This is a genomic window from Streptomyces venezuelae, from assembly GCF_008642315.1.
In the GTDB taxonomy this organism is placed as follows: Bacteria; Actinomycetota; Actinomycetes; order Streptomycetales; family Streptomycetaceae; genus Streptomyces; species Streptomyces venezuelae_D.
In genome coordinates this window covers 1758990-1874332 of the sequence record NZ_CP029192.1, presented here as the reverse complement: position 1 = coordinate 1874332, position 115343 = coordinate 1758990, and the positions used below count along the sequence as shown (strand labels likewise).

At 70.5% G+C, this 115343-nt stretch carries 95 protein-coding genes and 2 pseudogenes (1 of these 97 only partly in view); 40 read left to right on the top strand and 57 right to left on the bottom strand.

The window, feature by feature from the left end; genetic code table 11:
- On the bottom strand, positions 1 to 3013 hold the 5' portion of the coding sequence (locus DEJ48_RS07890; RefSeq protein ID WP_150215483.1) for an alpha-mannosidase. Its footprint begins 32 nt before the window's first position; 3013 of the gene's 3045 nt are visible here — the first part of the coding sequence; it begins with the start codon at positions 3011 to 3013; its stop codon lies beyond the left edge, outside the window.
- Positions 3014 to 3189: 176 nt separating this feature from the next.
- Here DEJ48_RS07890 and DEJ48_RS07885 point away from each other — a divergent pair, with 176 nt between their 5' ends.
- A complete protein-coding gene (locus tag DEJ48_RS07885; RefSeq protein WP_150215482.1) occupies positions 3190 to 3675 on the top strand; it encodes an ATP-binding protein in 486 nt (161 codons plus the stop codon).
- Between the two features lie 25 nt (positions 3676 to 3700).
- Here the strand turns inward: DEJ48_RS07885 and DEJ48_RS07880 are convergent, their stop codons facing one another.
- Both DEJ48_RS07880 and DEJ48_RS07875 read right to left on the bottom strand, forming a co-directional pair.
- On the bottom strand, positions 3701 to 4777 hold the full coding sequence (locus DEJ48_RS07880) for a DUF2637 domain-containing protein (protein ID WP_150215481.1): 1077 nt from the start codon (positions 4775 to 4777) through the stop codon (positions 3701 to 3703).
- Positions 4778 to 5001: 224 nt separating this feature from the next.
- Positions 5002 to 5874: a (2Fe-2S)-binding protein gene (locus DEJ48_RS07875; protein WP_150215480.1), complete on the bottom strand. Its 873-nt coding sequence runs from the start codon at positions 5872 to 5874 to the stop codon at positions 5002 to 5004.
- Positions 5875 to 6012: 138 nt separating this feature from the next.
- Between DEJ48_RS07875 and DEJ48_RS07870 the strand changes: the two genes are divergently transcribed.
- Positions 6013 to 6723: a GntR family transcriptional regulator gene (locus tag DEJ48_RS07870; protein ID WP_150215479.1), complete on the top strand. Its 711-nt coding sequence runs from the start codon at positions 6013 to 6015 to the stop codon at positions 6721 to 6723.
- A gap of 12 nt (positions 6724 to 6735) precedes the next feature.
- On the opposite strand, the gene DEJ48_RS07865 is transcribed toward DEJ48_RS07870, so the two are convergent.
- Together DEJ48_RS07865 and DEJ48_RS07860 are read right to left on the bottom strand one after the other, a co-directional pair.
- Positions 6736 to 7497: a hypothetical protein gene (locus tag DEJ48_RS07865; protein ID WP_223831949.1), complete on the bottom strand. Its 762-nt coding sequence runs from the start codon at positions 7495 to 7497 to the stop codon at positions 6736 to 6738.
- A gap of 186 nt (positions 7498 to 7683) precedes the next feature.
- The gene (locus DEJ48_RS07860) at positions 7684 to 9360 is read right to left on the bottom strand and encodes a PucR family transcriptional regulator (protein ID WP_150215477.1); all 1677 of its coding nucleotides are present in this window, start codon (positions 9358 to 9360) and stop codon (positions 7684 to 7686) included.
- A gap of 341 nt (positions 9361 to 9701) precedes the next feature.
- Between DEJ48_RS07860 and DEJ48_RS07855 the strand changes: the two genes are divergently transcribed.
- From DEJ48_RS07855 to DEJ48_RS07835, 5 genes are all read left to right on the top strand, one after another.
- Positions 9702 to 10592, top strand: a complete 891-nt coding sequence (locus DEJ48_RS07855; protein WP_150215476.1) for an FAD binding domain-containing protein — start codon at positions 9702 to 9704, stop codon at positions 10590 to 10592.
- The gene (locus DEJ48_RS07850) at positions 10592 to 11185 is read left to right on the top strand and encodes a (2Fe-2S)-binding protein (RefSeq protein WP_150215475.1); all 594 of its coding nucleotides are present in this window, start codon (positions 10592 to 10594) and stop codon (positions 11183 to 11185) included. The genes DEJ48_RS07855 and DEJ48_RS07850 overlap by 1 nt, the downstream gene beginning before the upstream one ends.
- Positions 11186 to 11187: 2 nt before the next feature.
- Positions 11188 to 13572, top strand: a complete 2385-nt coding sequence (locus DEJ48_RS07845; protein WP_150215474.1) for a xanthine dehydrogenase family protein molybdopterin-binding subunit — start codon at positions 11188 to 11190, stop codon at positions 13570 to 13572.
- 232 nt (positions 13573 to 13804) lie between these two features.
- Entirely contained in the window at positions 13805 to 15262 is a 1458-nt protein-coding gene (locus tag DEJ48_RS07840) for an NCS2 family permease (RefSeq protein WP_150215473.1), read from the top strand.
- A gap of 45 nt (positions 15263 to 15307) precedes the next feature.
- Positions 15308 to 16468, top strand: a complete 1161-nt coding sequence (locus DEJ48_RS07835; protein ID WP_150215472.1) for an XdhC family protein — start codon at positions 15308 to 15310, stop codon at positions 16466 to 16468.
- A gap of 27 nt (positions 16469 to 16495) precedes the next feature.
- Here the strand turns inward: DEJ48_RS07835 and DEJ48_RS07830 are convergent, their stop codons facing one another.
- The 15 genes from DEJ48_RS07830 to DEJ48_RS07760 all read right to left on the bottom strand — a co-directional run bounded on the left by DEJ48_RS07830 (position 16496) and on the right by DEJ48_RS07760 (position 37306).
- Positions 16496 to 16942 carry an SRPBCC family protein gene (locus tag DEJ48_RS07830; protein ID WP_150215471.1) on the bottom strand — a complete coding sequence of 149 codons (447 nt, stop codon included), beginning with the start codon at positions 16940 to 16942 and terminating at the stop codon, positions 16496 to 16498.
- A 48-nt stretch (positions 16943 to 16990) separates the two neighbouring features.
- On the bottom strand, positions 16991 to 17791 hold the full coding sequence (locus DEJ48_RS07825; RefSeq protein ID WP_150221045.1) for a polysaccharide deacetylase family protein: 801 nt from the start codon (positions 17789 to 17791) through the stop codon (positions 16991 to 16993).
- An 86-nt stretch (positions 17792 to 17877) separates the two neighbouring features.
- Positions 17878 to 18429, bottom strand: a complete 552-nt coding sequence (locus DEJ48_RS07820) for a hypothetical protein (protein ID WP_150215470.1) — start codon at positions 18427 to 18429, stop codon at positions 17878 to 17880.
- A 39-nt stretch (positions 18430 to 18468) separates the two neighbouring features.
- Positions 18469 to 18894, bottom strand: a complete 426-nt coding sequence (locus DEJ48_RS07815) for a hypothetical protein (RefSeq protein WP_150215469.1) — start codon at positions 18892 to 18894, stop codon at positions 18469 to 18471.
- 25 nt (positions 18895 to 18919) lie between these two features.
- On the bottom strand, positions 18920 to 19729 hold the full coding sequence (locus DEJ48_RS07810; protein WP_150215468.1) for a hypothetical protein: 810 nt from the start codon (positions 19727 to 19729) through the stop codon (positions 18920 to 18922).
- Between the two features lie 49 nt (positions 19730 to 19778).
- On the bottom strand, positions 19779 to 20261 hold the full coding sequence (locus tag DEJ48_RS07805; protein ID WP_150215467.1) for a hypothetical protein: 483 nt from the start codon (positions 20259 to 20261) through the stop codon (positions 19779 to 19781).
- Between the two features lie 23 nt (positions 20262 to 20284).
- Positions 20285 to 21727, bottom strand: a complete 1443-nt coding sequence (locus DEJ48_RS07800; protein ID WP_150215466.1) for a hypothetical protein — start codon at positions 21725 to 21727, stop codon at positions 20285 to 20287.
- 165 nt (positions 21728 to 21892) lie between these two features.
- Positions 21893 to 23419: a pyridoxal phosphate-dependent decarboxylase family protein gene (locus DEJ48_RS07795; RefSeq protein ID WP_150215465.1), complete on the bottom strand. Its 1527-nt coding sequence runs from the start codon at positions 23417 to 23419 to the stop codon at positions 21893 to 21895.
- A 760-nt stretch (positions 23420 to 24179) separates the two neighbouring features.
- Positions 24180 to 26498, bottom strand: coding sequence for a glycosyltransferase family 39 protein (locus tag DEJ48_RS07790; protein ID WP_150215464.1), 2319 nt, complete (start codon positions 26496 to 26498; stop codon positions 24180 to 24182).
- Positions 26499 to 26749: 251 nt separating this feature from the next.
- Positions 26750 to 30628, bottom strand: a complete 3879-nt coding sequence (locus tag DEJ48_RS07785) for a PQQ-binding-like beta-propeller repeat protein (RefSeq protein WP_223831948.1) — start codon at positions 30626 to 30628, stop codon at positions 26750 to 26752.
- Between the two features lie 122 nt (positions 30629 to 30750).
- Positions 30751 to 32190 carry an RICIN domain-containing protein gene (locus DEJ48_RS07780; protein ID WP_150215463.1) on the bottom strand — a complete coding sequence of 480 codons (1440 nt, stop codon included), beginning with the start codon at positions 32188 to 32190 and terminating at the stop codon, positions 30751 to 30753.
- A 55-nt stretch (positions 32191 to 32245) separates the two neighbouring features.
- Positions 32246 to 34009, bottom strand: a complete 1764-nt coding sequence (locus DEJ48_RS07775) for a glycoside hydrolase family 35 protein (RefSeq protein ID WP_150215462.1) — start codon at positions 34007 to 34009, stop codon at positions 32246 to 32248.
- A 63-nt stretch (positions 34010 to 34072) separates the two neighbouring features.
- On the bottom strand, positions 34073 to 35020 hold the full coding sequence (locus DEJ48_RS07770; protein WP_150215461.1) for a carbohydrate ABC transporter permease: 948 nt from the start codon (positions 35018 to 35020) through the stop codon (positions 34073 to 34075).
- Between the two features lie 3 nt (positions 35021 to 35023).
- Positions 35024 to 35938 (bottom strand): carbohydrate ABC transporter permease, encoded by a 915-nt coding sequence (locus DEJ48_RS07765; RefSeq protein ID WP_150215460.1) that lies wholly within the window; start codon positions 35936 to 35938, stop codon positions 35024 to 35026.
- A 30-nt stretch (positions 35939 to 35968) separates the two neighbouring features.
- Positions 35969 to 37306, bottom strand: a complete 1338-nt coding sequence (locus DEJ48_RS07760) for an extracellular solute-binding protein (RefSeq protein ID WP_150215459.1) — start codon at positions 37304 to 37306, stop codon at positions 35969 to 35971.
- Between the two features lie 218 nt (positions 37307 to 37524).
- Here DEJ48_RS07760 and DEJ48_RS07755 point away from each other — a divergent pair, with 218 nt between their 5' ends.
- The 6 genes from DEJ48_RS07755 (at position 37525) to DEJ48_RS07730 (ending at position 45240) form a co-directional block, all read left to right on the top strand.
- Positions 37525 to 38628 (top strand): LacI family DNA-binding transcriptional regulator, encoded by a 1104-nt coding sequence (locus DEJ48_RS07755; protein WP_411757433.1) that lies wholly within the window; start codon positions 37525 to 37527, stop codon positions 38626 to 38628.
- 21 nt (positions 38629 to 38649) lie between these two features.
- Positions 38650 to 39666, top strand: a complete 1017-nt coding sequence (locus DEJ48_RS07750; protein WP_150215458.1) for a hydroxyacid dehydrogenase — start codon at positions 38650 to 38652, stop codon at positions 39664 to 39666.
- A gap of 88 nt (positions 39667 to 39754) precedes the next feature.
- Complete coding sequence (locus DEJ48_RS07745; RefSeq protein WP_150215457.1) at positions 39755 to 40615, top strand: ABC transporter ATP-binding protein; 861 nt, start codon at positions 39755 to 39757, stop codon at positions 40613 to 40615.
- Positions 40612 to 41592 (top strand): iron-siderophore ABC transporter substrate-binding protein, encoded by a 981-nt coding sequence (locus DEJ48_RS07740; RefSeq protein ID WP_150215456.1) that lies wholly within the window; start codon positions 40612 to 40614, stop codon positions 41590 to 41592. The genes DEJ48_RS07745 and DEJ48_RS07740 overlap by 4 nt, the downstream gene beginning before the upstream one ends.
- A 4-nt stretch (positions 41593 to 41596) precedes the next feature.
- Positions 41597 to 43663 carry an iron ABC transporter permease gene (locus DEJ48_RS07735; RefSeq protein WP_150215455.1) on the top strand — a complete coding sequence of 689 codons (2067 nt, stop codon included), beginning with the start codon at positions 41597 to 41599 and terminating at the stop codon, positions 43661 to 43663.
- Positions 43664 to 43752: 89 nt separating this feature from the next.
- The gene (locus DEJ48_RS07730; protein WP_150215454.1) at positions 43753 to 45240 is read left to right on the top strand and encodes a SulP family inorganic anion transporter; all 1488 of its coding nucleotides are present in this window, start codon (positions 43753 to 43755) and stop codon (positions 45238 to 45240) included.
- Positions 45241 to 45245: 5 nt separating this feature from the next.
- On the opposite strand, the gene DEJ48_RS07725 is transcribed toward DEJ48_RS07730, so the two are convergent.
- Positions 45246 to 46361 carry an agmatine deiminase family protein gene (locus DEJ48_RS07725; protein WP_150215453.1) on the bottom strand — a complete coding sequence of 372 codons (1116 nt, stop codon included), beginning with the start codon at positions 46359 to 46361 and terminating at the stop codon, positions 45246 to 45248.
- Positions 46362 to 46478: 117 nt separating this feature from the next.
- Between DEJ48_RS07725 and DEJ48_RS07720 the strand changes: the two genes are divergently transcribed.
- Entirely contained in the window at positions 46479 to 47078 is a 600-nt protein-coding gene (locus DEJ48_RS07720; protein WP_150215452.1) for a TetR/AcrR family transcriptional regulator, read from the top strand.
- 112 nt (positions 47079 to 47190) lie between these two features.
- Positions 47191 to 47607 (top strand): STAS domain-containing protein, encoded by a 417-nt coding sequence (locus tag DEJ48_RS07715; protein ID WP_190537261.1) that lies wholly within the window; start codon positions 47191 to 47193, stop codon positions 47605 to 47607.
- Positions 47608 to 47652: 45 nt separating this feature from the next.
- On the opposite strand, the gene DEJ48_RS07710 is transcribed toward DEJ48_RS07715, so the two are convergent.
- From DEJ48_RS07710 to DEJ48_RS07695, 4 genes are all read right to left on the bottom strand, one after another.
- Positions 47653 to 48186 (bottom strand): VanZ family protein, encoded by a 534-nt coding sequence (locus DEJ48_RS07710; RefSeq protein ID WP_223831947.1) that lies wholly within the window; start codon positions 48184 to 48186, stop codon positions 47653 to 47655.
- Between the two features lie 26 nt (positions 48187 to 48212).
- Positions 48213 to 48608, bottom strand: a complete 396-nt coding sequence (locus DEJ48_RS07705) for a DUF2267 domain-containing protein (RefSeq protein ID WP_150215450.1) — start codon at positions 48606 to 48608, stop codon at positions 48213 to 48215.
- A gap of 76 nt (positions 48609 to 48684) precedes the next feature.
- The gene (locus DEJ48_RS07700) at positions 48685 to 49626 is read right to left on the bottom strand and encodes a YihY/virulence factor BrkB family protein (RefSeq protein WP_150215449.1); all 942 of its coding nucleotides are present in this window, start codon (positions 49624 to 49626) and stop codon (positions 48685 to 48687) included.
- Between the two features lie 261 nt (positions 49627 to 49887).
- Positions 49888 to 50754, bottom strand: coding sequence for a DUF72 domain-containing protein (locus DEJ48_RS07695; protein WP_150215448.1), 867 nt, complete (start codon positions 50752 to 50754; stop codon positions 49888 to 49890).
- A gap of 397 nt (positions 50755 to 51151) precedes the next feature.
- On the opposite strand from DEJ48_RS07695, the gene DEJ48_RS07690 reads away from it, so the two are divergent.
- Positions 51152 to 52003, top strand: a complete 852-nt coding sequence (locus DEJ48_RS07690) for a glycosyltransferase family 2 protein (protein WP_150215447.1) — start codon at positions 51152 to 51154, stop codon at positions 52001 to 52003.
- Here the strand turns inward: DEJ48_RS07690 and ligD are convergent.
- Both ligD and DEJ48_RS07680 read right to left on the bottom strand, forming a co-directional pair.
- On the bottom strand, positions 51981 to 52994 hold the full coding sequence (ligD, locus tag DEJ48_RS07685) for a non-homologous end-joining DNA ligase (protein ID WP_411757432.1): 1014 nt from the start codon (positions 52992 to 52994) through the stop codon (positions 51981 to 51983). The two genes, DEJ48_RS07690 and ligD, sit on opposite strands and share 23 nt — an antisense overlap.
- Positions 52995 to 52999: 5 nt before the next feature.
- Positions 53000 to 53671, bottom strand: a complete 672-nt coding sequence (locus tag DEJ48_RS07680) for a DNA polymerase ligase N-terminal domain-containing protein (RefSeq protein WP_223831946.1) — start codon at positions 53669 to 53671, stop codon at positions 53000 to 53002.
- A gap of 217 nt (positions 53672 to 53888) precedes the next feature.
- On the opposite strand from DEJ48_RS07680, the gene DEJ48_RS07675 reads away from it, so the two are divergent.
- From DEJ48_RS07675 to DEJ48_RS07655, 5 genes are all read left to right on the top strand, one after another.
- Positions 53889 to 54824 carry an anti-sigma factor RsbA family regulatory protein gene (locus DEJ48_RS07675; protein WP_150215446.1) on the top strand — a complete coding sequence of 312 codons (936 nt, stop codon included), beginning with the start codon at positions 53889 to 53891 and terminating at the stop codon, positions 54822 to 54824.
- Between the two features lie 100 nt (positions 54825 to 54924).
- Positions 54925 to 56766 (top strand): APC family permease, encoded by a 1842-nt coding sequence (locus tag DEJ48_RS07670; protein ID WP_150215445.1) that lies wholly within the window; start codon positions 54925 to 54927, stop codon positions 56764 to 56766.
- Between the two features lie 153 nt (positions 56767 to 56919).
- Positions 56920 to 57270, top strand: a complete 351-nt coding sequence (locus DEJ48_RS07665; RefSeq protein WP_150215444.1) for a hypothetical protein — start codon at positions 56920 to 56922, stop codon at positions 57268 to 57270.
- On the top strand, positions 57267 to 59381 hold the full coding sequence (locus DEJ48_RS07660) for a bifunctional polysaccharide deacetylase/glycosyltransferase family 2 protein (protein WP_150215443.1): 2115 nt from the start codon (positions 57267 to 57269) through the stop codon (positions 59379 to 59381). Before DEJ48_RS07665 ends, DEJ48_RS07660 begins: the two co-directional genes overlap by 4 nt.
- On the top strand, positions 59378 to 60445 hold the full coding sequence (locus DEJ48_RS07655) for an LCP family protein (RefSeq protein WP_150215442.1): 1068 nt from the start codon (positions 59378 to 59380) through the stop codon (positions 60443 to 60445). Before DEJ48_RS07660 ends, DEJ48_RS07655 begins: the two co-directional genes overlap by 4 nt.
- Position 60446: 1 nt before the next feature.
- On the opposite strand, the gene DEJ48_RS07650 is transcribed toward DEJ48_RS07655, so the two are convergent.
- Entirely contained in the window at positions 60447 to 61814 is a 1368-nt protein-coding gene (locus DEJ48_RS07650; RefSeq protein WP_150221039.1) for a phosphatase PAP2 family protein, read from the bottom strand.
- A gap of 80 nt (positions 61815 to 61894) precedes the next feature.
- Positions 61895 to 62269, bottom strand: a complete 375-nt coding sequence (locus DEJ48_RS07645; protein WP_150215441.1) for a PRC-barrel domain containing protein — start codon at positions 62267 to 62269, stop codon at positions 61895 to 61897.
- Positions 62270 to 62525: 256 nt separating this feature from the next.
- Between DEJ48_RS07645 and DEJ48_RS07640 the strand changes: the two genes are divergently transcribed.
- The gene (locus DEJ48_RS07640) at positions 62526 to 62729 is read left to right on the top strand and encodes a hypothetical protein (protein ID WP_190537259.1); all 204 of its coding nucleotides are present in this window, start codon (positions 62526 to 62528) and stop codon (positions 62727 to 62729) included.
- A gap of 38 nt (positions 62730 to 62767) precedes the next feature.
- Here DEJ48_RS07640 and DEJ48_RS07635 read toward each other — a convergent pair whose 3' ends face one another.
- Positions 62768 to 63232 (bottom strand): RrF2 family transcriptional regulator, encoded by a 465-nt coding sequence (locus tag DEJ48_RS07635; RefSeq protein WP_150215439.1) that lies wholly within the window; start codon positions 63230 to 63232, stop codon positions 62768 to 62770.
- A 156-nt stretch (positions 63233 to 63388) separates the two neighbouring features.
- On the opposite strand from DEJ48_RS07635, the pseudogene DEJ48_RS40215 reads away from it, so the two are divergent.
- From DEJ48_RS40215 to DEJ48_RS07620, 4 genes and pseudogenes are all read left to right on the top strand, one after another.
- Positions 63389 to 64069, top strand: a pseudogene (locus tag DEJ48_RS40215) (FAD/NAD(P)-binding protein); the annotation flags it as partial.
- A gap of 810 nt (positions 64070 to 64879) precedes the next feature.
- On the top strand, positions 64880 to 65446 hold the full coding sequence (gene cysC, locus DEJ48_RS40210) for an adenylyl-sulfate kinase (protein WP_223832441.1): 567 nt from the start codon (positions 64880 to 64882) through the stop codon (positions 65444 to 65446).
- Positions 65443 to 66384, top strand: coding sequence for a sulfate adenylyltransferase subunit CysD (cysD, locus tag DEJ48_RS07625; protein ID WP_150215437.1), 942 nt, complete (start codon positions 65443 to 65445; stop codon positions 66382 to 66384). Before cysC ends, cysD begins: the two co-directional genes overlap by 4 nt.
- Complete coding sequence (locus tag DEJ48_RS07620) at positions 66384 to 67658, top strand: sulfate adenylyltransferase subunit 1 (RefSeq protein ID WP_150215436.1); 1275 nt, start codon at positions 66384 to 66386, stop codon at positions 67656 to 67658. Before cysD ends, DEJ48_RS07620 begins: the two co-directional genes overlap by 1 nt.
- 9 nt (positions 67659 to 67667) lie before the next feature.
- Here the strand turns inward: DEJ48_RS07620 and DEJ48_RS07615 are convergent.
- Positions 67668 to 67859 (bottom strand): annotated as a pseudogene (locus DEJ48_RS07615) (CorA family divalent cation transporter); the annotation flags it as partial.
- 754 nt (positions 67860 to 68613) lie between these two features.
- Here DEJ48_RS07615 and DEJ48_RS07610 point away from each other — a divergent pair.
- Complete coding sequence (locus DEJ48_RS07610; protein WP_150215434.1) at positions 68614 to 69111, top strand: toll/interleukin-1 receptor domain-containing protein; 498 nt, start codon at positions 68614 to 68616, stop codon at positions 69109 to 69111.
- Between the two features lie 1189 nt (positions 69112 to 70300).
- Here the strand turns inward: DEJ48_RS07610 and DEJ48_RS07600 are convergent.
- Complete coding sequence (locus DEJ48_RS07600; protein WP_190537258.1) at positions 70301 to 70450, bottom strand: hypothetical protein; 150 nt, start codon at positions 70448 to 70450, stop codon at positions 70301 to 70303.
- 584 nt (positions 70451 to 71034) lie between these two features.
- Between DEJ48_RS07600 and DEJ48_RS07595 the strand changes: the two genes are divergently transcribed.
- On the top strand, positions 71035 to 72222 hold the full coding sequence (locus DEJ48_RS07595) for a hypothetical protein (protein WP_150215432.1): 1188 nt from the start codon (positions 71035 to 71037) through the stop codon (positions 72220 to 72222).
- A 470-nt stretch (positions 72223 to 72692) separates the two neighbouring features.
- Here DEJ48_RS07595 and DEJ48_RS07585 read toward each other — a convergent pair whose 3' ends face one another.
- The 3 genes from DEJ48_RS07585 to DEJ48_RS07575 all read right to left on the bottom strand — a co-directional run bounded on the left by DEJ48_RS07585 (position 72693) and on the right by DEJ48_RS07575 (position 76588).
- Complete coding sequence (locus DEJ48_RS07585) at positions 72693 to 73280, bottom strand: hypothetical protein (RefSeq protein WP_150215430.1); 588 nt, start codon at positions 73278 to 73280, stop codon at positions 72693 to 72695.
- A 188-nt stretch (positions 73281 to 73468) separates the two neighbouring features.
- On the bottom strand, positions 73469 to 75643 hold the full coding sequence (locus tag DEJ48_RS07580) for a hypothetical protein (protein ID WP_190537256.1): 2175 nt from the start codon (positions 75641 to 75643) through the stop codon (positions 73469 to 73471).
- Between the two features lie 417 nt (positions 75644 to 76060).
- A complete protein-coding gene (locus tag DEJ48_RS07575; RefSeq protein WP_150215429.1) occupies positions 76061 to 76588 on the bottom strand; it encodes a hypothetical protein in 528 nt (175 codons plus the stop codon).
- Between the two features lie 464 nt (positions 76589 to 77052).
- Between DEJ48_RS07575 and DEJ48_RS07570 the strand changes: the two genes are divergently transcribed.
- The gene (locus DEJ48_RS07570) at positions 77053 to 79743 is read left to right on the top strand and encodes an ATP/GTP-binding protein (RefSeq protein WP_150215428.1); all 2691 of its coding nucleotides are present in this window, start codon (positions 77053 to 77055) and stop codon (positions 79741 to 79743) included.
- A 183-nt stretch (positions 79744 to 79926) separates the two neighbouring features.
- Entirely contained in the window at positions 79927 to 80646 is a 720-nt protein-coding gene (locus tag DEJ48_RS07565; protein WP_150215427.1) for a hypothetical protein, read from the top strand.
- Positions 80647 to 80766: 120 nt separating this feature from the next.
- Here the strand turns inward: DEJ48_RS07565 and DEJ48_RS07560 are convergent, their stop codons facing one another.
- The 15 genes from DEJ48_RS07560 to DEJ48_RS07490 form a co-directional block, all read right to left on the bottom strand.
- The gene (locus DEJ48_RS07560) at positions 80767 to 81108 is read right to left on the bottom strand and encodes a glutamate ligase domain-containing protein (protein WP_190537254.1); all 342 of its coding nucleotides are present in this window, start codon (positions 81106 to 81108) and stop codon (positions 80767 to 80769) included.
- The gene (locus DEJ48_RS07555; protein WP_150215426.1) at positions 81105 to 81632 is read right to left on the bottom strand and encodes a C39 family peptidase; all 528 of its coding nucleotides are present in this window, start codon (positions 81630 to 81632) and stop codon (positions 81105 to 81107) included. The genes DEJ48_RS07560 and DEJ48_RS07555 overlap by 4 nt, the downstream gene beginning before the upstream one ends.
- 36 nt (positions 81633 to 81668) lie before the next feature.
- Positions 81669 to 82760, bottom strand: coding sequence for an ATP-grasp domain-containing protein (locus tag DEJ48_RS07550; RefSeq protein ID WP_150215425.1), 1092 nt, complete (start codon positions 82758 to 82760; stop codon positions 81669 to 81671).
- The gene (gene dapF, locus DEJ48_RS07545; RefSeq protein WP_223831945.1) at positions 82757 to 83572 is read right to left on the bottom strand and encodes a diaminopimelate epimerase; all 816 of its coding nucleotides are present in this window, start codon (positions 83570 to 83572) and stop codon (positions 82757 to 82759) included. The genes DEJ48_RS07550 and dapF overlap by 4 nt, the downstream gene beginning before the upstream one ends.
- A 46-nt stretch (positions 83573 to 83618) precedes the next feature.
- Positions 83619 to 83798: a hypothetical protein gene (locus DEJ48_RS07540; RefSeq protein ID WP_223831944.1), complete on the bottom strand. Its 180-nt coding sequence runs from the start codon at positions 83796 to 83798 to the stop codon at positions 83619 to 83621.
- Between the two features lie 146 nt (positions 83799 to 83944).
- Positions 83945 to 84484 carry an NUDIX domain-containing protein gene (locus DEJ48_RS07535; protein ID WP_150215423.1) on the bottom strand — a complete coding sequence of 180 codons (540 nt, stop codon included), beginning with the start codon at positions 84482 to 84484 and terminating at the stop codon, positions 83945 to 83947.
- Positions 84481 to 84756, bottom strand: a complete 276-nt coding sequence (locus DEJ48_RS07530) for a hypothetical protein (RefSeq protein ID WP_223831943.1) — start codon at positions 84754 to 84756, stop codon at positions 84481 to 84483. Before DEJ48_RS07530 ends, DEJ48_RS07535 begins: the two co-directional genes overlap by 4 nt.
- A gap of 210 nt (positions 84757 to 84966) precedes the next feature.
- A complete protein-coding gene (locus tag DEJ48_RS07525; protein ID WP_150215421.1) occupies positions 84967 to 85812 on the bottom strand; it encodes a helix-turn-helix domain-containing protein in 846 nt (281 codons plus the stop codon).
- 26 nt (positions 85813 to 85838) lie between these two features.
- Entirely contained in the window at positions 85839 to 86351 is a 513-nt protein-coding gene (locus DEJ48_RS07520) for a DUF6879 family protein (RefSeq protein ID WP_190537252.1), read from the bottom strand.
- Complete coding sequence (locus DEJ48_RS07515; protein WP_077965876.1) at positions 86329 to 86556, bottom strand: hypothetical protein; 228 nt, start codon at positions 86554 to 86556, stop codon at positions 86329 to 86331. The genes DEJ48_RS07520 and DEJ48_RS07515 overlap by 23 nt, the downstream gene beginning before the upstream one ends.
- A 167-nt stretch (positions 86557 to 86723) precedes the next feature.
- A complete protein-coding gene (locus DEJ48_RS07510) occupies positions 86724 to 88424 on the bottom strand; it encodes a mobilization protein (RefSeq protein ID WP_150215419.1) in 1701 nt (566 codons plus the stop codon).
- A gap of 4 nt (positions 88425 to 88428) precedes the next feature.
- Positions 88429 to 88869, bottom strand: a complete 441-nt coding sequence (locus DEJ48_RS07505; RefSeq protein ID WP_077965337.1) for a plasmid mobilization protein — start codon at positions 88867 to 88869, stop codon at positions 88429 to 88431.
- Between the two features lie 284 nt (positions 88870 to 89153).
- Positions 89154 to 90170, bottom strand: a complete 1017-nt coding sequence (locus DEJ48_RS07500) for a DUF2637 domain-containing protein (protein ID WP_077965339.1) — start codon at positions 90168 to 90170, stop codon at positions 89154 to 89156.
- Between the two features lie 418 nt (positions 90171 to 90588).
- On the bottom strand, positions 90589 to 91305 hold the full coding sequence (locus tag DEJ48_RS07495; protein ID WP_150215417.1) for an ATP-binding protein: 717 nt from the start codon (positions 91303 to 91305) through the stop codon (positions 90589 to 90591).
- On the bottom strand, positions 91302 to 92186 hold the full coding sequence (locus DEJ48_RS07490) for a hypothetical protein (RefSeq protein WP_150215416.1): 885 nt from the start codon (positions 92184 to 92186) through the stop codon (positions 91302 to 91304). Before DEJ48_RS07490 ends, DEJ48_RS07495 begins: the two co-directional genes overlap by 4 nt.
- A gap of 256 nt (positions 92187 to 92442) precedes the next feature.
- Here DEJ48_RS07490 and DEJ48_RS07485 point away from each other — a divergent pair, with 256 nt between their 5' ends.
- The 3 genes from DEJ48_RS07485 (at position 92443) to DEJ48_RS07475 (ending at position 94548) form a co-directional block, all read left to right on the top strand.
- Positions 92443 to 92727 carry a helix-turn-helix domain-containing protein gene (locus DEJ48_RS07485; protein WP_150215415.1) on the top strand — a complete coding sequence of 95 codons (285 nt, stop codon included), beginning with the start codon at positions 92443 to 92445 and terminating at the stop codon, positions 92725 to 92727.
- A gap of 209 nt (positions 92728 to 92936) precedes the next feature.
- On the top strand, positions 92937 to 93254 hold the full coding sequence (locus DEJ48_RS07480; RefSeq protein ID WP_223831942.1) for a helix-turn-helix transcriptional regulator: 318 nt from the start codon (positions 92937 to 92939) through the stop codon (positions 93252 to 93254).
- A gap of 46 nt (positions 93255 to 93300) precedes the next feature.
- Entirely contained in the window at positions 93301 to 94548 is a 1248-nt protein-coding gene (locus tag DEJ48_RS07475; RefSeq protein ID WP_150215414.1) for a tyrosine-type recombinase/integrase, read from the top strand.
- Positions 94549 to 95388: 840 nt separating this feature from the next.
- Here the strand turns inward: DEJ48_RS07475 and DEJ48_RS07470 are convergent.
- Positions 95389 to 96555 (bottom strand): magnesium and cobalt transport protein CorA, encoded by a 1167-nt coding sequence (locus DEJ48_RS07470; protein ID WP_150215413.1) that lies wholly within the window; start codon positions 96553 to 96555, stop codon positions 95389 to 95391.
- A gap of 178 nt (positions 96556 to 96733) precedes the next feature.
- Between DEJ48_RS07470 and DEJ48_RS07465 the strand changes: the two genes are divergently transcribed.
- A complete protein-coding gene (locus tag DEJ48_RS07465; RefSeq protein ID WP_150215412.1) occupies positions 96734 to 97975 on the top strand; it encodes a winged helix DNA-binding domain-containing protein in 1242 nt (413 codons plus the stop codon).
- A gap of 55 nt (positions 97976 to 98030) precedes the next feature.
- Here DEJ48_RS07465 and DEJ48_RS07460 read toward each other — a convergent pair whose 3' ends face one another.
- Together DEJ48_RS07460 and DEJ48_RS07455 are read right to left on the bottom strand one after the other, a co-directional pair.
- Positions 98031 to 98663 (bottom strand): response regulator, encoded by a 633-nt coding sequence (locus tag DEJ48_RS07460; protein ID WP_150221035.1) that lies wholly within the window; start codon positions 98661 to 98663, stop codon positions 98031 to 98033.
- On the bottom strand, positions 98663 to 99934 hold the full coding sequence (locus tag DEJ48_RS07455; protein ID WP_150221036.1) for a sensor histidine kinase: 1272 nt from the start codon (positions 99932 to 99934) through the stop codon (positions 98663 to 98665). Before DEJ48_RS07455 ends, DEJ48_RS07460 begins: the two co-directional genes overlap by 1 nt.
- Before the next feature lie 293 nt (positions 99935 to 100227).
- Between DEJ48_RS07455 and DEJ48_RS07450 the strand changes: the two genes are divergently transcribed.
- Together DEJ48_RS07450 and DEJ48_RS07445 are read left to right on the top strand one after the other, a co-directional pair.
- Positions 100228 to 101034: an ABC transporter ATP-binding protein gene (locus DEJ48_RS07450; RefSeq protein ID WP_150221034.1), complete on the top strand. Its 807-nt coding sequence runs from the start codon at positions 100228 to 100230 to the stop codon at positions 101032 to 101034.
- 5 nt (positions 101035 to 101039) lie between these two features.
- Entirely contained in the window at positions 101040 to 103496 is a 2457-nt protein-coding gene (locus tag DEJ48_RS07445) for an FtsX-like permease family protein (RefSeq protein WP_150221033.1), read from the top strand.
- A 91-nt stretch (positions 103497 to 103587) separates the two neighbouring features.
- Here the strand turns inward: DEJ48_RS07445 and DEJ48_RS07440 are convergent, their stop codons facing one another.
- A complete protein-coding gene (locus DEJ48_RS07440) occupies positions 103588 to 104442 on the bottom strand; it encodes a helix-turn-helix transcriptional regulator (protein ID WP_150221032.1) in 855 nt (284 codons plus the stop codon).
- Positions 104443 to 104643: 201 nt separating this feature from the next.
- Between DEJ48_RS07440 and DEJ48_RS07435 the strand changes: the two genes are divergently transcribed.
- Together DEJ48_RS07435 and DEJ48_RS07430 are read left to right on the top strand one after the other, a co-directional pair.
- The gene (locus tag DEJ48_RS07435; RefSeq protein ID WP_150215411.1) at positions 104644 to 106359 is read left to right on the top strand and encodes an AMP-binding protein; all 1716 of its coding nucleotides are present in this window, start codon (positions 104644 to 104646) and stop codon (positions 106357 to 106359) included.
- Positions 106356 to 107987, top strand: a complete 1632-nt coding sequence (locus DEJ48_RS07430) for an AMP-binding protein (RefSeq protein WP_150215410.1) — start codon at positions 106356 to 106358, stop codon at positions 107985 to 107987. Before DEJ48_RS07435 ends, DEJ48_RS07430 begins: the two co-directional genes overlap by 4 nt.
- Here DEJ48_RS07430 and DEJ48_RS07425 read toward each other — a convergent pair.
- Positions 107965 to 108534, bottom strand: coding sequence for a GNAT family N-acetyltransferase (locus tag DEJ48_RS07425; RefSeq protein ID WP_150215409.1), 570 nt, complete (start codon positions 108532 to 108534; stop codon positions 107965 to 107967). The two genes, DEJ48_RS07430 and DEJ48_RS07425, sit on opposite strands and share 23 nt — an antisense overlap.
- A 109-nt stretch (positions 108535 to 108643) precedes the next feature.
- On the opposite strand from DEJ48_RS07425, the gene DEJ48_RS07420 reads away from it, so the two are divergent.
- Positions 108644 to 109945: an MFS transporter gene (locus DEJ48_RS07420; RefSeq protein ID WP_411757431.1), complete on the top strand. Its 1302-nt coding sequence runs from the start codon at positions 108644 to 108646 to the stop codon at positions 109943 to 109945.
- On the opposite strand, the gene DEJ48_RS40920 is transcribed toward DEJ48_RS07420, so the two are convergent.
- Positions 109932 to 110447 (bottom strand): hypothetical protein, encoded by a 516-nt coding sequence (locus DEJ48_RS40920; protein WP_317850906.1) that lies wholly within the window; start codon positions 110445 to 110447, stop codon positions 109932 to 109934. The genes DEJ48_RS07420 and DEJ48_RS40920 overlap by 14 nt on opposite strands.
- Before the next feature lie 603 nt (positions 110448 to 111050).
- Between DEJ48_RS40920 and gcl the strand changes: the two genes are divergently transcribed.
- Positions 111051 to 112838 (top strand): glyoxylate carboligase, encoded by a 1788-nt coding sequence (gcl, locus tag DEJ48_RS07410; RefSeq protein ID WP_150215407.1) that lies wholly within the window; start codon positions 111051 to 111053, stop codon positions 112836 to 112838.
- 1012 nt (positions 112839 to 113850) lie between these two features.
- Here the strand turns inward: gcl and DEJ48_RS07405 are convergent.
- Entirely contained in the window at positions 113851 to 115308 is a 1458-nt protein-coding gene (locus tag DEJ48_RS07405; RefSeq protein ID WP_150215406.1) for a catalase, read from the bottom strand.
- Positions 115309 to 115343 lie beyond the last annotated feature (35 nt).

Below are 115343 nucleotides of genomic sequence, written 5' to 3'. Positions count from 1 at the left end.
GGAACGGCCGCAGCGCGAGCGCGAGCCCGGCCTCGCCGGTCCCCGCCTCGTGCAGCGGACGTTCCAGCAGGTCCGTCACCTCCGCCCGCGCGACCGGGAAGGACGTGCGGAGCGTGGTCGCCGCCCGCCCGCCGCGCGACTCGTAGAGCCGTACGATCACGTCGCCGCCGCGGTCGTCGGCGAGCTTCACCGACTCGACCGTGACCCCCGGATGGTCGACGTCCACCAGGGACGGCAGGACGGGGGAGTCCGTGACGCGCAGCGGCAGGTTGAGCGCGAGGCCCTCGGCCACCGCGTCGCCGGTCCCGGCCCCGGGCAGCAGCGCGTACGTGAAGCGGTGCCTGCCCTGGTCGGTCTCCGGGTCCGGGCTGTGCGGGGCCCGCAGCAGCGTGAGGCGGACCGTGGTGCCGAGCGTGTCGCCGTGCTCGGTGCGCGTCACGTCGTGGCCGTACGTCGCGTCGTTGAGCACCGCGACGCCGTACCCCTCCTCCGCCACCCGCAGCCAGCGGTGGGCGCAGATCTCGTAGCGCGCCGCGTCCCAGCCCGTGTTGGCGTGCGTCGGCCGGTGCACATGGCCGAACTGGATCTCGGCGGCGGACCGTTCGGCGTGCACGTCGAGGGGGAACGCCGCCTTGAGGACCTTCTCAGACTCCCGCCAGTCGACGTCCGTGACGACGTCCAGACGCCTGCTGCCCGCCGCGAGCCGGATCTCCTGCGTGATCCGCGACGCGCCGAAGGTCCGCACGACCCGCACCGCGACCCGCAGCGGCCCGTCCTCGACGAGCTCGACGGAGTCGGCGTCCGTGAGGTCGGTGTGCCGGCGCCGGTAGTGCTTGTCGAGGTCCCACGCGTCGTAGTGCGTGGGGTGGTCGGGGTGCAGCTGGAGGAGGTTGCCGGGGGCGGCGAGCACCTCGCGGCCCGCGTCCAGGTCCTTGACGGAGGCGAGCAGCCCGGCCGCGTCGACGGTGACGCTCAGGTGCTCGTTGGTGAGCAGGATCGTGTCGCCGGTGGTGTGCGCGACCGCGCCCGCCCCGGCGTCCCGTGCCGCGTCGATGCTCTGCGTGCCGAGGGCGGGCACGTCGACCCGCACCAGCATGCCGTCACCCGGGTCGACGACCTCGCTGCGCGGATACGGCGAGGCGTTGAGCACCGCGGGTCCGCCCGCGCCCAGGGACCGCACGGCCGACGCCGTGATCTCGTCGAGCTCGGCCAGGACCCGTTCGTAGGTGTCGCGTGCCTCCCGGTGCACCCAGGCGATCGACGAGCCGGGCAGGATGTCGTGGAACTGGTGCAGCAGCACCGTCTTCCACAGCCGGTCGAGGGTGTCGTACGGATAGACGTACGCGGGATCGCGCACCGCGGCCGCCGTGCACCACAACTCGGCCTCGCGCAGGGCGTGTTCGCTGCGCCGGTTGCCGCGCTTGGTGGCGGCCTGGGTGGTGTACGTGGCGCGGTGCAGCTCCAGGTAGAGCTCGCCGGACCAGACGGGGGCCTGCGCGCCGTACTCCTCCTCGGCCGCCGCGAAGAACGCCGACGGCTTCTCGATCTCGACGCGCGGTGAGCCCTCCAGGGAGCGCAGACGGCGCGCCCGCTCCATCATCTCGCGGGTGGGTCCGCCCCCGCCGTCGCCCCAGCCGAAGGGCACCAGTGAGCGGGTGGCACGTCCCTTGTCGGCGAAGTTCCGCTCGGCGTGGGCGAGTTCGGCGCCGTGGAACTGCGAGTTGTAGGTGTCCACGGGCGGGAAGTGGGTGAAGACCCGGGTCCCGTCGATGCCCTCCCACCAGAAGGTGTGGTGCGGCATCTTGTTGGACTGGTTCCAGCTCAGCTTCTGCGTGAGGAACCAGCGGACGCCCGCGAGCTTCGCCAGCTGCGGGAAGGCCGCGGTGTAGCCGAAGGAGTCCGGCAGCCAGATCTCCTCCGTCTCGACGCCGAGCTCCTCGCGGAAGAACCGCATGCCGTGTGTGATCTGCCGGGCGAGAGCCTCGCCGCCCGGCATGTTGGCGTCCGACTCGACCCACATCGAGCCCACCGGCGCCCAGGTGCCGTCCGCGACCGCCTTCTTGATGCGCTCCCAGATGTGCGGCTGGTGCTCCTTGACCCATGCGTACTGCTGGGCCTGCGAGCAGGCGAAGACCAGCTCCGGATACTCCTCGGCCAGCGCCGTCACATTGGCGAAGGTCCGCGAGGCCTTGCGCACCGTCTCGCGCAGGGGCCACAGCCACGCCGAGTCGATGTGCGCGTGTCCGGCTGCCGATACGCGGTGGGCGCTGGCGTGCGCGGGCCGCGCCAGGACGTCGGCGAGTTCCGCCCGCGCGGCGGCGGCCGTGCCCGGCACGTCGTGCAGATCGAGCGCGTCGAGCATGTCCTCCAGGGCGCGCAGGATCTCGTGCCGACGCGGACGGTCGGCGTCCAGTTCCGGCATGAGCTCGGAAAGGACCTCGATGTCGAGGATCAGCTGCCATACGTCCTCGTTGAGTACGGCGAGGTCGGCAGACGCGAATCGGTAGATCGGGGTATTGCCTGCGGTCAGGACGTCGCCCAGGGGTGTCGGCACGAAGTCGTGCAGAACGGCCGGATTGGCCGCCGCTTCGAGAAGTAGGTGCACCGGTTCGCCGCCCTGAGCAGGAGAGGCCACCGGAATATGCCGATTGCGCGGGTGAACGCCTTTGAGGGGGACGCCGGCCGCGTCGTAGACGAGTCCCTCCGCCTGGAAGCCGGGCCCGTCGCCCGTGAACCCGGGGTCGATCACGACTTCGACACGGCGCCCGCGCCACTCGTCGGGCACCTGCCCCTGAATGCGGAACCAACTGGTCGACCAGGGATTTCCCCACGCGGTGCCGGTCTCGAAGGGCTCGTACTCCGCTTCGAGCGCGGTCCCCACGGGCACCGGCTCGCCCGGCGCGTGCCACACCGAGAGGGTCAGCGGCGTGCGCCGGGTGTACTGGGCGGGCCGGATGAACTGGCGCAGCGCCCGCTCCAGGCGTCCTTCCACCAGCAGTCTGTCGTCGTGCACTCGTGCTCCTCGGGACGCTCGACGGTGGGGTCCACCGCTTCACTTCCCCCCAACTCGAGGATGCACCCCCCGCCGTTGATTGAGGATTCGACAAGCGTGCCGTGACCGGCCCGGGGCATGCATCCCGTGAGGCTGTTCGAAAGGGAGGCATAGACATCGCATTGTGGGCGGGGGTCATGACGAGGCACTCACGAGGGGGCGGTCCCGGCAATCTCGGGGCCTCTTCACCGGAAACACGGGACGAGAGGACCGGTGACACGCGGGGCGGACCCGACGAGGGTCAACTCACGCGGCGGCTGGGGAGAGCGGATCTGCGCGCGGTGTCCGAGGTCAGGAAAGCCCTCAGGGAGCTTCTGCGGCACTGGGGAAAACCGGGAAAGAGCGAGATCGCCGAACTCCTCACCAGTGAACTGGTCACGAACGCACTGGTGCACACCGATCACGAGGCGGTCGTCACGGCGACCGTCGGCCCGCACGGCCTGCGTGTGGAGGTGCGGGACTTCGTGGGCCACCGGCCCGAGCCGCAGGTACCGAACGCCGACGACGGTACGAGCGGCAGGGGCCTGATCCTGGTGCAGTCCCTCGCCGACGCCTGGGGAGTCCGGGCGCACGGCGTGGGGAAGGCGGTCTGGTTCGAGCTCGACGGCGGCGGCGCGGCCTGAGCCTGCCGCCGCCGTACGGGCCCGGTCAGCCGAACTGCTGCTCCAGGTCTTTCAGTTTCCGCTCCAGCGAGTCGAGCCGGGGCAGGGCCTGCGTGTCGTCCTCGGCCGTGAGGTCGACGGTGACGGGGGCCACGGGGGCGGCACCGTCAGGGCCGTTCCTGACGGCCTGGAGGGAGGGACGGGAGCGTACCGGCAGCTGTTCCTGCGCCGCTATGGCAGGGTCCGCGCCGACCTGCGCGGACCCGGCGGCCGGTGCGACGGCCTGCACGTCCACCTGGCGGCCGCCGCCACGGCCCTGCCAGTTCCGGTGGCCCCGGCTGAGGGCCTTGAGCTGCGCGCGCTCCAGCTTCTCCTGATCGCGCCTGCGCAGCCGCGTCTGTTCCTTCTCGCGGCGGTCCTCCCGGACCTCCTCGACGGCCTCGTCCAGGGTGCGTACGCCTTCGAGGAGCATCAGCGACCACGCCCCGAAGGTCTCACGCGGAGCCCGCAGCCACCGCACGATGCGGATCTGCGGCAGCGGTCGCGGCACCAGACCCTGCTCGCGCAGCGCGGCCCTGCGGGTCTGCTTCAGCGCGCGGTCGAAGAGGACCGCCGCCGAGAGCGACATGCCCGCGAAGAACTGCGGGGCGCCGGCGTGGCCCAGCCCCCGCGGCGCGTGCACCCAGTTGAACCAGGCGGCGGCGCCCGCGAACGTCCACACGAGCAGACGTGAGCCGAGGGCCGCGTCGCCGTGGCTCGCCTCGCGCACGGCGAGGACGGAGCAGAACATCGCCGCGCCGTCGAGGCCGAACGGGACCAGATACTCCCAGCCGCCGGAGAGGCTGAGGTTCTGCCGGCCGAAGCCGACCAGGCCGTGGAAGGAGAGCGCCGCGGCGACGGCCGCGCAGCAGAACAGGAGCACGTAGGACGCGGTTCCGTAGACGGCTTCCTTGCGTCTGCGGCGTTCCTCGCTGCGCTCCCACGACTCGTCGCTCGCGCTTCCCTTGGCTGCTTTGGCGTGGCCTCGCTTGCCGCGCGTGAGCACCGCAACCGCCACCAGCAGGCCCAGGAGCAGGACGCCACCCGGGAGCAGCCAGTCCAGCGATATGTCGGTCAGTCTCATCTGGGGGTCCCTTGCATTGCGGTAGGGCGTATCGGGCGCCATATTGACCCAACCCGGAGGGACCCCACGGGGTTTCGGCGCAAGAGGACGCCATGGGGGTGCAAGGGAGCACACACGGCGTACTTTTGCTCGAACTCGCGGCTGAGTGCCGGAAGTTGAGTTCGATTAAACGCGCTCGAAGCGGTGGTTCGGGCTGAGACGGTGGTTCAGGTCGGAACAGTGGTTCAGGCCGAAGCGGTCGCCTCGGCGTCCGCGCTCAGCCGCGCGATGCGCTCCGCGTCGCAGGTGCGCGGGCAGGTGACGCAGGTGTCGTCGGGGCGCAGCGTGTAGAACATGCAGCAGCTCGCCCGGTCGCGGGTCGGCAGCGTCTCGCCGTTGGGGCCCGTCAGCTCACGGAACCCCGCCGTGCCGACGTACGGCTTGGTGGCGCCGGGCAGCAGCCGCTCCAGCTCCGTCATCGCCCGCTGCTCCTCGCCGAGGAGGTGCGCCACGTACCAGAGACCCTCGACGATCTCGTCCGTGGCGACGCTCCACAGGGCGCGCGAGCGGCGCCGCATCCGTGGGCCGAAGCCGTCCAGGAGCGGTCCCAGATGGTCGGCGACCGAGGCCCGCACCTCCGCGCGCAGGGCCTCCTCGTCCGGTACGACGCGGGCGTCGGGCCGCGCCGCGGCCGGGTCGTCCGGCAGACAGGCGAATCCGTCCGCGCGTACGGCCAGACGGCCCAGCGTGCGCTGGAAGGAGACGTCGGCGACCGGGAAGCGGGGGACGCGGCGCTGCAGGAACCAGGGGACCGTGATGAGCAGGGTGGCCGGCCAGGCGTAGCGGTGCAGGCCGAAGCTCGCGATCACGTCCGGGCGGGCCTGGGTGCCGTAGTCCTTGAGGACCTGTGCGTTGTCCCACGCCAGGAATGCGTCGAGGTCGGCCCCGCCCTCCGCGAGCCGGGCGGCGGTGACCCAGCCGCCGCCCTGTGGGGCCTGTTCCTCGTGACCGAGTTCGGTGATGCGCAGTCCGGAGTAGACCTCGCCCAGGCGGGCGTAGGAGTCCGCTACGGCACTGGGGGCGCCCTGGACGGGTGCGGCCAACGTGGGTACGGACATGCGCGGGACCACCGAATCGCGATCGATAGCAGGTTAGCCTTACCTTACCCGACGTGATCGAGGTTTCAACTCCAGTGGTGTCCGCCTATGGTGCCTCTCGTACCTTTCACAGCGATCAGAGGCAGGGCGGGTCACGCAGTGGAGCAGACCGGGGCACGCGAGGGGGGTCCTTTCGCCGGGACGCCGCGCGTCCGGGTGCCCGAACAGGCAGGGACGCGTCAGGCGGTCCGGCGCAGCTCCGTGCGCGGACAGATCCTCGCCGCGCTGCGGGCCGCGCTCGTCGGCGGCGAGCTCGCGCCCGGCGAGGTGTACTCGGCGCCGGCCCTCGCCGAACGCTTCGGCGTCTCCGCGACGCCCGTCCGCGAGGCGATGCAGCAGCTGGCCACCGAGGGCGCCGTCGAGGTCGTCCCCAACCGCGGCTTCCGCGTCGTCGAGCGCGGCGCGCGGGAACTGGCGGAGCTCGCCGAGGTGCGGGCGCTGATCGAGGTCCCCGTGATGCTGCGCCTGGCCCGCACGGTGCCCGCGGAGCGCTGGGCCGAGCTGCGGCCGCTGGCCGAGGCGACCGCGACGGCGGCGGCGGGCGGCGACCTGGCCCGCTACGCCGAGTCCGACCGCGCCTTCCACGGCGCGGTCCTCTCCCTCTCCGGCAACCAGCAGCTCGTCCAGGTCGCGGAAGACCTGCACCGCCGCTCGCAGTGGCCCCTGTCGAGCGGCCCCGTGGCGGCCCGCCGCGCCGACCTCCTGGCCGACGCGGCCGAACACATGGCCCTGCTGGACGCCCTGACCACCCAGGACCTGCCGGTGGTCTCGTCCCTGGTCCGCGAACACTTCACGGGCGCGACGGGCTGAGGAGCTCCCGGGTCACACCGCGGCGGCCGGTGGCTGGAGGTGGTGGGCCAGCCAGGAGGGGACGCCGCCCAGGAGGCGGAAGAGGCGGGTGGCCTCGGCGCGGAGGCGGGTGGCCTCCGGTTCCGGTTCCGCGTCGGCGAGGGCGGCGAGCGCGGGGGCCGTGCCGACCAGGTAGCCGAGCTCCTCGCGGATGCGCAGGGACTCCGCGAAACCGTGCCGCGCCTCCGCCAACTCCCCGTCGCGCAGGGCGAGTCCGGCCAGGTGGCGCCAGGTGAAGGAGAGGAGCAGGGGGTCGGAGTGGGCGGTGGCGCCCGCATGGGCCCGTCGGTACGCCGCCTTCGCCGACTGCGGGGAGTCCGCGATGTGCTCCGCGATCAGTCCGCGGCGGAAGTCGAGCAGCGGGCGCCCCGGTGCGTTCGGGGCGAGGAGCGCGGCGGCCCTGCCGAGCGCCGTACGCGCTTCGTCGGCCCGGTCACGTACGTTCAAGACGGTGGAGGCGTACGCCAGTTGACCCCGTTCGCAGGCCGCCGCGCCCCGGTCGTCGTCGTCCTCGGCGAGCGCCTCCGCGGTCCGCAGACCGTCCTCCGCCTCGCCCCAGCCTTCCCCGGTGAACAGGCACCGCTCGACCAGGAGTGCCGTCCTCTGGAGTGCCGCCCCGGCCCCCGTCCGTGAGGTGAGCAGCGCCGCAGCGTCGGTCCAGCAGCCGCGTGAGCGCAGCCGCCATACCGCGGTCTGGAGTGGATCGTGCTCTGCAGTCGTTCCGGTACCAGACATGGCGGTATGCGCCACGTTGCCCTCCCCGAGCACACCATTGAGCTGTTGAGTCGTGGGCGAATCTCAGCATGGATCGCGGCACCGGGCCAAGAGGCTGGGTGAAAGAATTCACAAAGGGCGGGCAAGGAAACGAGCCGGGCCCGGCCGGCGCCGACGGGGCGCGGACCGGGCCCGACCCGGATGACCTCAGCTCATGCGCAGCGCGAGGAAGAAATCGAGCTTGTCCTCCAGACGCGACAGGTCACGACCCGTCAACTGCTCGATACGTCCCACCCGGTAGCGCAGCGTGTTGACGTGGAGGTGCAGCCGCGCCGCGCAGCGCGTCCACGAGCCGTCGCTGTCGAGGAACGCCTCCAGCGTCGGGATGAGCTCCGCGCGGTGGCGCTGGTCGTACTCGCGCAGCGGGTCCAGGAGCCGTGCCGTGAACGCCCGGCGCACGTCGTCCGGCACGAACGGCAGCAGCAGGACGTGCGAGGCGAGCTCCTGGTGGCCGGCCGCGCAGACCCGGCCCGGACGCGCCGCGGCGACCCGGCGGGCGTGCCGCGCCTCCTCCAGGGCGCCGCGCAGCCCCTCCGCCGAGTGCACGGACGCGCTGACGCCGAGCGTGAGGCGGCCGTCGCCGTCCAGGCCCGCCGACAGCGGGTCGTGGACGGAGGCGAGGAGCGAGTCCGCCAGCAGGCCCGTCTCCGGCCCCTCGTGCTCGCCCGGGACCGCCGGCAGCGGTACGAGGGCGATCGCCTCGTCGCCGGTGTGCGCGACGGCGATCCGGTCGGACGGCTCGGGGCCCGACGCCGACGGGTCGACGAGGATCTCCTCCAGGAGCGACTGGGTGACGGGGCCGCCGTCGATCTCCCCGCCCTCCCACTCGACGCGGGCCACGACGACCTGCCAGTGCGGAGCCGTGCCGAGACCCGGCAGCAGCACGGGCGCGGCGACGCGCAGCCGGGCCGCGATCTCCGCGGGGGCGGCGCCCGTCTGCACCAGTTCGAGGACCTCCTGGGCCAGCCTGCGGCGCACCGTGCGGGCCGCGTCGCGCCGGTCGCGCTCCACCGCGATCAGCTGGGTGACGCCCTGGAGCAGGTCGAGCCGCTCCTCGGGCCAGTCGCCCGCGTCGGCCTCCACCGCGAGCACCCAGTCGGAGAGCACGGACTCGCGCACGTCGCGCGAGGCGGCGGCCGCTCCGCGCCCACTGGTCCGAATGGGGAACAGCGAGTACGTGGCCGAGTCGATCGTCACGCGGTGCGGCCCGCGCCGCCCCGTCCTGACGGCCGCGAGGTGCTCCCCGGCGAGCCGCGCGGACAACGGCGCGGGCAGGACGTTTCCGGCCGCGCCCGATCCGGCGATCACGCGCCCCGCGGGCGACAGGACCCAGGCCCGCAGGTCCAGGTCGGTGCCGAGCAGGTCGAGGACGACATCGGGGCCGCCGCCCGCCGGGCCCGACGTCATCAGCCGGCGGTGCCGGTCGACGACGGCGGCCAGGTCCCCGGCGCGCTCGCCGGAGACCTGGCGCACGACGTGCTCGGTGATCGTCGCGAAGGCCACGGTCTCGTTGACCGCGAAGAGCGGCAGCCGGTGCCGGGCGCAGGCCTGCACGATGTCGTCGGGGATGTCGCCCAGCTCGGCCTCGCCGGCCGCCAGCGCGGCGACGCCGGCGTTGGCGAGGACCCGTACGAACGGTTCGGTGTCGGAGGCGTCGCGACGCCAGGCGAGGCCGGTGAGGACCAGCTCGCCGCCGGCCAGATAGCGGCTGGGGTCCCGCAGGTCCGTGGTCATCACACCGCGCACGGTGCGGTCCAGCTCGTCCTCGCCGCCGAGCAGCCGCAGGCCCAGCGCGTCGGTGTCAAGGAGTGCGCGCAGCCGCATGGTGTCGTCGCCGCCGATCTGTCTCGAATGGTGTGTACAAACATGTGCGCTCTGTAGCGCAGGGGCCCCGCGCCACCGTGAGTCCGGGGTTTCCGGGGGGAACCCGCGAGGTTGCTGGGGCCCGTTCTTCATACGAATCTACAAGACGCACGGCTTGGCCAGCCAACTCCTTCATGGTTTCGGTGACTGACCCCATCGAACGGTCGAGCGGTGTACTTGGCCCACTCCGCGTTAACAGCACATGAACGAGCAGTCGAGGGACCAACGGCCCGAGTGGCCGGAACGGAATGCTCCCGTCCCTCGAAGCGAAAGACCCTCGATACGAAGAAGAAGAGAGCCTCATGGACTTCCTTCGCCCCGCCAGCTGGGAGGAGGCGCTCGCCGCCAAGGCCGAGCACCCCACGGCTGTGCCGATTGCGGGTGGCACCGACGTGATGGTCGAGATCAACTTCGACCACCGCCGTCCCGAGTACCTGCTTGACCTCAACCGCGTCGGCGACCTGCGCGAGTGGGAGGTGGGGGAGGAGACCGTCCGGCTCGGCGCCTCCGTCCCGTACACCCAGATCATGGAGGAGCTCCGCACGGAGCTGCCCGGTCTCGCGCTCGCCTCGCACACGGTCGCCTCCCCGCAGATCCGCAACCGCGGCGGCGTCGGCGGCAACCTGGGCACGGCCTCCCCGGCCGGCGACGCCCACCCGGCCCTGCTGGCCGCCGACTGCGAGGTCGAGGTGGAGTCTGTGCGGGGCTCGCGCCTCATCCCGATCGACGAGTTCTACACCGGTGTGAAGCGCAACGCCCTCGCCCCGGACGAGCTCATCAAGACCGTCCACATCAAGAAGGCGGACGGCCCGCAGCAGTACTCGAAGGTCGGCACCCGCAACGCGATGGTCATCGCCGTGTGCGCCTTCGGCATCGCGCTGCACCCCGAGACCCGGACCGTGCGGACCGGCATCGGTTCCGCCGCCCCCACGCCCATCCGGGCGAAGGCGGCCGAGGAATTCCTGAACGCGGCGCTCGAAGAGGGCGGCTTCTGGGACAGCAAGAAGATCATCACCCCCTCGATCGCGAAGCAGTTCGCGGAGCTCGCCTCCGGAGCCGCCAACCCGATCGACGACGTGCGCGGAACGGCGAACTACCGCCGGCACGCCGTCGGGATCATGGCCCGCCGCACGCTCGGCTGGACCTGGGAGTCGTACCGCGGCGAGGGCCGCAGCACTGAGGGAGTCGCATAATGCGAGTGAACTTCACGGTCAACGGCCGTCAGCAGGAAGCCGACGACGTGTGGGAGGGCGAGTCCCTCCTGTACGTGCTGCGTGAGCGCATGGGGCTCCCGGGCTCCAAGAACGCCTGCGAGCAGGGCGAGTGCGGATCCTGCACCGTCCGTCTCGACGGGGTGCCGGTCTGTTCGTGTCTGGTCGCGGCCGGACAGGTGGAGGGCCGCGAGGTCACCACCGTCGAGGGCCTCGCCGACTACGCCAAGCACCGCGAGAGCGCCCACCCGGGCGGCGGCTGTGCTTCCGGTGCCTGCGGCACGTCCCTCCAGGACGCCCAGCAGTGGAAGGCCAAGGGGCAGGACTCGCAGACCGGTGAGGGCACCGAGCTCTCCCCGATCCAGCAGGCGTTCATCGACGCGGGCGCCGTCCAGTGCGGCTTCTGCACCCCCGGTCTGCTCGTCGCGGCCGACGAGCTCCTGGAGCGCAACGACACGCCGTCGGACGCGGACATCCGTGAGGCGCTCTCCGGCAACCTCTGCCGCTGCACCGGGTACGAGAAGATCCTCGACGCGGTCCGCCTCGCCGCGGCCCGCCAGGGAGAGGTGGTCTGATCATGGCCGGCACCACCACAGGCATCCCCGCCAACGTCACCCAGGGCTCGCAGACGAAGGGCGGCGTCGGCGAGTCGATGCTGCGCCCCGACGGCACCCTGAAGGTCACCGGCGAGTTCGCGTACTCCTCGGACATGTGGCACGAGGAGATGCTCTGGGGCCAGATCCTGCGCTCCACCGTCGCCCACGCCGAGATCGTGTCGATCGACATCTCCGAGGCCGTCGCCCTGTCCGGCGTCTACGCCGTCCTGACGGCCGACGACCTGCCGGCGGCGAAGAACTACGGCATGGAGTACCAGGACACCCCCGTCCTCGCGTACGGCAAGGTCCGTCACCACGGTGAGCCGGTCGCCCTCGTGGCCGCCGACCACCCGGAGACCGCGCGCCGCGCCGCCGCCAAGATCAAGGTGGAGTACAAGGAGCTGCCGGTCATCACGGACGAGGCGTCCGCGACCGCGCCCGACGCCGTCCTGGTCCACGAGGACCGCGGCGACCACCACGCCGGTCACGTCCCGCACCCGAACATCGTGCACCGCCAGCCGATCATCCGCGGCAACGCCGACGAGGCCGCCAAGAAGGCCGACGTCATCGTCAAGGGCGAGTACACCTTCGGCATGCAGGACCAGGCGTTCCTCGGCCCGGAGTCCGGCCTCGCCGTGCCCTCCGAGGACGGCGGCGTCGACCTGTACGTGGCCACCCAGTGGCTGCACTCGGACCTCAAGCAGATCGCGCCCTGCCTCGGCCTGCCCGAGGAGAAGGTCCGCATGACGATGGCGGGCATCGGCGGCGCGTTCGGCGGCCGCGAGGACATCTCGATGCAGATCCTCGCCTCGGTCCTCGCGCTGCGCACCGGCAAGCCCGTCAAGATGGTCTACAACCGGTACGAGTCGTTCTTCGGCCACGTGCACCGCCACCCGGCGAAGCTCTACTACGAGCACGGCGCCACCAAGGACGGCAAGATCACGCACATGAAGTGCAAGATCGTCCTGGACGGCGGCGCCTACATGTCGTCGACCCCGTCGGTCGTCGGCAACGCCTCGTCCCTCTCGGTCGGCCCGTACGTCATCGACGACGTGGAGATCGAGGCCATCGGGCTCTACACCAACAACCCGCCCTGCGGCGCCATGCGCGGCTTCGGCGCGGTCCAGGCGTGCTTCGCCTACGAGGCCCAGATGGACAAGGTCGCCGCGAAGCTGGGCATGGACCCGGTCGCGTTCCGGCAGAAGAACGCGATGGAGCAGGGCACGATCATGCCGACCGGCCAGCCGGTCGACTCGCCCGCCCCCGTCGCCGAGCTGCTGCGCCGCGTCAAGGCCCGTCCGTTGCCGCCCGTGCGCCAGTGGGAGTCCAGCGAGGGCGCCGACGTCCGCGCGCTGCCCGGCGGTCTGTCGAACACCACGCACGGCGAGGGCGTCGTCCGCGGCGTCGGCTACGCGGTCGGCATCAAGAATGTCGGCTTCTCCGAGGGCTTCGACGACTACTCGACGGCGAAGATCCGCGTCGAGGTCATCAACGGCGAGGCCGTGGCCACCGTCCACACCGCCGCGGCCGAGGTCGGCCAGGGCGGCGTGACCATCCACGCGCAGATCGCCCGGACCGAGCTCGGCGTCCAGCAGGTCACCATCGCCCCCGCCGACACGCAGGTGGGCTCGGCCGGTTCGACCTCCGCGGGCCGCCAGACGTACATGACCGGCGGCGCCATCAAGAACTCCTGCGAGATCGTCCGCGAGAAGGTCCTGGAGATCGGCCGGCGCAAGTTCGGCTCGTACCACCCGGCGTGGGCCAACGCCGAACTCCTCCTGGAGGGCGGCAAGGTCGTCACCGACGGCGGCGAGGTCCTCACCACCCTCGTGGAGGTCCTCGAGGACGAGGCAGTGGAGGTGGAGGAGGAGTTCAGGCACCGCCCCACCGAGGCCTTCGACCTGCGGACGGGTCAGGGCAACGGCCACGTCCAGTACGCCTTCGCCGCGCACCGCGCGGTGGTCGAGGTCGACACCGAGCTCGGCCTCGTCAAGGTGATCGAGCTGGCCTGCGCCCAGGACGTCGGCAAGGCGGTCAACCCGCTCTCCGTCATCGGGCAGATCCAGGGCGGCACCACCCAGGGCCTCGGCGTCGCGGTGATGGAGGAGATCATCGTCGACCCGAAGACCGCGAAGGTGCGCAACCCCTCCTTCACGGACTACCTCCTCCCGACCATCCTCGACACGCCGACCATCCCGGTCGACTACCTCGAACTGGCCGACCCGCACGCGCCGTACGGCGTGCGCGGCATCGGTGAGGCCCCGACCCTGTCGTCCACTCCCGCGGTCCTCGCGGCCATCAGGAACGCGACGGGTCTCGAACTCAACAAGACGCCGGTGCGTCCCGAACACCTCACCGGCACCTGATCCCTCACCGAGGGAAACGATCCCCCGCTCGGGGATCAGCAAGGTTCTCCGAGCGGTGCGCGACTGCCAGGAACGTCACACTTCCGCCGTCCGCGCCGCTCGGAGCTCAACTCCCCTCCCCTTTGAGGGAGATGTCGTTCGTCTCGGGCCGTCCCCCGGGTCGTGCAGCCAACGCACCATCCCAAATCCCGCGACTCCGCGGGTGCCCCTGTGAACCTTGGGAGTAGGCACCATGACCCAGTCGTCAGTGGAGCCCAAGACCACCGCAGAGGACGCGGGCCCCGGCTCGCGCGTCCCGGCCGGCAGGTCTTGGCTCGATCGGTACTTTCACATATCCCGGCGGGGATCCACGGTCGCGCGCGAGGTGCGCGGCGGTATCACCACCTTCATGGCGATGGCGTACATCGTCCTGCTCAACCCCCTGATCCTGTCCGGCAAGGACGCGGCGGGGGACACCATGGGCCAGAAGGCCCTGATCACCGCGACGGCGCTCGCCGCGGCGGTCACCACGCTCCTCATGGGCTTCGTCGGCAAGGTGCCGCTGGCCCTCGCCGCCGGACTCTCCGTGTCCGGTGTGATCTCCTCGCAGGTCGCGCCCGAGATGACCTGGCCGCAGGCCATGGGCATGTGCGTGATGTACGGCGTGGTGATCATGCTTCTGGTGGTCACCGGGCTCCGCGAAATGATCATGAACGCGATCCCGCTCGCCCTCAAGCACGGCATCACCATGGGCATCGGCCTGTTCATCGCCATCATCGGCCTGGTCAAGGGCGGCTTCGTGCACCCGGGCAAGGCCACCCCGCTCTCGCTCGGCCCCGCCGGTGAACTCTCCGGCTGGCCCGTCCTGCTCTTCGCGGGCACCCTGCTCCTCATCTTCATGCTGCAGGCGCGCAACACCCCCGGCGCGATCCTGATCGGCATCGTCACCGGCACCGTGATCGCCGTGGTGCTCAACGCGCTCGACGTCATCGACCCCAAGCAGTGGGCGAACGGCGCCCCCGAACTGCACGGCAGCGCGATCTCGTCGCCCGACTTCTCGCTCATCGGCGAGGTCGAGTTCGGCGGCTGGGGCGAGGTCGGGGCCATGACGGTCGGCATGATCGTCTTCACCCTGGTGCTCGCCGGGTTCTTCGACGCGATGGCCACCATCATCGGCGTCGGCACCGAGGCCAACCTCGCCGACGAGAAGGGCCGTATGCCGGGCCTCTCCAAGGCGCTGTTCATCGACGGCGCGGGCGGCGCCATCGGCGGCGTGGCGGGCGGCTCCGGCCAGACCGTCTTCGTCGAGTCCGCCACCGGAGTCGGCGAGGGTGCCCGCACGGGTCTCGCCTCGGTCGTCACCGGTCTGTTCTTCGCCGGTTGCCTCTTCTTCACGCCGCTCACCGCGATCGTGCCGCAGGAGGTCGCCTCCGCCGCGCTCGTCGTCATCGGAGCGATGATGATGATGAACGCACGGCACGTCGACTGGGCCGACCGCGCCACCGCCATCCCGGTCTTCCTGACCGTGGTGCTCATGCCCTTCACGTACACCATCACCACCGGTGTCGCGGCGGGCGTCATCTCCTGGGTCGCCATCAAGATCGCGCAGGGCAAGGCGCGCGAGATCGGCGCCTTCATGTGGGGCCTGACGGTGATCTTCATCGTCTACTTCGCCCTCAACCCCATCGAAGGATGGCTGGGCGTCCACTGAGGCGCTGAGCCCTCCGCACACCCGTAGAGCCTTGAGGAGGCCGAGATGCTGGACATCGCCGACGAGCTGAACCGGTGGGTCGAGCAGGGACGTGACTTCGCCGTCGCCACCGTGGTGGCGGTCGGCGGGAGCGCGCCCCGGCAGCCCGGTGCCGCGCTCGCCGTCGACAGCGACGGCACGGCGATCGGCTCGGTCTCCGGCGGATGTGTGGAGGGCGCTGTCTACGAACTGTGCCGACAGTCCCTGGAGGACGGCGAGACCGTCCTCGAACGGTTCGGCTACAGCGACGACGATGCCTTTGCCGTGGGCCTGACCTGCGGCGGCATCATCGACATCCTCGTGACCCCGGTCCGTGCCGGCTCCGCGTCCAGGCCGGTGTTCGCCGCTGCCCTGGCCGCTGCCTCCGCGGGGGAGGCGGCCGCCGTCGCCCGGGTCACGTCCGGGCCCGCCGAGCTCCTCGGCCGTGCCCTCCTCGTCCGTACGACGGACGGGGCGGGTGCGTACGAGGGCGGCCTCGGCGGACACCCCGAGCTGGACCGCACGGTGGCGGGGGAGGCCCGCGCCCTGCTCGACGCGGGGCGCACCGCGACCGTGGAGATCGGCGCGGACGGCTCGCGGTGCGGATCGCCGCTGGAGGTCCTCGTCGAGTCCAGCGTCCCGCCGCCCCGCATGATCGTGTTCGGCGCCATCGACTTCGCCTCCGCACTGGTCCGCATGGGCAAGTTCCTCGGCTACCACGTCACCGTGTGCGACGCCCGGCCCGTGTTCGCCACCCCCACCCGCTTCCCCGACGCCGACGAGATCGTCGTCGAATGGCCGCACCGCTACCTGGAGCGCACGGAGGTCGACGGCCGCACCGTGCTCTGCGTCCTCACCCACGACGCCAAGTTCGACGTACCGCTCCTGGAGCTGGCGCTGCGGCTCCCCGTCGCCTACGTCGGGGCGATGGGCTCGCGCCGCACGCACGAGGACCGCAACAAGCGCCTGCGCGAAGTCGGCGTCACCGAGCTGGACCTCGCGCGCCTGCGCTCGCCCATCGGCCTCGACCTGGGCGCCCGTACGCCCGAGGAGACCGCCCTGTCGATCGCCGCGGAGATCGTCGCCAACCGCAGGGGCGGCAGCGGAGTCTCCCTCACCGGGGCGCACACCCCCATCCACCACGACGGCTCGCGCGAGCTGTCCGGCCGGATCGGTTCGGTCGCGTAGAGCCTCACGGCACCGGACGCACCGGACTCACGCAGGACCGGCCGCGATGAGCCGGTCCGCGGCGCGCCCGAACATCCGCCGCGCCACGGACGAGAGCACCCCGTCGCAGAACGCGGGCAGCCCCCGTACGCGCAGATCCTCGCGCCACACCACCGCGGACCCGGCGCCCGCGGCGGGATAGACCTCGATCTCCGCCCAGCCCGTCACGAACGAGCCGAGCTTCTCCAGCCGGCACCGCCCCGGCGCCGAGCCCTCCGGCGGGCACCACTCCACGACCTCCATCACGTCGTCGAAGCCGACGGGACCCAGCGCGCTGCGCGCGACGAAGACCGTGCCCACGTGGGTGGGCGGGGGAGTGCCGACGGTGATGCGGGTGAGCGGGGCGACGTCGCCGTGCCGCTCCCACGCGGTGAGCCTGCGCCACGTCTCGGCGGCGGGCAGGGGGGTGTCGCGGGTGATCTGGAAGATGGCCACGCTGTCGAGCGTGCCAGAGGAATCGGCTGTCGGCGGAGGGACCCGCTGCTAGCGGTACACCTTGCCGGGTTCGGCCTTGCCGGGAGCGAGGAGCTGGGGGACCGTCACGAAGACGTAGCCGCGCTTCTTCAGGCCGTCGATGACGCCGGGGACGGCCGGGACGGTGCCCTTGTAGATGTCGTGCAGCAGGATGATGCCGTCCCGCTCCGTCTGGTCCAGGACGCGCTTCTGGATCAGCTTGGAGTCATTGGTCGTGTAGTCCTTGGCGGTGACGGTCCACAGGACCTCCGAGAGCCCGAGCTCCTTGGAGAGCTTGTTGACGTCGTCGTTGGTGCGGCCCTGCGGCGGGCGCATCAGCGTCGGCTTCTTGCCTATGAGCTTCTCGATCGCCTTGTTGGGGCGCTCCAGCTCGCGGCGCGCCTCGTCCGCGTCGATCTTCGTCAGGATCTTGTGCGACCAGGTGTGGCTCGCGACCTCGTGGCCCTCGGCGTCCATCTGCTTCACGAGCTCGGGGTACTTCTCTATGTGGTTCCTGCCGAGCGTGAAGAACGTGGCCGGGACCTCCTTCTCCTTGAGGATCTTCAGGAGTCTGGGCGTGTTCTCGCTGGGCCCCGCGTCGAACGTCAGCGCCACGCACTTGGCCTTGCGGCAGTCGACGGTGCCGAACTTCCCCTGGTCCGCGGCCTTCGCCTCGGCCGCGCCCTTGCGCACGGTGCTCGGCGAGGTGGTGTCGAGCTTGGTGCAGCCGGTCAGCGCGAGGGCGAGGGCCGCCCCCGCCGCGAGGACGGGGGCGGTGCGACGCAACCTCTTGGCCGAGTGCGTCGTCTTGCAGGCGGATGGCGTGTTCATGGGGGGCATGCGATCACTATACACAGGGCGTATACACCTCGTGCATAGTGATCGCCCGCTGCCGGTAATCCCAGGTCAGGGCGGGATCAGACCGGGATCACCCGGATCGAGGGGTGGATGGCCGTGTTCAGGTACAGCCGTTCCTTCTTGTTCTCCTGCTCCAGCTCCAGCACGAGCCGGTACCGGTACAGGCCGGGCTTGGCGGTGCTCATCACCGTGCCGGCCCAGTAGTAGTAGACGGGCGTGTACTTGTCCCGCATCCGGTCGGGCATCCCGTAGATCTTCAGCTCGTTGAAGATCCGCCGCTCCGCCACGTCCTCCTCGTCACCCAGCTCGGTGTCGAGGAAGACGATGTTGTTGATCTTCGGCATGGGCGGCCACGTGCCGTCGAGCCGCTTCTCCATGTCGATCGGGCGCACGATCCAGTTGATGACCTGCCCCTGCTTGCACACCGTCTCCAGCGACGACGTGCCCTGCCCCTTGCCGCCGATGCTGTTGTCCATCATGTACATCGCGTCGCTCAGCGAACCCGTCGCCGTCGCCCGCTCCATGTTGATGAGCGTCACGATGTTGAGCTGGACCGAGTTGAGCTGACCGGGGTTCTGCTTCTCCACGCCGCTGCGCGTAGTGGTGCTCACCGTGCCTCCTTCGCGTACACCGTCATGACTGCCCGGTCCCTAGCCGACGAGGGACGACGACAGGGTGGTGGTGATCGGTTCGTCGCGCGTGCCGAGCCTGAACTTGATCTGGTACGTGATGGGGCCGGCGTCCTTCTTCACCGTCCCGGTCCAGTACGCCACGTCGGTGCCGGGATAGACCTTCCGCACCGGCTCGCAGATGTCCCTGTCGATGATGATGTCGTCGATCGCGACGAACGCCTCGCACTCCAGCGCGAGACAGTTCCACAGGATCTGGTCGCCGCGCCGCGCCTTGGTCTGCAGCTCCTCGGTGCCGAACCCCGTGGAACCGCCGGACTTGTTCGTGTCGTACATGTACAGATGGCCGTGCATGTTGCCGGCCGCGAGCGCGCCGACGGCGTCCACGACGGCGGTGATGGAGATCGGCCGCTTCACGGCGGCTTCCCGCCTCGGTTTGGTGGTCATCCGTTCCTCCTCGTCCGGTGGTGGCTCAGGCGTCGCGGCCGGGGCGCGTGGCAGGGATGGGCAGCTGGCCGACGCCGGCCTTGGTGAAGGCGTTGCGGCGCGGCTCGGAGGTGATCTTCAGGGCCGACGCGCACGTCAGGTTCACCGGGTCCCAGCGGAGTTCGCCGTTCGTCTGCACCAGCTTGTGCAGCTGGATGCGCATCATGTACGAGTACGTCCCCGGGCGTGACGTGTCGACCGTCGCCGACCAGTACCAGCCGTCGGTGACCATGTCGGGGGAGCCGTACTCCGCCGGATACATGATCTTCGAGTCCACGGCCTCGCCGTAGATGTCGGTGATCACCGGCGCCGGGTAGCTCGCCGCGGCCGTCGCGTCCTCGGTGACGACCTGACCCATGACGTCCACGATCTTCTGCCCGGACATCCGGCCCCGGGTGCGCCGCGTCGTCTTGACCCGGGTGCCCACGTTCCGCCGGATGCGGTTGAGCTCGGCCTCCGCGTCGGCGCTCGGCACCGTCGACTTGGCCGCGAGCTCCTGCAGTTCGGCGAGGGCGTCCTCGTCGGTCTGCCGGGCCCGCTCGACCTCGTACCCGCGGGGCACGGTGGGCGGGATGGAACCGAGGCTGTACGGCAGCCAGTTGAGCACCTGCTCGCTGGCCTGGGAGCCGTCGCGCCAGTAGGAGCCGTTGATCGCGGTCACCAGCTCGCCGGTTCCCTGGTTCACGGAGCCGTGCAGCTTCATGTTGTCGAACAGATAGGTGTTGCCTTCGAGCGTGCTGGACGCGAGCGCGTTGCTGACGTCCACGAGCACGATGATCGCCAACTGTTGGGGCATGATTCCGCCTTCGTCGTCGTTCCCGGCCTTGCCGTCGTCGTGCGGTCCGCTACTGGCACATCAACGCGGGTGAATCGATGGACATGACGCTGTTGGAGCCCTCGTACATCTGGAGCTCCAGGCGGTACTGGTACGGCACGCCCGGCGTCATCCAGTGCGGCACCACGCCGGTCCACACGTCGAGGTCGAGCTTGTCGCCCTCCGACTCCTCCTGGCCGTGCGCCTCACCCTTCGATGCGGCGGCGGATCCGGGCGGACTCATGGCCGGCCCCGACGCGGCCGCGCCGTTGTGCCCGTTGGCCGGCTCGAACGAGATGTTCTTGATCTCGACCGGCGTCTGCAGGTCCACGGCGAGCGCGGTCCAGGACACGACCTGGCCGGGCTTGACCACGGTGACGAGGTCCGCCGTGCCCTGGTGGGTGCTGTCGAACGCGCTGTCGTCGACCATGCAGAGGTTGCCGTCGAGCAGCGTCCTGACGGACAGCGCACCGATGACGTCCACGACGGCGATGATGTTCACCTGCGTTTTCATACCGCTCCTGTTCATTGCACTCCCTAGCCGCGGTCCCGTACCAGCGGGACCTTTCCGACGGCGGTCCGCTCGATCTCCGCGGACAGCCTGGGCACGAACTTGAGCTGGAGGGTGTATCCGGTCCTCTCGATGGACGCGGCGTTGGCCTCGCCGTGGTTGAACAGCGAGAGGGCGCGCGGCAGCGCGTTCACGAACACCTGGTGGAGCCCGCACGGGCCGAGCACGGTGTCGGCGCGGTAGGTCAGCCCCATGACGTCGTCGACCGCCGCGTACAGCGTGATCGTCTTGCCCTCGCGGTGGTTGACGAACTGGACGTCGTGCGCCACCGCGTCCAGGTCCACCACCTCGGCAGCCTTCAGCTCGTCGCGCAGCGCCGCATAGGCCCGCGCCCCCGAGTACTGGCTGTCGTTGATGTGCAGCACGTCCCCGGTGCGGCCCGCGAACTCGAACTGCCGCGTCTTCAGGCCGGGGCCGTCGGTCCGGGGCCGGTGGATCATCCGGTCGCCCAGTTTCAGGCGCAGCAGCGGCGTCTCGTGCGCGTGCAGGCGCGTGACGACCAGTTCGCCCTCCTCGCCCTCGGGGACCTGGCGCCCCTCCTCGTCGACGATCTCGATGAAGTGCAGACCCGGCACCGCCGACAGGTAGGGCGACGCGGCGTCGAGCTGCAGGCCGATCGTCTCCGCCTGGGTGGCGGCGAAGTAGCTGAGAATCGACAGGTTCGGGTACAGCGCCTGGAGCTCCACCCGCTTGCGCTGCGGCAGCACACCGCTGCCGTACAGGGCGACGCGGAAGCTGTCGCGGTACTCCTGGCGCATGCCCGCGCCGAGATCGGCGAGGATCGCGATGCCCGCCGAGATCCCCATCAGGGCCTTGGGGCCCCGGTAGGAGAACATGTGCTCAAGGACGGGGGCCGTGACGGGCCCCGCGCCGACATAGTTGACGCCGGGCACGTGCTGCAGCACGCCGCCGACCATCGTGCCGCTGCTCCACATCTGGTAGTCGGCCAGCGTGGTGAACAGCCACTTCGGGTCGCTGCCCGCGAGGTGCCCCGCGAGCTGGTAGGCCCCCATGAAGCGGCCCGCGATCTCATAGGTGTCCTTCAACTCCCGCAGTGCGTACACGACTTCGAGCGGGCTGCCGCCGCTGGTGCCGCCGCTCGCGACGATCTCGAACTCGCCGCGGGTGAGGGGCACCACCATGCCCGGCCGCGCGTCCATGAAGAAGTCGCGCTGAACGTCCTTGTCCGACAGCGGAATGCGCTGCCACTCCTCGTACGTCGCCGGCGCGTGCCCGATGCCGGCGCCGCGCAGCCGCTCGCGCCACAGCGGGTTCAGCAGCACGGTGTTCACCATCTGCTGGAGACGGCGGAGCACGACCGCGTCCTGGATCTCGTGGGGGATCTCGCTGTACAGCGTCTGGCAGACCCGCTCGCACTCGCGCATCTTGCTCGCGAACGAGGGAAGCACGGTGACGGCCTCGACGGATTCGGGCTGCAGTTCCCATTCGGGGATGAGCCAGTTGGCCAGTTCACGGGCGCCGCCGGAGGCCGGGGCGGGCGCTGGAATGTGAGGTGCCTGAGGTGGAACGTGAGGTGCCTGTGGAGCGTGAGATGTACTCAACATCCGTCCCCTCTACGCTTTTTCTGTTCCCTCTTCTCCGTCGAGCAGGTCCTGTGCCGTCCTCTTGATTTCGGACAGCAGCATCCTGAAGTGCTCGCCGGTGATCTGGTGGTTCATCATGACTACGCGCAGTGCGGCCACACCGTCGATGTTCACCTTCGAGATGAAGAAGTTTCCCTCGAATTTGATGCGGTTCCTGATGGCGATCTGCAGGTGGTGCACGTCTTTCTTGTCGACCCGCCTGCCGAGTCTGTTCTCGAGGTCGGCCGGATGGTAACGGAAGCACAGGATGTTCGCTTCCGGACGGTGCACGGTCTCGAAGTCCGGATCGCCCCGCACGGCGCCATACGCTTCCTCTGTCAACTGACAGAGATACTCGATTTTCTCCGCGAACAGGGACCGCCCGTAAATGGCCCACAGTGCCCACAGCGTCATGATCATGGGACGCTTCGTGCACTCGAAGTTCTTTGCGCCGCTGTCGTATGCGGTATAGACGTCCTGTTCCTCGTCGAAGACGTAGCTGGCCTTCTGCCGGAATGCCGAGAGCGCGGTCTCCTTGTTCCGGTAGAAGAGCATCGTGCAGGGCGCGGGCACGAACATCATCTTGTGCGCGTCCCAGGTCAGCGAGTCCGCTTTCTCGATGCCGCGGAGCTTGGTGCGGAGCGCGTCCGACACGAGCAGGCTCGCGCCGTGCGCGCCGTCGATGTGCAGCCAGATGTCCTTCTCCCCGGCCACCTCCGCGAGTTCGTCGATCGGGTCGAAGGCGCCCACCGAGGTGCTGCCGGCCGAGGCCACCATGCAGAACACCTTGAGGTTCTGCCGCTCGGCCGCCTCGAGGGTGGCCCGCACCTCGGCGGGGCAGATCTGCTGCTGCCGGTTGAGCGGCAGCCGGACGAGCTGCGCGTCGCCGATGCCGAGCACACCGGCCGCGCGCGCCACGCTGTAGTGCACGTCCGCGCCGACCGCGATGGCGGGCCTGGGCTGGCCGCGCACCGCCGACCCGCCCTGTGACCAGTAGCCGGGCAGCTTCTCGTTCCTGGCCGCGAGCAGGGCGGTCAGGTTGGCGAGCGAGCCGCCCGACGTGGTGATCATGGTGAAGCCGTCCGGGTCCCACCCGATGAAGCGGTTCAGCTCGTCGGCCATGATCCGCTCGACGGCGCTGGGCAACTGACCCGCCTCGTAGAACGAGGACGGCTGGTTGACCACGGAGCTCACGAAGTCGATGACGCCGGCGAGCGGCACGACTCCGGAGAACTGCCGCCCCATGTACCCGGGGGAGTGGACCTGGATCCCCGTGCGGACGTACAGGTCGATGATGCCCGCAAGGCGCTCCTCGTCGAACGCGGCGATCTTGTCGCGCTCGGTCGTCATGAGCGCCCTCGCGGCCTGGGTGAGCCTGGCCGGTTCGATCAGTTCGAGACCTCTGATCGAGATGTCCGACAGGTGTTTCTCCAGCTTGGCGAGAGCTGTTTCCGAGCTCTCCCTGAAGTGCTGCGGATCAAAGGCGTCCAGCAGCAATCCACTGCGATCCGACGTCAAGTCACTCCGTTCCGATCCGGGATCACTCGAGCGAGATTCCGTCACTAGGGTCCCCCTTTGGAAAGCCCCCGTGTACCCGACATGGATGGTCCGGTGCGCGCGACCGGGCAGAGGCAGGTGCTTTTCCGGCTACGCAGCAAAGGCTTGCCGTCCGGTTGATCAAACCGGACGGCACTTACTTTTCCGGCGGCGCGCTTCCAGCGCAGGCCGCACGGACTTCCCCCCTCGAAAAGTTCTGCGCAGCTGTCATCTCCCCGGCATGGTCAGTGCCTGCCCCCACAGCGACCACGGTAGGCGTCGTCGATAAAACGAGAAATCGAAACTCCGGGTTCTGTCCGAAAGGGAGCGCGGACCACCTGATGGTTTGTCACTCAACAGCCGCCACACGCGCAACCGGAGCGTTCTGCGGCTTCAGGTCGACTCCCCGTTTTTCGGACACCATGCCGTGGGCATGTGCGCGGCGGATAAGCAAAGCGGCAGGACGCGGTGTGGGTGCGGGTTGACGCAAGGCCTTTTCTGCCAATCTGGGCCCCGGTTGCGGGGATCTTTTCGCGGGCCGCGTACGGCGCCGCGACCGAGGCGGATATTTCCCGCTCCGTCAGGACGATCCGGCCATGGCGGCGGGGCGATCGGCGGCTGTTCGAACGAGGTGGAAGGGTCGAAGGGGACTGCCCCGGGGTGCGGTGGCCGTGCCGACGGTTGCCCGTCGGGACGGCCACCGCTCCTCCCCCGTTCGGTGGGTGCGTCGGTCCTCGCCGGTTCAGTGGCTCGTGGCGTCGGACGGTTCGCAGTGGTACAGGGTCTGTGCGGGCGCTTGATCGCCGCCGCGGCCGGTCGCTCCGTACGCCCGCGGGTCGACCTCGGCGCAGGCGGACGCGACCCAGGAGCTGATCTTCGAGGTCTTCGTTCCCGCCGCGGTGACGAGGGCGAAGCGGAGATCACCGGTGGCGACGAGGTGGCGGTACTCCGTGAGGGTGAGGGTGTCGGCGTGCAGCCCGGCGAGCGGCAGGACCGGCGTGCCCTTCGCGTAGACGTAAGGCGCGGACGCCTCCCAACTTTCGGTGGAAAACGCGTACTTGGCGGCCCCGTCGTGTTCCTCGACATACTCGAGGAGGCTGCTCTGGGTGGGCGTCGGCGTCGTGGGGACGCGGACGTCGGACGCGCGCACGGTGCGGGTTCCCGTGGAGATCCGGGGGTCGTTGCCCGGTCCTGCGTACGCGTCCACCGCCGAGCCCCCGTACCGCTCGTTCAGCACCGACAGCGACCAGGCCGTGGGCGCGGCGAACATCGCGACGCATCCGGCGAGCAGCCCGACGAGCACGGTCCTGCGGGAGGCCACGAAGGGGGCCAGGGCCAGGACGGCGACGAGCGTGGCCGCCACCAGGAGCGGAATGAGCCAGGGCGCGAAGTCGACGTGCTTCGAGGCCAGGTGGATCGTCCAGCCCGCCTCGGCCGCGACCACGGCGGGCAGGAGCCAGGCGCGCGGCCCGCCGGCCGCGGCGCGGTGGGCACGCCACAGGGCGACGGTCCCGGCGGCGGACAGGGCGGTGAGCGGCGGCGCGAGGATGGCGACGTAGGCGGTGTGGGGCAGGTTGCCGAGCGCGCTGAGCACGGCGGCGGCCGTGACGAGCCAGGTGCCCCACATCAGGTGACCGGCCCGGCCCGGGTGCGTGCGGGGGGCCTGGCGGTGCCGTGCCAGACCCATCGCGAGGGAGATGAGCGCGAGCGGGTACAGCCAGGCGATCTGGGGTGTCAGGCGGGGGCTGCGGAGGAGCTTCAGCCACAGGGAGGTCCGGGACGGCGCCTCGGACCCGACCTGCCTCCCGGCGGGCGCGGCACCTGCTCGCCCCTTCCGGTCGGTGTTCTCGGAGGGCGCGCCGGTGGACCCGTCGGGCTGTGCGCCGGAGGGGGCGGGGGACTGCCTGCCGGACGGTGCGCCGGATGGTCCGTTCGACGGCGCGCTCGACGGCCCGTCCGATGGCCTGCCGGACGGTGCGCCGGATGGTCCGTCCGACGGTGCGCCCGACGGCCGCCGTGCCGTGCCGCCCTGATCGCGGCCGTCCGCGGCGTCCGTGCCGTCCGGCCTCGCGTCGCTGTCGGTGCGCGGCGGGGTGCGCGACGTTCCGCCGCTGCCGGTGGGCGGCGGGGTGCGGGATGCTCCGCCGCTGCCCCAGAGCCCGTTGCCGCTGACCGGCGCCGCCCCGTCGACCAGCCCCGCGTGCAGCCGGTTGAAGCCGTTGTAGCCGAAGACCATCGCCGCCGCGCTGTTGTCGGTCGAGCCGTCCACGTACGGGCGGTCGCGCTCCGGGGTGAACGTCATCAGCGCCACCCACGACAGCGACACGGTGAACATCAGCGCGCCCGCCAGGGCCAGTTGACCGAGCCGGCGCCGCAGCCGGACCGGCGCCGCCACCACGTAGCCGACGAACAGCGCGGGCACGATGACCCACGCCTCCATCATCTTCGCCTGGAACCCGAGCCCGATCCACAGCCCGCACAGCAGCAGCGACCGCAGCCGCGCGCTCCGCACGGCCCGCTGGTACTGGTCGGCGGCGAGTACGAGGCACATGGTGACCGAACCGTCGAGCATCGCGTGGCCGAACATGGAGGCCGCCACGGGCGTCACCGTGAGCAGCCCCGCGGCGAGCAGCCCGGCGGCGGGCCCCTGCCAGCGCCGCACCAGCCGGTACATCACCAGTACGGAGATCACGCCCATGACGCACTGCGGCAGCACCAGCGCCCAGTCGTGGAAGCCGAAGATCCGCGCCGACAGGGCCTGCGGCCACAGGAAGCCGCCGATCTTGTCCAGGGTGAGCGTGGCGGACGGGTCGAGGCTGGTGAAGAGGAACGCCTCCCAGCTCACCGACATGCTGCGTGCGGCCATGGAGTAATAGGGCGCGAAGCCGCTGCTCGTGATGTTCCACGTGTAGAGGAGGGCGGCGAGGGCGGCGATGCCGAGGAGCGCGGGCCTGGCCCACCGGGGCTGGCCGGCGGGGGAGCGCCAGAACCGCAGTCGGCTCCGGGGCGTCCGTTCCGGCGAGGTCCGGCTCGCGGGCGGCGCGCTGGTCAGGGACGTCATGTCTTCGCTTCTACCGGTACGGGGTTGTCCGGGGTCGGCCACGACGTACCGGACAACAAGCGCCGGACAACAGGCGCCGGACGGCGAGCGACCACAAGTGCCGGACGACAGCGCCGGACGGCGAGCGACCACAAGTGCCGGACGGCAGCGCCGGACGGCGAGCGACCACAAGCGCCCCCAAGTGCCGGACAAGCTCCCGGCCACGGCCACGGCCACGTCACGGCCACGGCAGCCCTCCGCTCGGCCCTCCCTCAGCGCACGCAGGCCCGCCGGGGCCACTCATCTCCGTCGGGGACGTTCAGATACCGGGCGCGTTCCTCCCGGCTGAGGTCCCTGCGCAGGGACCGGCAGATCCGGTCGACGGCCTCGTCCGCGCCGCGGAGCACACCCCACAGCCGCAGCGTGCCGTCCTCGCCGCCGCTGGCGACCGTGCGGCCGTCCGGGCCGAACGCCACGGACCACACGGCACCCTCGTGCCCGGTCAGGGCAAGGTTCTGGAGTCCCGTGGCGGCGTCCCACAGCCGTACGGTCCCGTCCCGGTCCCCGCTCGCCACTGTCCGGCCGTCCGGGCTGAACACCACCGACATGGCCCCGCGGCGGTTGCCGGTCGTGGCGCGCGGCACGCCCGTGGCCGTGTCCCAGAGCCGCAGCCTGCCGTCGTCGGCGCCCCCGGCGACCGTGCGCCCGTCCGGGCTGAACGCCACCGTCTGCACCGGGGACTTGGTGCCGGTGTGGAGGACGCGGGACTCGCCGTCGGCGGCGTCCCACAGCCGAAGGGTCCCGCCGTCGCCCCCGACGGCGAGGGTGTGGCCGTCGGCCCCGAACGCCACGGACCGGACGCCCTCCGGCTGCCGTCCCGGCGCCCCACGCGGCTCCCCGGTCTCGGCGTTCCACAGCCGTACGACACCGCCACCACCGCCGTCCCACGCCCCGCCCGCCGCAAGGGTGCGCCCGTCACGACTGAAAGCAACGGAACGCGCGGCACCGTGACGCGCCGTCAGTACCCTGAGCCTCTGACCGGTCGCGGCGTCCCACAGCCGTACCGTCCCGTCATCGCCGCAGCTCGCGACGGTACGACCGTCAGGGCTGAACGCCACCGAGCGCACGTCTCCCTGATGCCCCGTCAACACTCGCCGTGTTCCGCCGTTGGCCGCGTCCCACAGTCGTACGGTCCCGTCGCGGGCGCCACCTGCGACCGTCCTGCCGTCCGGGCTGAACGCCACCGCCCGCACGGCGCCCTGCCGTCCGGGCACCGTGACGCGCTCCTTTCCTGTCGACACGACCCACAACCGCACCGTGCCGTCACGCCCGCCGCTGGCCACCGTGCTCCCGTCCGGGCTGAAGGCCGCGGCGGGGACCGAGCCCCGGTGCCCGGCCAGGACCGCACGCAAGGCCCCGGTCGCCGCGTCCCACAGCCGGACCGTGCCGTCGTGCTGGCCGCTGAGCACCGTGCGGCGGTCCGGGCTGAAGGCCACCGACTCCGCGTCCCTGCGCCGCTCGGCGAGCGCCGCGCGCTCCTTGCCGGTGGCCGCGTCCCATGCCCGTACGGTGCCGTCGCGGGCGCCACCGGTCACCGTACGGCCGTCGGGGCTGAACGCCACGGACGCCACGGCGCTACCGTGCCTTCCGGCCCGCAGCACACGCGCCGTGCCGCTCGCCACCGCCCCCAGCCGCACCGTTCCGTCGTCGCCACCGCTGGCCACCGTGCGGCCGTCCGGGCTGAACGCGAGGGAGAGAACGGCTCCCTGATGGCCACTCAGGGTCCGCCGTACTGTCCCCGTGGCCGCGTCCCACAGGCGTACCGTGCCGTCGCGGCCCCCGCCGGCGACCGTGCGCCCGTCCGAGCTGAGGGCCACCGCCCGGACGTCACCCCGAAGGCCGGTCCTCATGGCCCGCGAGGACCCGGTGGCCGTGTTCCACAGCCGGACGGAACCGTCGTCGCCGCCTGCGGCCAAGGTGTGCCCGTCGGCCCCATAAGCGACGGCCACGACCGCACCTTGACGAAACGTCAGCACTCTGCTCACCTTGCCGGTCACGGCGTTCCAGAGGCGTACGGTGCCGTCCTCGCCGCCGCTGGCGACGGTCCGGGCGTCGGGGCTGAAGGCCACCGCCCGCACCTCGCCCCGGTGCCCCGTCATGCGCTGCTGCAGGGGGAGCGAGGCCGTCTTGAAGAGGCCCGCGGTGGCCTCGGGGGTGGGGCGGATGCGGTACGCGTACAGGGCGAGGAGCGAGGCGAGATCCGATTCGGACGGCAGGAGCGCGGCCGACTGCGCGGCGAGCTGCCGGGACAGGGCGCTGCGCTGCTCGGCGACGGCCTCGCGCCGATTGCCCTCGCTGGTCCGGTACTGGTCCCAGGCGAGCAGCCCCGAGACCAGCGCGAGCAGCAACAGGACGGACAGGGCGAGGGTGAAGCGGCGCAGCCGTCGTGTGGTGTGCGCCTCGGCGAGCCGCTCGCGTTCCCGTGCGGCGGTGCTAGCGGTGAGGAAGTCGCGCTCAAGGTCGGTGAGTTCGTCGGCGGCGCGGCTTCCCTCGGGAGGGGAGGTGACGCGGCTTCCCTGAGGAAGGCTCCCCTCGGGAAGGGCGAAGGTGTCCTCGGCCGCGTCGAGGCGTGTGCCGCGGTACAGCGCACCCGGGTCGCGGTGCTCGCGGTCCCACGCGGTCGCCGCGTCGCCGAGCCGCTGGCGGAGCAGCAGCCCGGCCCGGTCCTCGTCGATCCAGTGCCGCAGCCGCGGCCAGGCCTGCAGCAGGGCCTCGTGGGTGAGCTCGACCGTGTCCGTGTCCAGGGTGATCAGACGGGCCCCGGCGAGCGCGTCGAGGACCGTCCGTACGTCGTCGGCTCCGGTGCCGGGTCCGCCCAGGGAGTCGAGGTCGGCGCGGGCCGGCCGGCGTCGCGTGGCGTCGGTGCCTTCGCCGACGGCGACGAGGCGCAGCAGGAGCGCGCGGGCCAGCCGCCGCTGACGGTCGTCGAAGGCGGCGTGGACGGTCTCCGCGGTCTGGCCGAGGGCGTGCCGGATGCCGCCCGCGGCCTCGTACCCGGCGAGGGTGAGCGTGTTGCCCCGGCGGCGGCGCCAGGTCTCGCGCAGGGCGTGGGAGACCAGGGGCAGCACGGTGGAGCGACCGGTGGCGTCGGCGATCACCCGGGCGAGCAGCGCCCCTTCGACGGTGCAGCCCGCACGGGCCGCAGGACGGCTGATCGCCCGGCGCAGCTCGTCGGTGGTCATCGGGCCCACCAGCAACTGGGCGTCGCGCAGGGCCTCGACGAGGCCGGGGTGCTGTGCGCAGCGGGCGTAGAAGTCGGCGCGGACGCCGAGGACGACGCGCGTGCGGCTGTCGGGGGCCTGTGCCGCGGTGAGCAGGGCGGTGATGAACTGCGTACGTTCCCGTATGTCGGAGCAGAGCGTGAAGACCTCCTCGAACTGGTCGACAACCAAGAGGAGTTCGACGCCGTCGGGACGGCCGGCCAGCGCCTTGAGGGCGGTCAGGTGGAGGGCGCGCGGGTCCCCTGAGAGGTCGGAGTGGAGGGCGGTCGCGGAGTCCCCGGACACGCGGGCGAGCCGGGCGGCGCACGCCTCCAGGGGGTGGGTGCCGGGCGCGAGGAGGACGACGTTCCGTCCGAGCGTGTCCTCTTCCCGTACCCGGGGCAGCACCCCGGCGCGCAGCAGGGAGGACTTCCCCGACCCGGACGCGCCGAACACGGCGAGGAAGCGCCGGGAGCGTATCCGTGTCACCAGGTCCTCGGTGAGCTGCTCGCGCCCGAAGAACCAGTCCGCGTCCTCGGGCTGGAACGCGGCGAGCCCCACGTACGGTCCCCGCGGGTCCTGGCCCTCCGCGTCCGGCTCCGCACCCGTGGCGGCGTCCGTCGCCGCGAGCCGGGCGGCCAGCGCGCGCCACCTCGCCTCCCACACCTCCGTGTCCCCGCCGCACGCCCGCACATAGGCGAGCGTGACCGGCAGGCTCGGGAGTCTGCGGCCGCTCGCCGCGTCGGCCAGCGTCGTCGAGGAGTAGTGGGCGTCGCGGGCCAGGCGGCGGTACGGAGGGCTGCCCGCCTTCTCCCGCAACCGGCGCAGCTCGGCGGCGAATGCGGTGAGCTCGCCACCGTCGTCCTCCAGCGGCCGCTCACCCCGTGGCACCGTGACCACCCCCGCTCGCCATTGTCCGGCCCGGCCGCCATCCGCCGGGGCGCCGGAACCGGACAATCCGCCGGCTCGGTGGGTGCGTCGGTGTCAGGACACGTCGGCTGTGCCCGGCGCCGTCAGGCCGCGCGGCGCTCGAACCGCTGGCTCGCGCCTTCCCCGCAGTCCCGCTGGACGAGGCGGGCGCCGTCCTGCTCGGACGCGTCGGCGACGTCGAGGCACTTGCCGCTGTGCCGCGCCACGATCCGGTAGGTGTCGTCGTCGAACTCCTCGAACCGCCACTGCTGGTGGGCCTTGGAACCGCAGCGGTAGTGGACGACGGTGGCGCCGTCGGCGTGGGACTCGTCGGCGACGTCGAGGCACTTGCCGCTGTGCTGGGCGAGCACGCGCACGTATCCGTCGCCCGCGTCCTCGAACCGCCACTGCTGGTCGAGCCCGCCGTCGCAGCCCTGCTGGACGACCGCCGCGCCGTCGCCGGCCAAATGGTCCGCGACGGCCACGCACTTGCCGCTGTGCCGGGCCGCGAAGCCGTAGTGGGGGCCGCCGCCCGCGCCCTGCACGGCGCCGGTGTCCGTGTCGATGGAGGTCTCCGGATACCACGGCAGGTCCATCGTGGTCCTGGTCGGGAAGGCGATCGGCAGCCACACGTACTGCGAGTCGTTGACCGGGCCGTTCCAGGCGCCCGCCCAACGGTCGCCCATGTAGAGGTACGACGTGGCCGAGGAGCCCTGCACGGGGAGGACGGAGGCGGTCTGCGAGCCGTAGCCGTAGTCGTTGCCCGCGTCCTTCATCTCGCTCCACGGCCCGGCGAGGCTCTCCGCCGTGGCGTACTTCTGCTGGTTCGGGCTCCAGCCGCTGGTCCCCGACGTCAGCATGAAGTAGACGCCGTCGCGCTTGAACAGGGCCGGGGCCTCCCGCCACTGGCCTGCCCAGGGGTTGGCGACCATCTCGTCGTAGCCGGTGAAGTCGTCGGTGAGCCGGTAGATGTGCAGGTCGGCGTTGTTCTCCGTGGCCGTGATCTGGTACGCCGTCCCGTCGTCGTCCTGGAACAGCGTCTGGTCGCGGGAGGTCGTACCGCTCGGCGGCCGGAAGCTGCTCTTCCAGGTGTAGTCGCCGTCGACGGTGTCGGAGACCGCCACGGCGGCACGCGCCTCTCCGTAGTCCCTGCCGTTCTCCTTGTGCATCCACATGACGAACGTCTTGGTGGCCTTGTTGTAGAGCACCTTCGGTCGCTCGATGTAGGCGAGCCGGAGCTCCGGGTCGCTGTCCTGTGTCAGGACGTCGTTCCTGTGCTCCCAGGTCTTCAGGTCCGTCGAGCGGTAGACCGAGACGGCCTTGAAGGTGTTGTCGGCGTGCCGGTTCTCACCGAACAAGTAGTAGTACGGGCCGACCTTGATGACGCCGGCTCCGTGGGCGTGGACGCCGTTCCCTTCGGTGTCGGTGAACTGCGTCCCGTTGGTCACGGTGACGGGTGCGGCATGCGCGGCGGTCGAGACGGTCAGCAGCAGGAGCACAATGGCGCACGCGGCCAGCACGGCTCTCATGGCGCGTCGGGGCATCGGATCTTCCTTCGGGGGGTGGGGGGCGATGGTGCGGTGACCGGTGCGGGACGGCTCAGGGCGCCACGGGACCGAGGTCCGGGGTGTCCGTGAGCAGTGCCCGCGTGCCGGTCGTGGCCTGCAGTTCCAGGAGAACGAGGTCGTTGGATCCCGGGCGCAGGACGGGAGAGGGGACGTAGAGCGTCCGCTGCGGGCCGCGGTTCCAGTAGCGGCCCAGAGGGAAGCCGTTGATCCAGGCCTGGCCCTTGGTCCAGCCGGGCAGGGCGAGGAAGGTGTCGGCCGGCACGATCACGTCGAACGTGCCGTGGTGGAAGGCGGGCACCGAGTCGGTGGTGACCGTGGACGGGGTGAAGGGCACCGCCGCCAGGTCGTCGAGCGGCAGGGGATGGCAGTCCCAGCCGTACAGGACCGCGCCGTTGAGGTCGACGGGACCGAGCAGGCCTTTGGGGGCGCCGATCCTGGGGCCGTAGTTGACGCCGCCCATGTTCTCCACGAGCACGTCGAGGGTGGCGCCCACGCGCGGCACCCGCACCGGCAGGGCCTCCTCGTGCCGCTCGCGTTCGAGTACGCCGGCGGGGGCGCCGTCCAGGAAGACCTGGGCGCGGTCGCCGACACCGCCGCGGAGGCGGAGCAGACCGTCACCCGCTTCGGGGACGTAGGTGCGGTAGAGCACGTATCCGGCGCGCAGTCCGAGCTCGTCCATGGTCACGGGCAGCTCCGTCCGCACGCTCTCCGACAGGGCGTGCGCATAGGGGAGCAGTGGGGCGCGGCGCCCGAACTCGACCTCGGTGCGCGGCAGTTTGGGGGACGGGGCCGGTACCGGCTTGTCAGGCACCGGGGCGTGGCGGGCGATGACCTCGCGGAAGGCGCGGTACTTCGGCCCGGGGTCGCCGGACTCGGTGAGCGGCGCGTCGTAGTCGTAGGAGGTGACGACGGGGGAGTAGGCGTGGTCGTGGTTGGCGCCGTTGGTGAACGCGAAGTTGGTGCCGCCGTGGAACATGTAGATGTTGACCGAGGCGCCCGCGGTGAGCAGCGCGTCGAGGTCGGCGGCGGCGTCGTCCGCGTCGCGCACGTGGTGCGGCTCGCCCCAGTGGTCGAACCAGCCGATCCAGAACTCCGCGCACATCAGTGGCCCCTTGGGCCGGTGTTCGCGCAGGCGGGCCAGGGAGGCGGCGACCCGGCTGCCGAAGGTGCCGGTGGCGAGGGTGCCGGGCAGGGCGCCCGCCGCCAGGTGCGCGGGGTCGGTCTGGTCGCAGGTGAACAGGAGCTCCTCCACGCCGCGGGAGCGCAGGGCGAGCTCCAGGTGCTTCAAGTACGCGGTGTCGTTGCCGTAGGCGCCGTACTCGTTCTCCACCTGTATGGCGATGACGGGGCCGCCCGACGCGGCCATGTGCGGCAGGAGCGCGGGGAGCAGCAGGTCCAGGTAGTGGTCGAAGGCGTCGGTGAACCGGGGGTCGCAGGTGCGCAGCCTGATGTCCGGGTCGGCGGTGAGCCACGACGGGAGTCCGCCGCCGTCCCACTCGGCGCAGATGTACGGTCCTGGGCGGAGCAGGACGCGCAGGCCCTCGGCGTGGGCGAGCCGCAGGTAGCGGGGCAGGTCGAGGAGGCCTTCGAGGGCGACGGGGCCGCCCGGGTCGGGCTGGTGCAGGTTCCACGGGACATATGTCTCGATGGTGTTGAGGCCCATGAGGCGGGCCTTGCGCAGCCGGTCGGTCCACTGGGCGGGGTGCACTCGGAAGTAGTGCATCGCGCCGGAGACGATCCGGAACGGCTCGCCGTCGAGCAGGAAGCCGTCGGACGACGTGGTCAGTGCGGGCATGCGGGATCTTTCCTTCGGCTACGAGGGGGGAGACGTGCAAGAGCACAAGTGAGCGGGGGGGGGCTACTCCTTCACGCTGCCCGCGGCGAGACCCGACTGCCAGTACCTCTGGAGCAGCAGGAACGCGGCGATGAGCGGCAGGATAGTGATCAGCGAACCGGTGATCACCAGATGGAAGACGGGCCGGCCACCGGCCGTCGCCGCCTGTGCGTTCCAGGCGTTGAGCCCGAGGGGCAGCGGATACCAGTCCGGGTCCTTGATCATGATCAGTGGCAGGAAGTAGTTGTTCCAGGTGTGCACCATGGTGAAGAGCAGGACCGTCACCGTGCCGGGAGCCAGCTGCGGCAGGCAGACCTGGAAGAAGACGCGCAGTTCGCTCGCGCCGTCCATGCGGGCGGCCTCCATGAGCTCGGTGGGGATGGCCTCGGAGGCGAAGACCCACATCAGATAGAGGCCGAACGGCGAGATCAGGGACGGGATGATGACCGCCCACGGGGTGTTGGTGAGGCCCATCTCGCTGAACATCAGGAAGGTGGGGATCGCGAGGGCGGTGCCCGGTACCGCGACCGCGCCGATGACGACGGCGAACACCGCGCGCTTCCCGGGGAAGGCGAACTTGGCGAGGGCGTACCCGCCGAGGACCGCGAGCACGGTGGCGCCGCCCGCGCCGAGGACCACGTACAGGAGGGTGTTGAGGAGCCAGCGGGTGAAGACGCCGTCGTCGTAGGTGAACGTCTCGGCGATGTTGTCCCAGAGTGCGAAGTCACCGCCGAACCAGAGGCCGAACGACGAGGCGAGGCCTTTCTGCGTCTTGGTGGCACCGACCACGAGCCACACCAGCGGAAGGAGCGAGTACACCACCACCAGACCGGTGAGCGCGGTCAGCAGGACGCTGCGGCGGGGCCGGGCGACGTGGTGCTGCCGCCGGGTGCGCAGCCGGGGGACCGCGGGTGTGCGGCGCGGCTGCGGGGCGGGCGCGGCCTCGGAGGTGAGGGTCGTGGGGCTGCCCATGGGTCACGCTGCCTTTCGCATGCCGCGCAGCTGAACGACGTAGGCGACCACCATGGTGATCAGGCCCATGACGATGGCGACGGTCGCGGCGTAGTTCTGCTGCTGTCCGTTGAACGACAGCGCGTACGTATAGAGGTTCGGCGTGTACGAGGTGGTGATGGCGTTCGGAGCCAGGCTCCGCAGGATGCTCGGCTCGTTGAAGAGCTGGAAGCTGCCGATGATCGAGAAGATCGTGGCGATGGCCAACGCACCCCGGATCGCCGGGAGTTTGATGGCGGTGATGACGCGCAGCTGTCCGGCGCCGTCGATTTCCGCGGCCTCGTAGAGGGAGGCGGGGATCACCCGCAGTGCGGAGTAGAGGATGAGCATGTTGTAGCCCGCGAACTCCCAGGTGACGATGTTGCCGATGGAGGCGAGGACGAGGCCGGGCGAGAGCGGGTCGGGCAGCGTCGTGTTCAGGGCGTCGTCGATGTCCCCGACCAGACCGAACCGGGTCCCGTAGAGGAAGCCCCACATCAGCGCGGCGACCACCGCGGGCACCGCGTACGGCAGGAAGATCGCGATCCGGAAGAAGCTCTTCCCGTACAGCCGGCCGCTGTCCAGCGCGAGCGCCACGAGCAGCGCGATGCCGAGCATCACCGGAACCTGCACGACGAGGAAGAGACCGACCCGGCCGACTCCTTCCCAGAACTCGCGGTCCTGCAGGGCCCGTTGGTAATTGTCGAGCCCGACGAAGGTGGTGCCGCCGATCAGTCGGTCCTGGAAGAGACTCAGGTGGACCGAGTACGCGATCGGGGCGAGGAAGACGAGGGTGAAGACGAGGGCGAAGGGGCCGATGAACCCCCACCCGGTCCAGGAGCGACGTGTCTTGCGCACGGGAAGCGGGCGCGCGGCGGCCGCGGATTGCACAGGTGCCATGGTGGTTCCTCGATTGGGCCGGACGTGGGGCTACTGGACGGTGAAGCCCTGTTCCTTTCCGTACTCGACCGACGCGTCCTGCCAGGACTTCAGGCCCTCCTGGAGGCTCCTGCCGCCGACGTACGCCTTGCCGACGGTGTCGTTGAAGACGCTGTTCGCGTACACCTGGTAGGGCAGGTACGACCAGCCGGAGGCGACCTGTTCCGCGGACTCGGCGAGGACCCGGTTGATGCGCTGGCCGCCGAAGTACGCCACCTTCTTGTCCTGGAAGGCGCGGGACCCGAGGTGCTCGGTGGTGGCGGGGAACGTCCCCTCGTCGATGCGCGACTGCACGCCCGCTCCGACGGTCGCGTACCGCAGGAAGGCGTACGCGAGGGTCTTCTTCGCGCTGGCCTCGGTGATGACCAGCGAGCTGCCGCCGTTCTCCGCGGACTTGCCGGCCCCCTTCTCCCACTGCGGCATGGGCGCCACGCGCCACTTGCCCGCGGCGGACTTGACGCCCAGCTGGAGGCTGGAGGGCATCCACGCGCCGATCACCAGCGTGGCGATGGAGCCGTCGCCGAGGCCCCTGTACCACTCGTCGCTCCACGACGTCACCGGCGCGAGGAGCTTGTCGTCGATGAGCCGCTGCCAGGCGCCGGCGAACTTCTCGCTGCCCGCGTCCGCGAAGTCGACGCCGACCTTGGTGCCGTCGACGGAGTAGGGCCTGCCGCCTGCCTGCCAGATCATGCTCGTCGTGAAGCCCGCGTCGCCGGTGTCATTGGTGATGTACGCCTTCGGGTCGGCGGCGTGCAGCTTCGCGGCGGCGGCGAAGTACTCCTCCCAGGTCTCGGGCACCTTGATCTTGTGCTTGTCGAAGACTTCCTTGTTGTAGAACAGGGCCATCGGGCCCGAGTCCAGCGGCAGCCCGTACACGCCGTCTGCCCCGGCGCCCACGGCGTTCCAGGGACCGGGGGAGAAGGCGCTCTTCAGCTTGCCCGCTCCCAACTCGCGCAGATCCGTGAGGGACTTGGCGAGGGTGAACTGCGGCAGCGCGTAGTACTCGATCATGGCGATGTCCGGAACGCCCTTGCCCGCCTTGATGGCGTTCTGCAGGGCGGTGTACTCGTCGGTGTTGGTACCGGCGTTCACCAAGTCCACCTTTACTTCGGGGTACTTGGCCATGAAGTCCTTGACGGTCTTCCGCAGGGGCTCGTTCCACGACCAGACCGTGAGGCTGCCGCCGGCCTTCAGCGCGGCCCCGAGGTCGGCGTCGGACAGCGGCTCGGCACCCGAGCTGCCCGCGTCGGACGAGCCGCAGGCGCCCGCGGTCGACGACACGGCCAAGGCGGCGCCCGTGAGCAGGGCCTGACGCCGGGTTATGGGCATGGTGTTCCCCTTCGAGGTTCGTGCGTGAGGGCATGGTTACGTAAACATGGCCCGTGGAGGCATGCGTCGGCAGTTCGGTGTGCTGACTGTGCAGAGGGGTGGTCCGGCGGGGTCAGTGCCGGAATGTTTACGTAAACTTCGGTGACGCGTACGGTGGCACCTGTCACAGCGGCCGGTCAAGGTTTCTCACGAGTAAAGTTCCAGCAGGAGGAGGAGCGATGGGGCTCAGCGAACCGGGAAGTCCGCTGTCCGCGCACGGCGGTGCCCAGCGTGGCGGGTCGGGGATTCCCGGCGGGCGGCGCAAGCAGCGCGTGTCCATGGCTGATGTCGCGAAGCGCGCGGGCGTGTCCTCGCAGACGGTGTCCCGGGTCTCCAACGGTCACACCGGTGTCGTCGCGTCCACACGCGAACAGGTCCTCGCGGCCATGCGCGAACTCGGCTACCGCCCCAACAGCGCGGCCCGCGCCCTGCGTTACGGACAGTTCAACACCATCGGCGTCATCCTCCTCAACCTCTCCGCCACCGGCCGCAGCCAGACGGTGGGCGCGATCTCGACCCACGCGGCCGCCGAGGGGTACGCCATCACCATGATCCCCATCGACGTGCCGACCCAGGACAACGTGCTGGGCGCCTTCACGCGGATGGGCGAGCTGGCCGTCGACGCCGTCATCGTCTTCATCGAGGTGCACCTGCTCGACGCGGGCTCCGTGACGCTGCCCCCCGGTGTGCACGTCGTCGTCGTGGACACCGACTCCGGCGACCGCTACCGCGTGGTGGACACCGACCAGGTGGGCGGCGCCCGCCTCGCCGTGCGGCACCTCCTCGACCTGGGTCACGAGACGGTCTGGCACGTGGCGGGGCCCGTGGAGTCGTACGCCGGCGAGCGCCGCACCGCCGCCTGGCGCGCCACCCTGGAGGAGGCGGGACGGCGGGTCCCCGAACCGGTGCGGGGCGACTGGTCCGCCGACTCGGGCTACGAGGCGGGGCTCACCCTCGCCGAACTCCCCGACTGCACCGCCGTGTTCGCCGCCAACGACCAGATGGCCCTGGGCCTCCTGCGGGCCTTCCACGAGCAGGGCAGATCCGTTCCCCAGGACGTCAGCGTGGTCGGCTTCGACGACGTCGCGGACTCCGCGCACTTCATTCCGCCCCTGACCACGGTCCACCAGGACTTCACGGAAGTGGGCCGCAGGAGCGCGGTGGAGGCGCTGCGCCAGATCCGGGAGCGCACGCCCGCGACCCCGGGGACGGATCTGGTGCCGACGAGGCTCGTGGTGCGCAGCAGCACGGGGCCCGCGCCGACCGCCGGGCTCCGCCCCTGAGCAGTCCCCACGAGGAGGAACATGCCATCGTCCCGTCGGCCCAGAGCCGCTCTCGCCATGTCCCGTCGGGCGGCCGACGCGGTGCTTGAACCGCAGATCATCGAAGCGCTCGCCGAGGTCTTGGACCTCGAACCGCCGCCCGTGCTCGCCGACTTCACCACCGGCCGCGCGCGATCCGTGCTGGCCGACGCCGAACTCCTCGTCACGGGCTGGGGGTGCCCGCCGCTCGGCTCCGAAGTCCTCGCTCTCGCGCCCCGGTTGCGCGCCGTCGTCCACACGGCCGGCTCCATCCGGTCGCACATCACCGACGCGTGCTGGGAGCGCGGCATCGAGGTGTCGTCGGCCGCCGCCGCCAACGCGGTGCCCGTCGCCGAGTACACGGTCGCGATGGTGCTGCTCAGCGGCAAGCGTGTCCTGGAGAGCGCCCGCGACTTCCGCGCGGCGCGCACGGAGGTGGACTGGTCGCGTACGGCCCGCACCACCGGCAACTACCGCCGCACCGTGGGCATCCTCTCCGCCTCTCTCGTCGGCCGCCGCGTCATCGAGCTGCTGCGCCCCCATGACGTGAAGCTGCTGCTGCACGACCCGTTCGTGTCGGCGGACGAGGCCGCGGCGCTCGGCGCGGAGCCGGTGACGCTCGACGCGCTCTTCGCGCGGAGCGACACCGTCTCCGTCCATACCCCGCTGCTTCCCGCCACCCGCGGGCTCGTCGGCCGTGACCTCATCGACGCGATGCGCCCCGACGCCGTGCTCATCAACACGGCGCGGGGAGCGGTCGTCGACCAGGACGCGCTGACCGAAGCCGTCACCGCGGGTCGCGTCCGCGCCGTGCTCGATGTGACCGACCCCGATGTCCTGCCGCCCGACCATCCTCTGTGGTCCACGGAGAACGTACTGCTGACGCCGCACATCGCGGGCTCCCAGGGCAATGAGTGGCGACGGCTCGCGGACGCCGCGGTGACCGAGGTGCGTCGCTGGGCCGCGGGTGACGGGTTCGCCCACCCGGTGGACCGCGGCAGAGTCGCGTACCTCGCCTGAGAGGGGCGGATGTGGCCGAATACCCGCTTGCGTCCGGGAAGTGGGGGCCTGTTCCCATCCATGATTAGGTTAGGCTAACCTCTGCGGCGTGCATGTAGGTGAAGAGACCGCCGCGGCCCCGCGCCCCCCAGGTCATGAACTCATCGCCACGGGTGTCACCGTGGCGTACGAAGGCGTCGATGTCGTCCACGACGCCTCCATGACGCTGCGCCCGGGCGAGGTGACCGTCCTGGTCGGCCCGAACGGCAGCGGCAAGTCGACCCTGCTGCGCACCCTCGCGCGGCTGCAACGACCCCGCGCCGCGAAGCTCGTCATCGACGGCGAGACCGACGGGCTCGCCCTGAGCGCCCGCGCGTTCTCCCGCCACGTCGCCCTGCTCACCCAGGGCCGCCCCACACCCAGCGGTCTGACCGTGCGCGACGTCGTCGAGTTCGGCCGCTACCCGCACCGGGGCCGCTGGGGCAAGGCCGACCCCGGCGGACGCGCCGCCGTGGACCGCGCGCTCGCCATGACCGGCGTGACCGACCTCGCCGAGCGCGGCGCCGAGCACCTGTCCGGCGGCCAGCTCCAGCGCGTCTGGCTCGCCGGATGCCTCGCCCAGGAGACGGGCGTGCTCCTGCTCGACGAGCCCACGAACCACCTCGACCTCCGCTACCAGGTCGAACTCCTCGACCTCATGCGGGACCTGGCGGACGACCACGGCATCGCCGTCGGCGCCGTCCTGCACGACCTCGATCAGGCCGCGGCCATCGCCGACCGGATCCTCCTGCTCGACGAGGGGCGGGTCGTCGCCGACGGCGACCCCGAAGACGTACTGACACCGCAGCGGCTCTCCGACACGTACGGCATCCGCATCGAAGTCGACTCCGACCCCCTCACCGGCCGCCTGCGCACCCGCGCCATCGGCCGCCACCACTCGCGAAGCGAAAGGCTCAGCACCACCTCATGAGACGCCACCTGATCACCGCGGCGGCCGCCACCGCCGCGGCCCTCGCCCTGTCGTCCTGCGGCACCACCGAGCCCGCCGCCGACGACGCGAAGAGCGCCGACTCGATCACCCTCACCGACGGCACCGGCGCCAAGGTGACGCTGAAGAACGGCCCCGCCAAGAAGGTCGTCGGCACCGAGTGGAACGCCGTCGAGAGCCTGATATCGCTGGGCGTCGCCCCGACCGGCGTCGCCGACGTCAAGGGCTACAAGGCCTGGGACAGCGCCGTACCGCTGAAGAACGACGCCAAGGACATCGGCACGCGCGGCGAGCCGAGCATGGACACCATCGCGTCCCTGAAGCCCGACCTCATCATCGCGACCACCGACCTGCCGGCCGCCGCCGTCAAGCAGCTGCGGAAGATCGCCCCGGTCCTCAACCTGCGCCCCGCCGACGCCGCGGACCCCATCGGGCAGATGACGAAGAACCTCGACCTCCTCGCCGAGGCCACCGGCACCACCGAGCAGGCCACGAAGCTCAAGAAGGAGTTCGAGGCGAAGCTCGCCGAGGGCAAGAAGGCGCTCGCGGATGCCGGCCGCGACGGCGCGAAGTACGCCTTCGCCGACGGCTACGTCACCGGCAACCAGACCTCCATCCGGCCGTACACCGACGGCTCGCTCATCGGCGCCGTCAACAAGAAGCTCGGCCTGAAGAACGACTGGAAGGTCAAGGGCGACAAGGCCTACGGCCTCGGCGCCACCGACGTCGAGGGCCTCACCAAGCTCGACGAGGACGTCCACTTCGCCTACATCGGCAACGAGGACGACAAGGGCAGCAACCCGTTCACCGGCGTCCTGAAGAAGGACAAGGTGTGGACGTCCCTGCCGTTCGTGAAGAAGGGCAACGTGCACCGGCTGCCCGACGGCATCTGGATGTTCGGCGGCACCGAGTCGATGAACCAGTACGTCGACTCCGTCGTCAAGGCGCTGAAGAAGTAACACCATGGCCGTCACCGCAACCGCTCCCGCCACCCGTCCGTCGGCAGCCGCGTCCCGGACGGGCGCGGTCGCGGTGACGGCCGCACTGCTCCTCCTCGTCGCGGCGCTCGCCGTCGTCGACATCACCCAGGGCACCGCCGCCGTCGGAGCCCCCGAGGTGTGGAAGGCCTTCACCGGCCGGGCCGACACCACCGACAGCTCCGTCGTCATCGCCTCCCGGCTGCCGCGCATGACCGCCGCGCTCCTCGTCGGCTCCGTGCTCGGCATGGCGGGCGCCGCACTCCAGGCCGTCAGCCGCAACGTCCTCGCCTCGCCCGACACCCTCGCGGTCAACGCCGGTTCCTACGCGGCGCTCGGCATCGCCGCCGCCACCGGCATCTCCCTGCCCTTCCTCGCCTCCTCCGGCATCGCGTTCGCCGGCGGGCTCCTCGCCGCGGCCGTCGTCCTCGGCCTCTCCGGCCTCGGCGCGGGCACGGTCCGGCTCGTCCTCGCGGGCAGCGCCCTCACCCTCGGCCTCACCGCCGTCACGGAGGGGCTGCTCCAGCTCTTCCCGCAGGAGACCGAGGGCCTCTACAAGTGGAACCAGGGCAGCGTGGCGCAGAACGGCTTCGACGGCGTGCTGCAGATGCTGCCCGTCGCCGTCGTCGGCCTCGTCGGGCTGCTGCTCCTCGCCCGCAAGGTCGACGCCCTGGCACTCGGTGACGACGCCGCGCGCGGCGTGGGCGTCCCCGTACGCTCCACCCGCCTCACCGCCGTCGTCCTCGCCGCGCTCCTCTCCACCTCCGCCGTCACCCTCGCGGGCCCCATCGGCTTCGTCGGCCTGTGCGCCCCCGCCCTCGTGCGCCCCCTCGCCCGCAAGCTCCGCGCGTTCACCCGCTCCCGCGCGAGCCTCCCCTTGGCGGGGCTCACCGGCGCGGCCCTCGTCCTCGCCTCCGACGTGCTGCTCCGCGCCGTCGTGCCCTCCGACGTCGCGGTCGCCGTGCCGACGGGCGTCGTCACCAGCCTGCTCGGCGCCCTCTTCCTGGTCGTCATGGCCGCACGGGTGCGGGACACGGCGGGCGCCGCCCAGCCCGACCGGCTGCGCATCCGCAGCCGCGGCGTCTTCATCGTCACGACCGTCGTCCTCGTGGCCGTCCTGGTCGGCCTGACCGTGGCCGCGGTCCTCGTCGGCGACAGCAAGCTGCTCATGGGTGACGTCGTCAACTGGGCGCAGGGCAGAGCGGGCCAGACCGTCTCCTTCGTCCTCGACACCCGGGTGCCGCGCGTCCTCGCCGCGCTCTGCGCGGGCGCGGCGCTCGCCCTCGCGGGCACCCTCGTGCAGGCCGTCACGCGCAACCCACTCGCCGAGCCGGGCGTCCTCGGCGTCACGAACGGCGCCGCGCTGGGCGCCGTGCTCCTCGTGACGACGGTGCCCGCCGCCGGGTCGTGGACCATCGCGGGCGGCGCGTTCGCGGGCGCCGCGGTCAGCGCCGTCCTCGTCTTCGGCCTCGCGGCGAAGGGCGGGTTCGGGCAGAACCGGCTCGTCCTCGTCGGATTCGGCGTGGCCACCGGCGCGACGGCCGTCATCAGCATGCTCATCATCCTCACCGACCCCTTCAACGCGACGAAGGCGCTCACCTGGCTCGGCGGCTCCACTTACGGCCGCACCCTGCCCGACGTGGTGCCCCTCGCCCTCGTCCTCGCCGCGGGCCTGACGATCGCGGTCGTCAGGCGCACCGAACTCGACCTCGTCTCCCTCGACGAGGACACCCCCCGCCTGCTCGGCCTGAACCTGAGCCGGGGCCGCTTCGGCCTCCTCGTCCTCAGCGTGCTGCTGAGCGCCACCGCCGTGGCCGCCGCCGGCACCATCGGCTTCGTCGGACTCGTCGCCCCGCACGCGGCCCGTGCGCTCGTCGGCAGGCAGCACGTGCGCGTGATCCCGGTCGCCGTGCTCCTCGGCGCCATCCTGGTGTGCGTCGCGGACCTGGCGGGGCGGACGGTGATCGCACCGGCGCAGCTCGGCGCGGGCCTGATGACCGCCGTGATCGGCACGCCGTACTTCCTGTATCTGCTGGTACGCAGCCGCCGCTGACCTGCGGGGAAGGGGCGGCGTGTCGGCCCGCCGTCAGGGGGCCGCTATAGAGTGGGCGGTCCTCTCCCGCACTCCCCAGGTAGCCCTACTTGCCCACGCCCACATTCTCCGCACTGCGCCCCGACTGGCTGTCCGACCCGAAGGTCTGGCGGACCGAGATCCTCGCCGGTCTCGTCGTCGGCCTCGCCCTGATCCCCGAGGCGATCTCGTTCTCGATCATCGCCGGGGTCGACCCCGCGATCGGCCTGTTCGCGTCCTTCACCATGGCCGTCACGATCTCGGTCGTCGGCGGCCGCCGCGCGATGATCTCCGCGGCGACCGGCGCCGTCGCCCTGGTGATCGCGCCGCTCAACCGCGAGCACGGCTTCGGCTACCTGGTGGCCGCCGTCGTTCTCGCCGGTGTCTTCCAGATCGTGCTCGGCGCGCTCGGCGTCGCCAAGCTGATGCGGTTCGTGCCGCGCAGCGTGATGGTCGGCTTCGTCAACGCCCTCGCCATCCTCGTCTTCATGGCGCAGGTGCCGGAGATGCACGACGTGCCCTGGGCGGTCTACCCGCTCATCGTCGGCGGGCTCGCGCTCATGGTGTTCTTCCCGAAGGTCACCAAGGTGGTCCCGGCGCCGCTCGTCTCCATCGTCGTCCTGACCACGATCACGGTCGCCGCCGGCATCGCCGTGCCGACGGTGGGCGCCAAGGGCGAGCTGCCCTCGTCCCTGCCGGTGCCGGGCCTGCCCGACGTGCCGTTCACCTGGGCCACGCTGACCACCATCGCCCCCTACGCGCTCGCCATGGCGCTGGTCGGCCTGATGGAGTCCCTGATGACGGCCAAGCTCGTCGACGAGATCACCGACACGCATTCCTCCAAGACCCGCGAGTCCGTGGGCCAGGGCATCGCCAACATCGTCACGGGGTTCTTCGGCGGCATGGGCGGCTGCGCCATGATCGGCCAGACGATGATCAACGTACGGGTGTCGGGCGCCCGCACCCGTCTCTCCACGTTCCTGGCGGGCACGTTCCTGCTGGTGCTCTGCGTCGTCTTCGGACCCGTGGTCTCCGACATCCCGATGGCCGCGCTGGTCGCCGTGATGGTCATGGTCTGCTTCGCGACCTTCGACTGGCACTCCATCGCGCCGAAGACGCTGAAGCGGATGCCCGCCGGGGAGATCGTCGTCATGGTCGTCACCGTGGTCTGCGTGGTCGCCACGCACAACCTCGCCATCGGTGTCGTCGTCGGCACGATCACGGCGATGGTCATCTTCGCCCAGCGCGTCGCCCACTTCACGAACGTCACATCCGTCACCGCCCCCGACGGCGGCAGCGTGGTCCACTCCGTGACCGGCGAGCTGTTCTTCGCCTCGTCGAACGACCTGGTCACCCAGTTCGACTACGCCGGGGACCCGGACCGGGTCGTCATCGACCTGTCGGCCGCGCACATCTGGGACGCCTCCACGGTCGCCGCGCTCGACGCCATCACCACCAAGTACGAGCAGCGCGGCAAGAGCGTCGAGATCATCGGCCTCAACCGGCCGAGCGCCGAGCGGTACGAGAGGCTCAGCGGCGAACTCACCTCCGCCGACTGACGCGCTCAGTCGACCGGCTTGCCCGGCTGGTCGTGCGTGGAGCAGTGGATGCCACCGCCGCCGGACGCGATGGTGTCGATCCGGACCGGGACGACATCGCGTCCGGGGAAGTGTTCGCGCAGGATGCTCCGCGCCCTGCCGTCCGCCTTCCGGTCCCCGAACTCCGGCATGAACACGGAGTCGTTGGCGACGTAGAAGTTCGCGTACGTCGACACGAAGTCGTCGCCCTCGCCCGTGATCCTCGACAGGTCGGGCTGCGGCAGGTCGACGATCTCGAACCGGCGCCCCTTGGCGTCCTCGGCCCCGCTCAGTACGTCCCTGGCCTGGTCGGCGGCGCGTGACCAGACGTCGGCGGGGGTGTCCGGGTGCGCCCGGTCGAGCAGCACGACGCCCGGCTCGGTGAACCGTACGAGGCTGTCCACGTGCGCGTCGGTGATGTCCTGACCGCGCACACCGGCCAGCCACACGACCTTCTCGATGCCCAGGGTCCGCTTGAGCTCGCCCTCGATGTCGTCCCGGCTCTTCCCGGGGTTGCGGTTGTCGTTGACGACCGAGCTCTCGGTGACGAGGAGCGTGCCCTCGCCGTCGGTCTCCAGTGACCCGCCCTCGGCGACCAGGGGCGCCTTCCTGCGGGGGATGCGGTATTCGGACAGGAGGGCGCGGCCCACCCGGGCGTCATGGGTATGCACCTGTTTGTCGCCCCACCCGTTGAAGTTGAGGTCGACGCCCGTGACCTTGTCCCCGTCCTCCACGAACACGGGCACGGTGTCGCGCGCCCACAGGTCGTCCACGGCCAGCGGAATGACCTCCACGTCGCGCCCACAGGCCTTCTGGGCGGCCGCGCGCTGGTCGGGCCCGGCCATCATCACGACGTACTCGTACTCGGCGACCGCCCGTGCGACCCGGGCGATGTCCTCGCGTACGTGGGGGAGGTCCTCGCCCCACACGGAGTCCAGCGCGGGCCACGACATGAAGGTCCGCGCGTGGCTCTCCCACTCGGCGCCCATCCGGGGCGCCGGTGCGGCCCCGGCCTTCTGGCAGGCGGAGGCGCCGAGGGCCGCGGCGCCGATGCCGGCGAGCGCGCGCAGGGCGGAGCGTCGGGCGGGCAGGGGAGGGGGCACGGCTGGACTCCGCTCTCGAAGGTTGTACTCCGACTCTGACACGGACTGAAAATTCAGTCAAAGAGGCGGCGCGGGGTGGCCCGCCGCGTCGGTGCGGTGGTCGGTAGGGTCTGGTCCATGGCGCCCCGCACCACCCAGATCCTCGAAGCGGCCGCACGGCTGATCGCCCGCCGCGGAGTCCGCGGCCTGCGCGTCGAGGAGCTCGCCGCCGAGGCGGGCGTCTCGACCGGGCTGATCTACTACCACTTCAAGGACCGCACCGGGATCCTGCGCCACACGCTCGAGTTCATCAACGACCGCGCCGAGCGCTACACGACCGCCCGCGACGAGGGCGCCGCGCCGCCGGATCCGCGCGAGGAGCTGATGGAGACCCTGCTCCTGGAGCTGCAGGACACCCCGGAGGTCAGGGAGAACAGTGCCGCCTGGGGTGAGCTGCGGGCCAGTGCCGTCTTCGACGAGGCGCTCAGGGGGGACCTGGCCAGGGCGACCCTGGTGTGGGTGCAGGAGCTGTCCGCGCTCCTCGGCGCGGTCCGCCCGACGGCTTCCGCGCCCGCCCTCGCGGAGGCCGCCGAGCGCCTCACCGCCCAGCTGGAGGGGCTCAGCATGCGCTGGCTCAGCGGCGGGCTGCCCATCGACCGCGCACGCGACCTGATGCGGGGCGCGATCCGCGCCGAGCTTGCCGTACTGGGCGCGCAGGAGCCGGGAGCAGTGGAGTAGACCTCTGGCGGAACCCCTGGGGTGCGTGGTATAGACGTATGGAAGAAGTATGAAGAAGTACCTTTCGGCCCGTCTCGGCCGACAGGCGGCGTACCGCCGGAAGGTCTGTCCCGTGCAAGCTTCTGATCACATTCCCGCCCCTGAGGGCGATCCCGTCGCGCCCGCCGGACGCACGACCCACAAAACGCCCTGGCTGCCCAGCCCCGGCACGGCCCGCAGGCTCCGCCGCGCGGGCATCGCACGGGTGCTCGTCACCGGCTGCCTGGTCCGCGTGAGCCTGCGCGGCGAGATCACCGCCCGCGAGGCCGACTCCCTCGCCGCGCAGCTGCGCGATCTGGTCCAGGACGGCTGCCGCCATCTGATCGTGGACCTGTCCGAGGTCACCTACCTCGCCCGGGAGGGCGCGGGCGTCTTCTTCGGCACGCTGCGGGCCCTCAGGGCGGTGGGAGGCACTCTCGCCGTGCGAGGCGCCTGCCCCCGGTCCGCGGCCACGCTGCACTGCCTGGGCATGGGCCGACTCGCCGAATAGGCGGACGAGCAATCCGACGCGTAGGGCGGGGCGGGGAGCGGACGCTCAGGCGTCGACCGTGTTCCGCCGCGTGAAGCGGTGCCACCAGTGCCGCCGGCGCGGGTGGATGGCCCGGCCCAGACGCCGCCCCAGCAGCAGGTAACCGAGCAGCGCGCCGGCCGTGTTGAGGATGACGTCGTCGATGTCGAAGGTGCGGCCCGTCACGAACGCGCCCTGCGCGAGCTCGACGAGCACCATCGTCACCGCCGTGGCGATCCCGACCCGCACGAACCCGCGCGTGCGGGGGAGCACCACGGGCAGCAGCACCCCGAACGGCACGCCGAGCAGGATGTTCCCGCCGAGCTGCTTGACGGTGTCGCGGAAGGCGGGCTGCGCGAGATACGCGTCGATGGAGTCGCCCGGCGTGAAGTTGCTGTGGGTCAGCGCCTCCGAACTCGCGGACGGCTGCAGCGTCAGACGGGCCAGCACCACGGCGAAGCCGACCATGAAGGCGAAGGCCAGCAGCATGGTCACCACCCGGGCCAGCGGCGACATGGGCGCCGCACGCCGGTCGCCCTCGTAACGTCCTGTCCGTGCCATCTGCGCCTCCTGGTCCCTCGGATCCCTCAAGCGGGCTCGGTACGGCCGAACAGTCCCGCGTGCCCGGGCGGGAGCTGGGTGAGGACACGGCGCAGCAGCGCGTCGTCCGCCACGTCCGCGACCGTGCCGAGCACCGAGGTGACGGCGCGGCGCGCGCCCGCCGTGTCCTCGGCCGTCCGCGCGGCCACCGCGTCGACGAACTCCGCGGCGGACAGCGGTTCGGCGGCGGGTTCCGCGTCGGACAGCAGGGCGGCCCCGCATCCGTCGGGCAGCAGTCGGGCGAGATCGGTGCGGTCGTCCCCCACCAGGTGCGTGCCGAGGACGATCAGTACGTTCTCGACGGCGCCCGCGGCCTGCTGGCGGTCGGCGTAACTTCCCCGCTGCCGCACCCGGTCGAGAAGCGCTTCCAAAGATGTGTCCATGCGTGAGTCCCCGAGTCCCTGTTGTGGCAGTCCCTCTGGTGCCCTCTGGCGGTTGCCCTCTGGTGGCATCAACCTTTCATCCGGTACCCGGAGAAGGCGATGTGATGCCCCGCGCCTTCTCGACCTCCACCGTGAACTGCGCCCCCGCGAGCAGCGCCAGATTGGACACCCAGAGCCACACCAGGAAGACGACGATGCCCGCGAGGGAGCCGTACAGCTTGCCGTAGGTGCCGAACACCGTCGCGTACAGCGTGAACAGGCCCGAGGAGAGCAGCCAGAGCAGCGCGGACAGCAGCCCGCCGGGCAGGATGTGGCGCCAGCCGCGGGCCTCGGGCGGCGCGTTGCGGTAGAGGACGAGGACGAGCAGCGCCACCAGGCAGACCAGTGCGGGCCACTTCAGGACGGCCCACGCGGTCTGGCCCGCGTCGCCGAGGCCGATGCGCTGCCCCACGGTTTCGGCGACCGAACCGCTGAGCACGATCAGCAGCGCGCTGGCGACCAGCAGGCCGAGCAGCGTGACCGCGGTCATCACCACGCGGTGGCCCTTCCGCCACACGGGACGGCAGTCCTCCACCCCGTGCATCGCGTGCAGCGCGCGGCGGAACACGGCCGCGTAACTCGACGCGGACCACAGCGCGCTGACGGCGCCGGCGATCACGACGGTGAGCGCGGCGGAGCGCGCGTCCGCCATGTCGCTGAGCGCCTGGTGCAGGGAGCGGCCCGATTCGGCGGGGGCCCAGTCCGTGACCTCGGCGATCAGCGCCTGGGTCGTGGCGGGGCTGACGAGACTGATGAGGCTGACGGTGACGAGCAGGGCGGGGAGCAGGGCGAGGATCGCGTAGTACGTCAGGGCCGCCGCCCAGTCCGACACGTCGTCGTCCCACATCGACACGGGGGTGCGGCGCAGGGCGGTGCGCCGCAGGGCCCACGTGGACGGGGCGCCGGAGCCGGAGTCCCCCTTGCGTCCGTGCGGTGCCAGCGCGGGCGTTCCGTGGACGGCGGACGGTGAACTGTCCATAGGGCTGCTCTTTCTTGCACGTCGGCGGCGCGGATGCCGCCAGGTGTTCCCTTGCTCTGATGCCCTGCCTGCGCGGTTTCGTGCCCGGAGACGACAGAAGCCCTGGACTCCGGCATACGGAGTCCAGGGCTTCTTCTGGAGCGCTGGGCAGGCCTTGCACCTGCATTTCCCCGCAGGAAGCGGGGCGTCTTTCCTTGGACGACCAACGCCTGTCCCCCGACCGGAAGTCCGGCTTGAGGAGGCGATATTGATCTTATCCCATCAGGGACGGTGCTCGGTACCGCCCTGGTCGAGCAGGCGCGTCATCGTCTCGGCGGCCCGCACGGCCGCGTCCGCACAGCAGTTGTTGAACAGGACGTGCACCTCGTCGGTCCGTTCGGCGAGGGCGTGCAGCCGGGGCAGCCAGGCGCGGAGTTCGTCCTCGTCGTACGCGTAACGGAACCGGTCCTCCTTGCTGCCCTGTCCCCACGACACGCTGCGGCCGTGGAACCGTACGACGGAGAGCGCGGGCGCGGTGACCGGCGCGACCGGCGGCACGGCGGCCGGCGCCGCCTGGTTCATGTCGACGGCGACCGCCGCCATGCCGTGTGCGGCCAGGAGCGCGCGCGTGGCCTCGGCGTTCCCTTCGCGCCACCAGTCGGGGTGGCGGAACTCCACCGCGACCGGCCAGTCCCGCGTGCGCCGCGCGGTCTGTGCGAGGAGCTCGTCGGCGCGCTCGCCGGGCCGCAGCCACGGAGGGAACTGGAACAGCACGCTCCCGAGCCGCCCGGCTTCCCGCAGCGGCTCGATCCCGGCGGTGAACCGTGCCCACACCTCGTCCAGGACGGCCGCGTCCCGGGGCCTGTCGCGGAGGTCGGCGGGGAGCGCGGCGGGGCGCGTGGGATGCCCGGTGAGCATGGAGAAAGCCTTCACGTCGAACGTGAAGCGGTCCGGCGTCCGCTCGGCCCAGAGCCTGCTGTTGCGCTCGCCGGGCAGCCCGTAATACGTCGAGTCCACCTCCACGACGGGGAACCGCTCGGCGTAGTACCGCAGCCGCCCAGCCGCGTCCCGCCGCCCGCGCGGATACCAGCCGCTGCGGACCAGCGCCGGATCGGTCCACGAACACGTGCCCACGAGGATGTTGCCCATGGGGGCCCGGTACCCGGATCCCGCCCGGTGACAAGTCCACGCACGCGATCGCCGCGGCGGCGGCACGCGCCGACCCGCCCCATGAACCCCGCGCCGCCCTTACGCTCCGTTCCGCTCCGAATGCGCAATGCGGTGGTTCTCTACAAACTGGAGGGAGGTGCCCCGCCCCCGCACTGAGGAGTCCCCGTGTTCGAAGGAGCAGCGGCGTCCGGCACGCCCGCCCCGGAAATCCGGGTCGCATCGGTACCGGCGGGCCACGTGTACGTACGGCACTGCTCCATGCCGGAGCCGGAGCCGGAGCCGGAGCCGGAGCGAGAGCCGGACGGCGTGCGGCGCCTGGCCGATCGCCGGCCGCGCCGCTCGCCGAGGCGGCCGCCCGGCCCACCAGGAGGACCGTATGCGTACCGCAGTGATCACCCTCGCGGCGGGCCGCCACCGCCACCTGCTGTTCCAGCAGGCCGGGCTCGCCCGCGGCGAGCGCGTCCCCGACCACTACGTGGTCGTCTCCATGGACGACCCGGCCATCGGCCCGCTCGCCACGCGCAAGGACCCCGCCGCGGAAGTGGTCACGCTGCCGCTGGCCGAAGGCCGGCTGCCGCTCGCCGCCGCACGCAACGAGGGCGCGGCGCGGGCCGTGGCGCTCGGCGCGGATCTGCTGGTGTTCCTCGACGTGGACTGCGTACCGGGGCCGACCCTCCTGGAGAGTTACGTCAACGCCGCCCGCGACTGGGCGCTGCTGTGCGGAACCGTCGCCCACCTGCCGCCCCCGCCGCGCGGCGGCTACCGTCTCGACGAGCTCCACAACCTGGCCCAGCCCCACCCCGCACGCCCCATCCCGGCCCACGGCCAGGTCCTGCGCGGGGGAGACCCGCACCTGTTCTGGTCCCTGTCGTTCGCCCTGACCGCCCGCACCTGGAAACACGTCGGCGGCTTCTGCGAGGCCTACACCGGATACGGCGGCGAGGACACCGACTTCGCCGTCTCCGCGGCCCACCGCGGAGTCGACCTGTGGTGGGTGGGCGGCGCCCCCGCCTACCACCAGCACCACCCGACCCACCAGCCTCCCGTCCAGCACATCGACGACATCCTGCGCAACGGGGCGATCTACAAGGGCCGTTGGGGCAGCTGGCCGATGGAGGGCTGGCTGCGCGCCTTCGAGGCGCGGGGCCTCGCCGTGTACGACCACGCCGCCGACGCGTGGCGCAAGGCCGAGCCGAGGCCGCTGGTCAGGGCTCCGTACGCTCCCTGACGACGGCGCCGGGATCCTTGTCGTCCCGGAGCCCCTGATAGCGGGGGTGGCGCAGCATGCCGTCGCGTGTCCACTCCGAGAAGGCGATCTGCGCCACGAGACGGGGCCGCGCCCACCGCGCGGACCGCTCCGCCACCCGCCCTTCGAACGGCGAGGCGTCCACCCGGAGTTCGTCGAGTTCGCGGCGCAGGGCGATCAGGGTCTTGTGGTCGAAGCCGGTGCCGACCTTGCCCGCGTACCGCAGCCGCCCCTCCTCGTAGTATCCGAGCAGCAGCGCGCCGATGCCGACCCGGCTGCCCGCGGGCTCCGTGAAGCCGCCCACGACGAACTCCTGCCCCCGGGAACACTTCAGCTTGAGCCAGTCGTCGGAGCGGCGCCCCTGGTAGGTGCTGTCGGCCCGTTTGGCGATCAGCCCCTCCCAGCCGCGCCGGCACGCGTCGGCGAGGAGTTCGGGGCCGCCCGCGTTGCGGTGCGCGCTGAAGCGCAGCGGCGCGGCGAACGTGACCGAGCGGCGCAGCAGGGACTTGCGGGTGCGCAGCGGCAGCCGCCGCACGTCCGTGCCGTCCAGGCGCAGCAGGTCGAAGACGTAGTAGGTCACGGCGACCTTGCTGGCCGCGACGTCGGCGGGCCGGGTGAGGCCCATGCGCTGCTGGAGCCGGGCGAAGTCGGTGCGGCCCTGCGCGTAGGCGACGATCTCGCCGTCGACGGTGAAGTCCGCGCACTCCTGCGCGGCGAGCGCCTCGACGATCTCCGGGTACGTCGCGTCGAGCCGCCGCCCGGACCGGGACCGGAGCGTCACCTTCCCGTTTTCGCGGACGGCGAGGACACGGATGCCGTCCAGCTTCCTCTCGAAGACCCAGCCCCGCGGGAAGTCACGCCGGTCGCTGAGCGTCGCCAGCATCGGCGACGCCGCGAGCTCGACGCCCGGCGCCGCCTCGCGGGTACGGCTCGACAGGTCGGGCGGGAGCGCCTCCAGCGCGCTCTGTTCCACGGCGGTCAGCCCTGCTCGGCGATCTGGCGCAGCGTACGGCCGCTGCGGGCCGAGCGGGCGCGCCGGGGATCGGGGGTGCCGCCGCCCGAGCGGTGGCCGGTCCGCACGAGCAGCCACGTCGGCTTCGCGCTGCCGCCCGACGAGGCGTCCTGCTCCTCCCTGCCGTGGAAGCGGGTCAGCGCGTACTGTCCGCGCAGCTTCTCGCCGTGCAGCTCGAACGTGACGTGCCCCTTCTCCAGGGCCTGCGCGAACGGCACGGCACGGTGCTGCTTGTCGTGGCTGGTGGGCCGGTACGTGCCGCGGTCCCAGACCATGACGGTCCCGCCCCCGTACTCGCCCTCGGGGATCACTCCCTCGTAGTCCCGGTAGTCCAGGGGATGGTCCTCGGTCGGGATGGCGAGCCGCTTGTCCTGGGGATCGGTGGAGGGGCCCTTGGGGACCGACCACGACTTGAGCACGCCGTCGACCTCCAGACGGAAGTCGAAGTGCATCGTGCTCGCGTCGTGGATCTGCACCACGAACGAGGGCTCGTCGCCGGTGGCCTCCCCGTCCGTGTCCCGGGGCGCGTGCTCGCCGCTCGGCTCGGCGGTTCTGCCGAAGTGCCGCTTGTCGCGGTAGGTCCGCAGGGCGACCTCACCGCCCTTGCCGGTCTCTCGCTTCTCGTTCTTCTCGCTCACCTCGACTCCCTTCCGCGCCCCTCTGTGCTCGGTTTCGGCCAGGTTATGCACGGAGGGCACCGCCCGCACGGCAAGCGCCCGCGGCTGCGGCACGGGCCACGGGCCGCCCTCGTTCCATTTCAACTCACCGTCGGTTCGAGCCACGTGAGGGATAATGGGCCACCCTCCCGCCGGAGCCGCTCCGGCCCGATCCGCCGGTAATCGAGGTGCCGCCCCCATGAGTGCCCCCACCCAGACCGAGTCCTTCGTCCACCCGGCGCTGTTCTACCGGGGGTCGGACGAGTACCTGGCGGGCACCGTGCCGTTCGTCCGCGAAGGGCTCGACGCGGGCGACGCGGTGGCCGTGGCGGTCCCCGGGGCCAATCTGGAACGCATCAGGGACGCGCTGGGGGAGCGGGCCGAACAGGTCCGGCTGCTCGACATGTCGCAGGTCGGGCGCAACCCCGGCCGGATCATCCCGCGCGTGCTGCGGGCCTTCGCCGACGCCCATCCCGGCCGGCGGGCGCGCATCATCGGCGAACCCGTCTGGGCCGGGCGCACCCCGACGGAGTACCCGGCCTGCGCCCAGCACGAGGCGCTGATCAACCTGGCGTTCCAGGGCCGTGAAGCAACGATTCTCTGCCCCTACGACGAGGCGGGCCTCGCGGAAACGGTCCTGGCCGACGCGCACGCCACCCACCCCACGGTCATCCGCCGAGGGCGGACGGACCCGAGCGCCGCCTACGCGCCCGACGCCGTGGTCTCCCGCTACAACCAGCCCCTGACGGCCCCCGACGGCGTGCCGCAGACGGCGTACGCGCGGCAGTCACTGTCCGACGTACGGCATCTCGCCATCCTCCGCGCGACCGAGCTCGGCATGCCCGCGGCCCGGCTGCAGGACTTCGCCCTGGTCGTCTCCGAGCTGACGACCAACAGCGTGGTGCACGGCGGGGGATCGGGCGCGCTACGGGTCTGGGCCGAGAACGGCCACGTCGTCTGCGAGGTCCATGACGCGGGCGTCCTCACCGATCCGCTCGCGGGCCGCCGTTCCCCGGCCAAGGACCAGTACGGGGGGCGGGGCCTCCTCATGGTGCACGTGCTCACCGACCTCGTCCGCGTCCACACCGACCAGGCCCTCGGCACGACCACCCACTGCTACTTCCGGTGCGCCTGACCGGCGGCCCCGTCAGGACGCCGTCAGGAACCGGTTCCACCGCATGAAAGGTCCGTAAGGGACGAGCCGCGAACAGCTCCGGTGGACGGAACCTGGGCCCATGTCCATCCTGACTGCGAGGCCCGCCACCCCCGAGAGCGCCGAGGCACGCCCGGACCCCGGCGAGAAGCACCGGCTCACCGCCCTGACCGGGCTCGCCGCACTCTCCCTCGACGCGCTGGCGTCCGTGGCGTACGGCCCGGAGGCGATCGTCCTCGTGCTCGCCGCCGCGGGCGGCCACGGCCTCGGGTTCACCCTCCCCGTCACCCTCGCCATCGCGGGCCTGCTCGCCGTGCTCGTCGCCTCGTACCGGCAGGTGATCGCCGCGTTCCCGGACGGCGGCGGTTCCTACGCCGTGGCCAAGCGGCACCTCGGGCGCCGCACGAGCCTCGTCGCCGCCGCCTCCCTCGTCCTCGACTACGTACTGAACGTCGCCGTCGCCGTCACCGCCGGGGTCGCCGCGCTGACCTCCGCCTTCCCGGAGCTGTACGGCGACCGGCTGGTGATCTGCCTCGCGGTGCTCGCCCTGATCACGGCCGTGAACCTGCGGGGGATCGTCGAGTCCGCCAAGGTGTTCATCGCCCCGACCGCCGTGTTCGTCGTCGCGATCGTCACGCTCATCGCCGTCGGCCTGTTCCGGAACGGCCCGGTCTCGACCGAGGCCGCCGACGGCCACGCCTCCGTCGTCGCCGACAACGCCACGACGGTCGGCGCCCTGCTCCTGCTCAAGGCCTTCGCGTCCGGCTGCTCGGCGCTGACCGGCGTCGAGGCCATCGCGAACGCCGTGCCCTCGTTCCGCGAGCCGAGGGCGAGGCGCGCCCAGCACGCGGAGGTCGTCCTCGGCGGGCTGCTCGGCGCGATGCTGATCGGGCTCGCCGTGCTCATCTCCCGCTTCGAGCTGCGGCCCGCCGACGGCGTCACCGTCCTCGCCCAGCTCGCGGACGCCTCCCTCGGCCACAACTGGGCTTTCTATGTCGTCCAGTTCGCGACGATGGTGCTGCTCGCGCTCTCCGCCAACACCTCCTTCGGCGGCCTGCCCGTCCTGCTCGAACTGCTCGCCCGCGACAACTACGTGCCGCACGTCTTCGCGCTGAAGGCCGACCGTCAGGTGCACCGGCACGGCGTGCTCGCGCTCGCCGCCGTCTCGGCCGCGCTGCTGCTGTTCTCCGGCGGCGACACCAACACCCTCGTGCCGCTGTTCGCCATCGGAGTCTTCGTCGGCTTCACCGTGGCGCAGACCGGCATGGTGCTGCACTGGCGGCGCGAGCGCGGCACGAACCGGCGCGGCAAGGCACTGCTCAACGGCGCGGGAGCGCTGCTCACCGGCGTCGGCGCGGTCGTCGTGACCGCCACCAAGTTCCACGACGGCGCCTGGCTGATCGTGATCGCGCTGCCACTGCTCGTGCTCGCCTTCGAAACCGTCCACCGCGCTTATGCGCGGATCGGCGAACGGCTCGGCATCGGCCGCGTCCCCGAACCCCCGTGCCGCGCACGCTCGTTGGTGATCGTCCCGGTCGTCGGCCTGTCCAGACTGACCTGCGAGGCGCTGAACACGGCGGTCTCGCTCGGCGACGAGGTGCGCGCGGTGACCGTGACGTACGACGAGCCCGCGGACCGCGAGACGGCTGCCGCGCTGCGCCGCGACTGGGAGCTGTGGAACCCGGGCGTCGACCTCGTCGAACTCCCCTCCGCGCACCGCACCGTCGGCGGTCCCGTCGCGGCGTACGTCAGGAAGGTCCACGAGACCCACCCGGGCGCCCGGGTCACGGTCCTGATCCCCGAGACGGAACCCGCCCGCCGCTGGCAGCGGATCCTGCAGAACCGGCGCGGGGCGGTGGTCGCCCGCGCTGTGCGCAGAAACACGGACGCGGCGATCTGTCGCCTCACGTTCCGTCTGACCTGATCTGCCCGGGCCCGTCTGGCCTGATCTGCACCTTTTCGCCTCGACTTGCCTGCTCGATCGGCCTGTTGCCCCGGCCCGTGGGTGCCCGAGTAGGGTCGGGGACCCCCACATACAAAGAGTCGCGCGTCGCGCGGCCGCAGATCAGGAGCACCAGTGCAAGGCACCCCCCACATAGCCGGCACACCGCACACGGCGCGCGCGGCGCCGGTGGCTCGACGTCCCGAACCGGCCGTCGAGCCACAACCGCCCGTCTTCATCGACGAGTCGGGACTGCGCAGACGCGCGCTGCAAGGCATGGCGCTGCTCGTCGGCTGCGCCTGCCTCGGCTATCTGCTGTTCGTCGGCACGCTGATCGACGGCCTCCGCGACCCCGTCGGCACGCACCCGCCGAGCACGACGGGAACGCGCGCCGACGTGGTGCACGGAGACCACGACGGCGACGACCGCCACCGCCCGCCCACCGGCAGATCCGGCCGACCGCCGGCCGGAGGCGCGGAGCAGTGAGCCGGCGCGCCGCTGTCCGCCGCCCCCCACGCGGACACTGGCTCGTGCTCCTGCTCGTCCTCATGGTGGTCGCCGTCGCCCTCCTCTTCGAGGGCTGGACGACCCACCAGGTCGACGCCGCGCGTGCCAAGCCGCCGTGCACCCGCCCGATCCCGCGCGACGCCGACGACGGAAAGCCGCTGCTGCGGTTCGGCCCGGACGGAGTCACCACCGCGGCCATGCCACCGGGCACCGCGGCGATCACCTTCGACGGCGGACCCGACCCGGTGTGGACACCGCGCCTGCTCGACCTGCTGCGCAGGCACCACGCGCGGGCCACCTTCTTCGTGTACGGGAAGGACGCCGCCGAACACCCCGAGCTGATGCGACGGATCCTGTACGAGGGCCACGAGATCGGCTCGTACACGTACAGCGGCGGTGACCTCGGTGTCGCGTCGCCGCTGCGCGCACGCCTCGAACTGTCCCTCACCCAGACCGCGCTCGCGGGCACGGCCGGCGTCGGCACCACCCTGCTCCGGCTGCCGCACACCACGGCCGCGGACACGCTCTGCGGCCCCCAGTGGCCCGCCGCGAAGCGGGCGGCGGAACAGGGCTATCTGGTGGTCGCCTCCGACCACAAGGACCGCAAGCCGTGGCGGGGCGTCGTGACCCAGCACAGCCAGACCGACCTCGGCTACCACGAGGCCCAGGACCTGCTGCGGGACCACCGCGTGAAGCGGTTCACGACCATCAGCGGTGGCCTCGGCAGGGCCTCGTTCAACGACGAGGTCCCGGTCGCGCGGGAGATCAACGGCCAGGGCCTGGTCTGGACACAGCAGCTCGGGCACGCCTTCCTCACCGTGATGGTGTGGGCGCTCACCCTCACCGGTGTGCTCGGCGTGCTGCGGATGCTCCTGTTCGCGGTGTTCGCCCGGCTCCACGTGCGCAGACTGCACCGGTACCGGCCGGGAGCGCCGCGGCTGCGCGAGGTGCGCGACCCTGTGACGGTCCTGGTGCCCGCGTACAACGAGGAGGCAGGCATCGCCTCCACCGTGTACTCGCTGCTCGCCTCGACCTACCCGCACTTCCAGATCATCGTCGTCGACGACGGCTCGACCGATGCCACCGCCGACATCGCCGAGTCCATCGCCGACGCCGACCCGCGGGTGACGGTGATCAGGCAGCCCAACGGCGGCAAGCCCAGCGCCCTCAACACCGGCCTCGCGTACGCGCGGCACGACATCGTCGTGATGGTCGACGCGGACACGATCTTCGAACCCGAGGCGCTGGCCCGCCTCGTCCAGCCGCTCGCCCACCCGGCGGTCGGCGCGGTCAGCGGCAACACCAAGGTCGGCAACCGGCGCCGTCTCCTCGGCAAGTGGCAGCACCTGGAGTACGTCCTCGGCTTCAACCTCGACCGGCGGATGTTCGAGGTCCTGGAGTGCATGCCGACCGTGCCCGGGGCGATCGGCGCCTTCCGCAGGGACGCGCTGATGGGCGTCGGCGGTGTCAGCGACGAGACCCTCGCCGAGGACACCGACCTCACGATGGCGCTCTGGCGGGCAGGCTGGCGCGTCGTGTACGCGGAGTCGGCGGTCGCCTGGACCGAGGTGCCGACCAGCATCCGCCAGCTGTGGCGCCAGCGCTACCGCTGGTGCTACGGCACCCTCCAGTCGATGTGGAAGCACCGCAGCGCGCTGACGGAGCTCGGTCCCGCCGGACGCTTCGGCCGCCGCGTGGCGGTCTACGTCACGCTGTTCCAGATCGTGCTGCCGCTGTGCGCGCCGGTCGTCGACCTGTTCGCCCTGTTCGGGGCGGTGTTCCGCGACCCCGTGGAGGCCGCCCTCGTCTGGTTCGGGTTCCTTTCCGTGCAACTGGTCACCGCCGCGTACGCGCTGCGGCTCGACCGCGAACGGCTGCGGGTGCTGTGGGCACTGCCCTTGCAGCAGCTCGTCTACCGGCAGCTGATGTACCTCGTGGTCATCCACTCCGTGATCACGGCGCTGCTCGGCACCCGCCTGAAGTGGCACAGCATGAAGCGCGCGGGCACGGCCGACCCGTATCTGGTCGAGGCGCCGCCCCCGTCGCCGCCCGAGGAGGAGCGGCCCAGTCTGCAAGGGAGCCGGACATGACACAGACGGACCCCACGGTCACGCGTGAGCGGTTCGCCGAGCGCCCCAGTTCCCGCTACGGGCCCCGGCGCGCCCACGCCCGCAGGCCGAAGAAGCGCAGACGGCTGCGGCGGACGGTGCTCGTCCTGCTGGCCGCCGCGGTCGTCGCGGCGGGCGGCACGTACGGCTGGGCCGAGACCCAGCTCCGGCGCGACGTCGAACTCGGTGCGTACGGGAACCGTCCGCCGCCCGGCGAGGGCACCAACTACCTGATCGTGGGCTCCGACAGCCGCGACGGCCTCTCCGAGGACGACGTGAAGGAGCTGCACGCGGGCGGGGGCGGCGGGCGGCGCACCGACTCGATGATGCTGCTCCACACCGGGGCCAACGGCGCGACGATGGTCAGCCTGCCGCGCGACTCCTGGGTCACCCTGCCCGGCCGCCTCGACACGACGACGGGCAAGACGAAGCGTCCGGAGGGAGACAAACTGAACGCCGCCTTCTCCTACGGTGGTCCCGAGCTCCTCGCGCACACCGTCGAGCGGAACACCGGCCTGCGCATCGACCACTACGCGGAGATCGGCTTCGCCGGGTTCGTGAACATCGTCGACGCCATCGGCGGCGTACGGATGTGCCTGGACCGGGACATCAAGGACGAGAAGTCGGGGGCCGACCTGCGCAAGGGCTGCCACACCCTGAACGGCGGACAGGCACTCGCCTACGTACGCCAGCGCCACCAGGAACGGGAGGGCGACCTGGGCAGGTCGAAGAACCAGCAGAGACTCCTGTCGACCCTCGCCCATCAGGCCGCCCGCCCCGACACGCTCTTCGACCCCACGCGGATCGGCCCGGCGGCGCAGGCCGGACTCGACACGCTCATCGTCGACGAGGACATGAGCCTGCGCGATCTGAGCCGGATGTTCCGCGCCGTGCGGAGCGTCTCGGGCGGACACGGCAGGCGGCTCAACGTGCCGGTGTCCGGCATCGGCATCCCCACGTCCAAGGGCAACGTCCTGAAGTGGGACCCGAGGAAGGCGCCCCGGCTCTTCGCCGACCTGCGGCACGACAGGCCGCCTGCCGGATGACTCACACGAGCTCGGGCGCGGGCGGCTGCTTCCGGGGCTCCGGCACGGGGTCCGCCTGCCGTGGCAGCCGCACCGGCTCGGGCCGCGCGTCCCACACGCGGGTGGTCCGCACGTAGACGTAGATCACCGAGAGCGTCGCGAGCACGACGAGAGGGCCGGCCACCCACGGGTGTTCGGCCATCTCCACCGGCAGGAAGCGGTACGAGGCGAGGAGCGCGGCGAAGACGCCGGTGCCGTAGGCGACGAGCCGGACCCCGGACCGGTCCCACCCTCGGTCGAACGTCCGCAGACCAGCCTCGACCGTCAGCGAGAAGACCACGCCCGCGAGGAGGTCCACGCCGTAGTGGTAGCCGAAGCCGAGCGTGGCGGTGAGGGTGGCGACGAGCCAGAAGGTGCCCGCGTACCGCAGCCAGCGCGGCCCCTTGCGGGAGTGGATGAAGATCGCGGTGGCCCATGCCGTGTGCAGGCTGGGCATGCAGTTGCGGGGGGTGATCCCGTCGTACGGCACCGGGTGCGGGACGGAGATCTGCGGCGGGGTGTGCGGCCACAGGTCGGCCACCGCCCACTGGAGACCGCCGGTGCCGGAGGTGCCGGGGCCGTAGGCGAAGATCGGGCCGACCACCGGGAAGATCATGTAGAAGGCGGGCCCGACGAGACCGATCAGCAGGAACGTGCGCACCAGGTGGTGGCGCGGGAAGCGGCCCTCGATGGACACGTTGCGCAGCTGGTACAGGGCGACTACGACCGCGGCGACCGCCAGCTGCGCGTAGACGAGGTCCGTCACGTTCCGGACGATCGGACCGCTCGCGTCGAGCAGCCGGCCCGCCAGCCACGACGGGTTGCCCAGGGCATGGTCGGCCATGGCCACGTACGGGTCGAGGACGGTCGGGCGGGTCTTGGCCGTGATGAGCAGCCAGGTGTCACCGGTCTTGCGGCCCGCCACGAGGAGCAGGCCCAGACCGACGCCCTTCAGGAGCAGCACACGCTGCTCGCCGGTGCGGCGGGTGATCGCGAAGACCGCGCAGCCCAGCATCGCCCAGAGGGCGCCGTTGCCGAAGAACTGCCCTTCCGGCACGTCGGCGTCGACCAGCCACCGCACCAGCACGAAGACGGCGTCGACGCCGATCGCGGCACCGGCCGCGATGAATCTCTGCCGCCAGGTGAGCACCACCATCATCAGCGCGAGGCCGCCGTAGAGCGGCCCCGGTTTGGGCGGGAACAGCACTTCGCGCGCCTGATTGGTGAGGGGGCCCGGCTCGCCGCCGTAGTGACGGGCGGCGACCTCCAGGGCGATGAGCAGCCCGAGGGCCACCACACCCGCCCCGGCCCACAGGAGCACCCGTGGCCGACGCCACGCGGCGCGCTCCATGCTGCGGTCTATTCGCGGATACACCCGGAAACTATAGGTTTCTTTCGGCCGCCCCGACTCGGCGGGGGAGTCGGGGCGGGTCAGCTGCCGGGCTGCCCGGCGGCGTAGTGCGCGTCGATCCGCGCCCGATAGCCGGGATCGGTGACCCGCAGATCCCTGTCGAATCGCGGGGCGTCCCTGACGTGGTCCTTGGTGTGGGGCACGTGGACGGTACGGGTCGCCTCGTCGACGTGCGAGACGACCCAGAGGGGCAGCAGGACCTTCTTGCTCAGGAGCGTCCCGCCGGTGTCGACGACGATGTGGTCGGGCGCCACTTCCTCCGAGACCGGGTCCACCTTGCCGATCGGTCCGTCACTGCCCTCCACCGCGCAGTCCAGGAGGCGGGCGACGGGGATGTGGCTGTCCGGGTGCACCGGCGCGGGGACGTTCTCCGGGGCCGGGACTCTGTCGGTCATCGCGCGGTTCCTCTCCGCCGCAAGCGGCATCGGCATCTGTGTTCTGTGGAACGCGTGGTAGCCACATGCTCGCGTCGGCGCGAATGAAACGTGGTTCCCGCGCCCCCTCACCCTTGCCGGGTGGGGCCGCAAGGACGCCGTTGCGGGACCTTCACATGTCAGGACCGGTGAAGGCGCCCGGGAGGGGCAACCGGGAGAAGACGCCGCGGGGAGGTTGCCGCAGATGTTAGTTGTCGCTCTCTTGTTGTTGCCGGTCATGGGACTGCTGCTGATCGGTATGGACCGGATCGAGAGCCGTTTGGAAGCAGGAGCCCCACCACCCACCGGCCGCCACCGGCGCCACTTGCGCCTGATCCCCGGGCACGGCGGACGCACCCGGCCCGCCGGAGCGTCCGGCCAGCACCGCGGGGGACGCCGGGAGACGGTGGCGGGGGTACGCCGCGAGGACGAGGCGGCCTGAGGCTTGTAGGGGAGTCGGGTCGGGTGGGCGGGCACCGGTCAGGTGGGCGGGTACCGGACGTCCTCCCGGTACTCCTGCGCCTGCTGCTGGACCGAGGGGGGCAGCTCGCCGACCGCCAGGTCGGCGAGCGTCACCCGTTCCAGGACCTGCCGCAGACTCACCCGCACCGCACGCCACACGTCCGGCAGCGCGGCCGCCGGGCCCGGATAGCTGAGGTCGCTGAGCTTGAGGTCGCGGAAGTTCGCCAGCGAACCGTCGATGGCCCGGATGATGTCGGCGATGGAGATCTCCTCCGGCGGCCTGGCGAGCCGGTACCCGCCGTCGGGGCCGCGACTGCTGTGCACGAGACGGTGCTGGCGCAGTTCGCGCAGGATCGACAGCAGGAAACGCACCGGTATGCCCTGCGATTCGGAGAGCTGCTCGGCCTTCTGCGGTGACTGCGGACTGCGCGCCAGTTCGGCCATCGCCCGTATCGCATAGTCCGTCCGGGCCGTGATCCGCATACGCACCAGCCTCCGTGGGTCGGTCGGGGCCACGCCAGGTCGCTTTCGGTCAACCTGCCGCTGGTTCCCGACATTTGACGGTCCGTTGGGAGCGCTGGGTCCACCCCCTGACATATAACCTATCGAATTGGTGGACAATCCCTCGCGGAGGTGCAGATGCTCTCCAGCACACGCGCACATGTCCCGCACAGACTCGTGGTGGTGGGCGCCGGCGCCGCCGGAACCATGGTCGTCATCCACGTCGCCGACGAGGCCGTCCGGCGCCGCAGGCCGGTGGAGATCACGCTGGTCGACCCGGGCCCGCGGACCGGCGCGGGCGTGGCCTTCGCCACGGACGACCCACGGCACCTCCTCAACGTGCCCGCCGGGGGCATGAGTTGCCTCCCGGACCGGCCCGACCACTTCGTCGACTGGCTCGTCGGGCACCGCGACGCCAAGGCGACGCCCCGCTCCTTCGTCCCCCGGCGCCACTACGGCGACTACCTCGCCGCCACGTCGGCCGCCTCCGTCGAACGGGCGGGCGGCCTGGTGACGTACCGGCGGCTGCACACCCGCGCGACGGCCTGCGCCTGGCACGGCGACCGCGCCCGGCTGACCCTCGCCGACGGCACCCGCCTCACCGCCGACAGCGTGGTGCTGGCGACCGGCCCGCTGCCCGGACGCTCCTCGTGGGCGTCGCCCGAACTCCGCGCGTCCAAAAGGTTCGTGGGCGACCCATGGGCCCCGGACGCGCTGGCGGGACCGCTCGCGGACGACGCGGACGTCCTGCTCGTCGGCAGCGGTCTCACCGCCGTCGACGTCGCCGTGACGCTCGCCCGCCCCGGCCGCACCGTCCACGTCCTGTCCCGCCACGGCCTGCTGCCCCGCGCCCACGCCGTCTCGCCGCTGCCGCCCGTGGCGCCGGCCGAGCCCCTGGAAGGGCTGCCGCTGCGCCCGCTGCGTGCGGCGGTCCTGCGGCACATCCGGCAGGTGACGCACGCACACGGCGACTGGCGCCCGGCCGTCGACGGTCTGCGGCCGCTGACCGCCCGGCTGTGGAGCGCGCTGGGGGAGGAGCAGCGAGCGGAGTTCCTGCGCACCGACCGGCCCCGATGGAACGTGCTCCGGCACCGGATGGCCCCGGAGACGGCCGAGACGGTCGCCCGGCTCAGGACCGCCCGGCGGCTGCGCCTCCACGTGGGCGACGCCGCCGAGACCCGGATCGATCCGGACGCGCTGACCGTCACACCGACGGGCTCGGCACCCGTACGGGTCGGCTGGGTGGTCGACTGTTCCGGGCCGGGCGTGCGCCCGGCCGACTCCCCCGACCCCCTGCTGTCGTGCCTGCTGTCGTCCGGCCTCGCCGTGCCCGGCCCGCTGGGCATGGGCTTCGAGGGCACCCCGGGGGGACAGCTGCGGTCCCGCGACGGATACCGCGCGTTGTGGACGCTGGGTGCGCACCGGCGCGGCGAACTGTGGGAGACGACGGCCGTTCCGGAGATCCGCCGGCAGGCCGCCGGTATCGCACGGTCGATACTCTGCGCCGCGCGGACGGAGGGTGACTCGTCGGCCGTGTCGGCCGGCAGCGGGTCGGCCGGCAGTGGGTTGGCTGGCAGCGTGTCGGCCGGCAGCGGATCGGCCGCCTCTCCCGAGGAGTCGCCGGCCGTCGTGGCCTCCCCTCCGTCGCCCCGGGTCCACCACCGCACCGGCTGCACGGTCTGGCTCACCGGCCTGCCCAGCGCGGGCAAGAGCAGCGTCGCCCGGGAACTGGCCACCCGGCTGCGGGCGGAGGGACACCGCGTCGAGGTCCTCGACGGGGACGAGGTCCGCTCGAACCTGTCGGCGGGCCTCGGCTTCTCCCGCGAGGACCGCGACACGCACGTACGACGGATCGGCATGGTCGCCGAGGTGCTCGCCCGCAACGGCGTCATCGTCCTGGTACCGGTCATCGCGCCCTACCGGGCCAACCGCGAGAGCGTCCGGCTCCGCCACGACCTCGCGCGCATCCCGTATCTGGAGATCCATGTCGCGGCACCCGTGGAGGTGTGCTCCGTACGGGACGTGAAGGGCCTGTACGCCAAGCAGGCCGCCGGAGCGATCCACGGCCTGACCGGTGTGGACGACCCGTACGAGGCACCCGAGCGACCCGACCTGCGCCTGCACACACACCGCGAGCCCGTCTCGGTCTCGGCGGACGGCGTCCACCTCATGCTCAGCGAACGGGGCTTGATATGACCACGGTCGCGTCGACCGCCGCGGGGCTGCCGACCGGCGGCGCGCCCCACCTCTCGCACCTGGACGTGCTGGAGTCCGAGGCGGTGCACATCCTGCGCGAGGTGGCGGGCGAGTTCGAGAACCCGGTGATCCTGTTCTCCGGGGGCAAGGACTCGATCGTGATGCTGCACTTGGCGCTGAAGGCGTTCACACCGGCTCCGGTGCCGTTCGCGCTGCTGCACGTGGACACCGGGCACAACTTCCCCGAGGTCCTGGAGTACCGCGACCGCGTCGTGGCCGAGCACGGGCTGCGGCTGCACGTCGCGTCCGTGCAGGACTACATCGACCGCGGTGTCCTGAAGGAGCGCCCGGACGGCACCCGCAACCCGCTCCAGACGCTGCCGCTCACGGAGAAGATCCAGAGCGAGCGCTTCGACGCGGTCTTCGGCGGCGGCCGCCGCGACGAGGAGAAGGCCCGCGCCAAGGAGCGCGTGTTCTCGCTGCGCGACGAGTTCTCGCAGTGGGACCCGCGCCGCCAGCGCCCCGAACTGTGGCAGCTCTACAACGGCCGCCACGCGCCGGGCGAGCACGTCCGCGTCTTCCCGCTCTCCAACTGGACCGAGCTGGACGTGTGGCAGTACATCGCCCGCGAGGACATCGAACTCCCCGGAATCTACTTCGCCCACGAGCGTGAGGTGTTCCGGCGGTCGGGGATGTGGCTGACGGCGGGCGAGTGGGGCGGCCCCAAGGAGAGCGAGACCGTCGAGAAGCGGCTCGTGCGCTACCGCACGGTCGGCGACATGTCCTGCACCGGCGCCGTCGACTCCGACGCCACCACGCTGGACGCCGTCATCACGGAGATCGCCGCGTCCCGCCTCACCGAGCGCGGCGCGACCCGCGCCGACGACAAGATGTCCGAGGCCGCGATGGAAGACCGCAAGCGCGAGGGGTACTTCTGATGAGCGTTCTGAGCGACACCACCGTCGACACGCTGTGCTTCGCCACCGCCGGTTCCGTCGACGACGGCAAGTCCACATTGGTGGGACGGTTGTTGCACGACTCCAAGTCGGTCCTCACCGATCAATTGGAGGCCGTCGAGCGCGCCTCCGCGAGCCGCGGCGCCGCAGTCCCCGACCTGGCACTGCTCACCGACGGCCTGCGCGCCGAACGCGAGCAGGGCATCACCATCGACGTCGCCTACCGCTACTTCGCCACGGCCCGGCGCCGGTTCATCCTCGCGGACACCCCGGGCCACGTGCAGTACACCCGCAACATGGTCACCGGCGCCTCCACGGCCGAGCTGACGGTGATCCTGGTCGACGCCCGCAACGGCGTCGTGGAGCAGACGCGCAGGCACACCGCGATCGCCGCGCTGCTCCGCGTCCCGCACGTCGTCCTCGCCGTCAACAAGATGGACCTCGCCGGTTACGAGGAGTCCGTCTTCGCGGCGATCGCCGAGGAGTTCACGGCGTACGCGACCGGGCTCGGCGTACCCGAGGTCACCGCTATCCCGATCTCGGCGCTGGCCGGGGACAACGTGGTGGAGCCGTCCGCGCACATGGACTGGTACGGCGGCCCGACCGTCCTGGAGCACCTGGAGACCGTGCCCGTCGGCCAGGACCCCGCGACCCGCGCCGCCCGTCTCCCCGTGCAGTACGTGATCCGCCCGCGGACCGCCGAGCACCCCGACTACCGCGGCTACGCGGGCAGGATCGTCGCCGGTACGTTCCGCGTCGGCGACGACGTCACCGTCCTGCCGTCCGGCCGCACCACGAGGATCTCCGGCATCGACCTGCTGGGCGAGCCGGTCGACGCGGCGTGGCCGACGCAGTCGGTGACGGTCCTGCTCCAGGACGACGTCGACGTCTCGCGCGGCGACCTGATCGTCCCGAGCACGGCCGCGCCGCCCCTCACGCAGGATGTGACGGCGACCGTCTGCCACGTGGCCGACGCGCCGCTGACCGTCGGCCACCGGGTGCTGCTCAAACACGGCACCCGCACGGTCAAGGCGATCGTCAAGGACATCCCGTCCCGGCTCACGCTCGACGACCTGTCCTCGCACCCGCACCCCGGCCGGCTCGTCGCCAACGACATCGGCTGGGTGCGGCTGCGCACGGCCGAGCCGCTGCCCCTCGACGCGTACGAGGACTCGCGCCGCACCGGTTCGTTCATCCTCATCGCCCCGGACGACGGCACGACGCTGACGGCGGGCATGGTGGGCGGCTTCGGGTGAGACGTCCTGCTACAGCCAGTCCCGCCGCTTGAAGATGAAGTACAGGCTCACGCACACCGCCGCCATCAGCAGAATCGCGAACGGATACCCCGCCGCCCACTTCAGCTCGGGCATCGTCTCGAAGTTCATGCCGTAGATCGTGCCGACCAGGGTGGGGGCGAAGAGGATGGCTGCCCAGCTGGAGATCTTCTTGAAATCCTCTACCTCACCCCGTTGAACAGGGCGTTTGGGCTGCTGGGGTGGCCTGACCTGGGGTGATGTCTCTTTCTGAGTCTTTCACGCTCCTTCAGTCTTGTGTAGCCGGTTCTCCCCAGGCGCTCCCCATGCGACTCGGTTCTCCCCAGATTCTCCCCGGCGGGCATGCACGACAGAGGTGCCTCATGAGGTTCGGGGCCCGATTGCCCGGTGTCTCTAAGCGTCTGCCGAGCTCCGAAGTTCGTGCCCGGCCGCTTTCCCGAGGCTGCAGCGTCTCAACCTCTTCCCGATGACGCATCATGTGGAGTGCATGGCGATCCTGGGACCGGTCGCTAAGGGCTCCTGAGCTGTGGTTTTGCCCGTGCGCATTATGTGCGGTGTGGGTGTTACGGGCGATATCTTGACGCCGAAATGACGCTCCTGACGCTGGTTCTGATGGCGTGTCAGGTGTGCATTGGCAGGTCAGGGTGGCGTCAAAGCTTCCTGAACGTGCTGCTGCCGACCGTTCAACAAACCACGACACTGTGTCGGAGGTGCGCTCTATCATGGGCGCATGGCGCAATGCACAGCACCCTCCCGAGGCCACCGCACCGCCAGTGGGGTCGCGAATTGCCCAGCGTGCAGCAGCTGGGGACGGAGGTCGCACACCCCGTCGTATTCGTCCGGACCCTCCTACAGCGGTGGCGGTGGCGGTGGCGGTCGGTCGTCCGGCGGGTCGTATGGCGGCGGCACCTCGCGGCGCACCAGGTCCGGCAGGACGGTGTCGTACACCCCGACCGAGTGGCGGGCGGTCGAGCCCTACGCCGACAAGGCTGCGGTACAAGCACAAGTACACCCGGACAAGCGAGACCTCTTCCTCTGCCACGCCTGGAACGACCGCGAGGGCAGTGCGAAGGAACTCCACGGTCACCTGAAGACGAGCGGTGCGACGGTATGGTTCAGCGAGGAAGACATCCCGCTGGGGTCGCTGCAAATGCGGGAGATCGACAAGGGGCTTCGTAACTCCCGGATCGGCATCGTGCTGGTTACGCCAGCCCTGCTCGAGAGCATCAAGAACGAGGGGATTGCCGAGAAGGAGCTCGCCGTTCTGCTCGGCACCAACCGCGTCGTGCCCGTGACGCACGGGGTGACCTTCGACGAGCTCTATGACGTCAGCCCCATGCTCGCGTCGCACTCCGGGCTGAGCACGAAGGAGTCGTCGCTCGACGCCGTCGCCGCCAAGATCGCTGCTGCTGCCGCCGCGCTTCCCGCTGCCTGACGTCCGGATCTGCCAGCGAACGTCGGACCAGCCCGTCGCGGGCGGAGGGCCTGCAAGGCCGCTCTCTATGCGCTTGGCCTTCCATGCGCAGTACGAGTGCGGGACGCCGTCGTCAAGCTCCGCATGGCGGTACCAGCCGGCTCGACGCTCAGATGACGCTAGTCCTGATGAGGCGTCACCGCAGAGGTCGCGGTCGTGCGGGCGACTCTGCCCGCTGTCGTCGCGAGCAGTCCCGCGACGGTGACGGCTATCCGGCACGAGACGGAGGCGGCTGCTTCGGCGCAGCCAGGAAGGTCTCACCGGACGTGCGGGCACGTTGTCCGGGGATGCCATTGCCCTAGGGCTCTCCTCCAGGGTTTCCCGTCTGGCAATGCCGTCTGGCCGTATGGTGGGCGCGTCATGCGGCGTGGGCCGTACTAGGCTCCGTGCGGTTCCGCTTCGACAGGGCGTGAGGGGGTAACGAGGATGGCTGTGCGAGGTAACCGGCGCGCCGTCTTGATGACGACGGGGCTGGCCCTGGGGATCGTCACCGGTGCTTTGTCTTTGCTGAGCTGGGAGCGGGCGGACCAGGTGGCTGGCGTGGTCTCCGCGGTGGTCAGCGTCGCCGCCTTGGGGGTCGGCGTCTGCGCGTTGCTGGCTCCGTCCGGGCGTGTGTCTGTCTAGGTGTCCAGGACCGGTAGTGCCACAGCCACCGGCGGCGGGGACGCCAACACGGGTGCGGTCGCCTCCCCGACCAAACGGTGTGGTCTCCGTCGGGGAGACAGGTGACGCGCGGGCGAACGGCGGCAGCGCGAATACTGGTTACCGAAGGCAGGGGTAGCGGCGCATCCGATGTTCTTCTGCAGCCACAGCGCGGTGCGCAAGTCGGGCGGATCCTCCGCCGAGGGAACCGGGGCCCTCTAAAACGATCACCGGAGACCATCAACGGCCTGACCTGGATTCCGGATCAGGCCATTGACCTGGTACTTCTCTGCCAGGGTGGCGGTATTTGAGCCCACGGACTCTTCGCCCCGAATGAAGTTCGGGCAGGGACCTAGCCTGTACAGATCATGTTTGCGCTGGCTAGATCCGGGATGGCCATCGGTTTCGCGTGGCGCTGAGAGGGGTGAGCGGATTCGTTGGCTTTTAAGCGGCTCTCAGACCGGCGACCGCTCCGCCGTCTCTGGCGGATCCTGGAGCGGTGAGACTGTCAGTCACTGTGGAGGCGCTCAGGCTCCTCCTCGTCTTCACGGCGTGAGGTGCTGTGGCGCATTGCCTCGATAGCTCGGCGCCACGAACTGAAGACTCCAGGAAGCTGATCGAGAACGCCTTTGACGACAAACAGCATCACGGTGATCACGCTAGAGATCGTCAAGACAGCGAGGGTCAAGCTGTCGCTCAAGGTTCTGGCCTCTCTACTGAGCGGTCGAACCTCCCGGCGGGAACGGGATCAGTTCGACCATTTCTGGGTGGTCGAACCGGCATCCCGCCGGCACAAGAATTCAGTTCGGGGGCTACGGCCCCCACGGTGGATACTGCGGGTTCTCCAAAAGGATCGGCCCAGTAGGGCCAACAGAGCCAGACAGGGAGTGGTGCCGGCCACTGCCCCTGCAGGCGACTGTTCTTCCTGGCACCCCAGCACGAAGCCGGGCCGCCCAGGGAGCGGACGGGTCGCGCTGGAAGCACGACCTGAGATTGCCTGGAAGCTAGCAGGGATGCCTGGGGCCAAGACGCCTTCGGTCATTCCGGCACACGAGGGCTCGGACTTGTGGCATTCTGCGCCCTCACCCTTCCCGGTGTACCTCTGCGGGAAGCTGATTTCTCCCAGGCTGCGCGGGCGGTACTGACGTGGGCGGGGTAGTCGTCCCACCTGAGGCCCTGCGGCCCACCCTGGCGCGGAAAACGTATGGGAGTTATTGGCGGGGCGATCTACGATCGTTGGTCATGACCGTATACGCGAGCCGGAATCGGACGGATGCGTCGCCGAAGCGAGCTGCGGAGCCGACATGCGAGTTCTTGGGGAGAATCGCCGGTCCGTTCTGGGATCAGGTTCGGGACACGATCAACGAGTGGTGGTCACACCTCCCGGACCACGCACAGCCCGGTTTGCGCAGCCGGCTGCTGGACCGGAACTTCGACACGAACGTCTACTCCGCGCTGTGGGAGTTGTACCTGCACGAGATGCTGATTGGCTCCGGTTACACCGTGGCGATCGAGCCTGGAATAGGGACGCGCGGCAAGAACCCAGACTTCCTGGTCTCCCGCGAGAGTGAACAATTCGTCGTCGAGGCGATCTGGACGACCCAGCGCCTGGAGGAAACCGGACCCAACCGGCTGCTCCCACCTGACCTGGCCGATGCCATTGACAGCGTGCCGAGCCCCAACTTTTTCGTCTCGTACACGCTTGAACAGACGGGGCCGATGACGCCGCGGCAGAGGCGGCTGAAGACTGAGCTGACGCAGTGGCTCGCCAGCCTGCACCCCGATCAAGTCATCGCCGAGTACGAGCGCAAAGTGCCATTGCCCAAGCACACCTGGCAGGAGGCAGGCTGGCGCCTCTCGTTCGAGGCAATCCCCCGCAGCCCCGGCAAGCGAGGCAATCCAACAAGCAGGACAATCGGCATCCACCCCGCGATGTCCTGGTTCGGCGACGAGTCAGGTCAAGTGCTCGACGCGGTCAAGAAGAAGGGAGGGAAGTACGGCGATCTAGCGCTGCCATTCATCGTGGCGGTTGGCCGTGCGGCCTTGTTCCCCGAAGATGAAGACGTAGAGACCGCGCTTTATGGGACCTCGGTCGAGTACGTCCACAACAGCACGCGGGCCTACGGCCGCCAGCCCGACGGCTACTGGACTGCTACCTACGACCACGCTCACAGTCAGGTCAGCGGCGTACTCACCGTCAGCAACCCAGCGCCCTGGACCTGGACGAAGAACACGCCTGTCCTTTGGCAAAGTCCCGACCCCAGCTCGCTCTCGGCCCCCGCCCTCCCTGTCTGGGCAACGGCACAGGTGGTCGATGCCCACGTCGAACACCAGCCACCGACCTACCCCATCTACACCGCCCTCGGCCTGCCCAAGCACTGGCCGGTCGGCGACGCCTTCCCCCGACGTCACCCGAGCAACGCAGGCTGACTGTTCAGCAGCAGCACCAACTACCGGGCCTCAGCTGCCCTGGTGGGGCACGTGCGGAGGATACGAGATTCGAGCTAGTAAGAGGTGCCCCCAACACGCTTTCCAAATGTTTGTCTGGGCGTCCGGAGGAATCAGGAACGTCCTGACCTGGAGAGGAGTGGGTTGGCAACGATTGCTGGCGCGAGTCTGCAGATGTCGCCGGCCCAGGTGGTGACCTGGCCGACTGCCTAGCAGTCAGGTTCACGTTGGGAGGCTAGGGAACACCGACTGCGGTCATGGTGGCTTGGGCACCTCCGTGGGGTCCTCTGGGAGATGGCCGTGTAAGCGATACCCCATCTCGTCGGGGTGCCTGCTGACGCGTGCCAGTCGCCAGGCTGCCTCGTACGACATACGGCCGTGGCTCTGGGCACGGAGACGCACTGCCAGCAAGCTGGTGACCGGATCGAGGAGCCAGCGCAGGAGCATCAACTTCACTGGAACTCACCGGCGATGGCAGTGAGGGCACGGGCAGCATCCTCGTCGCCGAATGCTCTTACGGTGCCTGCGAGCAGGACGAGAAGTTCCTTGCAGCCTTCAGGGGTCAGCTTGCCGACGAAATCGTGGATCACCTGAGCTACAACGACCCACTGCTGTCCGGGTTGCCACTGTCTGACCATGCGAACCAGATCTTCGAGATCTGTACCGGCAGGTGGTCCGCCCAGGCGGGGCCAGTTCTCGGCTGAGCTTTCCAGAGCTGTGTAGAGCCGGGCGGCGGCGGGGTTGGCGAGGATGTGTTCCTGGAGGAATTCCTCGCGCGCTTTGGCCTGGCGACGGGCCAGCACGTCCAGCTCGAGTTCGCGGCGCAGCAGCTCTTCCTGGCGACGGTGGTTCTGCTGCAGCTGTTCCGCGGCGAACGCGGCCTGCCGGGTCAATTCGTCCACCTTGATGCTCACGGTGGCATCCACGACGACCACGCCCACGCCGCCAAGAGGCAGGGCTTCGGCGAGTGCGGTGCCAATGTCCTGCTCGGCGGCATCAGGACGGAGGACATCGCAGGCGGCAGCTGCCTCATCGATCACGGCCCTGACGAGCTGCCCTGCTGTGTACGGGGCCGCAGGGATGGCGGTGTCGCCACGACGCCGCCACGTCGCTCGGACATGTGCGCAGAAGTGGAGCGTTGGGTCCGCGCTGCGTGGTCGGTCGGAGAAGGTGGAGACCCAGGTGGCGCCGCCCGGCTGGGAGGCGTCTTCGGCGGTGGGGCGGCGCTTCATGCGGCTTCGCGCTCCTCTGACTTGTCTGCCTCGGGGTGTTCCTGCAGCAGGAGCTGCTGGACCTTGGCGAGGTCGGCGTCGAGGAGGGAGGAGAGTTCGAGCTTCAGATTTGCCCGGTCGGGCGAGTATGGGCGGTCTTCGCTCTGGACCCATACCTGTGAGCAGGTACGCAGAGCCTCGCGCAGGGTCGGTCCTTCAGGACCCCGGACGTCCACGGCCTTGCGAAGGGTGTCCAGGACGATCGGTCGCAGAGGTGGCCGTTGAAGGGCTGCATCGAGCCACAGGAAGATGGCCCGGTCGAGTTCGCGATCCCCCGCCGCTCCGGTTGCCTGACGCAGGAGAGTGCGCCACCCGGTGACAAGGCCGGCGACCGGAGGGCGGAAGTCCTCCTCTTCGTCGGCGTCCGGCGTGGTGTCGCTGTGGAGCACCAGCGGCACTCGGTCGGCTTCTGGTGCAGACGACGCGGCGAGAGCCGTGAACGTACGGTGGCCGACGGTGTCCCGGATCTTCTCGTCACCGCACCAATCGACGACGTACCCGAAGAGCGTCTTCCGGACGGAGCTGTCCGCCCACAGCACCTGGATCGCTTCGCGCAGGCTGTCCACGACCTCCGGCAGCCCGCTGTTGGCCACGCGCTTCAGACGGCGTAGCGCCTTCCCGGTGTGACGCCGCCCGAACTGTCCGGTGCAGACCTCGACGACGGCCTGTTGGAGTGAGGGGTCCTTGCGCTTGGCCCATGACAGCAACAGGGAGTGCACGTATGGAGCGCTGGCCGCGTGGATCGCCGCGTTGTCGAGCAACTTCACGGCCAAGGGCCACAGTTCTTTGTCCGTGCCGTGGGCGTACCACGCCGTGACGATCGCCTCTAACGGTTCTTGTCTGCGATGGCGTACGGCCCAGCGCAGCGCGAACTCACCGATGCGGCCGGCTAAGGCGCGACGGGCGTCCTTGGTGATGGTCTCCAGGGCATCCTTGTTCGTTCCTGTGTCGTCGATGGGAACCTGGGCGAGCCACTTCAAGAAGGAGGTGCGGGCCAGCGGGCGATCGTTCCAGAAATACTCGATCGCGGCGTCATCCCAGTGCGGCCGGTCGAAACGGAGAGTCCCGTCCTCCTCGCGGCGCGCCTTGATCGCCTTGGTCATGGCGATCACGCCCGGGGCCTGTTGCCCGTGCACAGGGACAGGGGTGTCGCGTTTGTCGAGCGTGTCGGTCAACTCCGCGGCCTTGGCGTATACATGGCCCACCGGGTCGCCGCGTAGGACCGCTGCGGTCAGGAGGAAGCTCCGTTCGAAGCTGGTCCGGGCGTGGTCTTCTGGTTCGTGCCACTCGTAGAGCGCGTCTTCCCAGTTGCTGAGGACAGCCACGACATTGGCGATCTGCTCGTCGAGCGAGCGGCGCCGCTCGGTGGAAGTCTGCTGCGCCGATTCCCGGGCGAAGTCCGAGAGGTCAGCGGCCGCGAGTCGTTCGGCCTTCCGGTGCTCATCGAGCATGAGAGGAGTGACGTTCAAGATGTCCGTGGGCGTCATGCCGCCGATGAGGCGGCGTATGCCGGTGTTACCGAGCCAGGAACTGACGGGGAACGACGGCTCCTGCGCCAGCAGCCAGCGGGTGGTTATGTCGTGGGGGTGGATCTCGCCCAGATCCGGCGCGGTGCTCGGCGGTGCGCCGTGGCTGATCCGTCGCCATTGTTCCGGGCGGGTGAGGACGATGAGTCGGTTGTCCCGCCGGGCCAGCCGCTCACCAAGTTTTCCCAGACCGGAACCGAATGTGTCGGCTACCTGGAAGCCGTCTTCGTCTGGCGGGAGTTCGAGCAAGAAGCCGCACCGATGATCATGAGGCAGGCGGCGTGCTGGGAAGTGCTGGGAGCCGCCGAAGGAGAGCGGGCGCACTTCTGTGATCAAGCCTTCTTCCACGAGCTGGTCGAGAAGGGCGTATGCGGTCGTGGTCCTGCTGCTGTTCGGTGGGCGGTTGATGACAAGTACGGACCCCGAAGGGCGCAGGATCTCAAGGGCATGGTCAAAGGGACTGCGGGCCCGGTCTGTGTCCTCAGAGCGGGGCTTGGCATAGACCCTGCGGATCACCGCTAGGTACTCGGCCTCGATGGGCGCGTCAGCGTCCAGGGTCTGCTCGAACACGTATTTCGTGCCGATCATCTCGCCCAGGTTGATCAACGCGCGCTGGAGCGTGGCCGCCTGCCCAACGGCCTCGACTGCCTCGGGGGACGGTGGTGCCGGCCTGCCCCGTTCCGCTTCTCGCTGTGCTGCCGTTTCCGGGCTATTCGGTGGGATGACAGGGGGAGCGGGATATGGCGTGAGTGCGGATCCTGACTGTGAGCTCGCCGGCGCGGCCACTTCGGGGCGAGCGCGCGCTATCGACTCGGCGTTGGCCTCTGAGTCTGCTGTGGGTGCGCCGGCAGAGGGGGTGGGGACCTCCGTATGGTCGTTCTGTTCTCCGCCGCTGTAGCGATCGAGTAGCGGCGGACGCGCCCGCGAGTCTTCGGCAGCGCTGTACGGGTTTCCGGTAGCCGGAACCGGCTGCTGCTGGGTGAAGTCCTGCTCATCGTCGAGAGCCATCGGTTGCGCCGCCTCTCAGCCGATGGGTCCGTCGATCTCGACGCCGACCTGTTCCGCCGACGCCTGGACGACCTTCGCGGACTGGTCCACGCGTACGCGGCCCGTCTGGGAAATCTCCTGAGCGCGTACACCGACTTGGTTGCCGGTGAGTTCTTCCGCGCGCTGTGTGACGGAGACGCCGGGGCGCGCGGGCCGCTCATCCTCGTCGCCGAAGGGCAGTTGCCGCCCGTAGATCTCCTCCAAGTCCAGGCGCAGCGCACCCAGTAGATCCCTGAGCCCTGGATCGTCTCCCTGCAGCAGCGCTGGACGTGCCAGATACACTTGGAGTGCTCCGCGGGCCTCAGCGATGCGCTCGATCCGTGCAGAGGACAGTTCAGCCGGACGGACGGTCAATGACCCGACCTGCCCTTCGACTTGCTCCGGCTCCTCCACGGGAACCCGACCCGCACGCCGATCGAGGACCGCTCCGGCCCGGTCGAACAGAAACCTGACTGCCTCAGTGAGTGCGGTGCCGACGAGCATCGGAAACGTCAGTGGATCCACGGATGTATTCCTCCCCGTTGATTGCGCGTCCCGCCGCGTACGCGCAGGCGCAAAACCTGACTGACGGTACGTTCGCTGTCACCCAGAGAGAAGGACCGTTCCGGTCACTCAAGGTGATGACCCAAATACCCCTGGCGTTCGTGTGTGCGATGCCCTTGACGTGGGGTGCGGTCCGATGGTGCCCGGCTGGCGCGCATATGGCAGACGCACTTTCGGCTGGAACTATGCGAAATGGCCCACGCGCGAGCATCCCGGCCTGGCCGAAATGTGGCAAAGGGCCGACCGACTCCGCCGTGCCCTCAGGAGGAGTCAGGCTGGCCTGACCCTGGGGCAGGCAGTGCGGCTGCCAGTTCTCTCTGGTAGCGGTGTGCACTGGTGCGGGCCTGGGCGTTTTCGGGGATGCCCCCCAACAGGGCCGGGGCGGACATAAGTTGGTGGACAGGTGATCTTTGGCGGGGGTGGGTATGGCAGGTCGGGATCTGCGAGCGCTGTTCAGTACGAACGACCGGACGCTGGGGACTGCGGAGGCGTTCACGAATCGCCAGGCGCAGTGGGAGTTCGCGGTGGCCGCGCTCACCGAGCACCTGCGGTATGTCAACGACCCTGCCTTTGATCCTGAAGACTTGGAGGCGGCCCGGGACAACGTGGTGGTCTTCCATGGGATCGGTGGCATCGGGAAGTCCACGCTTTCGCGCAAGTTCGAGGCGTCCCTCGCCGACCCGTGGCAGCGCCCCGCCCAGTGGGGTGCTCCCGCATGGGGTGGAGCGCGGATCCTGTCCGTACGGATCGACCTCGCGCGCTCCGCGAGTCCCGATTTCGAGAAGGTCGTGCTCTCCGTGCGCCTGGCGCTGGCCGCTATCGGTCAGCCTCTGCCCGCCTTCGATCTGGCGTTGCGCCGCTACTGGGAGCATCAGCACCCGGGTGATTCGCTGGAGGATTATCTCAACCGAGGCGGCCTGGCCGCGCGGTTCGGCAAGGCGCTGCCGCAGCAGATGCAGTCAGCGCTCGCCGACGTCGCCCAGGCCCTACTGCTGCCCGGCACGGTGGGCTCCGCAGTCGGGCAGGTGACCGGGGCGCTCGTAGGAGCGCTTCGCGAGCGTCGGCAGACTGTCCGCGCGCTCGCTGGCTGCGCACGCCTCGCCGACCTCCTGGAGAGCGAACTGGATCTGGATTCCCTCTCCTACTACCCGCACCTGCTCGCCTGGGAGCTTGCCCGGTTACCCGCCGTGAAGAGGGTCACGCCGGTGATTTTGCTGGACGCCTTCGAGGAGATCGGGGACCGTACCCACCGAGACTTCGAGCGGCTTCTGCAGCGCCTGGTGTGGTTGATGCCGAACGCCTTCTTCGTCATCACCGGCCGCTCCCGCCTGCAGTGGGCCGACGAAGCTCTCCAGGGGCAGCTCGACTTCACCGGTCCCACCGCCTGGCCCGGCCTGGCCGCCCACGACATCCCCCAGGCCCGTACGGAGTTTTCCGCGCCATGTCGTGAACGGCAGATGCTGATCGGCGACTTCTCCTTCGAGGACTGCGACGACTACCTTGCCCGCCGCCTCTCCGCCGACGGCCGCCCTCTCATCAGCGACCCCATTCGTACGGTGATCGCGCGGCGCTCGCACGGCCTGCCGCTGTACCTGGACCTCTCCGTGATGAGGTTCCTGGAGCTCCGACGCAGCGGGCACACCCCACAGCCGACCGACTTCGACCACGACTTCCCCGCGCTGATCGCCCGCACTCTCTCCGACCTCACCGCCCCCGAGCGACATGTCCTGCGCTCCGCCAGCCTCTTTTCCTCCTTCGACGTCGCCCTGGCGACCCGGGCCGCGGGACTGCCCCAACAAGCGCCAGCGCTGAGGCTCGTTGAGCGTCCCTTCGTACGGGAGACTCCGTTCGGGCTGTGGCCCTACCACCTCCATGCCCTCATTCGCGCGACGATCCGGGGCGCCGACGACCAGACCGACGACCGGTGGTCTCCCGCCGACTGGCAGCAGGCCGCCAATCGGGCCCTCGCCGCCCTCGGAGAACAGTGGAGCAGTGGCTCGGACCGCGACCGGCTGCTTCTCGTGGGCTGCTTGCGTCAGGGACTGGCCATCGCCCGCGACTACCGTCTTGACCTGGGCTGGCTCACCGAGGCCGCCTGGACCTACGTCGGCGACTCCGTGTGGGAGCCGCTCGACCTGGCGGCCAGCCCTGAGGTGGAGGGCGCCGCGGCCACTGCCGCGGACGCACTGGTGGAGTTGCTCAGCGCGCTCGCTCGCCGACAGCACGAGAACCGGGCCCGCACCGTGGAGCGCCTGGTTGCGGTCGCCGACACCGGCCTGTTGCCTGCGGAGTTGTGCGAAATGGCCGTCTACTACCGGGCCAAGGCGCAGCGCGACCTCGGGCACACCGAGGGGTCCCGCCAGGGAATGCAGTTGGTCGTCGCCGGTGGGGGGCGTCTTGCACCGAACGCCCGCCGCGGGCTCGCCCATCTCTCCCGGCTCGCCGGTGACTTCCCGACCGCTCTTGAGGCCGCAGAACACTTGGGGTGGGCGGGCCGCCACCACCGCGTCGTCGGCGACGTGCGCTGGGTTCAGGGCGACATGTCCCTGGCCGCGCAGGCATTCGGTGCGGCGCGCGCGGAGGCCGAAGAGCACGGCAAGAGCGGGGAGGCAGCCATGTCACAGGCTATGCGTGTCTTCACTCTCGCCTTCACGACTGACCCCATCACCGATGACGAGATCGACCTCGGTGAACACCTCCTGGCCCAGGTCGATCTGCGTGCCGCGACCCTGGACGTACGGATCGCAGCGATCCTGCGTGACGCCGGCACCGACAGGGGAGTCGAGGACCGGGCACAGGTACTGGCGGCGGAGATCGGCACGTCGGGACTGCTCTTCGTCCAGGCCAAGCTTGAGTTGGCACGCGCCTTCCACCATGCCGTCCGCGAGGACCAGGCGGGCGTCGCCTCCAGAATCAGCCGACTCCGCGAGCTGACCCGCGAGGGCTACTACGCCTACTACGTCGACATCGCCCACTTCATGGCCGACCTCGCGCTCGACACCCCCTCCAGTGCGCAGTGGCTCGATGAGCAGCAGACGGTGCGCCAACGGTGGCGCAGTATGGTCACCGACCGACGCGCTCTGCTCATTTCAGGGTCAGCGGCCGGGGCGCCGTAGCCGCCATGACGATGTGCTCAGCGGTTGCCGTTGATCTAGAGCGCGGGTGGACCCAGCCGATGCGGCAGCCGGTGCGGCAAACAGTCCCAGGGCGGCCGGCGGCGACGGAGGTGTCTTCCGCTCCGGCTACGGGTCTGAGTGCGAAGCTGGTAGTGGGACAAGTCGAGGACGGGAGCCGGAATCATGAGTACCAACAGAGCACCTCTCTTCTTCGTCCCTTGGTCCCCCGAGGAACCCAGTTGGTCAATCGATCAGGCCGGCATCCTGGGAGCCGACTGGCTCATGGAACAGCCTGGTCAGAGGCTGGTGCTGGTCAGCCAGCTGGGTGACTACAAACAGCATCCGATGGCTGAGCGAACGACAGGCGCCGTCGTCGCCAAGCCCAGCACGTTGTCTGGTTGGTACGGGGGTCCGGTGCTGGCACCGTGGTCGACCCGTGAAGTTGTTGGTGATCTCTCTGACGATCTCCACGGTCGGGCGACGGCTATCTGTGTCATCCAGTGGGGTCCCGATCCGCTAGTGATGGCTTGGCTGCGGGCACGTCGTGCAGTGAGCGTGGTCGATGGGTCCGTATACCCCGAAGCGAACGAACCTCTGCTGGATCCGGTGATTGAGGCAGCGATGATCGAGTTGGAGCAGCGGGTAAACCACGCCAACGGTCTCGCTAGCGGAAACGACAAGGCGTTCGCCGTGCACACCCTGCAGAAACTGCACCAAGCTGGCTACCGGTGGAACGTCGACCATCTAGGCGGCTGGGCGTTGGCCAACGGCTTCACCGGCGCCGAAGAAGATCGTCTGCGGCAGTACGCCATTAAGGTGCTGCAGGGATCGCGGTTCTCGCCGCAGCCGACCGACCCGTACTCCCCTGGGGCTGTTGAGCGCTGGCGGGACCAAGCGCCGTAGCGGTCTGCCTGACACCTCACCGCTGTTCGACCCCAGGTTTTGAACACCCAGTCCCGAGCGCTGTGGTGGGCTTTGTCACCGAACTCATTCGACAGCAAACGGCCCTCAGGCGGGAACTCGTCAGAGTCCAGTAACGGTCTGTCCGGTGAGGGCTTGGGCGACCTGCCACAACATGCCGCCCCGCGATGCCTTAGTCAGGACCACGTCTCCGGGGCAGAGGACGGAATCGACGTAGGCCGCGGCGGTTGCGTTGTCGGCGACGATCGCCACGTCTGGCACGCCTGCTGCGCCCGCAGCGAGAGCGAGTTGCTTTGCGAGGTCCCCGCCGACCGCCACGACGAGATCGACGCCGTTCTCGCCGGCCATGCGTCCTACTGCCCTGTGGGCCTCCAAGGCTTCGTCGCCCAGTTCCAGCATTTCTCCGAGCACGGCGATCCTCCGGCCGCCTTCTGCTTCGGTCATGAGGACGCTCCGTTGCGATTGAGGGGCGCGAAAGTGATAGCTCGGCCCGTGTAGGAGGGCGCGACTCGGCTCAGGTGGACCCTGTCGTTGTTCTGTCCCCACGCGGAGGGGTCGCGGATGAAGATGGTCGGGTCCGTCCCGCCCTCGTAGCCGCGCGCGAGGACGAGATGGCCACCAGCTCGGCCGTCGTTGGGGAACTGCTCGGTCACCGACATGATCAGCGGGGCTTCTTCGAGGCGGGCGACCAGGCTTTCGGCCGCGATTGGTTCGGCTCGGGCAGGAACTCCGAAGTCGGTTGCCAGGTTGGCGATGCCGGCATGTAGCGCTCCACGTGGGGTCAACACCTCATGTTTGACCGCGAGCTTCAGCAGTTCCGTGACTGTTGGTGCTTCACGGCCGTAAGCGAGCAGGATCATTCTCAGTGACGCCAGGCCGCACGCCCGGTTGGACCACTCGGCCCGGTCTCCCAGTGCCCACCCTCCGTGGAGATCCCATTCGGCGGGAGCGATGAGCTGTCGGCACATGGGGACGTCGTGGACACGTGGCACAGCGGCATGCTCCTACGGTGAGACGGCAGCCTCCCGTATTGGTGTGGAGCCGGCGAACGCGGGAGTGGGCAGGGGGACATCGTATGGCGGGCGGGTCAGGGCCTCGTGGAGCATCGCCAACACGATGTCTGTGTGAGTGAGCCCGACCATGGCCCCGCCTACGGCGAAGTTGCTGTCACGCGACATGCCTGGCGTCGTGTTGACCTCCAGGGCGTGCACCTGGTCGGTCTCGGTGAGGATGAAGTCCACCCGAGCTGAGCCGCGCAGGGCCATCCCATCCCACATCGTCTTGGCGTAGCCGGTGATCTCGGCCAGCAGTGCGGGCTTCAGGTCGGCGGCCCTGACCGTTACAGCGCCTCTGGAGTCCGCATCGAGCTTCGTATCGGCGTCGTAGAAGCCAGCGTCAGCGACGTCGGTAGCCAGTGGTGGGTGGACGAGTACCGCTCCTCCGGGCAGCTCCAGCAGTCCTACGGTGAGAGGTATGCCGGGAACGTAGTCCTCGATCAGTACGGGATCTCTCTCATCGCGGGCAGCGTCCGCCAGGGCCAGCGGAAGGGCTGCCTGGTCGCGGACCAGGCTCATGCCCACGCTGGAGCCGCCGAAGGGCGGCTTGACCATTACGGGTGTTCCGGTCCAGTCCGCCGGGCCTCCTGACCACACCCACCAGCCGGGCGTCGGGACGCCCAGGCTCTCCATCACCCGCTTGCAGAGAATCTTGTCGGCAGCCACCGCCGAGGCGGCGACGCCGCTTCCGCAGTAGGGCATGCGGATGTAGTCCAGGAGTCCTTGCAGGCGTCCGTCCTCGCCGAACGGGCCGTGGAGGTTCGAGAGGGCCACGTCGTATCTGGCCAGTTCCGGGATGAACGTCGGCTCGCACGGGTCCAGGACCTTCCACCGGGCGCCGATCTCCTCCAGCGCCCCGGACAGGGCTGTCACCGAGCGCTGCTCCACGGGACACTTCGAGTGGTAGAGCCGATCCTCAAGGCTGACCGGGCCGTAGAGCAGGGCGACGCCGATCCCCTGCCGGTCCTGCTGCCAGTCGCGAAGCGCTTGGGTCGCCTGCTGCACGGTCCTGCCGGAGCTGGTGTCCAGGAAGAGCGTCATGCGAGTACCCCTTCGAATGTGTGGGTGACAGGGCCGCCGACCCACTGCGTGCGCGTCGGCCGGTCAGGGTGCGGGCGTACCGTCAGTGGCTCCCCGGCCTGGTTGTGGACGGTGACGGGGCGCCGGGCGACCAGCCCGCGCATGGTGGCGATGACGACTGCAGCGACCGCTCCACTGCCGCAGGACAGCGTTTCGGCTTCCACACCGCGCTCGTAGGTGCGGATCCTCAGCTCTTGACTGCCAGCGGACTGGACGAAGTTGACGTTCGTGCCGAGCGGGGCAAGGTCGGCATGGTGGCGGATGAGGCAGCCGACCGTGACGGTGTCGATGGAGTCCACGTCAGCCACGACCGCGACCACGTGCTCGGTGCCGGTGTGCGCACTGTCGAACCACGTCGGCCTGCCGTTGATGACCGCCTGAACACATCGCGGTTGAACAGCGCCGACTTCGGCCGTGACCCACACGGCGTCATCACTCACGACGGCTTCGTGCGTCACCCCAGCCATGAGGAGGCCCATCGTCGTGAGGCCGTGGTCTTGGCGCGCCAGCCAGGCGGTACAGCGCAGGGCGTTGCCGCACATCGTCGCGGTCGAACCGTCCGCGTTGAAGCACGCGACTTCGATCAGGGCGGGGTTCGTGCTGATCAGCCTGCTGATGACTAGGCCGTCAGCACCCACGCCGGTCCTTCTGGCACAGAGCTGTTCGGCCTCCTTCGCCCAGTTGTTGTCGCTCTCCGGCGCGGGGTCGGAGAGGAAGACGAAGTCGTTCCCCGCTCCGTGGATCTTGCGAAAGCGCATGGCGAAGCTCCTCATTCCGGTGAGGTGACGGCTCTGCGTTGGTATGAAGGGGCCGGTGGAATCAGGTGAGTTCGATGGGCCGATACGTGATCGTCGACTGCCTCATGACCCAAGGAGGGTGCCCGTCGAAGATCAGAACCCGCTGCGCGGCGGTGCCGGCGGCGCGCATGTCCTGGACCCGTAGGAACATGTCGTCGAGGTGCACGAAGTCACCGATGTGGACATCGCTTGGCGGCCGCAAGCGGGCAGTGGTACCGAGTGGGGCGGGTGGGGGAGCCGAGTCACTACTTCGCCGCTCGTACATTCAGCCCCTCCAGATGGCGAGCAGCAGCGCCCCGCCCAGTGACAAAAGGCTGGCTACGTAGGCGACCTGCTCTCCTCGGGGGCTCATGCGGCCCCTGCCAAGTGGCCGTGGAGGCGCTCGCGCACCGATGGGATGCCGATCTCGGCTATGGGCACCCAGGCCGCCGCGCCGGTCTCGATCATGGTGGGGAAGACGGCCCCCGAGTGGGCGCGGAAGAGGTACCGGAAGCCGACCCTGATGCGAGGGCCGTACTCGGGTGCGGCCCTGGTCACGTCGACCAGGAAGGGCCCCTCGCTGCCCGGCTCCGTCCAGACGTCACGGATACCGGCTTCTTCGGCCAGTAGGCGCAAAGCTGCGCCGCTGAGGGAATCGTCCTGGGGCTCTGGAGCCAACTCGGCGAGAGAGTAGCCGCCACCGTGCCGCAGGGACAGCACGCGGTGGAGCTCGTCCACGATGACCGCCCCAGCCGTCACCAAGGGGCACCGGTCGTTGTGGCGACAGGACCCACGCCGCGCGTGATCGCGCACAGCGTCGTACAAGGGCATGAGGGCCGTCGACTCGGCAGGGTGCTCGTGGATGTAGTGCGCGAGCTCCTTCACGATCTGGTGGTCTCTGATGCTCACGGGGCACCGAGCCCGTTGTGCTGGGTGTAGATCCACAGCAGTTGGCGCGTGAGATGGGCGCTATCCCGGAGGTAGATGAAAGCGCCGAACGAAGTGGTCTCCGCGGTCGGGCGGCTCGTGTAGTCGACGAGCTTGCGGCCCCGGTGGAGCAGCTCCTGTACGCCCTCGTCCTTTGCCGTTCCCAGGTCCTCAACAAGGAGTCGGTTGAGGTGCCCAAGGATCACGGACGTGGACCCGTCCATTTCCTGACGGGTGGAGGTGGCCATCTGCATGGCGAGGACCATGTTCGTGCTGACGGAGATCGTCTCTACATCGACCGGAAGAACTCCGTTCTCAGTGTTGCCGGTTGCCCTCGGTTGCTTGCCTCTACTTGCCACAGTCATCACCGCTTCGCCCTCCGGTGCACGTATTCCAGCCGTGCCAGTAACGCTAGGAAGGGTGATGGCAAGGGCTCTACGAATGTGCCGGAACTTGCCAGGGAATCACCTGAGCGATGCGATGGCCGCCGTAATCAGCTCGCGTGCCTTGACGCCGTACACCGCCAGCTCAGCCAGGTCGGTGAACGTCTGGGCGTACAGAGCAATTTCATGCTTCTGCGTAATGGTGAGATGGGCCGATACGAGCTCCACCTGGACGGTGTGGTCGTCGAAGAGGAAGAAGCCTTCGCACGGCCACAGGGCAGAGCGGTCGGCGTCTTCGGGGATGATGCCAATGCTTACCGAAGGCAGCGCTGCAGCGCTCAGCAGGTAGCCGAGTTGGCCGGCCAGCACCTCGGTTCCACCGATGCGCTTCCGGAGTGCCGACTCTTCCAGGAGGATCGCGAATCGGTGGCTGCCGTAAACGATCTCCTGCTTGTCGACTCGTACTTTCACGGCCTCCGGAACATCGTTGATGAGCCCGCGCCGACTTTGAATGGAAGTCAGCAGGGCGTTGATGTACGAGGCGGTTTGTACGGGGCCCGGGACCAGCGCGTGTGAGTAGATACGGAAGCGCTCGGTGCGCTCCCACAGGGGCAGCACGGACTCCTGGGCCTGCTTGAGGCCGGAGCGCTCCATCTTGCGCCAATCGACGTACATACCGTCGATTCCGCGGGCAGTGGAGACGAGATCCTCGGCAGTATCCGCAGCGCCGCAGGCAGAAGCCCAGCCTCGGAGGTCGGCCTCGGAGGGGGCGCGCGTGCCGCTCTCGAAGCGTGAGCACTTTGACTCGTGCCAGCCCAGGAGAGCGGCCAACGCCCGCTTGGTGAGTCCGGCGTCATTCCGGATCTCGCGCAGGCGTTGGCCGAGGGCCCTACGTGCTTCCTGGACGCTTGAAGACGGTGAGGTCATATCGCTGAGAAGCGCTATTCGCTGCGTCAGAGCGGCCGGAACTCGGCATGCGGCGTTGCGCGCCGCCAGACGGCATCGAAGGCCGTTTCGCAGAGCTTCGCCAACTCCGGGGATTCGTTGAGCTCCAGCTCCAAGTTCTCGCCCTCACCGTCGAAATGGTTGACCAGGACGAGCTGGGCGTCGAACAGCCAAAAGTCGTTGCCTGGCAGAGCAATGTCGGTGGCTTCGCGGCGTGACAGCCATCGCACCTGCTCTCCGGCAGCGATGTTGAGCCCCTCCGTGACCTCGTACTCGAAGCGGATGTACTCGCTGATGGGTGTGGAGGCGATTCGTGCCCGGCGGACCTCGACACCTCGCGACGTCGCCGCCGTGACCAGCGTGTGCCAATCGGCCCAGCGCTCTGCAGGGTCAAGGGACTTGCCGGCACGCCAGTCGATGAAGGCCGGGTCCGACTTCATGTAGGCGTCGCGCATCTCCAGATGAACAGCCGTCCTCTGGCAGTCGCGGAACAGATCCTCAAACGTCGGGACCCTCGTCACCCTTCACCTCCAAGAAGAACTGCACCATGCGACGGGGGATCTCCACCACCGACTCGTGACCAGGAAGGTCCATCTCGTTGAGGCGCTCCTCGTCGAGAACCGTCACGCCCTGGACAAGGTAGGTGTTCTTCACGTCATCCAGGTAGATCGTGGGGGAGCCCCCACTCGGGCTTTCCGGGTCCTTACCGAGCTTGATCAGGGCCATCATGTCCACCTCCGTTGAAGGTAACGATCGCTGTGCCGGAGCTTGCCCCCATCTCCGGCTCCGGACGAGGAACTTGCCAGAACTTGCCAGAAGAACGGTGCTCATGGAGAGCAGGCTGGCGTGGGATCGGCCTGTTGGCGGCCGGATTGGCACGAGCGCTGCCGCAATCAGCGTCGCCGTGGGGGCGGCGGCTGCGGCGCCGGCGTAGGTGTCGAAGCGGGCGCGGAGGCGGTGGGGCGTTGTGTGGTGCTGCGGAACCTTGCTGCCTGCGCCCGGGGGCCAGACGCGTGGCGTTCGCCGAGGCGGCGGATGCGCCAGGTCAGCGTGCGGGCGGGGCTGTGGGCGTCGTCCAAGGTGCGCTGGCCGAGTGCCTGGTCGAGGACGGTGGTTGCGCTGTGCCCGGCTGCCTCCGCTTCGGCGAGCACGGTGGTTAGTGCTTCCCACGCGGGGTCGTTGAGGACGCGCTCGGCGTGCTCCGGCACCGCCTGCTGTAGGTGGTGGGCGAAGCGGCGCTTCATCTGGGGGCTGGGGGCGCGTTGCGCGAGGCCGGTCAGGACCGGCTCGGCGACCCGTGCGTACGCAATCTGTAGATGGATGAGGGCTTGTTCGGCTGCCGCTTCCTGTTGGGCGTGCTGGTGGGTGCGGTGCCAGTGCTTCGCGAAGGCCACGGCGGTGAGCACGGTGTCCAGGAGCATCGCGATTCCGGCTCCGTCGCTGTCCGAGGGCCGGTCGCGCCAGATGGCTCGGACGCTGCGGCGCAGGACGCGGGTGCTGTCGAGGTCGGCTGTGATGCGGGAGCGAGTGGCGCGCTCGAAGGCGGCGGCGGCCTGTTCGAGCTGGGCCTTCACTGCGGCAGGTGCGTTGATCGGCAGCAGGTCCAGCGTCGCGCCGAGTGCAGCCAGTTGGCCTTGGGCGGTCTGGTCGTCGCTGTGGGTGAGGTGGTGGGGGATGCGGTCGGTGGCTGCGGTGGCCTGGTGCCACGGATCACCCGGCCGGACGGTGACAGGTTCGGGACTGGTGGTGGCGAGGGTCTTGCGGATCTTGGGCAGGGACAGGTCGGGCGCGAGCGTGGAGCCCGCGTAGAACACCGGCTCGCCCTTGTCGTTGGTGTCTCCGGGCAGGGCGAAATTGCAGCCGAGAGCCTCGCCGGAAGGGCCGAGCTTGAGGCGCACGGTCACGCCTGTGGCTTCCAGCAGGGTGAAGAACTCGGCCTCGTCGGACGCGGCGGCGACGGCGCGACGGACCCGCAGGCGCAGGACATCGCGGGTGGCGGCGTCCTGGCCCAGACGCTTGGCCTTGAAGTGTTCCTTGCTTGTGGGCCGCTTGGCTCCGGTGCCGTCGCCCGGCTTCAACCGCCGCAGCCCGTAGTCGACTTCGATCTGGCGGGCCTCACGCTGGACGGCGCGCTGGTCGTAGCCGCGCTCGGGGCGGCGACCGTCCTGGCGTACGAGGGTGGCGGCGATGTGGATGTGGTCTTCGGCGTGGCGGACGGCGACCCAGCGGCAGGCTTCCTCGTCACCGTCGGGGGCGATACCGGCGGCGGCCACCATTCGGCGGGCGACGTCCGCCCACTGGGCGTCGCTGAGGATCGGGTCTTCTGGTGCGGCGCGTACGGGGCAGTGCCACACGGTGTCCTTGGGCGCCTGGTCGCCCAGCATCCTCACGGGCTGGTCGAGCTGTGCGACGAGCTGGGCCATCGCGTCCTTCGGATCGCGGTGAGGGCTGCGGCCGGGGTCGGGGGCGAAGCTGTTCCAGGAGGCTATGAGGTGCGGGTCGATGTGCTCGTTGGCGCTGCCCTTGCCGAAGAGGTAGCCGATCGTGCGTCGCGTGGCAGTCGGGCCCGAGCTGAGGATGATTTTGGGTATCACCCGCTCACCGCCCCTCAGTGACCTGAGCGATGGCGGTGTCCAGCTCGGCGACTGACGCCTCGACGCGGTCCAGAAGCCGTTGGACGGTGTCGGGGTGGGGCCAGGCGCCGTCCTTGTGGAGGTGCCAGGTGAGCTGGTTGAGGTTGTTGCCGATCTGGCCGAGCTGCCCGTTGGAGGCCATGAGTGCCTTGATCATGGCGCGGTAGTCGGCGACGGCTGCGGTGGGGTCGTCGGAGCGGGCGGCGGCGAGCGAGCACTCGGCCACGTAGCCGCCGAGCGCCATGCGGCTCAGAGCGGCGGCGTTCTGGACAAGGGCGAACTCGTCGTCGTTGTAGCGGGGGTGGACGCGGCGCTCGCGCAGCTGCTTGTCACGCAGACGGCGACGCGGTGCAAGCTGATGCGGCTCGTTCGACGACGGCTCGATGCCCCCTGTCTCGGTCGGCACCCCTGGGCCGACCGACTCCGGTGCCGCCTCGGCGCCGGATGCCTCCGCCCCCTGTGGGGTGGAGGTCGGGTAAGGACTCCTTACCCGACAACTTGCTGCGCGTGTGACGGGGGTGGTGGTCGTCTGCTGCTGAGCCGTGAGGGGTTCGTGGTGCGGGTCGTGCATGGGTCGGATCTCCGTGGGGGTGATGGTGTTGAGGACCTCGCTGCGTCTGGCTTCGATTTCCCCGCGCTGCATCCCGAGGGGCGCGGGGTGGACCGCGAGGGTGAGGTGAACGTGGGGAATCAGACGTCGTCGCCAGGCGCGTTGGGTTCGCCCTGTTGCTGCGAGGCGGCCTCGTCGAGTCCTTCGAGAGACTCGGCCGCGAAGCCGTAGTACGCGACGGGCTCGGCCCGGCCGGTGCGACGCTCGGCCTGCAGCTGGTCACGCAGGACGCGGGCTCGCTTCTGGCCAATCCGTAGTTCGTTGCGCAGACGCTCGGCGGTCAGTTGGTCTTCGCTCCAGGCGGCGGTCAGGAGTCGGGCCTCGTCGAGAACTTCGGCGTCTGTGCGGGTGCGGTCGGTGGTCGACCTGGTGGCGGGGACCCGACCGGTTGCCCGACGCGGGGTGGTTCCGGTCGACTCCGGTACAGCAGCCGACCGGGACGGTCGGGCAGCGGGGGCGAGGGCGGGGGCCGACTCGTCGGTCTCGGTCGGCCTCGTCACGGGCGCCTCGGCGACCTTCAGAGGGGTCGACTCAGTCAGCTGCTCGGGGGTGAATTCAGCCTGGTCAGATGCCGACCGGGCAGCCTGCTCGTTGGCTTGCCGACCAGCCGACTCGTCAGCTTGCTGGCCAACCGGCTGGGCGGAGGCCGTTTCGGCCGGGTCGGCCGACTCGGGGGTGTGGTGCAGCACCTTCGCCACGAGATCCGAGCCGAAGTAGATCGACCCGACCGGGAGCGAGGTCGCCAGCAGGACGAGGGCCCAGTTCGCGGGGTCCCAGTCGGTCAGTCGGCCCTGCTGGATCGACGTGGTGTGCAGGGCTGGAATGAGGCCGTGCACGTAGTTCAGCAGGAGGCTGGCGATCGCGTAGGCCGCCAGGACCCGCAGCGCGAACTTCCGGCCGGGACCGGTCAGCACGAGCGTGGCGATGAGTGCGAGGGCCATCAGCCCGTCGACCACGATCGGATAGAGCAGAGCGGCGGTGGAGTCTGCGCCGATGGCGCGGGCCACGTCGGACAGCGCGTTCCACGAGACGCGGAAGGCCATGAGGACGACGGCCACCAGGCCGATGACAAGGGTGATGCGTCCCTTGCGGTTCACGCGAGGGCCCTCAGCTGGCGCGGGTGCTCGGCGAGCATCACCAGCATCATCACGTGGGCGAGGGTCTCGTCCTCGGCGGCCGGGGGAGCGCGGGAGCAGGGCGATGCCGTCGCGGACGCTGCGGCTTCCGCGTACGGCTGCCCGGGCGCTCGGGGCAGGGGAGTGCAAGGCGGGGGGCTCCAGGGGGAAGTGGGACTTGTGGGGCGGGCGTGAGGGGGGGCACGGAGGGGCGTACATGCGATCGCTCCACGCGGGCCGGTCAGGGCTCAGCCGACGGCGGTCAGGCGGCGGGAGGAGGCGCAGAAGCGGGTCTGTTGCCCGCCCTCGGCCCTCCGGTGACGCAGTCGACCAATGGCGGCCAGGTTGCTGTCGACGAGGCGGCTCAGCGGATCAGGCGGCGCCGGGGAGCAAGGGCCTGTTAATACCCGTGCGTGCCGGTGCTTGTGCCGCGCCTGCGGTCGGGGCCGTCGAGGATGACGCGGCGGGTCATCTCGGCGAGGCGGGAGGCGACGCGGTCGCCTACGGCGGTCCGCAGGTCGGCGATGGGGACGTTGGTGGTGATGAGGGTGGGCAGCTCGTGGACGTACCGGTGGTCGATGAGCCGGTAGGCCAGCTCCTCGGTCCACTCCGATGCCTTGGCGGCGCCGAGGTCGTCGAGGAGAAGCAGCGGGCTGCGTGCCAGTTCCTGGAAGCGGCGTTCGCCGTCGTGGCCCTGGCGTGGGCGCAGGGTGGCGTGCAGTTCGGCGGTGGTGATGGCCTCCCAGCGCAGCCGGACTCCGGCGCCGAGCAGCGAGCGGATGGCGCCGTACGCCTGGCAGGTCTTGCCGGTGCCGGTCGGACCCGCGATCAGCAGCGAGGGCCCGTAGGCGATGCCCGGTGCGCCGCCGGGCCCCGGCCGTCCGGCAGCCGCGATCTCCTCGACCCAGGCCGATACGTCGGGGTGGTCGGCCAGGGCGCCGCGGTAGCGGCGCGGGATGCGGGCGGCGGCCAGCTCCAGAGCGGTCACCGGCTCCGACGACGGCGCCGCGTCGACCACAGCGGTGGGGTCGATGTCGCGGGCGGCCAGGATCGCCTCCAGCTTGGCGACGGCGCCGCCCAGTTGGCGTGGCTCACGGGCAGATGTCTTCGTGCTCACAGATCACCCCCGTACGCGGCGTGTGCGTCGATCGGGTTGGTCCACGGCCGGTGCCCTGCGGACGTGCCGCTCGCCGTGGGCGGGTTCATGGCCTCGTTGACCAGGCTCGGCAGCACGCTGGGGTGCAGGCCCTTGGCACGCAGCCGCTCCAGCCCGGCGCGCACGTGCGCCGCGTCGATGCCATCGGCGAGCAACTGGGCGGTCTGTTTACCGAGATGCCCCAGGAAGCTGCTGGGAGGCCGATTGGGGCAGGCGGCGGCGTACTCGCCGATGAGGGTCTTGGCCGAGACGGTCTCGGGGGCGTGGGCGCTTGCGCCCCCCAACGGAGTAGATCCTAGATCCCTGTTCCTAGGTCCTAGATCCGGACCGTGAGTGCTCACCGCTTGGTTCCGCGTTGGTGGTGAGGGCTCAAGGAATCCGTTCTGACCTGCGCCTTCGTGGTTCACGCAGCCTTCCTTACCTCCTCCGAGAGCCTGCGCGGAGGGCTCGGTGAGGGCTCCGCGCGTAGGCGGTGTGGGCTCACGCGTCAGGCCGAGATCGTGGTGCGGGCAATCGGGATGTCGGACGCCGCTGGGCCGGTTGACCTTCTGGTGTCGGGCGAAGGTGACGACGTGCAGGTACCGCTTCCCGTCCACGCCCTCGTACCGGCAGATCAGGCCGGCGGTGTCGAGCTGGTTGAGGTCGTCCTCGACGCCCATGGGCCCGTGCTCGGGGCGCAGGGACCACAGCAGGCCGGCTATGACGGCGGCTTGGTCGCGATACCGGCCGTGGTCGTCGGCCTGAGTGAGCAGGCCGAAGAAGGTCCGCTCGGCGGAGAGGGTGACGGCTGCCAAGGATTCGGACGCGAACGCCTCGGGCTTGATGGTGCGGATTCGGGCGATGTCGTTCGACCACCTTCGTCGTAAATCGGGTCAGGGAATTCGAGAGCGGGGGAGGGTTGTGCTGGGGGCGTGGACAACACAGCCACACCCAGGGCGCGAAAGTCCAGAGTTAGTTCACAAACTCTGTACTACTTCCGTGCGGGGGCCAATACCGTAGCCCCGGAACCCCGGTTGCCGAAATCTGTCGATCGGCGCATCGCTCACGGCAGACGAATAGCGCTTCCGTAAAGGGGCGAGAGGAAGCTACAACACAACCATGCCCCCACATCCTCTCGAAATAGGGCCCGCGGGACAGGCCGCCGCCCGCGCCCTCGTGCGCACCCGCACCGCCCGTGGCTACTCCCAGCGTCAGCTCGCCACTCGCATCACCGCTCAGGGCCGGCGCATGACCTTCACCGCGCTCTCTCGCATCGAACGCAGGGCTCGACGCTGCGACATCGACGATCTCGTCGCCATCGCCGCCGCCCTCGGCGTCTCCCCCTGCGCGCTCCTCGGCGGTCCCGCCGAGCCCCTGGAGCCGGTCAGCGCGGGCGCAACATAGCCGACGATCGCCGGTTACCCAAACCGGCGATTCTCCGCATCATTGAACCTGCCAGCGAGTCCCCCGTTTCCACGCGTTCCGTGAATCCTCGTGCGACAGGATCTACGGCGAGTGGAAACAGGGGCCTTCAGGATAGGTCTGTCGCGACGCACGGCTTCAGTCGTCGTGACAAGCCGTACCTCATTGTGTTCCCCATCGAAGGATTCCTCTTGCCTGAAATCGTCACACTTCCCTCCGCTCGTTATTCCGCCTCCTCGGATTCCTTCGCCGTCGACCGCGCATTTCTCGGCGTGCGGGAAGCGGCTGCCTACCTCGGCCTTTCGCCTCGCACGCTCTACGTCTGGCGGCACCGCCGACAGGGGCCGCCGAGTTTCCGGCTGGGCGCCCGCGGGCGTGTGACGTACCGGCTCGATGCGCTCGATACCTGGATACGCGAGCAGGAGCAGGCCGACTCGCGCTCGAATCCGGCCCTGGATCCCGTGAGCGCGGCCCCGCAGCGCCGCGCCGGCTACTCAGCCACGGCCTGACGCCCCAGCGTCAACGGCACTCCAACCCCCGCTCCTGAGGAAGTACTTGGCCGGCTACATCGAAGACCGCTGGATCAACAAGAAGAAGGACCCCACCAGCGGCAAGCGGGAGCGCACCGCTCGGTACGGGAAGGGCTCGCGGTACCGCGTCGCCGGGATCCCCGGCGTCCGGAACATGTCGTTCGACACGCTGGAGGACGCCAAGGCGTGGCTGCGCAGGGCCGGAACCGACAGCGAGCGCGGCGAGTTCGTCGACCCGCGTGACGGCTCCATCGCGCTGGCGGACTACGTCACTCGCTTTTGGAAGGAGGGTGTACGGGGCGCGCCCGGCACGATCAAGCGCGTCGACGAGCGCGTACGCCTCCACATCCTTCCGCACCTCGGCACGGTGGGCTTGAGGGATGTCTCCGCGACCGTCCTGCGCAGCTACATCGCCACGCTCGAAGGCGAGTGCGCGCCGCGCTACGCCCGCCAGATCCTGACCACCCTCTCGAACATCTTCGAGACTGCCATCGACGACAAGCGCCTCGTACGCAACCCGATGCGCGCCAAGTCGGTGCGCTGGCCCAAGGTGCCGGAGGATCAGCGGGAGGCATGGCCGCTGGAGACCGCGCAGCGCATGCGGGACGCGATTAAGGCGCGTTACCGCATCGCGGTCGTGGTCGCCCTTGGTTGCGGGCTGCGGCAGGGGGAGGTCTTCGGCCTCTCACCGGAGGACGTCGACTTCGAGCGCGGGATCATCCGCGTGCGCAGACAGGTCCAACTGCTCAACGGCCGCTTGTACTTCACCCTGCCCAAGGGCGGGAAGACGCGCATCGTGGACATGCCCGGCTCCGTCGCTGCCGAGCTGGCCGCGCACTTCCTGCAGCACCCGGCCGTGGAGGTCGAGTTGCCGTGGGGCGGCCCGGAGCCGGACCGGGAGAAGCAGACGTTCCCGCTCGTCCTGACGACGACGTACGGCAACGCGCTGCGGGCCAACATCTTCAACGACGAGGTCTGGAAGCCGGCCCTTGCTGCGGCAGGGGTCATCCCCATGCGGGAGAAGGGCAAGCGCTGGAAGGCGTCTCGCAAGGACGGATTCCACGTGCTCCGGCACACCTTCGCCTCGGTCATCCTTGAAGCGGGCGAGTCCGTCGTCACGCTGGCCCGATGGCTCGGCCACTCCAGCCCGACCATCACCCTCGACCACTACGCCCACTTCATGCCGGAGGCCGGCGGGAAGGGGCGAGCGGCCGTCGATGCCTTGCTCGGCGTGGTCCCTGAGTACATCCCAGAGGACTTCGCGAGCGCCTGAGGGAGCGGGTGGTACAGCACATGCTGTGCCACCCGCTTTTCTGCATCTGCACGCTGGCTGGTGTGTTGCGCCAACCAGCACGCTCAGCGTCCCGTCGCAGAGCAGTGGCGATCTCCGCTGAGCTGGTGCCCTCGGCGCCGAGTAGCGCTTCGACCGGACGCGGCGGAGTTCTGGCTGGCTTAGCGGGCAAAGGCGTTAGCAGCCATGACGCCCTGCGGCAGACGGCCCGCGAGTGATCTTCGGCGTGAAGATCACAAAATGCATCATTTACCGTGCAGACTTCGATCTCTTTCGGCGGGAGTATGCGGACCAGGACGGCGGGTCAGTGACCCCAGGTGCTTCGCGTGTCATGGGGCCAACCGGAAGGGGTGCGTGGTGACATGGGCCACCTTGGCTTTGGGGATCCCCGCGCTCTTGGGCCTCTTGGGGCTTCTGCTGTCCCAAGTCCGCGTCGTGCTGACGAACCTGATCGCTGTCGTGCGCGCATGGCACGAGTTGCGGGCGGTGCTGCGCGAGGGGGCATCGGGGACGAGCCAGGAAGCCGATCCGCCGAGCGGACCAGGTCCTTGATCTGGGCTGTGCAACACGCCCGTGCCTGATCTTCCGCACAGTGGCGCGGCCCTGCCTGTCCACATCCCGATCGGTCAATACCGTCAGTGACGGTTTGGCACAGCCGGGAAGGGTCGAGGTGAGCCACGCAGGAAACGGCGAATGACGTGCGGCGAGTGATGGCTCGCTCCCCAGCGCCGCGCATTCTCCCCAGATTCTCCCCAGCGGGCTGAAATGGGCGCCGGAAGACGTTCGCGTCCGCGAAGCTGACCGAAGGCTGCGTGCTCGACGCTACAGCCAGTCCCGCCGCTTGAAGATGAAGTACAGGCTTACGCAGACCACGGCCATCAGGCCGATCGCGAACGGATACCCGAACGCCCAGTGCAACTCCGGCATCTCATCGAAGTTCATCCCGTAGATCGTTCCCACCAACGTGGGTGCAAACAAGATGGCCGCCCACGACGAGATCTTCTTGATTTCTTCGTTCTGTTCGAAGCCCGCTTCCGCCAGTGCTCGCATCTCCGCGTTCTGCTGTTGCGTCACCAGTGTCGCGTTGACCGTGAGGATGTCGGCCAGGGCCTGGCGGAAGCCGTCGACGCGTTCGCTGGTGTGGGTGACGTGGTCGGCCACGTCTCGTAGGTAGCGCTGGAGCTCCTCGTCCGTGCCGTACTTCGCGAAGCCTGCCATCAAGGAGTGCAGCATGCTGACCAGGGGGCGGGTCGCGCGTTGGAACTCGACCATTTCGCGGGAGAGTTCGTAGATGCGGCGGGAGACTTCCGGGTCCCCGCGGAAGACCTCGGTCTCGATCTCGTCGATGTCGTTCTGGACGCCGGCGACGACGGGGACGTAACCGTCGACGACCGCGTCGAGGATGGCGTAGAGCACCGCCTCCGGGCCCAGTTTGAGGAGGTCGGGGCTCTCCTCCATGCGGCGGCGGACCCCGGACAGGTCCGGGGCGGCGCTGTGGCGGACCGTGATGACGAAGTCGGGGCCCACGAACACGTGCAGTTCGCCGAAGTCGACCTCTTCGGGGGCGTCGAGGTAGCGGGCGGCGCGGAGGACGACGAAGAGGGTGTCGCCGTAGCGTTCCAGCTTCGGGCGCTGGTGGGCCTCCATCGCGTCCTCGAGGGCCAGCTCGTGGAGGTCGAACTCGGCGGCCAGGGAGAGGAGCTCCGCCTCCGTCGGGCGTGCGAGGCCGATCCACGCCATGCCGTCCGGCTGCTCGCGCAGCTCGCGGAACGTGTCCGCAAGGGAGGCGGGCGTCGCCACACGGACCCCGTCGCGGTACAGCGCCGCTTCGACGATGCCCGCCACCGGGTGAGGCGAGGGCGACGGTGTGTCCGGTGGGGGCGGGGAGGTGGGTGCGGCGGGTGGGGGAGTCGTGGGGCGTGCGGTACGGCGCCACGTGTGCTTCTTGTTGTTCGCGGGCTGCTCGGGGCGGGCTCGGCGCTCCGTCATGGCGGGCGACCACCTTCGATCGGCGAAGTCCCGCGTTCCGCGGACCCGAGCAGGATATGTGGCCCGTGCGGGGGGACGCGGGAGCGGCGCCCCGGAGGGGGAATGGGGGAGCGGCGCCCCGGAGGGGAAGGGGGGTTGCGGACCGTATGTGTCCGCGAACGTCGCTAGCGTGCCGTTCATGAAGAACACGTCGGCCTCGGGCCGGACGACCAGCCCCGTCCTGGGAGCCCGTGCTCTCAACCGTGCCACCCTCGACCGGCAGCTCCTCCTGCGCCGCTCCCGCGATCTCTCGGTCAAGGATGCCGTCACCCATCTCGTCGGCCTCCAGGCACAGAACGTCAAGCCGCCCTACTACACCCTCGCCGCACGCCTCGCCGACTTCGATCCCACCGAGCTCTCCGCACTGCTCGACGCGCGCGAGCTCGTCCGTATCGTCACCCTGCGCTCCACCATCCATCTGCACACCGCCGCCGACGCCCGCATCCTGCGGCCGCTCGTCCAGGACGCGCGCGCGGCGGAGCTGGCGGGGTTCAGGGCCGGGCTGGTCGGTGTCGATCCGGTGGAGCTCGCGGGCGTCGCGCGTGCGGCCGTCGAGGCCGAGCCCCGCACGATGAAGCAGCTCCGCGAGGTGCTGAGCGTGCGCTGGCCCGATGCCGACCCGCAGTCCCTCGGCGTCGCCGCCCGCTGCCTGTTGCCGCTCGTCCAGGTCACCCCGCGCGGGCTGTGGCGGCGCAGCGGGCAGGTCGCGCTCACGACGGTCGAGCAGTGGCTGGGCGGTGGGGAGCGTGGTGGTGAGGTCGGTGGTGGTGACGGTGGCTCCGGCGGGTCGGAATCCGGTGTCGCGGGCCTCGACGACGCCGTCCTGCGTTACCTCCGCGCCTTCGGGCCCGCCTCCGTCAAAGACATGCAGACCTGGGCCCGGCTCACCCGGCTCCGTGGCGTGTTCGAGCGGCTTCGGCCCCGGCTGCGCACCTTCCGGGACGAGAACGGCGTCGAGCTCTTCGACCTGCCCGACGCGCCGCGCCCCGACCCCGACACCCCTGCCCCGCCCCGCTTCCTTCCCGAGTACGACAACCTGCTCCTCTCGCACGCCGATCGGACCCGCGTCGTACCGGCCGCCTACAAGGGGCGTACGTGGAAGGGGAATCGCCCGTACTGCGTCTTCCTGCTCGACGGGTTCCTCGCGGGGGTGTGGCGGCTGGAGGAAGACCCGAAGGGCGGGGGTGCCGTGTTCACCATTGAGCCGTTCGGGCGGCGGCCCGGGCACGCGCAGCGGGAGGAGCTGGTGCGGGAGGCGGAGCGGATGGTGGCGTGTATCGCCGAGACGTCGGGTTCCCCTTCCTTCCCTTCCTCGTCGGTCTCGTCGCTCCCGTCCTCGTCCTCGTGCGACATTCGCTTCGGGAGCGTCATCGACGGCTGAGCGCGTCGGTGTCCCTCGTGTCCTCACGCTCTTGTGCGCTGACGCACGTACGCCCTTACGCCCGCAAGTACGTCAGCACCGCCAGCACCCTCCGGTGCGTCTCGTCCGTCTGCGGCAGGTCCAGCTTCGTCAGGATGTTGCCGATGTGCTTGCCGACAGCCGCGTCGGACACGACCAACTCCCGTGCTATCGCGCCGTTCGACTTGCCCTCGGCGATCAGTGCGAGCACCTCGCGTTCGCGCGGGGTGAGCTGCTCCAGCGGGTCGCGGCGGCGGCGCAGCAGTTGGCGTACGACCTCGGGGTCGACCACCGTCCCGCCGTCCGCCACCTTGCGCAGCGCCGCCACGAACTCCTCGACCTGGCCGACCCGGTCCTTGAGGAGGTAGCCGACGGCCGTTCCGTCGCCGGAGTCGAGGAGTTCGGCGGCGTACGACCGTTGCACGTACTGACTGAGGACCAGGACCGGGAGCGCGGGGCGCTTCTCGCGCAGGCGTACCGCCGCGTGCAGGCCTTCGTCCTGGAAGTCGGGCGGCATGCGCACGTCCGTGACCACGATGTCGGGCGCGTGCTCCTCGACCGCCGCGACCAGCGCCCGCGCGTCCCCGACCGCCGCCACCACCTCGTGGCCGCAGCGGGCGAGCAGGCCGATGAGGCCTTCGCGCAGCAGCACGCTGTCCTCGGCCAGCACTACGCGGAGCGGTCTGCCGCCCTCGTCAACTCGCAAGGAAACTCCACACGCAACAGGGTCGGCCCGCCCGGCGGACTGGTCAGGGCAAGTCTGCCATCCAGGACCGACACGCGGTCCGCGAGCCCCGTGAGGCCACTGCCTGCCGCCGGGTCCGCGCCGCCGCGGCCGTCGTCGTGCAGCTCCAGGTGCAGGCGCCCGTCGGCATGGCCCCCGGCTATCCGTGCGCGCCGCGCCCCGCTGTGTTTCGCGATGTTGGCGAGTGCCTCGCAGACCACGAAGTACGCTGCCGATTCCACCGCTTGGGGCGCCCGGCCCGGTAGTTCGAGGTCTACGTCGACGGGGACCGCGCAGCGGTCGGCGGCGTCGGCGACCGCGGCTTCCAGGCCGTAGTCGGTGAGGACCTTCGGGTAGATGCCCTGGATGAGTTCGCGCAGCTCCGCGAGGGCGTCGCCCGCCTCCCGGTGTGCCTTGGTCAACTGGTCGGCGAGCGGGCCCGGCGGGGCGTCGAGGCGCGCCAGACCCAGCGTCATGGACAGTGCCACGAGGCGTTGTTGGGCGCCGTCGTGCAGGTCGCGCTCGATCCGGCGTCGTTCGGCCTCGAAGGCGTCCACCAAGCGGGCGCGGGAGCGGGACAGTTCGACGACCTTGGCTCCCAACTCTGCCTCGGGCGGGGCGATCAGGAGTCTGGTCAGGGCGGCGCGGGCGCCCGCCGTGGCGCCGAGCACGTACGCGCCGAGGGCCAGCAGGAGCAGGCCCAGGACGGCGACGCCCCACGCGGCGGGCCAGGTCGTGACCGTCCACTGTTTGAGCACCTTCGCCTCGTGGCCGTCGCCCACCGTCGCCATCAGCACGGGCGTGGCGACCACCGACAGCGGCAGGAACAGGGCGATCACCAACGCCACCGCGTCGACCGGCCACAGCAGGCCGGCGAACAGCAGGGCGTACCCGAGCTCCCGCCATGTCGCCGGTTCACGCAGCCGGGTGGCCAGCCAGGGGCGGAGGCCCGGCTCGGCCGGGACCTGGTGGCGTCCTGCCGCCGGGGCGCGGTCGATCAGGCGGAGCCTGCGCCGCTCCATCCCGGCCACGGGGATGCCGCCGAGTGCGGCCACGACGAGCAGCGGCAGGCCCACGAGGACGAGGGTGAGCGCGCCGCAGACCGCCGCCGCCACGACGATCCCCACCAGGGTGGCGGCGCCCGTCGCCGTGCCGGTGAGCAGATACGCGGCGGAGCGCCAGGGCCAGGCCGACAGCAGATAGCCGGGCCGGGACATGGCCTGCCATACGTTTTCCTGCCGCACGGCCCCCAGTCCTGCGTTCCCCCGTCTTGCGTTCCCCTGCCGCACGTTCCCCCGCCCTGCGCTCCCGCGCCACACGTTCCGAGGATGCATGCGCATGACCGTACGGGGGCGGGGTCGGCCGCTGCCATCGGGCCGGGGCCCGTGTCCGGGGTATGCCTGGCCCTACCTCAGGTCTCGTTCCTGGCGTACTGCGCCCCAGCGGGCCGCCACGGTTTGGTTGGGGCACCGACGAGCCGAGGAGCGAGCCAGTGCTGGTGCAGAGACATGTGGGGCAGGACGACGCGGTCCGATTGCGGGCCGTGTCCCGGCGGTTCGGCTCCGGCGGTACGTCCGTCAGCGCCCTCGACGACGTGTCGCTCACGTTTCCCAGGGGGACGTTCACCGCCGTGATGGGGCCGTCCGGGTCCGGCAAGTCGACCCTGTTGCAGTGCGCCGCGGGTCTGGATCGGCCCACGTCCGGCTCGGTCGTCGTGGGCGGCACGGAGCTCGCCGGGCTGAGCGAGCGCCGGCTGACACTGCTGCGGCGCGAGCGCATCGGGTTCGTGTTCCAGGCGTTCAACCTGCTGCCCTCGCTGACCGCCGAGCAGAACGTGGCGCTGCCCCTGCGGCTCGCCGGGCGCCGCCCGAAGAAGGCGCGGGTGCGCGAGGCGCTCGGGCAGGTCGGACTCGGCGATCGGGCGCGGCACCGGCCTTCGGAGATGTCCGGTGGGCAGCAGCAGCGGGTCGCCCTCGCCCGCGCCCTGATCACGCGCCCCGACGTGCTGTTCGCCGACGAGCCGACCGGCGCGCTCGACTCGCGGACCGGCCGCGAGGTGCTCGCCCTGCTGCGCGGCATGGTCGACCGGGACGGTCAGACGGTCGTCATGGTCACGCACGACCCCGTGGCGGCGGCCCACGCGGACCGTGTCGTCTTCCTCGTCGACGGGCGGGTCAACGGCGAGTTGAGCGACACCGGCGAACAGCCGCCCCGCCCCGGCGAACAGCCGCCCAGCACCGACCAGCACACAAGTCGCGCCGCCTTCGCCGACGACATCGCGGTCCGCATGACCGGCCTGGAGGCGACACCGTGCTGAGCGCCCTGCCGAGCACCACCCTCCGTACCCTCCGCCACCGCTGGCCCACCTTCGTCGGCAGTTTCGTCGCCCTCTCCCTGGGCGTCGCCCTCATCGCCGTCATGGGACTGGCCCTGGCCTCCTCGCAGGACGCGCCGGCCCGCGGCCCGGAGCGGTTCGCCGCCGCGCCTGTGGTCGTCAAGGGCCAGGACACCCTCACGGTGCCCACCTCGCTCGACGACCGCACCCACGAGCTCGCGCAGCCGCGCCCCGTCCCGGACGCCGTGGTCGCGAAGCTGCGCCGCCTCGGGACCGTCGTCCGGGACCGGTCGTTCGCCGTGCGGGCCGAGCGCGGTCCCGCCGATCTGGTGGGCCACCCCTGGTCGACCGCGGCCTTCGCGCCGTACGAGCTGACCGCGGGACGCGCGCCCCGGGCCGCGGACGAGGTCGTCGTCAGCGGGCACTGGGCCGGCCCCGGCACCCGGCTGCGGACCGGCGGCGGCACGGTGCGCGTCGTCGGCACCGTGGCGGGACTCGGCTTCGAGAACGCCGTCTTCCACACCGACGCGCGTGCGGCCCAACTGTCGCCGCGCAGCCTCCAACTCGTGGTGGACGCGCCCCCGGCCACCGTGCGACAGGCGCTGCACGGTGGCGGCGTGCAGGTTCTCACCGGCGACGCCCGTCGCTTCGCCGACCCCGACCCCGGCCGGGACGGCGAGGCGCTCACCGCGATGAACGCCATGTTCGGCACGGCGGGCGGCGTCTCCGCGTTCGTGTCGGTGTTCGTCGTGGCGTCCACCTTCGCGTTCGCGGTGGCCCAGCGGCGCCGTGAGTTCGGACTGCTGCGCACCGCGGGCGCGACCCCGGGGCAGATCCGCCGCATGGTCGCCTCCGAGGCGCTCCTGGTGGGTGTGCTCGCCTCGGCCGCGGGCTGCGTGCTCGGCTCGTACGGCGCGCCGATGCTCGCCGAGTGGGCCGTCCACGAGAGCCTCGCGCCGCGCTGGTTCGCGATCGGCGACCACACCTGGCCCTACCACGCGGCGTTCTGGACCGGCCTGTTCGTGGCCCTGTGCGGCGCGCTGGCCGCGTCCTGGCGTGCGGGTCGAACGGGCCCCGCCGAAGCGTTGCGTGAGGCGTCCGTCGACACCCGGGCGATGACGTGGGGCCGTTGGCCGGCCGGCTCGCTCCTCCTCGCCACCGCCGCGGTGACCCTGGTCCTGGCCTTGGTGACGAGCCCGGGCGACCTGCTGCAGCGCAAGACGTACATGAGCAGGCCCATGCTGTTGATCACCGCGGTCGCGCTGCTCGCGCCGGTGGTGGTGGGTCCCGTGGCGCGGCTGGCCGCCTGGCTGCCGGCCCGTCTGCCGGGTGCGGGCGGGATGCTCGTACGGGAGAACGCCGCCGCCGGAGTCCGCCGTACCGCCGCCGTCGCCGCCCCCGTGCTGGTCACGGTCGCGCTGGCCGGTTCCCTGCTGGGCGCCACGGCGACCCTCGCCGGGGCGAAGGCGACGGAGACACGGGAGCGGACGGCCGCCGACTTCGTGGTCACCGCGGCAGGCGTCGCGGGGTTCGACGAGGCGACGCTGAAGCGGATCCGGGCCGTGCGCGGCAGCGCCGCCGTCTCGGCGAGCGCGTCGAGCGCCGTGTACGTCCTGGAGGACGGGGTGGCGCTCATCGAGTCGGATGCGAGAGCCGTCGAACCGGGGCCGTTCGCCGCGACGGCGCGGCTCCCGCTGTCGGCGGGGACGGTGCGCCACCTGGACGACGACTCGATCATCGTCAACGAGGAGTGGGCGGAGCGCACCGTGGGCGAGCGGGTGGACGTGTGGCTCGGCGACGGCACGAGGAAGTCGCTGCGGATCGCGGCCGTCATGGCCACGGGCACGGGCGACAACGGCGTGTACGTCACCCCGCGCAACGCTCCGTCGGCGCCCGTCGACCGGGTCGAGGTCCGCGTCGCGGCCGGTGCCGACGCGGCCGCCGTGGCCTCGGGTCTGCGGCAGGCGGTACGGGTGTCGGGCGGCGAGGTCCTCACCAAGGACGCGTGGGTACGGGCGACGTCCCCCGGGACCAACCGGACGACCCGGATGGGCCTCTTCATGGTCCTCGGGATCGCCCTCCTCTACACGGGCATCTCCCTGGCCGACACGATGGTCATGGCGACCTCCGACCGGGTCCGCGAACTGGCCGTGCTGCGGCTGGCAGGCGCCACCGGACGGCAGGTGCTGCGGCTGGTGGCCGCGGAGGCCCTGCTGGTGGTCGTGATCGGCGGACTGCTGGGCGCGCTGGTCGCCGGGCTCAACCTGGTGGGCATGTGGAGCGCGCTGGGGCTGCTCTCGGTACGGACGCCCATCCAGATTCCGTGGGCGACGCTCGGAGCGATCCTGTGCGCCTGCGCGGTGCTCGCCGTGACCGCGGCGGTCGCACCGGCCGGTCTGGCGCTGCGGCGTGGGGCGATGTCGACGACGGGTGTACGTGAGTGAGGGCGCGTCACGTGATGTCTTGCCCGAGCCGAGGCCGGAGCAGGCCCGGAGCAGGCCCGGCACAGGCCGAGCGAAAGCCCAACGCCGTCCCTCAGGGCAGCAAGCCCGCCCGGCGGGCCGACACCACCGCCTCCAGGCGCGTGTGCGCGCCCAGTTTCCGCATGGCTGAGCGCAGGTAGCCCTTCACCGTCTCGGGGCGCAGGCCGAGACGTTCGGCGGCTGTCGCGTTCGTCAGGCCCGCGGCGACGCAGGACAGGACGTCGACCTCGCGGGGCGCGAGGGCCACCGGGCGGTCCCTGGCGTGGTCGGGGACCAGCGTGGCCGATTCCAGGCGGCCGCACACCGCGAGGAGTTCGGCCCGCAGGGACGCGTCGGTGACCCGCGGGGCCAGCGCCCGCAGCGCGCCGTGCGCCTCACGCACCTTCTCCCACGCCCCCGGCGCCGGTCCAGGTTCCGCCCCGCGGCCCGCACCCACGCCCCCGCCGCCGCCCGGCTCCGACCCCCGCACCACCGCCAGCAGCGACCGCACCTCGTCCCGCACCACCAGCGCCTGTTCCACGTCGCGCGCCGCCGCCACCGCCGCCGACAGAGTCCGGTCGCCGAGCGGTTGGGCCGCGCGCAGCGCGCCGTACAGGACGCCGCGCACCCGGCGGCGTACCACCACGGGCACCGCGAGCACCGACCGCAGGCCCTCCGCCGCGACCGCCGCGTCGTACTCGTGGCTGATATGCCGCGACACGTGGTAGTCGGTGACCGCACAGGGCCGGGACAGGGCGACCGCCTTGCCGCCGAGGCCGTTTCCTGGCGAGATGGCGAGGCCCTGCAACGCACGCGTCCCCGTGCCGGTCAGTTCGCCGATGCGGACCTGCCGCGGCCCGTCGAGCAGACCGCCGAACGCCACCGGGAGCCCCGTGCCGCGGCGCAGCCGCAGCAGAGCGGCCCGCATCTCCACCGTCTCGCCGCCGTCAGCCGACACGCGCCCGCCCTTTCGCCTCGTGACACCCCCGTCCGGGGGTAGTGAGATCCGCCTCACGAATTACACGATGTTCCGTAGCGTCCGGCAATGAGTACGGCAGCACGAGCGACGGTACGAGTTTCAGCACAAGCAGCGGAGTGAACGCCGCGAGCGCGGCGACTAGGGGTGCACATGACGACTGACGGCACGAGCGCCACGGAGCAGTTCCGTACCGCACGGGACTTCCTCCTGCGGCATCGAGAGGACTACGCCGCCGCGTACGAAGGCTTCGCCTGGCCGCGGCCCGAACGGTTCAACTGGGCGCTCGACTGGTTCGACGTCATCGCGAAGGACAACGACCGCACGGCTCTGCACATCGTGGAGGAGGACGGCACGGAGTCGCGCTTCTCCTTCGCGCACCTGTCCGCCCGCTCGAACCGCGTCGCCAACTGGCTGCGCGCGCGGGGCGTCCGCGCCGGTGACCGCATCGTCGTCATGCTCGGCAACCAGGCCGAGCTGTGGGAGATCGCGCTCGCCGCGATGAAGCTGCGCGCCGTCGTCATCCCGGCGACGCCGCTCCTCGGCCCCGTCGACCTGCGCGACCGCATCGACCGCGGCCGCGCCCGGCACGTCGTCGTACGGCCCGAGGACACCGCGAAGTTCGACGACGTACCCGGCGACTACACGCGGATCGCCGTCGGGGGAGGGGAGCCGGATGAGCGTACGGGCTGGATCTCGTACGCGGGTGTCGACGACGACGCCTCCCACACCACCGCCACCCCCGACCTCTTCGAGCCCGACGGCATCACCCTCGCCGACGACCCCCTGATGCTCTACTTCACCTCGGGCACCACCGCCCAGCCCAAGCTCGTCGAGCACACCCATGTCTCGTACCCCGTGGGTCACCTCGCCACGATGTACTGGATCGGGCTGAAGCCCGGCGACGTCCACCTGAACATCTCCTCGCCCGGCTGGGCCAAGCACGCCTGGTCGAACCTCTTCGCCCCGTGGAACGCCGAGGCGACGGTCTTCATCCACCATTACGCGCGCTTCGACGCCGGCCGGCTCATGGCGGAGATGGACCGGGCCGGCGTCACGTCGTTCTGCGCGCCGCCCACCGTGTGGCGCATGCTCATCCAGGCCGACCTGACCCAGCTGCGCACCCCGCCGCGCGAGGTCGTCGCGGCCGGTGAGCCGCTCAATCCCGAGGTCATCGAGCAGGTGCGGCGCGACTGGGGCGTCACCATCCGCGACGGTTTCGGGCAGACCGAGACCGCCGTGCAGGTCGCCAACTCGCCGGGGCAGAAGCTGAAGCCGGGCTCCATGGGCCGCCCGACCCCCGGCTTCACCGTCGAGCTCCTCGACCCGGTGACCGGCGCGCCCGGCGCCGCGGAGGGGGAGATCTCCCTGGACCTCGGTTCGGACCCGGTCGGCCTCATGGCCGGCTACCACGGCGACCCCGAGCGCACGGCCCAGGCGATGGCCGGCGGCTACTACCGCACCGGCGACATCGGCTCGCGCGATGCCGACGGCTACATCACCTACGTCGGGCGCGCCGACGACGTCTTCAAGGCCTCCGACTACAAGATCTCCCCGTTCGAGCTGGAGAGCGCGCTCCTGGAGCACGAGGCGGTCGCCGAGGCCGCGGTCGTGCCCGCGCCCGACGCGGTGCGGCTCGCCGTTCCGAAGGCGTACGTCGTGCTCGCCGAAGGGTTCGAACCCGGCCCGGACACCGCGAAACTGCTGTTCGAGCACTCGCGCGCGGTGCTCGCCCCCTACAAGCGCCTGCGCCGCATCGAGTTCGGCGCGCTCCCCAAGACCGTGTCCGGCAAGATCCGTCGCATCGAGCTCCGCGAGGCAACCGCCGCGGGTTCGGACGCGGAGTACCGCGAGGAGGACTTCCGGTGAGCGAGCAGAGCGAGCGGTCCAGCACACTCTCGTACGCCCACGGCACGAGCGGTACGCCGCTCCTCGGCGACACCATCGGCCGGAACCTCGACCGGGCCGTCGCGTCCTGGCCCGACCGGGACGCGCTCGTGGACGTCGCCGCGGGCACTCGCTGGACATACGCCGAATTCGGCCACTCCGTGCGGGAGTTGGCGCGCGGCTTCCTCGGGGCCGGCGTCGCCAAGGGAGACCGCGTCGGGATCTGGGCGGTGAACTGCGCCGAGTGGGTCCTCGTGCAGTACGCCACCGCCCGCATCGGCGCCATCATGGTCAACATCAACCCGGCCTACCGGGCGCACGAGTTGGAGTACGTGCTCAACCAGTCCGGCGTCTGTGTCCTGGTGGCGACGCAGGCCCACAAGAGCAGCGACTACCGCGCCCTCGTCGACGAGGTGCGGCCCCGCTGCCCCGGACTGCGCGCCGTCCACTACATCGGCGACGACGCGTCGTGGGGCGCGCTGGTGGCTGCGGCCGGCGGGATGGGAGACGACGAACTCGCGGCGCGTGAGGCCGAGGTGAGCTGCGACGATCCCGTCAACATCCAGTACACCTCCGGCACCACCGGCTTCGCCAAGGGGGCCACGCTCTCCCACCACAACATCCTCAACAACGGCTACTGGGTGGGCCGAACCGTCGGCTACACCGAGCAGGACCGCGTCTGTCTTCCCGTGCCCTTCTACCACTGCTTCGGCATGGTGATGGGCAACCTCGGCGCCACCTCGCACGGCGCGTGCATCGTCATCCCCGCTCCGTCCTTCGACCCGGTCGCCACGCTGCACGCCGTCGAGCGGGAGCGCTGCACCTCGCTGTACGGCGTGCCGACGATGTTCATCGCCGAGCTGAACCTCGCCGACTTCGCGACGTACGACCTGAGTTCGCTGCGCACCGGCATCATGGCGGGCTCGCCCTGCCCGGTCGAGGTGATGAAGCGCGTCGTCGCCGAGATGCACATGGAGGAGGTCTCCATCTGCTACGGCATGACCGAGACCTCGCCCGTCTCCACGCAGACCCGCCGCGACGACGACCTGGAACGCCGCACCGGAACCGTCGGCCGGGTCCTGCCCCACATCGAGGTCAAGGTCATCGACCCCGCGACCGGGGTGACGCTGCCGCGCGGCTCCTCCGGTGAGCTGTGCACGCGCGGGTACAGCGTCATGCTGGGCTACTGGGACGAGCCGGAGCGGACCGCGGACGTCATCGACTCGGGGCGCTGGATGCACACCGGGGACCTCGCGGTCATGCGGGAGGACGGGTACGTCCAGATCGTCGGCCGCATCAAGGACATGATCATCAAGGGTGGCGAGAACATCTACCCCCGGGAGATCGAGGAGTTCCTGTACGGCCACCCGAAGGTCGCGGACGTACAGGTGGTCGGCGTACCCGACGAGCGCTACGGGGAGGTGCCGCTGGCCTGCGTGATCGTGCGGGACCCCGACGACGTCCTCACGCTGGAGGAGCTCCAGGCCTACTGCAAGGGGCAGTTGGCCCACTACAAGATCCCCGCCGCCCTGCGCATCCTGGAGGCGTTCCCCATGACGGTCTCGGGGAAGGTGCGCAAGATCGAGCTCAGGGAGCGGTACGGGGAGTGACGCCCGCCCCGGCCCCGGTGAGGTCGCGGCGCATGCACAGGCGGGGCCAGCGGTCGAGGCCCAGCTCCGCCTCGTGCGCGCGGATGTCGCGCAGCGCCGGGGTGAGCTCGGCGTCCGCGAGCGGGCGGAAGCCGATGCGGGCGTAGTACGGGGCGTTCCACGGGACGTCCGTGAACGTCGTCAGGGTCAGCGCGGCCGCGCCCTCCTCGCGGGCGCACTCCCCGGCGTACTCGATCAACGCGCGGCCCACGCCCCGGCGGGCGGCGCGCGGGTGCACGGTGACCTGCTCGATGTGGAGCGAGGGGGTACCGGGGAGCGGGTCGGCGACGAGGTACGCGATCAGATACGCGACGGGGGAGTCCTCGGCGTCGTCGTCGACCGCGATCCAGGCGTGGCCCGCCCGGCGGTAACCGTCCAGCTCCTCGATCGTGGGCGGCTCGTCGTCCGCGATCGCGGCCATGCCGAGGTAGCGGAACGGTTCGCCCGCCGCGCGCTCGATGTCCTGGAGCGCGGGCAGTTCGGCGGCGGTGACGGGGCGGATGCGCATGGGGTGAGTATGTCCTGGTCAAAATGTGTTGTGCGGCGGTGGGGAGAGCGGGGATCGTGGGCCGGTCCGTCATCGGGTGGGCCTTTCCGTCGAATTCCGTGGGGTGCGCGTGCGTCTGTCCAAGCCCGGTGATCCCGGGGAGCGCGGGGCCGTCGAAGCCGGAGTCGCGGGTGCCGAGGGTGCCCGACCGCCCGGTCTGAGCCGCGGCATGGTGCTGCTGCTCGCCCTCACGTGCGGTGTGGCCGTCGGCAACGTCTACTTCCCGCAGGCCGTCAGCCCGCTGGTCGCCGACGGACTGAACGTCTCCGCCGACACCGCGGCGCTCGTTGTGACCGCCACGCAGTTCGGATACGCGGGCGGCATCTTCCTCCTCGTACCGCTCGGCGACCGCGTTCCGTACCGGACGCTCATCGTCACGCTCCTCTCCCTCGCCGGCCTCGGCCTGCTCGGCGCGGCCGCCGCACCGGGGATATCGCCGCTGATCGCGGCGAGCGTCCTCGTCGGCGTCACCACCGTCGTGGCGCAGGTCATCGCGCCGACGGCGGCGGGGCTCGTCCCCGAGGAACGGCGCGGCGCCGTCGCGGGCACGCTCCTGAGCGGGTCGATCGGCGGAATGCTGCTGTCCCGTGTCTTCGGCGGGGCGGTGGGGGAGTGGCTGGGCTGGCGTGCCCCCTATCTGATGACGTCGGTGATCGCGCTGCTCATCGCGTGCGTACTGGCACGCGCGCTGCCCCGGTCGACGGCGCCCTCCCGGCAGCGCTACCCCGCCCTGGTCGCCGCCTCCCTGCGACTCCTGCGCACCGAGCCCGAGCTGCGCCGCTCCGGCTTCTACCAGGCGATGATCTTCGGTGGCTTCTCCGCGCTGTGGACCGGCGTCGCGCTGCTCCTGACCGGGCCCGAGTACGGCCTCGGCGCGTCGGCGGTCGGCCTGCTCGCGCTGGTCAACGCGGCGACGATGCTCTGTACGCCGGTCGCGGGACGGCAGGTGGACCGCCGGGGCTCCGACGCGGTCAACCTGGTCTGCATGGTCGGGGTCCTGGTGGCCTCCGCCGTCCTGTTCGCGGGCGGCCTCGGCGGGGCGATGGGGCTCGTGGCCCTCGCGGTGGGGTCGCTGCTGCTCGACGTCGCGATGCAGTCCGGCACGGTCGCCAACCAGGTACGGATATTCGGCCTCAGCGACGAGGCGCGGGCCCGTCTCAACACGGCCTACATGACCTGCGCCTATCTCGGCGGAAGCGTCGGGTCGTGGCTGTCGGTGCACGCGTACGGCGCCTTCGGCTGGCCGGGCGTGTGCGGCCTGGTCGCCCTGCTGGCGACGCTCGCCCTGCTCCGCCACGTCGCCCACCTGCGCGGAGCCGGGCGCTCCGGTGCCGCGGAGCACGCCGCGGGGCGGCCCCTCACGCGCCCGTAGCCACCAGCTCGTACGCCGCTCCGTTCACCGGCTGCGGCGTGCCGGTCGCGTCCATCGTGAAGAGGGGGACGCCGAGGGAGTCCGCGCGCGTGCGGGCTCCCGGCGTGTATCCGGCGAGGGTGAAGAACGCGCACGCCACGGGGGTGTCGCCCGCCTCCGTCATCGCGGTCAGCCACAGGCACTCGATGTCCCGCGGTGTGGTGGGCCGCAGCGCCGGTTCGACCTGCGCCAGCATGCCGCGCGCGGCGATCCGGGAGCCGGAGGGCGGGCGCCGGGCGGCGCTCCGGGTGTTCAGGTATCCGAGCCAGCGGAGGTAGAGCGCGGCGACGGTCACGGCGTCACGGGCGTCGCGGATCGTGACGGGGCGGAAGGCGGGGCGGGGGCGCGGGGCGGTGCGCGGCAGGGGGATGTGGGAGGGGTGCCCGTGCGGCACCCCGGTTGCCGCGTCCCCGGGGCCCTTGTCCGAGCCGTCGGACCCCTCGTCCGGCCGTGCGTCCGCCACGGCCCCTGCGACCGTTCCCGCCCCCGCGCCGGTGCCCGTTCCCGTTTTCGTTCCCGTCCCTGCTCCCGCGATCGGAATGCGCAGTACCGCCCCGCACGGGCAGTCCAGCTCCGGCTGAGGCCAGTGGCCCTCGTGGCCGCACGCCGCACAGCGTGCCGTGATCCACTCCTCCGCCCAGGTCCGGTCCGTGACGGGCTCCGGCGAAGCGTCCCGGGACACGGGCGGGGCCACGGGGATGCCGCACGCGCAGGGGTAGGACGGCGGGGCGTACACATGCTCGCGCCCGCACTTCGGGCACCGTATCGGCACTGTCGGGACCATCGGACGCCACTCTCCGTCACCGCAACCGTCGCCACCATCGGGCCTTCCCCATCCTCCACCCAAGCGATGCCCGGCGGCTGTCAGTTGCCCGATCTCTCTTGACGCTGTCCGACGCGCCCGCTTACATTGCTTCCATATAGCAGAACTAAATTTCCACAATGCGGAAACAGGAGCTCACCGCGGGGCGCGACGGGAGCCGGATCCGCCAGCCGTATCCGTCAGCCGAACAGCTGACGCAGCTGTCGAAGCTGTCGAAAGCTGTTGTCGAAGCAGGAGAACCCCATGGCTCGTATGACCGCTGCCCGCGCGGCAGTTGAGATCCTCAAGCGCGAAGGTGTCGTCAACGCGTTCGGTGTGCCGGGCGCCGCGATCAACCCCTTCTACAAGGCGCTCAAGGAGGGCGGTGGCATCGACCACACCCTCGCCCGCCACGTCGAGGGCGCCTCGCACATGGCTGAGGGCTACACCCGGACCAACCCGGGCAACATCGGTGTCTGCATCGGTACGTCAGGTCCTGCCGGCACCGACATGATCACCGGTCTGTACTCGGCGACCGGCGACTCGATCCCGATCCTCTGCATCACGGGCCAGGCGCCGACGCACCTGCTCCACAAGGAGGACTTCCAGGCCGTCGACATCGCGACCATCGCCAAGCCGGTGACGAAGATGGCCGTCACCGTCCTGGAGGCCGCGCAGGTCCCCGGCATCTTCCAGCAGGCGTTCCACCTGATGCGCTCGGGCCGTCCGGGCCCGGTCCTCATCGACCTGCCGATCGACGTCCAGATGGCGGAGATCGAGTTCGACCCGGAGACGTACGAGCCGCTGCCGGTCTACAAGCCGTCCGCGACCCGCGCGCAGATCGAGAAGGCGATCACCTTCCTGGTCGAGTCCGAGCGTCCGCTGATCGTCGCCGGTGGCGGCATCATCAACGCCGACGCCTCCGACCTGCTGGTCGAGTTCGCCGAGATCACCAACACGCCGGTCGTGCCGACCCTGATGGGCTGGGGCACGATCCCCGACGACCACGACCTGAACGCGGGCATGGTCGGCCAGCAGACCGGCCACCGCTACGGCAACGCGACGTTCCTGGAGTCGGACTTCGTCCTCGGCATCGGCAACCGCTGGGCCAACCGTCACACCGGCTACAACCTCGACGTGTACACCAAGGACCGCAAGTTCGTGCACGTCGACATCGAGCCGACGCAGCTGGGCAAGATCTTCGCCCCGGACTACGGCATCGCGTCCGACGCGAAGGTCGCCCTGGAGCTCTTCGTCGAGGTGGCGAAGGAGCTCAAGGCCGCGGGCAAGCTGCCGGACCGCTCGGCGTGGGTCGCCTCCCACCTGGAGCGCAAGGAGACCCTCCAGCGCCGCACGCACTTCGACAACATCCCCATGAAGCCGCAGCGCGTCTACGAGGAGATGAACAAGGCGTTCGGCAAGGACACGCGGTACGTCACGACGATCGGTCTCTCGCAGATCGCGGGCGCGCAGATGCTGCACGTCTACAAGCCCCGCCACTGGATCAACTGCGGCCAGGCGGGCCCGCTCGGCTGGACGATCCCGGCCGCGCTGGGCGTCGCGAAGGCGGACCCGGACACGCAGGTCGTGGCCCTCTCCGGTGACTACGACTTCCAGTTCATGATCGAGGAGCTGGCGGTCGGCGCGCAGCACCGCATCCCGTACGTCCACGTCCTGGTCAACAACGCCTACCTGGGCCTGATCCGTCAGGCGCAGATCGGTCTGGACATCAACTTCCAGGTCAACCTGGAGTTCGAGAACCAGAACAGCCCCGAGCTCGGCGTCTACGGCGTCGACCACGTCAAGGTCGCCGAGGGCCTGGGCTGCAAGGCGATCCGCGTGACCGACCCGAACGAGCTGGGCACGGCCCTGGAGCAGGCCAAGAAGCTGGCCCAGGAGTACCGGGTCCCGGTCGTCGTCGAGGCGATCCTGGAGCGCATCACGAACATCTCCATGAGCCCCACGGCCGACATCAGCGCGGTCAAGGAGTTCGAGGAGATCGCCACGGAGCCGGGCCACGCGCCCACGGCGATCCGCCCGCTGAAGGTCTGACCCGACCCGACCCACTGACTGGGGCGGTCCACCCGTGGGGGGTGGGCCGCCCCTTCGGCGTGCGCGGACGTGCCCGGTATCAGCCGCCGGTGCCGGGCGTACCCGGCGTACGGGCGGCAGTGCGCCCTTGCCCTGGGAGGCCTGGGAGGCCCGGAAACCTGGAAGCCCGGAGGCCCGGAAGCCCGGAGGCCCGGAAGCCCGGAGGCCCGCAGGCCCGGAGGGGCTGGAGCGCCGGGGACGGCACGGGAGGTCGGCGGCCCCCTGGCCGCCCGGTCCGCCCCCAGCAGAGCCCAGACGCCTGGCGCGCAGCACCGGCCCCCGGGAGACCCGGAGGCCCGGGAGTCCGGAGACCCGGAGTGCCAGGGACGGCACGGGAGGGTCGGCGGTCCCCTGGCTGCCGGGCCCGCCCCCAGCAGAGCCGCAGGTGCCCGGCACGCAGCACCGGCCGCGGCTACCGGCGCGCGGCCCCGGCCCGGCCCCCAGCCCGGCCATGAGGCACCACCGCGCAGGACCGGCCACGGCAACGGCCCACAACCCGGCCTGCGGCCCCGCCCCCCGGCACCGGCCACACGGCCCGACCCACACGCAAAAGAGCGGCGAGTCCGGGGACCGTCCCGTACTCGCCGCTCTGGCTCAGCTGCCCTGTGGGGCCGAAGCACCCTGTGGGGCTGTGGAGTTGTAGCCGTCCGACCGCGCGCGACTGGCGGAACATGCATACGCGCTGCCGGACGGAGTCTGTGGGCCCCCTGGGAGGGGGGCGTCGGCGGGGACCGCGGCGGTTGCGACGGGCCGGGGGTTCCCCTCCCTCAGGTCGAGAAGGGAACCCGTCGGACCTTTACCACCGCACTGGCTCGCAGAGCCGCCGCGGACCCGTGCCTGTCCGCCGGAGCGGACTGCCCGCGTTGCGCACGGGACCACCCCTCATCCGGGTCCGTGGCGGTGCGGGCTCAGCACCGGTGAGTCGACCTCCCGTCAACTCACCGGCGCAGCCTGGGAGTTGCTGCGAACTCGCTCAGTCCTCGCGCAGGGCGCGGACCGCCTTCTCGACGCGCTTGCCGTAGTCGGCGTCGGCGGCGTGGAAGTGGGCGAGGTTCTTCTCGATGACGTCGTCGCGGGAGACCTGCGAGAGGCCGCCGGCGATGTTCGCCACCAGACGGGACTTCTCGTCCTCGGACATCAGGCGGTAGAGCTCACCGGCCTGGAAGAAGTCGTCGTCCTTGGTGTGGGTCGCGGCCTCGTGCGTGCCGGTGTAACCGGCGATCGCGAGCGGCGCGGCCAGCGGCTGACCCGTCTCGACGGGACCGTCGTACGAGTTGGGCTCGTAGTTCTTGCGGTCGCGGCCGTACGCGTTGGACGCCATCAGGCCGTCGCGGCCGTAGTTGTCGGCCTTCGTCGCCTTCGGCGCGTTCACCGCGAGCTGGGTGTGGTTGACGCCCAGGCGGTAGCGGTGCGCGTCCGCGTAGGCGAACAGGCGGCCCTGGAGCATCTTGTCGGGGGACGGACCGATGCCCGGCACGAAGTTGTTCGGGGAGAAGGCTGCCTGCTCCACCTCGGCGAACACGTTGTCGGGGTTGCGGTCCAGGACCAGGCGGCCCACGCGCTGCAGCGGGTAGTCCTTGTGCGGCCACACCTTGGTGAGGTCGAACGGGTTGAAGCGGTAGTCGGCCGCCTCGGCCGCCGGCATGATCTGCACGTGCAGCGTCCAGGACGGGTTCACGCCGCGCTCGATGGCCTGCAGCAGGTCCGTCTGGTGCGAGTTGGGGTCCTTGCCCGCGGTCTCGGCGCCCTGCTCGGCGGAGAGGCTGCGGATGCCCTGGTTCGTCTTGAAGTGGTACTTGACGAAGAAGGCCTCGCCCTTGGCGTTCGTCCACTGGTAGGTGTGCGAGCCGTAGCCGTTCATGTGACGGTACGAGGCGGGGATGCCGCGGTCGCCCATGAGCCAGGTGATCTGGTGCGTCGCCTCGGGGGCGTGCGCCCAGAAGTCCCAGACGTTGTCCGGCTCCTGCTTGCCCGTGAACGGGTCACGCTTCTGGGAGTGGATGAAGTCGGGGAACTTCAGCGGGTCCTTGATGAAGAAGACCGGCGTGTTGTTGCCGACGAGGTCGTAGTTGCCCTCTTCGGTGTAGAACTTCAGCGCGAAGCCACGGGGGTCACGCACGGCGTCCGCGCCGCCCAGGTTGTCCGCCACGGTCGAGAAGCGCAGGAAGACCTCGGTGCGCTTGCCGATCTCGCTGAGGAAGTCGGCGTGGGTGAAGCCGGTGACGTCGTCGGTCACCTCGAAGTGGCCGTACGCACCCGAGCCGCGGGCGTGCACCACACGCTCCGGGATGCGCTCACGGTTGAAGCGGGCGAGCTTCTCCAGCAGGTGCTGGTCCTGCAGGAGGATCGGGCCACCGACGCCGGCGGTGGCGGAGTTCTGATTGTCGGCGACGGGGGCGCCGGACTCGGTCGTAAGCACGCGCTTCGACATCGTGACCTTCCGTGCTGTGACTGCTGAGGTGTTCG

Bases quoted from the DNA above. Each gene is read 5' to 3' on its own strand.
- DEJ48_RS07690 (WP_150215447.1), top strand. From the start codon at position 51,152: ATGCGTACCGCAGTGATCACCCTCGCGGCGGGCCGCCACCGCCACCTG.
- DEJ48_RS07845 (WP_150215474.1), top strand. From the start codon at position 11,188: ATGGCCGGCACCACCACAGGCATCCCCGCCAACGTCACCCAGGGCTCG.
- DEJ48_RS07595 (WP_150215432.1), top strand. From the start codon at position 71,035: ATGACCGTATACGCGAGCCGGAATCGGACGGATGCGTCGCCGAAGCGA.
- DEJ48_RS07840 (WP_150215473.1), top strand. From the start codon at position 13,805: ATGACCCAGTCGTCAGTGGAGCCCAAGACCACCGCAGAGGACGCGGGC.
- DEJ48_RS07760 (WP_150215459.1), bottom strand. From the start codon at position 37,306: ATGCCCATAACCCGGCGTCAGGCCCTGCTCACGGGCGCCGCCTTGGCC.
- DEJ48_RS07775 (WP_150215462.1), bottom strand. From the start codon at position 34,009: ATGCCCGCACTGACCACGTCGTCCGACGGCTTCCTGCTCGACGGCGAG.
- DEJ48_RS07865 (WP_223831949.1), bottom strand. From the start codon at position 7,497: ATGTCTGGTACCGGAACGACTGCAGAGCACGATCCACTCCAGACCGCG.
- dapF (WP_223831945.1), bottom strand. From the start codon at position 83,572: ATGAGGAGCTTCGCCATGCGCTTTCGCAAGATCCACGGAGCGGGGAAC.
- DEJ48_RS07440 (WP_150221032.1), bottom strand. From the start codon at position 104,442: ATGCGGGCCGCTCTGCTGCGGCTGCGCCGCGGCACGGGGCTCCCGGTG.
- DEJ48_RS07885 (WP_150215482.1), top strand. From the start codon at position 3,190: ATGACGAGGCACTCACGAGGGGGCGGTCCCGGCAATCTCGGGGCCTCT.
- DEJ48_RS07755 (WP_411757433.1), top strand. From the start codon at position 37,525: ATGGGGCTCAGCGAACCGGGAAGTCCGCTGTCCGCGCACGGCGGTGCC.
- DEJ48_RS07645 (WP_150215441.1), bottom strand. From the start codon at position 62,269: ATGACCGACAGAGTCCCGGCCCCGGAGAACGTCCCCGCGCCGGTGCAC.
- DEJ48_RS07640 (WP_190537259.1), top strand. From the start codon at position 62,526: ATGGGACTGCTGCTGATCGGTATGGACCGGATCGAGAGCCGTTTGGAA.
- DEJ48_RS07550 (WP_150215425.1), bottom strand. From the start codon at position 82,760: ATGACGCTCTTCCTGGACACCAGCTCCGGCAGGACCGTGCAGCAGGCG.
- DEJ48_RS07560 (WP_190537254.1), bottom strand. From the start codon at position 81,108: ATGACCGAAGCAGAAGGCGGCCGGAGGATCGCCGTGCTCGGAGAAATG.
- DEJ48_RS07720 (WP_150215452.1), top strand. From the start codon at position 46,479: ATGGCGCCCCGCACCACCCAGATCCTCGAAGCGGCCGCACGGCTGATC.
- DEJ48_RS07635 (WP_150215439.1), bottom strand. From the start codon at position 63,232: ATGCGGATCACGGCCCGGACGGACTATGCGATACGGGCGATGGCCGAA.
- DEJ48_RS07790 (WP_150215464.1), bottom strand. From the start codon at position 26,498: ATGACGTCCCTGACCAGCGCGCCGCCCGCGAGCCGGACCTCGCCGGAA.
- DEJ48_RS07695 (WP_150215448.1), bottom strand. From the start codon at position 50,754: ATGGGCAACATCCTCGTGGGCACGTGTTCGTGGACCGATCCGGCGCTG.
- DEJ48_RS07850 (WP_150215475.1), top strand. From the start codon at position 10,592: ATGCGAGTGAACTTCACGGTCAACGGCCGTCAGCAGGAAGCCGACGAC.
- DEJ48_RS07670 (WP_150215445.1), top strand. From the start codon at position 54,925: ATGTCCATCCTGACTGCGAGGCCCGCCACCCCCGAGAGCGCCGAGGCA.
- DEJ48_RS07860 (WP_150215477.1), bottom strand. From the start codon at position 9,360: ATGCGGCTGCGCGCACTCCTTGACACCGACGCGCTGGGCCTGCGGCTG.
- DEJ48_RS07735 (WP_150215455.1), top strand. From the start codon at position 41,597: ATGGCCGTCACCGCAACCGCTCCCGCCACCCGTCCGTCGGCAGCCGCG.
- DEJ48_RS07880 (WP_150215481.1), bottom strand. From the start codon at position 4,777: ATGAGACTGACCGACATATCGCTGGACTGGCTGCTCCCGGGTGGCGTC.
- DEJ48_RS07530 (WP_223831943.1), bottom strand. From the start codon at position 84,756: ATGCAGATGGCCACCTCCACCCGTCAGGAAATGGACGGGTCCACGTCC.
- DEJ48_RS07515 (WP_077965876.1), bottom strand. From the start codon at position 86,556: ATGGCCCTGATCAAGCTCGGTAAGGACCCGGAAAGCCCGAGTGGGGGC.
- DEJ48_RS07825 (WP_150221045.1), bottom strand. From the start codon at position 17,791: ATGAACACGCCATCCGCCTGCAAGACGACGCACTCGGCCAAGAGGTTG.
- DEJ48_RS07780 (WP_150215463.1), bottom strand. From the start codon at position 32,190: ATGCCCCGACGCGCCATGAGAGCCGTGCTGGCCGCGTGCGCCATTGTG.
- DEJ48_RS07655 (WP_150215442.1), top strand. From the start codon at position 59,378: ATGACACAGACGGACCCCACGGTCACGCGTGAGCGGTTCGCCGAGCGC.
- cysD (WP_150215437.1), top strand. From the start codon at position 65,443: ATGACCACGGTCGCGTCGACCGCCGCGGGGCTGCCGACCGGCGGCGCG.
- DEJ48_RS07455 (WP_150221036.1), bottom strand. From the start codon at position 99,934: ATGTCCCGGCCCGGCTATCTGCTGTCGGCCTGGCCCTGGCGCTCCGCC.
- DEJ48_RS07620 (WP_150215436.1), top strand. From the start codon at position 66,384: ATGAGCGTTCTGAGCGACACCACCGTCGACACGCTGTGCTTCGCCACC.
- DEJ48_RS07835 (WP_150215472.1), top strand. From the start codon at position 15,308: ATGCTGGACATCGCCGACGAGCTGAACCGGTGGGTCGAGCAGGGACGT.
- DEJ48_RS07710 (WP_223831947.1), bottom strand. From the start codon at position 48,186: ATGGCACGGACAGGACGTTACGAGGGCGACCGGCGTGCGGCGCCCATG.
- DEJ48_RS07815 (WP_150215469.1), bottom strand. From the start codon at position 18,894: ATGACCACCAAACCGAGGCGGGAAGCCGCCGTGAAGCGGCCGATCTCC.
- DEJ48_RS07750 (WP_150215458.1), top strand. From the start codon at position 38,650: ATGCCATCGTCCCGTCGGCCCAGAGCCGCTCTCGCCATGTCCCGTCGG.
- DEJ48_RS07435 (WP_150215411.1), top strand. From the start codon at position 104,644: ATGACGACTGACGGCACGAGCGCCACGGAGCAGTTCCGTACCGCACGG.
- DEJ48_RS07405 (WP_150215406.1), bottom strand. From the start codon at position 115,308: ATGTCGAAGCGCGTGCTTACGACCGAGTCCGGCGCCCCCGTCGCCGAC.
- DEJ48_RS07470 (WP_150215413.1), bottom strand. From the start codon at position 96,555: ATGACGGAGCGCCGAGCCCGCCCCGAGCAGCCCGCGAACAACAAGAAG.
- DEJ48_RS07875 (WP_150215480.1), bottom strand. From the start codon at position 5,874: ATGTCCGTACCCACGTTGGCCGCACCCGTCCAGGGCGCCCCCAGTGCC.
- DEJ48_RS07855 (WP_150215476.1), top strand. From the start codon at position 9,702: ATGGACTTCCTTCGCCCCGCCAGCTGGGAGGAGGCGCTCGCCGCCAAG.
- DEJ48_RS07485 (WP_150215415.1), top strand. From the start codon at position 92,443: ATGCCCCCACATCCTCTCGAAATAGGGCCCGCGGGACAGGCCGCCGCC.
- DEJ48_RS07700 (WP_150215449.1), bottom strand. From the start codon at position 49,626: ATGGACAGTTCACCGTCCGCCGTCCACGGAACGCCCGCGCTGGCACCG.
- DEJ48_RS07740 (WP_150215456.1), top strand. From the start codon at position 40,612: ATGAGACGCCACCTGATCACCGCGGCGGCCGCCACCGCCGCGGCCCTC.
- DEJ48_RS07765 (WP_150215460.1), bottom strand. From the start codon at position 35,938: ATGGCACCTGTGCAATCCGCGGCCGCCGCGCGCCCGCTTCCCGTGCGC.
- DEJ48_RS07770 (WP_150215461.1), bottom strand. From the start codon at position 35,020: ATGGGCAGCCCCACGACCCTCACCTCCGAGGCCGCGCCCGCCCCGCAG.
- gcl (WP_150215407.1), top strand. From the start codon at position 111,051: ATGGCTCGTATGACCGCTGCCCGCGCGGCAGTTGAGATCCTCAAGCGC.
- DEJ48_RS07555 (WP_150215426.1), bottom strand. From the start codon at position 81,632: ATGTGCCGACAGCTCATCGCTCCCGCCGAATGGGATCTCCACGGAGGG.
- DEJ48_RS07810 (WP_150215468.1), bottom strand. From the start codon at position 19,729: ATGCCCCAACAGTTGGCGATCATCGTGCTCGTGGACGTCAGCAACGCG.
- DEJ48_RS07525 (WP_150215421.1), bottom strand. From the start codon at position 85,812: ATGACCTCACCGTCTTCAAGCGTCCAGGAAGCACGTAGGGCCCTCGGC.
- DEJ48_RS07805 (WP_150215467.1), bottom strand. From the start codon at position 20,261: ATGAAAACGCAGGTGAACATCATCGCCGTCGTGGACGTCATCGGTGCG.
- DEJ48_RS07565 (WP_150215427.1), top strand. From the start codon at position 79,927: ATGAGTACCAACAGAGCACCTCTCTTCTTCGTCCCTTGGTCCCCCGAG.
- DEJ48_RS07705 (WP_150215450.1), bottom strand. From the start codon at position 48,608: ATGGACACATCTTTGGAAGCGCTTCTCGACCGGGTGCGGCAGCGGGGA.
- DEJ48_RS07465 (WP_150215412.1), top strand. From the start codon at position 96,734: ATGAAGAACACGTCGGCCTCGGGCCGGACGACCAGCCCCGTCCTGGGA.
- DEJ48_RS07570 (WP_150215428.1), top strand. From the start codon at position 77,053: ATGGCAGGTCGGGATCTGCGAGCGCTGTTCAGTACGAACGACCGGACG.
- DEJ48_RS07650 (WP_150221039.1), bottom strand. From the start codon at position 61,814: ATGGAGCGCGCCGCGTGGCGTCGGCCACGGGTGCTCCTGTGGGCCGGG.
- DEJ48_RS07425 (WP_150215409.1), bottom strand. From the start codon at position 108,534: ATGCGCATCCGCCCCGTCACCGCCGCCGAACTGCCCGCGCTCCAGGAC.
- DEJ48_RS07675 (WP_150215446.1), top strand. From the start codon at position 53,889: ATGAGTGCCCCCACCCAGACCGAGTCCTTCGTCCACCCGGCGCTGTTC.